Below are 115343 nucleotides of genomic sequence, written 5' to 3' on the forward strand. Positions count from 1 at the left end.
TGAGATTTTGATGTTTATTTTTTCATATTCTTTTGCTTTCCAGAGTTATCTTGCTTTACCATGTTACCCCTATTCACTGTTAACACTCTCATGACTAATATTTACACCTATTTTTAAGAGATCTATCTAGACATGAAATCTATCTTTACAAGTGCTAACTTAATAATAAAACTTTATACGAAAATAAATTCTGTTAATTTTATAAAATCATAGAAAAAAACAGCCTAAGAGCTGTTTTTTTCCTGTCTTAAATTTCATCACCAAGTTCGAACTTAGTGCCTTTGAGGGCACGTTTGAGAGACCACTTCCATGGTTTCCCTTCGATAGTGACTTGTTTGTTTTCGAGGTCAACTTGAACCTTGTCTACGCCTTTGACAGCAGAAAGTTTTTCAGTAACAGTGTTGACACAGCCTTGGCATTTCATTCCTGTGATGTTATATGTTTTTGTCATTTTTCTTTCTTCCTTTTCTTTAATTATTTTTTTAGTACACTCCTTTAATGGCGAGAGTTGTAAGCAATCGACACTTAGACTTTGCGACGTTTGAGGCGCAGAGCATTGAGGACGACTGAGACAGAGCTAAAGCTCATGGCAAGTCCTGCTATCATTGGGTCAAGAAGGGGACCTCCAAAGAGGTGGAGGACACCCATAGCTACTGGGATAGACAAGATATTGTAGATAAAGGCCCAAAAGAGGTTCTCTTTAATCGTTGTGATAGTCGCCTGACTAATTTTCAGAGCCTTAACGACATCCATGAGGTTGGGTTTCATAAGGACCATATCGGCACTTTCCATAGCAATATCTGTCCCTGATCCCATGGCAATACCGATATCGGCAGTCGCAAGGGCTGGGGCATCATTGATACCATCACCAACCATGATGACTGATTTTCCTTCTGCCTGAAGGTCGCTAATCACCCTAGATTTCTCTTGCGGAAGCACTTGACTGATAACGCGTTTGATGCCAACCTTTTGAGCGATAGCTTGAGCTGTTTGGTCATTATCCCCAGTCAACATGATGACTTCCTTGCCCATTTGATGAAGGGCTGCCACCATATCTTCACTATCTGCTTTAACCTGATCGGCTACACCAAAGAGTCCAATTAACTTACCATCTTCAGCTAGGAAAATAGGAGTTTGACCATCGGCCGTCAAGCTTTGGAAATCAGCTTGTGCTGAAGTCAAGTCGACTTTTTCCTCAGCCATAAGGGTTTGATTTCCAGCTAGATAAGTTTTACCTGCATAGCTGGCAGTAAGACCTCGTCCAGTCAAACTTGAAAAGTTATCCATCTCTAACAAGTCCAAGTTAGCATTTTCTGCTGCTACAAGGATGGCTTGACCTAAAGGGTGTTCGGACTTGGCTTCCAAGGATGCCAAAAGCTGTAAGGTTGCTCCACTATTGTCATAGGTATAGCTAGAAACCAACTGAGGTTTACCCTGAGTAATAGTTCCTGTCTTGTCAAAAACGAGGACATCAGCCTTGTGAGCTAGCTCGAGCACATCCCCACGCTTGTAGAGAATACCGTGTTCGGCACCAAGGCCTGTACCAACCATGATAGCTGTCGGTGTCGCAAGACCCAAAGCACATGGACAAGCAATAACCAAGACACTAACTGCTACTGTCATAGCGAAGGTAAAGGTTTGTCCCATGACAAAGTACCAAAAGAGACCTGAAACAAGTGCGATAGCCATGACAACAGGAACAAAGATCGCTGACACTTGATCGGCAATCTTGGCAATCGGTGCCTTGGTTTGTTGGGCATCCTCAACCAATTTAATGATTTGGGAAAGTAAGGTGTCCTTACCAATCTTTTCAGCCTCATAAATTAAGCTACCTTGACCATTAATAGAACCTGCAAACACTGGCTTACCAGAGGATTTTTCAATAGGGAGTGACTCCCCTGTAAGCATACTCTCATCAATCGCAGAGCTACCAGAAATTACCTGACCATCCACGGCTATCTTTTCCCCAGGTTTGACCACAATATGGTCACCAAGAACAACCTCATCCACAGGAAGCTTGACTTCCTTACCATCCCGAAGGACGGTTGCCTCCTTGGCTGACAAGTGCATGAGTTTCTTGATAGCTTCTGAAGTTCGACCTTTAGACAGGGTTTCAAAGTATTTTCCTAGAGTAATCAAGGTCAAAATAACAGCCACTGACTCAAAATAAAGTTGGTGGGCGTGATGGGCATGCCCCAATGAAATATGGTAAGTACCATAGAGACTATAAAGAAAGGCTGCCGATGTTGCCAAGGCTACCAAGGCATCCATGTTAGGATGACCCTTGGCCAAGGTACGAAAACCATTACTATAGAAGGAACGGCCCAACCACATGACTGGTACTGTCAAAACTAGTAGCACCAAGGCATAAGTCAAGGCTGCATGGTGAGGAGACAAGAAGTTTGGCACAGGTAGACCAACCATTGGGCCCATAGCAAGATAAAAGAGAGGAATGGTGAAGACAGATGACCAAATGAGGCGCTCACGTACCTTGTGAATTTTGTCTTCTTCACGCTCTTCCTGGCTTTTGGCTGTGTCTGGATTGTAAACTTCAGCTTCATAACCAGCGTCAGCCACAGCTTTTTCAATAGCTTCTGGACTAACCTTATCCCCAGCGTAATCCACAGACATTTTTTCGGTGGTTAGGTTAACCACAGCCTTGTCCACACCATCCAACTTATTAACAGCATTTTCAACATTGGCTACACAGGATGCACAGGTCATCCCATTAACCACAAAGGTTTCTTTTGCCATTTCCTATATCACCTCCATATGATGCCCACAAGCACATTGACCAGGCACACAGTCACAAACCACCTGATCCACAGGTTCTTTTGCTGCAAGCACGGCCTGTAACTTATCCACATCGGCCTGGGTCATCGGCGTCTTTGCCATGAGTTGACCCAACAAATCGCTATGTTTGGTCAAACAAATCTTGTCAAAAACAGCTTCTAAAGCCTGAAAATTCGCCTCATCTTCCCCCAAGCTAGCTTGATAGATAAACCCTCGTCCTTGACGCTGACTAGTTAGGTACCCCTTGTCCGCCAAACGTCCAAGCAAGGTCTTAACTGTCGAAGGCGACCAGTCTAGCTTCTTAGATAGAATTGCTATAATCTCTGAAGAAGTCGCCTGCCCCTTAGCCCAGAGCACTCGCATGACTTCCCATTCCGCAGATGAAATTGTCAGCATGATAGTTCCTTTCTGAATGTTATCATTCGTTTACTTTTGTAGATTTATTTTAACACTGCTGTGGAGATATGTCAAGGGTTTTGTTTACGTTTGTAGATTTATCTTTAAAAAACAAACACCACCTAAGAGGTGCTACACTTTACTAAGATAAGATTGAGTTGACGAGGCTACGTCCAAAATCCCTGCCTTCAACATACAAAAATTTAAACATGCCTAGGTAAATAACAGCCAAATAAATAATCATAAAGAGTATTGCTAGAGCTTTCTTGTGTGATAGAAAGAATGAAAAAATATGATTAATCATGTTCTGTGATGCCTTCTCTTCCTTTCTTTTTAGTTATAAAATCATTCTATAGCTTCCAAAAAGAAAAAAATAGTGACATAAATGTCACTAAACAGGCTTATTCATTCAATACGAGATTTAACCCTCAGCTTAACCCCTTATAAAGATACAAGGCACCAACCACAAGGAAAATCAGTGCATAGTGATTCTCTCCACGATAGAAAAATAGTAATGCTCCTATTAAGAAACAGACTCCTAGCATTACCCTTAATGATACTTTCATTTGTCTACCTTCTTTCTATAAGTAAGATGAAAATAAGAACAAGAGATAAATGGAATTGCCACTCCACACTCATAGTATAATACTGGAAACTAAGAAAATCAAAATATCCCAAAGAATGATTTTGATGAAAAAACACTCCCCATTTCTGGAGAGCATCGTCTTCTATTTTTCAAAATGTGAACCGAATGTAACAAATTCAGCGACTTCTTTTTCCTTACCGTCGTGGAAGTCACGGACGATTTTTGATCCTACGATAACACCGTCTGATACAGCGTTAAAGCGTTTGATATCGTCTTCAGTTGACACACCAAAACCTGTGAGAACTGGAATGTCTGCATGGGCAGTCAAGTTAGCCAAGTGTTTGTCAAGGTCATCACGGTAATTACCAGTCTTACCAGTGACACCATTGATGGCAACGGCGTAGATAAAGCCTTCAGCACCATCAATCAACTGTTTTTGACGGTCAATACCTGTAGTCAAGCTCACCAGAGGCACGAGAGCAATATCACTGTCTTTCAAATAAGGGGTGATAAAGTCAGCGTGTTCATCTGGCAAATCAGGAATAATGAGCCCCTTGACAGATGTATCTGCCAGGTCCTTAACAAAGGCTTCAATACCATATTGATAAACTGGGTTGATGTAGGTCATGATAACCAAAGGCACCTGTGTTTTTTGTTCTTGAAGCTTCTTGATGATAGCTGTCAAAGTCACATCTTTAGCCAAACTACGTTGTCCTGCTAGTTCAATAACAGGGCCGTCAGCCACTGGGTCAGACCATGGAATACCGACTTCGATAGCTGAGACACCACTATTTTCCAAGAGAGCAATGGTCTCAAAGAGTCCGTCTAGGCCTTTAGCGTGGTCACCCGCCATGATATAAGGCACGAAAATACCGCGTTTACTGTCTTTGATAGCTTGTAGGTGTTTTGTTAGTGTTTTTGTCATGGTTTATTTCCCTTCTGCTTCAGCTTCGAAACGTTCTTTAACCTGCATAACGTCCTTGTCCCCACGACCTGAGAGGCAGACGATAAGGCTTTGGTCTGGCGACATCTTAGCTGCCACTTTTTGCGCAAGCGCAATGGCATGGCTAGACTCAAGGGCTGGGATAATTCCTTCCAAACGTGACAGAAGTTTGAAACCTTCGAGAGCTTCTTCATCTGTAATAGAGTCGTAAGTCGCACGTCCAATTTCGTTGAAATAACAGTGCTCAGGACCAACCCCTGGGTAGTCCAGACCAGCCGAGATAGAGAAGGCTTCCATGATTTGACCATGAGCATCTTGGAGGACATCCATAAGCGCTCCATGAAGAATACCTGGACGACCTTTGGCAAAGGTTGCGGCATGTTTTTCAGTATCAAGACCCAAACCAGAAGCCTCAGCACCATACATGGCTACTGATTTATCATTAACAAATGGGTAGAACATACCGATAGCATTTGAGCCACCACCGATACATGCCATCACAGCATCAGGCAGTTTACCGCCAGAAATCTCTGCGTATTGACGTTTGGCTTCACGACCGATGACAGATTGGAAGTCACGGACAATTTCTGGGAATGGTGCAGGACCAAGGGCAGACCCCATGATGTAGTGAGTGTCATCAATACCTGCTACCCAAGCACGAAGGGCAGCATTTACAGCGTCCTTAAGCACGCGCGAACCATCTGTAACACTGAAAACTTTGGCACCAAGCAACTCCATACGGAAAACGTTAAGCGCCTGACGTTTAACATCTTCCTCACCCATATAGATTGTACAGTCCATGTCGAAAAGGGCTGCGGCTGTCGCTGTTGCAACACCGTGTTGACCTGCACCAGTTTCGGCGATGATTTTCTTCTTGCCCATACGTTTGGCAAGCAAAACTTGACCAAGGGCATTGTTAATCTTGTGGGCACCTGTGTGGTTAAGGTCCTCACGTTTAAGATAAATTTGTGCCCCACCAATATGATCAGTCAAACGTTTAGCGTGGTAAAGAGGCGTCTCACGGCCCACATAGTTTTTGAGGAGATCATCCAATTCCGCTTGGAAACTTGGATCTTCCTTGGCCTCACGATAGGCCTTGTCCAATTCAATAACGGCTGTCATCAGCGTTTCTGGAACGAACTGACCACCGAATTTTCCGTAAAATCCTTTTGCATCAGGTTGTTGATATGTCATGCTTTCACTCTTTCTATAAATGCTTTAATCTTATCTAAATCTTTGTGACCATCTGTCTCGACACCTGAGGACACATCCAAGGCATAGGGCTGGAAAGTTTCCTTGGCCTCTGCCACATTGTCCACAGTCAAGCCACCAGCGATGAAATAGTCCTGCTCAATCTGCTTGTCAGCCAAGAGCTGCCAGTCAAAGGTCTGACCACTACCAGCAATAGGAGCATCAAAAAGAAGATAATCCGCCTGGCTCTTGACTTGAGACTCACTATCCGAAATCTGAATAGCTCTAATAACTGGTACTGATATCTTTGGAATCAGAGCTTCATCAAAAGTTCCATGAATCTGAACGATATCTAAGGGAACCTGATTAATCGCTTCTTCCAGCTCCTCAAGACTAGGTGAAACAAAGACACCGACGATTTTTGTCTGCCCTGTCACCCCTTTAGCCAGCCCGTGAGCTTGTTCAAGACTCACTTGACGCTTGCTCTTGGCGAACACAAAGCCAATGTAGTCAGCACCTGCTTCAACTGCAGTTGCTACTGCTTCTGGTGTCGACAGTCCACAAATTTTAACCTTTGTCAATTTGCAACTCCTTGACCTTTTCAGCCACATTGTCAGCCGTCATAAGGGCAGTTCCTACCAGAATCCCATTAAAATATGGGGCAACAAGGGTAGCATCCTGACCTGTGAAAATAGCTGACTCAGAAATATAAACAGGCTTGTCCTTGAAATGCGTTGATAACTCAAGACTGGTATTGATATCTGTCTCAAAAGTGACCAAATTACGGTTGTTAACGCCGATGATTTCGGCACCAATACGATGAGCCACTTCCAATTCTGGCAGATTATGCGTTTCAACCAAGACTTCCAAGCCAAGGCTAGTCGCAAAATCATAGAGCTCCTTGAGACGAGCTTCTGGCAAGGCCGCTACAATCAAGAGAATGACTGTCGCTCCCGCATTACGGCTACGCACAATCTGTTTCTCATCAATAATGAAGTCCTTAGCCAAGGTTGGAATAGCCACCTGTGACGAAATTTCTTTCAAATAGGAAATATCACCCTTGAAGAAAACCTCGTCCGTCAAAACAGAAATCATGGCTGCCCCATTTTCCTCATAGGTCTTGGCCTGATCCACAATATCCACATCCAGGTTAATATCACCCATACTTGGACTAGCTTTTTTCACTTCAGAAATAATTTGCAGCTTGTTTTGATTTGACTTGAGAAACTCATAAAGACGATAGGTCTGGCGCAAGGGCTGCAAATCTTCCATGACCAACTGGGCCACTTCTTTTTCTTTTTGTTCTAAGATTGTTGGGAGAAAGGCTTTACTCATACTTGTACCTCTTGGAGTTGACGAAGTTTAGCTAGGGCTGAGCCATCCGCAATCAATTGGCGAGCAAGCTCAACACCTTCTTTAATGGTCGCAACCTTACCATTGGCAAAGAAGCCAAGACCTGCATTAAGCACTGTTGTTTCAAGATAAGGACTGGCTTCATTTTTCAAGACACTAAGAAGAATCTCTGCATTTTCCTTGGCATCTCCACCTGTGATATCAGACAACTCAACCTTTTCCATACCCAAATCTTCATAAGTGAAGGTGTGCTGACTGATGTGACCATCTTCCAAAAGGGTGTAGGTGTTAGTGCCATAGAGAGCAGCTTCGTCCATATTGTCAGGACCTGTGATAATAACTGCACGTTTACGTCCCAACTGTTGGATAGCATTAGCAACAATCTCTTGCAATTCCACACGGTAGAGGCCCATAAGTTGTGTCTCAAGGTCAAGCGGATTAGCCAGTGGTCCGACTAAGTTCATAATCGTTGGAATCCCAAGAGCTTGGCGAGCTGGACCGATAAAACGCATGGCTGGGTGCATGGTTTGGGCAAAGATAAAGGCCAAACCAACCTCATCAAGTGCTTTAGATAGGGTTTCTGGTGACGCCGAAACATTGATTCCAAGGGCTTCAAGGACATCTGCCGAACCAGATTTAGAGGAAATCGAACGGTTACCAGCCTTGGCCATACGAATACCACCTGCTGCTAAGACAAAGCAAACCGTTGTTGAAATGTTAAAGCTATAAGACTGGTCCCCACCAGTTCCACAGTTACACATAGCATCTGTGAAGGTCTCAGGCAAGACCGTCGCATGTGATTTGAGGGCACGCACAATACCTGTGATTTCATCTGCTGTCTCTCCCTTAGTTTTGAGCCCCATAAGGAAGGCAGCGATTTGGCTTTCTGAGACTTCATTTTTGAGAATGCGGTCAAAGACTGCTTGGACTTGGTCTTGAGACAAGTCTTGTCGGTTTGAGATTTGTAGGAATATTTCTTTCATATCTGTTTTCCTTTTAAAAATGGTTCAAAGTTTTCTGATGCACGAGGAGATGTTCTGAGCGTAGACCAATTTAGTCAAAAGACTGACCAACTAGCCTGCAACGATTTTCACAAAATTTTCAACCATCTTGAGCCCATCTGGACTTCCGATGCTCTCTGGGTGATATTGCAAACCGTAAATTGGTAGCTCCTTATGTTGAATGGCCATGATTTCTTGATCATCAGTTGTGATAGCTGTCACATCAAAGCCCTCTGGCATTTGGTTAACAACGATGGAATGGTAACGCATGATTGGGACATCATTGTCAATATCCTTGAAAATTGGCGATGGCGTTTCAAAAGTAATATTGCTTTGTTTGCCATGCATGACATTCTTAGCCAAGCCAAGTTTACCACCAAAAGTTTCCGCAATAGCCTGGTGCCCCAAGCAAATTCCCATCATCGGTTTTTTACCAGCGAAATCCTTTATCAAGGCTTCCATTTTACCCGCATCAGCTGGCCAACCTGGACCCGGTGAAAAAACTAGCCCATCAGCTTTTTCTGCCTCTTCATAGAGAGTCTCATCATCGTTACGTAAGACTTTCACCTCTGTAAATGTCCCTAGGTATTGTGCCAAATTATAGGTAAAAGAATCATAGTTATCAACTAATAAAATCATTGGGCATCTCCTATTCTTGTCATAGCTTTCGCCTTGTTAATCGTTTCGTAAAATTCATTTTCAGGAACACTGTCATAGACAACACCTGCACCTGCCTGAACATAGGCTTTTTGATTTTTGAGAATCATAGTACGGATAGCAATGGCAAAGTCCATATCTCCTGTCGCAGACAGATAACCAATAGCTCCCGCATAAATACCACGTTTTTCTTGTTCAAGCTCATAGATACGACGCATAGCACGAATCTTAGGCGCTCCCGACACGGTTCCAGCTGGTAGGGTTGATTTAAGAGCATCTAGTGCTGTCAATTCAGGCAAGAGTTGCCCTTTAACCACACTGGTAAGGTGCATCACATAGCGGAAATACTCAACCTCCATATACTTGGTCACCTTGACCGTACCATTTTTAGCAATCTTACCAATATCATTACGCCCCAAGTCAACCAACATACGGTGTTCCGCAGTTTCTTTAACATCATGTGAAAGTTCATCCGCCAAGGCAGCATCTTCAGCATCATTGGCACCACGAGGGCGAGTCCCAGCAATCGGATTGGTGACCACCTCTCCATTTTTTACTGAAACCAAGCTCTCTGGACTAGCACCAATCACCTGATAATCTCCAAAATCATAGAAATAAAGGTAGTTTGATGGGTTGGTCACGCGCAAGTTACGGTAGTAATCCAAAGGGTCTCCCTCAAAGTCCGCTGAAAAGCGTTGACTAAGCACACATTGGAACATATCTCCCTCACGAATGAGTTTCTTAGCCTTAGCCACCATATCCATGAAGACCTCTTTTTCGATATGATTTGAAAATTGCAAAGCTTGCAAGGCCTGAGGTGTAAACTCGTTTGGCGCCTGAGTCTGTAGGCTCGTTACCACCTGCCCCAGAACTTGACGCACCGCATCGTTATCACGACCAGAGTAGATATTGTCCTCAACCACATAAACCTTTTCTTTTTTATGGTCAAAAATCAAATAAGACTCATAGATGAAGAAATGCATATCAGGTGTTCCAATCGTATCTTCAGGAATCTCACCGATATTTTCATAGAGACCAATCATATCATAGCCTGCAAACCCGATAGCACCACCTGCGAAAGGTAGGTCAGACTTGATGCCCTTAACTGTTACTTGGTCCAAGTATTCGAAAGGATCCTGATCAATCGCCTTACCATTTTCATAAAGAACACCATCCTTGAAGGTTACTTCAAAGACCGGATTGTAGGCAACAATAGAAAAACGTGCATTTTCCTTCTCACGAGGAATAGATTCAAGGATAACCTTATGTTCCCCCTGAACACGCATATAAGCCAAGATTGGTGTTAAGGTATCGGCTGGTAAAATTTTTCTCATAGTATTTCCTTTCAAACTGGTTTATCGAGAGTAATAAGACTGATACAAGACTCCTTTATAGGATGTATCGGCACCATTATTGTTCTTTATTCACTTTCTCTTCCAAAGCAATAAAGGCTTGAATCATGCTTCGCCAAACACTTTCAGCCACATCTGGCGATAAGCCAAGCTCTAGTGCCTCCTTGCGACGGTTAGCTATGACTTGAGCAACACGATCATTCGCCCGGACTGCGGACTTATCTCCTTTTGGCTTCAGCCGCCCTGCCTTTTCCACAAGTATTTGACGTTGGGCCAGGAGTCGAATTAACTGACTATCAATATTATCAATGTCACTTCGAATATCGTTTAATGCATCCATAATACCCAACCTTTCATTGAATAATGAAATAATACTTCTTTAAGGTAAATAGACCTTTAAAGATAAAAGTAAACAAAAAACCTCACAGAGAAAAACTCTGTGAGGGCATTAAATCTAGTTTAACACGGTACCACCTCAGTTAATGGTCTCAAAAAAACGACCATCATCTCTATCTCCTCTAACAAGGAGTTGCACGGTAAGGGGTGCCAACCGAGAAGAATATGTGTTGCCTTCTCATTATCATCCAATCAGCCCAATGTTCGCTCATCTCGATTACCTACTCACAATCACCGCAGGCTCCCTGAAAATCTAAGACCAGTTACTTTCTGATTTACTAACTATTGTACTCCTTTTTAAAAAGATGTCAAGAATTTTCTGTTAATTTTGACAATTTCAACGACCCAACTGACTTTATTTCTTACATTATATGGTATTTGCATCTCCTCAGGATATCTTATGAGAATATGTCAAGATACCTCTTAAACTAGGTTATCGATATTAAAACTAACTAATATCGTCGTTAGAGTTGTTATATCGAATCTTATTTAATCGAATTACTTGATCTGCTTGTTCCCAAATACCTGGATTATGGGTAGCAATAATAATGATACGATTTGGATTTTTTAGTGATCGAATTAAGTCCATAATTTCTTGAGCATTATCAGGATCCAAAGAAGCTGTTGGCTCATCAGCTAGTATGATAGGAGGATTTTTCAAAAAAAGTTTAGCCAGAGCAACACGCTGTGCTTCTCCGCCAGATAGTTCGTAAATTTTTTGATTAAGATTTAAATGTTCCAGATGAACATCTTTCATCACTTTTTCTTTGCATTCTTGAATATCATTCTTTCTGAGTTTCTTTCCTACCAACCCCAAATCCAGGTTGTAACTTATACTATCATTTTCAATAAGCCCAAAGTTTTGAAACAAATAACCCAAATAATCACGATAATAGACTTGAGATTTAATCTCTTTCAAGTCTGTATCATCATAAGTGACAGAACCACTATCATAAGTCTCTAGTTTTGCCAGAATATTTAAAAGAGTCGTTTTCCCAGAGCCACTTTCTCCGATAAGCGCATATATCTTTCCTTTATCAAAAGATAAATTTAAATCATCAAAAATAACTCGCTTACCAAAATATTTGCTTAGTTTCTTAATTGCAATCATATTACTTTCCTTTCAAAACACTGGCTGAAGTTCTACTCTCAGTAAGCGTCTGTTTGTATAAAATGGTAAACATGTTGATAATAAACAAGGAAACTATAAGTAAACTCATAATCAAATGATGAGTCAAGAAAATCAAAAACACAAGTGCAACACCTAAAACACAGATTTGTGAAAAAAGATAGTTAAAATGCACTTCTTCAAACCTCATACCAGATAATCGCTTGATAAAGATTTCTTTTCTAAATTGCTCAAAGTAAAGAAGGTTCATACTGTCAAATAAAAGTATAGAGGTCAATAAACCTAATAAAACACCAATTAATAGAAAAGCAAGGCGACTACGACTCTCTGAAAGAATCTTATAGTAGCTATTACGATTATTAGTCAAATAAGAAACCCACTGATAAACACCACCTTGTTTAAGTAAATCAATGCTATCCTTATAGCCCGTCATGTGTAGTCCTGAACCTACTTCTGTTCCCCAAAATAACTGACTACTTGGTGTATCTCCCATTGCTTCAGGAGTAGTCACAACAATAATAGGATCATTAAGGAATTGCATAGGTATGTCACTATCTGTATTGTACAAAAAACGCTTTTTCTTATCTTTTACGAATTCGGTAGAGACCGATACCTTAAATAAGTGATGACTATGAGGATTTAGACTACGACTTGAGAAACCTGACATATATTCTGAATATATACTCTCTAACTCTTTCCTACTACTCTTCAACTTCTCTGGAATTATTAATCCAAATTCGCCACGCTTAAGTTTTTTCATTTGTGCTAAAAATTCATCGGAGACACCAACATTTTGCTTTTCCAAGTAATTAGGTGAAACATAAATGGTATTCCCATTAGGTACATAGTCTGTTATTTTAACCCCATTAGCTATATTTGATACTAAGAACTGACGTAAATTTGTTTTTACAAATAGCCCTTTATCATCCTTTAGAGTACGATTTGCGAAGTCATACCAAGACTTATTCTGTTTTTCTTCTTCCTTACCTTGTGTAAAGGCAGAGCTATAACTATAAGATAGCTGGTAGTAATTTCTATTTATAGACCACTCTTCTTTAGCACTATTTAATTGCACAAAATCTTGATAACTATTCAACAACGTACCTACAGTAATACCAACAACTACAATTGCAACGAATTGTCCAAAGAACATCACTCCTAGAAGTCTTCTTAAGGGGAGGCGCCCTCTCATAACTTCAACTAAAGAAGTTGCTTTTAACCCTAGTAGATATATTAAACTTAACCCAAGAGAAATAAAACATAGCGCAAAAAAATATAAAGTTACTCCTGTAAAATAAAGTAATATAGGCAAAGATTGCAAAATCCGAAAATGCCACAAACCTACTCCCCCAATAAGAATAGATAAACAATATGCAATCAATAACTGCCTAGCATCAACGATAAATGATGATAACATTACTTTCATCATGCTTTGCCCTGAAACAAGCTTGATTCCAGCATCCCTTAAATCCTTTATTCGGTAAATCAATACTAGTGAAGCAAAGGTCAACAGAAATAATGCGAAACTAATAAGTGAAACCTCATTCAATAATATTGTTAAAAGCAAAGACAATATTGAATAAGAAGAAAAATCAACCGCATTATAGCCAAGCTGACTGAATGTCGAGATAAGTTCTGCTCCCTTTAAATCACCTGAGACAATTAGATAGTTACTAACTATATCACTGCCTTCAGCACTCTCCTGAGAAGCCCTTTTTAAATTAGAAGGTGGAGAAACGTGTCCGTAAAACTGATAACGAAAATCTATTTCACCCTTTTCATTTGGTTGAACAATCCGTCTAGCAATTAAGCTATTATGCTCATTAGCTAAATTAGTTAAAGCATCTGTTACTTCCTTACGATTAGATACCTTATGATCAGTCAAAGCCTGACCAGTCACATCTACAGCATTATAACTCGAAAAAGATATTTGCTGATTTTGTTGAACAATCATTGTGACTAAGTAGCAAGAAAACAGGATAGTCGAGATGAATATAAAAACACGTTTCATACAAACCTCCTAAACGGAACAATTATATATCTTTGTATTGAAATAAAGTTTACGGTCGAAAATGGAACCATTACAAGGAAACAAAAACTAGGTTGACATATTACATTCAACCTAGTCACCGTTACTTAATTAATTATAGTTATAGTAAAAGGCAGCCTGCTCGCCAAAAGACGTTTTAATAAAAGCATACGAAGTCTGACCGGCATAAGCATAGGCCTTACTAGATTTAGAGGTCCAACGACTAACTACAGTTGAACTATGATATTTCGAACCATGATAGTAATTCGAAAAAGCACCACCGTTAGAAGCCCCGTAAGTCCAAACACCACCACCTGGATACTGCGTAGCTGCAACAACTCCAGACAAAGTCCCAAAAGAAGTCACAGCAAGAGCCAAAACCATTAACGATTTCATATTTTTTCTCATAAGTATTCTCCTTAAAGTAATTGCGATGAAGGAAATAAAATGACATAAACTATGCATAACATTTCTAAACCTTCAGAAGTCAACTGTTACATTAAGTAAACGCTTACTTTTAAGGCTATTATATACAGTTTTTTTGTTTTTATCAATACACTTTTGGTATTTTTGTAAGAATTAATATCTTTACTATACAAAAAAGCCCCCAAAGGGACTTCTTGGTTTGATAAACAACGGCAGGGTGACAGTCCTGCATCTCTTTCAGACCCGAAGGTGCGGCGGCTGCCTCTTCCGCCCTCGTTGTTACTTCTTAATTATATTATATCACATTTTCTTAGCTCTACCAGCATTTAGATAGTTTTTCAGCTTAGAATCTTTAATCACAAACATGGTACGGACATTAAGTTTATCACATAATCTGACAGCTACCAAAACATTACCATCAATACGTTTGATGTATTCCAAGGACTGGCCATTAGGATGGCGACCGATATAGTCCGGATGAGCAATAATCTCTGGAATACGTTCATAGGTGGCATCAAAATCACTGAATTCCTGGCGATGTTTTTCCATATGCTTCTTACGTTGTGTAGACAGCGTGATTTCTTCACCAGGCTTGTAATCCAAATCAAAAGCTTTAATAACTTTTGGTGTCAAGTACCCTACTATTTTCATGCTTCTATTGTACCACACCTCATACACATCAAGGCTTTTCCTACTGTTCAGCTATCAAAAAACTCAAGCCTGTTACCAAGCTCGAGTTTTGCTTTATGCTTTTTGGAAAGCACCTTGTTTATAGCTAATCCAGAAGAAAAGCGGTGTACAGATAGCCATTGCGACCAGATAGATTGGCAAGGTATAGCTATTAAGTGTCGAAATCTCAATCACATCTCGAAGATAGTAAGAGCTAATCAAGAAGCCAAAGACTGAGTAGATAATCAAGGCCACACGCCCCTTATTCAACGGAATACAAGCACGAATAACGGCAAGGACACCCGTTGATCCCATCATATAATAAGACAGCGTCAGCATATCCGTATTGCTCATGCCAAGATAAACCTGAGAGAGATGGAAAATAAGAACACTGATAACCAGCATCAAGGCATTAGGAATAGACAACTGGAGCGAACGTCTGAGGAAATGTTTCTCAACAGGACGAATATTACGCTCAAAGGTTAAAATAAACGGTGGAAAACCTTCGATAAATTGACCCGCCAAAGTCATCTGAACTTGAATAAAAGGGAAGACCAAGAGGTACTCTGCCTTACCAAAAACAACACTGGCAATACAGATAAGCCCCAAAAGGAAGGAATAAACAGTTTTAATGAGGAAAATCGGTGCAATGTGGGCAATATTATTAACCACACGGCGTCCCTCAAATAGAATTTCAGGAATGTCCTTAAACTCAGAATCCATAAGCACCAAGTTGGCAATCTGACGTGTTGCAGGATCTCCCTCTGCCATAACAATCGAACAATCCGCTTCACGCAGTGCCAAGATATCATTGACACCATCACCAGTCATAGCTGTCGTATGCCCATTGGCATTAAGGGTTTGGATTAACAACTTTTTCTGGTGCGGAGATACACGACCAAAAATCGCAGTATCCTCAGCCAAAGCCTCCAACTCCTCATCGCTGACCTTAGAACAGTCAATATAACTTTGATAGTCGGCAAAACCAGCTTGATGAGCAATATGAGAAACCGTCACTGGATTGTCACCAGAAATAATCTTAAGCGTCACATCTTCTGAACGCAGGTATTCCAGAGTTTCTGCAGCATCCTCACGAATAGGATCGGCAATTTCAAGTAAAGTCAAAGCCTCGACGTCATTCGGCAAAATCATGGTCTCTGTATCAACACCTGACTGACTCCAAGCCAAAATCAAAACACGAGACCCTCGTGCCTGAGCCTGATCGACTGCTTTGGGATTTTCCTTAAGAAGCATCTCAGGTGCTCCCAAAAAGAGAGTTCCAAGCCCATTAACGCTCACAGCACCCCATTTACGATCGCTTGAAAATGGAATAACATCACCTACCTGATAATGATGTTCCAGACCCTCATAAGCATTTCGAATAGCCTGAGCTGTTGCATTTTTATCCTTGCTATGTTGCATATAAGCCGCAAGCAAACGCTCCAACTCCTCTTTCGTAAAACGCTCTGACAGTAGTTCCAGACCTTTAACTGTCATCTTTCCTTGTGTAATCGTCCCCGTCTTATCTAAACAAAGCACGTCTACACGGGCCAAGGTTTCAACAGAGTACATCTCCTGCACCAGGATATGTTTCATCCCAAGTTTAATGACAGCCGTCAAAAGAGATGTAATAGTCAAAAGGGCAATTCCCTTAGGCAACATTCCCAGAAGGGCTGTCGAACTGGTAACTACCGACTCTTGAAGGGAGAGCTGTTTAATCAAGTAAGCCTCAAAAAAGAGCGCAAGCCCAAACGGTATGACAATCTTTCCCGTAAACTTAGCAATCTTGTCCATATTATAAAGAATACGGGACACGATTGGCTTATGATTCTTGGCCTCTAGCATGAGCTTGTTAGCGTAATTGTCCTCGGCTACATGAATGACTCTGGCATAGACCTGACCACTCACAAGATAAGAACCGGAGAGCAACTCCTTCCCATCTTTCTTTAGAATGTGATCACTCTCACCAGTCAGCATGGCCTCGTTAAGCTCGGCTATCCCATCAACAACCACGGCATCACTAGGAACCTGCTCACCCGCAGACAAGAGCATGACATCATCCAAGACAATATCCTTAGGATCAATAGAAACAAGCTGTCCATCACGCACCACACGAATCTGATCCTTATTCATGAGATTGAGCTTATCAATCATGCGACGGGCACGCAACTCCGTCATCATCCCCGTAAAGGCATTAAGCACAATAATCCCAAAGAAAAAAAGATTAGACCAAGCCTGAACAGCAATCAAGGCCACAAAGATTGCAAAATTGAGCACATTAAAAGAGTTAAAGACATTACGCCTAAAAATCTCCCAATTGCTGGAGCCAGTTTTTGCTTTAAAATGATTTGTTTTACCGGCATCTATCCGCCGCTTGACCTCCACCTGCGTCAAGCCTTGTAACTGTTTTTTCATAACTTTCATAGTAGCATAAAAATGAGGTGTTTTCAAAGGTTAGCCGTCATGAATAGCCAGGAAATAGACCTTTTATATCGAACCGCTCTCCCGACTATTTAACTCAACCTAAACTACTTTCAAATAGCAAAGGTAGGAGTCCCTACAAAACACTTCTATGCTATTTTATTCTCTAATTAAACCTACTTTGATATATTAAATTAAACAACCACTGAAGATTGAATAATGGTTTTGGCTGAGCATCAATCACAGGTTGAACAGTTTCTCTAATTTCTTTTTGGACTTTTCGTTGATTATATTTAATATTGTGATAACGTTTGTCAAAAGCATCTTGGATAGAAAAATTACGATTAAGAAGATACATATCATCTGACTCCGAATGAAAAAATAGAGTATCACCTGTAAGATCTAATACAGACGTTTTAGTTCCTTTTTCTCTAGTTATAGCATACGACCCATCATCATCATAACTAATACCATCTATTTCCGGTGTATAGGCCCAACCCATATTCTCCATCAGCATAATGATGTCGGGCTCTGTTCCCTCCTTATGAGGAATATGCTGAGCATAATAAACAGAGTTAGATTTTAAATTAATAAAGGTAAATAGGCTCATTCCCATGACTGTAACCAGCCCTAAAAATAGTCCTACAAAAATCCCTAAAATATTGCTTATTTTCATTGTCATCTTCTCCTTCCTCTTCTACGACCAAACAATTTCTTGACTGGATTAACAACAAACCATTGTACACTATTTTTAACAAGTCTCATAATTTAAGGATTGGTGGCTTTGTAACTGATCTAACATTTTTATAAACAAGAAAAAATTAAGTCTTAACAAATTCCTCCAATACTTCTCCTCAGTACAAAAATGTTGTTGTTGATCAAAAAGCTAAATTCATGAGTGAACAACTGGATGTTGAGATTAATTTAGACAGGAAGAAGCATGCAAAAAAGTTCTTAAAGCCCGCCAAAAAAAGGCGAGGCTAAATCTAAGAAACAATCAACGACTAATCCAGATAGTGGTTGATTTCACAAGGGAGAACACAAGGAAGTCTTCGCTTATAATGCTCAGGTAGCTTGTGATAAACATGGTTGGGCCTTGGCTTATACAGTTGAAGCAGGTAACATCCATGATAGTCAGGCCTTTCCTGCTCTTTTCGCCAAGTTAGAACCCTTCTCCCCTGAATTCATTATTGCGGATTCAGGCTACAAAACACCTAGTATTGCCAAGTTTCTTTTAGAAAAAGGTATTACGCCAGTATTTCCTTACACTAGGCCAAGAGGTAAGAGAGGCTTTCTACGTCCTAGAGACTTTGTCTATGACGAGCATTTTGATTGCTATCTTTGTCCAGAGAACCAGGTATTAACTTACCGTACAACGACACGTGAAGGTTATAGAGAATATAAAAGTAATCCCAAAATTTGTAAGAACCTGTCCCTTGTTAGCGATTTGTACTGAAAGTCGCCAGCACCAAAAAGTTGTTGTGCGTCATATTTGGAAAGATGCCCTAGAAGTCTGTGAAGATATCCGTCATCAAAGTGGGATGAAGGAACGGTACCAACACCGGAAAGAAATGATAGAACGTTTATTCGGAACAGCTAAAGAATATCATAACTTGCGTTATACTAGAAAAAAGGAAAGTCCAAAATGGAAGATAAGGTTGGGCTTACTTTGGCATGTCTAAATATCAAAAAATTGGTAAAAATAATGGTAGGGAAGACCTGTTATTTTATCCAAATACCTCAATATTATTGGATTATGGGAGAATTAAGTGTGAATATAAAAAAAGACAAACATCAAAAACGATGTTTGTCTTCATTCTGAATCAGAATTTTAATAAGAATTCTGATTTTTTATGCAAATCCATTTAAAAGCCAAAGGGTGTTTAATTATTATTTATTAAAATATAGATAAATATCACTTGATTAGTATTTGTTAAGTAGGAGTGTTTAATTCAAACGACCTCATTATAATGGTTGTCACATACATTAAAACAATAAAAAATTTAAAAAAGATTGAAAAATAAAAATAACATGTTATAATTATAGCGTCTATATGAATAGAGAATATTGGTAGTAGTAACTTGAAGCCAACTTGATTGTAATCTTTCAACTCTTTTAGGGAGAGTTTTATACGATTACGTGTTGGTGCTTGGTACTATATGATATGGTATTGGGATAGGGTTATCATACCGATATTTTGATTTGTAAGATAGGGGTAGAGCGTAAGTAAAGGGGACGCTCTTTAAAATGGGGAGAAGTTTTTATGAAATATATGTAAATTAGCAATACTGCTGGATTCAAAAACACTTTTATTAGCAAAGCGTTTTTTCTCCTGCAGTTTTTTTATTTATTAAATAGTGTATTTTTAAATTCGGTGGAGAAGACTAGAAAATCTCAAAACAATTGATATCCTTGGATGATATGACTTAGTTTTCTTGTCTTACTTCTTGAATTTTATACGTAATGATAGTCTTTTTATTGAGACCTTTTTCTTTATCTACTTTACATCATTTGCAAAACAAGACCAATAGCGAGGGCATTCCCTTTAATGCTTTTGGAGAAAGGATAACTCATTTTCCTTTTTATTGGGGATAATAAAGTGATAATGTAGAGTCTTATTTGTCAATATTATATTGATTTCGTATAGGTCATAGGGGGGATCTTACGGGAAAATTAAATATTATGGTTGTCTTTGGGACAAGACCAGAGGCAATTAAGATGGCGCCGTTAATTCTTGAGTTGAAAAACATCAAGAAACCATTAATACTATTACAGTAGTCACAGCTCAACACCGTCAAATGCTTGACCAGGTTTTGGAGACTTTTGAAATAGTTCCTGATTATGATTTGGATATCATGGGAAAAAAATCAATCACTTCAGGAAATTACTTCTAAAATTTTGGCTAATTTTGATCCAGTTGTTAAGAAAGAACAACCTGATTTGGTTTTAGTTCATGGTGATACTACAACAACTTTTGCTGCTGGATTGGTTGCATTTTACAATAAAGTAAGTATTGGTCACGTTGAGGCTGGGCTTAGAACTTATGACAAATATTCACCATATCCAGAGGAAATGAATCGTCAGGTGACGGTTGTGACTAATTCTATCCATCATGCTGTTAAGCTGATAGATCTCGGTATTAGTACTAGGATTATTGGTGGTAAGGTTAAACATTCAACAGATGCCTCTATTGGAAGTACAGCTCTGGAACAAATCAGACAACTGAATTTTGATTGTGCTTTCATTGGTGCTAATGGAGTTGATGCCAATTATTTCACAACGCCAGATATGGAAGAGGCGGTCATTAAACGAACAGTGATAGCTAATGCGCAAAAAGCCTATGTTCTAGCTGATGCCTCTAAACTTGGTCAGGTTACCTATGCTAAGGTAGCCGAGGTTGAGAAAGTAACCATAATCACAAATGCTTCGGAAGAAGGGCTCCTTAAATAATTAAAAGAGAAAACGAGGGTTATTGAAGTATGATTTATACTGTGACGCTAAACCCATCAATCGACTTCATTGTTCGTATCGACAAGGTAGAGATTGGTGAAGTTAACCGTATAGAGAGTGATGATAAATTCGCTGGCGGTAAGGGTATTAATGTCAGCCGTATTCTACAACGTTTAGGAATTGACAATACTGCTACGGGCTTCATCGGTGGTTTTACAGGACGTTTTGTTACAGACAGTTTGGATGCTGAAGGTATTAAAACTACTTAGAATGGTGAGGCTGTAATGGTATTAGGAAAAGTAAGTGATTTTTTAATCAAGCATCAAAGATTGTTAACGTACTTAAGTACTTTTGCTGCGTTAATGTTATTAATGCGCTTAGTGTATGATGATGTTTTGGTTGACCATGATAATCCTATCGTTTTAGCAATCTTTATAGGAATACTAGTTCTTTGGACCCTAGCATCTTACCTTAATCGAAGACAGCATATGCTATCCCACTTTATCTTACAGAGTTCGAAACTTATTAACGTCTATGCTGTAGACTTAGATTATCGTTTTATTGCGGTTAATAAGAATAATATTCGGCTCATGGAAGAAATCTTTTATTTCACTCCCAAAATTGGTGACTTTCCAATGAATTATCTTAATAGTGAAGATGCTGCGCGTTTAAAAGCAAATGTTGATCGTGCGAAAAAGGGTGAAACATTTATATTTATGGATACTATTAAGACAGGCGACAAAACGCTTTACTGGCAAAATATGTATTCTCCCATTTATAACAATCGCCAAAAAGTGATTGGTGTTTTTTGTTTTGTTCTTGATGTTACAGAGCAGAGACTTCATGAACTTGAAATACAGAGGATGGCATACGAAGATGTTTTAACACGGGTTCATAATCGACGATATATTGAGCTTGCTTTTGAGGAATGTCTGACACGTAAAGAAGAACAAATTACGGTTATTATATCTGATTTGGATAAATTCAAGGAAGCAAATGATACCTTTGGACATGCTACGGGAGATAAGATTCTAATTGAATTTGGTGATATTTTAACGAAGATAATGCCTGAAAGTGCTGTAATAGCAAGGTTAGGTGGAGATGAATTTGCGGTTTTACTCCCTGGAGTTTCTGAAAATCAAGCTGAATTTTTAATAAAACTTGTTCAAGCAGAAATGACTCTCAAAGATATGGGGATTACAGCATCTTTAGGTGCTTATACGGACTCTTATCAATCACATAAAAACTTCGTTGATTTTTTTGCAATAGCTGATAAGAAAATGTACGAAATTAAAAGTCAGAAAGGAGAACGTCGATGATGTTTCAAGATGTTGTTATTGTCATTCCTGCCTATGAACCTGATGACCGTTTGTTAGAACTTTTGAAAAATATTCGGGATAAGGAAAATCAAATGTTTGACATTATTCTAGTCGATGACGGTAGTGGAGCTGATTTTGCACCGTTATTTGCAATAGCGCAGAGTAACTATGCATGTCATTTACAAAGACATGCTGATAATAAAGGAAAAGGTCGTGCTTTAAAAACGGCTATTTCATATACTTTGGACAATTTCCCTAATGCCAAAGGAATTGTGACGATTGATTCTGATGGTCAACACACCTACGAAGACATGATGAAATGTTTGGCTGAATTTTTGCAACATCCTGATAGTTTGGTGCTGGGTGTTAGAACATTTGAAAAATCTGTTCCTTTACGTAGTAAATTTGGAAATTTATTGACAAGAGACGTCTTGGGGGCTATGACAGGTGTGCACGTTTCTGATACGCAAACGGGACTTCGTGTGATTCCTATGTCATGGTTGCCAAAACTCTTAACCGTGGAGGGTGAACGGTATGAATTTGAGATGAATATGTTACTTGAGGCAAAAGAGGACAATATTCTGATTTGTGAAGTTGGCATTGCAACGATTTATTTGGATGAAAATCAGTCGTCGCATTTTGATGCGATTCGTGACTCGATTAGAATTTACAAGGTTTTCTTCAAGTACATTTTTTCATCATTGTTTTCCTTCTTGGTTGATATTGTTGCTTTTACGATTTTAATTTCTTTGTTTAATGGATTGAGTTTTAGTGCGGTGACGTTAGCTTCGATTTTAGCGCGTGTGATATCATCTGTTGTTAATTTCACCCTGAATCATAAGGTGGTCTTTAAACAAGGTCAATCAAATAGTGCGATAAAATACTTCACTTTGGTGGTAGTACAGATTGTTTTGTCAAGTTTATTGGTAACAGTTCTAGGAAATGCCTTGACGACGCTGCCAATTTCATTGGTGAAGATTTTAGTTGACGGTACACTTTTCATTGTCAGTTATTTTGTGCAAAAACATTTGATTTTTAGTGGAGGTGAGAATGAAGACTAGTAAGAGGATACTCTATTTCGTTGCATTTGTAACGACTGCCTTTTATTTAACTTGGCGTTTGGTGGCGACTATTCCGTGGCATGATTCATGGTTTGCGCTGATCTTTGGGATTTTATTGTGGGGAAGTGAGGTAGTTTCAGCCATTACAGGCTACATTCTCATTTGGAATAAGCAAAAGGACTTTGAGCTTGAAAAGCCTGAGATTGCTAAGGATCGTTACCCAGATGTGGATGTTTTGATTGCAACGCATAATGAGGATCCAGAGTTGCTTTATAAGACGATTAATGCCTGCACTTTTATGGAATATCCTGATAAGTCTAAGGTGCATATCTACGTCTGTGATGATACCAATCGTCTAGAAGTTGCCAAATTGGCTGATGAGCTTGGTGTTGGTTATTTTGGTTTGGCGGATAATAAAGATGCCAAATCAGGAAACTACAATAATGCTTTACGTCAGACGTCATCACCTTTGGTGGCGACATTTGATGCGGATATGATTCCTTATCGTGAATTCCTGTTGGAAACTGTGCCTTATTTTGTTGAACAAGTTGAGGCTTATGAAAATGGTGACGATTATGATAAGTCAAAAGTTGGTTTGATTCAAACGCCACAAAGTTTTTACAATGCTGATATTTTCCAATTTAACTTGTTTTCAGAATCAACCTTACCAAACGAACAAGATTTCTTTTCCAAAGAAATTAATGTTTGCAATAATTCGCACGGTGCAGCGGTTTATACGGGGTCTAATACGCTTATTTTCCGCAAGGCGATTGAAGATGTTGGTGGTTTTCCGACAGATACCATTACGGAGGATTTCGAGCTAGGTGTTCGGATGAATGCGGCTGGTTATGTAAATTATTCGACGAAAAGTCCAATGGCTAGCGGGTTAACGCCAACAGATTTGAAGAGTGTCCTCAAACAGCGCGCGCGCTGGGGACGTGGCGTTATTCGCAGTAGCTACAATATGAATATCTTCTTTAATCCCAAATTGACAAAGGGGCAAAGAATTATTTATATTAATGGCTATCTTTATTGGTGGTCTTTCTTTAGACGGTTATTGTATATCTTGGCACCGATTTTATATACAGTTTTCCATGTGCGTGTGGTGGTGTCAAATATCTGGCTACTGTTCCTATTCTGGTTGCCAAGTTACGCATTGACACACTTGTCAATGCGAGAAGTCTCAAAACAATACCGAACACAGGTTTGGGGAGAAATTGTGGAAACGATTTTTGCTCCGTATTTGTTTATTCCCATGATGTTGGAGTCCTTTGGCATTAGCGATAAAAAATTTAAGGTGACACGTAAGGGAAATGATACGTCGTGGACGTTGTACCTTTATGCGCTTCCTTATCTTGTTTTATGGGGATTAGCCGTTTATGGTTTGGTGACTTTTAACTATGGAAAATTTGGTTCAGAGCTTTTTTATGGAAGTATTATCAGTTTTTGGTTGATTTATCATATCATCAATTTGACCTTTGCGATTTTCTGTGCGCTTGGTCGTCCGATTTATCGCTCAAGTGAGCGTTTTACTGTTGATGAAGCTATGGTTATTGAGGTTGATGATGATTCTTACCAAGTGAGAGTCTGTGATATTTCAGAAACGGGGATTTCATTCTATACGGATTTACCATTGTATTTGCCAAAAGAAAAAGAACTGACGCTTAATTTGCAATCACGTGATTACCATGCGAGGGTAAAAGGTCATGTTGTTCGTGTTTTTGCGATTGATAATGGTTGGCGCTACGGCGTTCAATTTTCAGAAATTCCTGAAGCTGATAAGCGCGAATTTTATCAGTACATTTATGACCGCATTAATCACAATCTTCCGAAGGAAAAAGACCCTTGGATGACAACATGGGATGATTTATTTGAGAACTTTAGTCAACGTTTCCAAAATAATGAACGTCCTGTTTCAGCCTATGACCAAGTAGCTTTTCCGAAAGTTCGTGTTAATGAAGAGGTTCAGGTTGCTGGAAAAAAATGCCAGCTTAGAAAGACAGATTATTATTACATGACATTTTCTGGAAAATTGACAAATCCTAAAAAAGAACCGAATGTCGCATTTACCTACAAAGATTTGCCAATTCAGTTGACTTTTGTGTCCTATGATATTGATAGAGACGAATCGCTTTATCGAGTTACCAATTTAGCGGATTTGGATAGCTTACCTGCTTTTAAAGCCTTAGCAAATGAATGGAGAGGGAGAGTATGATTAGTATTGCTAGATTACTGTTGTTCTTTGTGATTACCATGGGGTATAATGCCTTTTTCCGTAATACTGTGAAGATGAATCGCAGTCTAACATGGGTGTTTACATTTTCAGTCATTACATTGGTATTGTACCTTGGTAGTTTGTTAGGCTTTATGTTGCAAACCGTGTATGCCATTTCTGTTTTGGGCTGTCTTTTGAGTCTTTATTATCTTTGGGCGGTATGGAAAAAGAAATATCGCTTTAGGAGACTTGATTATATTGCGCTTGGAATGATGGCTTATTTGCTTTTGTTTGGAATAACGCTCTGGCATTCACCGCTTTTACATTATGATAATTTTACGCATTGGGCAACGATTGTAAAATTTTTCCATATCAATAATGCTTTGCCAACACAGCAGGATACGATTATTAGTTATTATACCTATCCTGTTGGAAGTTCACTTTTCATTTATTTTTTCACGACTATCGTAGGCTTTTCAGAAGGTAGTATGTTGGTCGGGCAATTCTTCTTGATTGCTTCCAGTCTTTATGCCATGTTTGCGGCACTTCGTGATGATCGACGTGTCTTAATGGTTAGCATGATTTTTGCTTCGTTTGCTGTTTTTAATACGTTCAACGTTGCTATTCGATTAAATAATTTGCTGGTTGATTTTCTGCTTCCGGCCTTGGCCTTGGCAGCCATAGCAGGTTGTTTTGTCTATCGTAATCGTTTCTGGCTTTTGTCGCTAAATACGGCGGTAATTCTTGGATTATTAAGTATCGTCAAAGTAAGTGGACTTTTCTTTGTCGCTCTCGTTTTAGTAGTTTATGTGGTTTGTATTGTGCGTTTACTTGTTCGTAAAAGAGCACGTTTAAAAGCACTAGTGCTGCTCATAATGACCTTGCTAGTCAGCTGTCTTCCTTTTGTTATTTGGCAAAAGCATGTGACGGATAATTTCCCAAATGCCTCAAGTGCCAAGCATGCGGTGTCCATGTCAGAACTTGATCAGGTATTGACTGGAAATCTGTCAGGCGACCCACAAAAAATTATCACTCTTTTTGTCAAATCGGTGTTTACGTTTGACAGTTTGGCAAGCAATGGAATTTTGATAATCAATCTGATTATGCTGATTGCCTTTATTGTGATTGGCATTCGTTTGAAATATAAGAAATTTGTCTTGTTGACTTGGGGATTTGTTGATATTTCGATTGTGACTTACTATATTGGCATTTTACTCATGTATCTGACAGCAATGCCGACTGATGAAGCGTTAGAATTAGCAGGATTTGAGCGCTATGCTTCGAGCATCGTTATCTTTGCTTTTGGTTGTTTGACCATGGCTTTAGCATGGGTAATGGACAAGTGTCTGTATGAAAAAATCATTAGTAAACGTAATGCTAGGTCTTACAAGAGCTTATTTAATAAACACTTGTACCAATACGCGAGCCTTGTTTTGACAGTTTATGCCATTGGAATGTTCTTGTCAGAAAATAATAGCATTGTTTACAATAACAATCAGGAAACAAACAAGGTCGTAAAAGAAATTCATCAGTTTACTGGAAGTCAGAGTAATTCGTCAACGGATAGAATTTTGGTTGTAACAGCAGATAAGGAGAATGTAGATAATTATTTTGTCCAATATGCTAGTCGTTATTATCTGTGGGATGTCAATGTTGATGCCAGAGAAAATTTTGTGTCGGTTGACCAAGAATTTTTAGATTTAATGGCATCATACAGCGACAGCGCAACAAGTTATTACCTCAGCAATGAAAATATCGATACTAGAGATGGTTCCAATTTAACAGACGATGACTTTATTGCACTCTTAAAAACGTATGACGAAGTCTTGATTTTAGATGACCATTATACGTTTAATGCCTTGACGAAAAAACTATTTGGTCGGACATATTCCCCAGGATTGTATAAAGTATCAGATATTCTTGCTGGAAAAGGGTAAGTTTTCTAGCTTTATCAAGCATAAGTCTTGATATTTCAAATAAAATATTCTATTACAACAAAAAATATGTAGAAGGAGGCGGAGTTTGTGACTTCGCCTCTTGTGGTGCTCAAAAGACTTTCTTGAACATTGGAGAGGAAGCTAAGATAAATCCGTTTGAATTATCTGCTCTAATCATCACACAAAGCGAGGTCCTTAAAGGATGCAATCCACGTTCCACACACTCAACACTAGTATAGAAAGATCTCATATCCACAAAAGCAATATTTTGCACTTGATGAAAAGTAATCTTTGTCAATAGATTCATCCAAAACAATAAACCGTTGTTGTTCTAATATCGATTTTGAATCTTCTTGAATCTTACCTCTTTGTAAAGCTATAAAAATAGCAGCAATATTGTTCCCTTGATTACCATCACGATGGCAAATACCTTTTAAGTGACAACCCAAGTATAGATACTTTTTTATACCAAATTTCATTCAGGTGTATTTTCTGTTTTTAGTTCATTTTATCTTCTTCAAAGTGACCAACACCGTCTTCAACAACAAATATACAAGTCACATCAATACTTTCCCCTTCTTCACTATAATAATTACCGCGTATTTCATAGATTCCATCAGAAAATGAGCCTTTGGGCAAAGATAAGAGTTTCGTTTTAAAATAATCAATATGCTCTCTCGAAAATGACTTGCTAGCGTTAGGATCAAGAGAAGCAAAAATACAATCCAAATGAAGACTCACTGCTTTACTCTTCATTAAATTTTTAGGTCTAATATTATAAAAGCCAGCCGCTTCAAAGTCTCCATTATCACGATTCCTGACTGCCTGTGAAAGAATAGTAGCGTAGATTTTTTCTCTAGATACTGGCTCAAACTTATAACTATAATCAAACGTCACTTGTCTGTCAAATAGTTTATTAATTTTATTGGCAACATCTTTTTTGATTTCATCTTCTTCTCGTTGAAAACCTGGTCTCATTTTATAAACATCTAACAAGAAGCTAAACTCGTTAAATTTGACAGTATCAAACAAGTCTTTTTCTTTGTCATTGAGCAATGCTTCGATCTTTGTAGATAACGGAGGATAAAAATCTGAAATATGCTCCCCATTATATTCTCGTATATCTGCTCTCAGATTCTCATCTAAAAAATATCCATCAGAAAATCTCTCAGTATAATTCACTTCAACAACAGTACCGTGAAATGCTTCAATTTCTTTATATGTTCTAATTACTTTTACATTACCTTTAAGACCAAGCGATTTAAATCCTTGTACGACATTATTACTCCACTGATGCCCTTTTCCACAAAAAGTCACTACTACAAAGAAAATTAAACTCACAATGGCAACTATTCCAATAATTGTATATCTTTTCGACTTCATGTCACTGTTGCCTCCCACTATATTAATTTATTTTTCAAGGTCCCCCATTCCATAACTCTTCTAAAATCATTATACTATATACAAACATTTTTCACTCATCCTCTTCAAATGAAAAATTAGATTACTTGAAACTGACTATCAAAAGTGAGATTTAAGTAAAACATCCTAGTCCCACATCCTTATAATTTTCAATTCTACTACTTTTTATTTCGGAAGAATTAGCACCTATCCTCTAACCGTAAAAAAACACTTTGCAAACTGCAAAGCGTTTTCGTTTATACTTTTAACTAGCGTAACTATATAGACTTCACAAGCATAATCAATCTTACAAAATGCTTCTATGCTTCTTATTCTCTAATTAAACCTACTTTGATAAATTAGATTAAACAACCATTGAAGATTGATGAAGGGTTTTGGTTGAACATCAATCACAGGTTGAACAGTTTCTCTAATTTCTTTTTGGACTTTTCGTTGACTATACTTAATCTTATGATAATGTTCATCAAAAGCATCTTGGAGAGAAAAATTACGATTAAACATATAACTTTCACCTGAGTCCGGGTAAAAGACTAGAGTACCATCTGAAAAACCTAATACAGACGATTCTGTTCCTTTTTCTCTAGTTATAGCATACATCCCGTCCTCATCATAGCTAATACCATCTAATTCCGGTGTATAAGCCCAACCCATATTCTCCATCAGCATAATGACGTCTGGTTCTGTCCCCTCCTTATGAGGGATGTGCTGAGCATAATAAACAGAGTTAAATTTTAAATTAATAAAGATAAATAGGCTCATTCCCAAGATTGTATACAGCCCTATAATTAGTCCTACAAAGAGCCCTAAAATATTTCTTTTTTGCATTGTCATCTTCTCTTTCCTTTTCTACAACCAAACAATCTCTTGATCGGATTAACAACAAACCATTGTACACTATTTTTAACAAGTCTCATAATTTAAGGATTGGTAGCTTTGTAACTGATCTAACATTTTTATGAACAAGAAAAAATCAAGTCTTAACAAATTCCTCCAATACTTCTCCTCACTTTGTTAATCAAGCTAAACATGGTATAATAGTTAAGATTTTTATACTACTTATTTCTGGGCAGAAGTGGGCAGTAAAATTTAAGAAACAGGGGCTAAACCCTTGGTATGAAAGGAATCTAGAAAATATTATGATGAACATGCAAAACATGATGAAGCAAGCTCAAAAGCTTCAGAAACAAATGGAAAAAAGTCAAGCTGAATTGGCTGCTACAACCTTCACTGGAAAATCAGCACAAGACTTGGTCGTTGCTGAATTAACTGGTGACAAAAAAGTAGTTAACATCACTTTCGCTGATGCTGTCGTAGATGCTGATGATGTGGAAACACTCCAAGATATGACTGTTCAAGCACTTAACAATGCTCTTGAACAAATTGACGAAGCGACTAAAAAATCAATGGGTGCCTTTGCAGGTAAATTGCCATTCTAAAAAATGAAAAGGAATCTCACGGTTCCTTTTTCTATATACTCATCTAGCAACTCAGTCATAACATACAAAAGACTTGGACAAGAAATCCAAGTCTTTTTGTGTTAGTCATATAAAAATTTTATTCTTCAACCAAAGCAAGACCTGACTGTGCGTCTTCTTCGTTTGCCAATTTATAGCGATTCTTTTGACCTAAGTAGATACTCGCTGAATCCAATGAACTTTCTAAAGTAGGGTAATTCACATCCTCATTCGCTGTTTGAGTAGGTACAGGTCCTGAGATTAATAGCTCATCATCATTCTTGACATAAATCTGGTATTCCCCAACTTCGCTAGTTTGAGCTAAAATCTCATTCAACAAGTCTGGGTCAAGCGTTTGAGCTACTCCATCAACCACTTGATTAGAGTCCTGCTTATGCTCCGACGAATCCACTACCTCGGTGATAACGATGTAGTCAGGAGTTTCCTCATCTGTAGTCTTAGATTCTTCAGTTTCTGGCTGTTTTTGTCCAGGTGTTTCTTGCTTCTTCGTATCCTGAGCTTGCCCGCCATGATTCTTCAAGTCCTCATCACTAACGGTTTGAACCTTAGTCATATTGGCATCTAAATCAAGTTTAGGAGTTTCTTTGACGTCAGCCGAGGCCCCACTGGTACCCATGAATAGAGCCAGAGTCCCCAAAGTAGCAATCAAGCTGATTATTGCTTTGCCGATAAAACCATTATCTTTGTTCTTAATCATAAATCCCTCACTATTTATTTGGTTAGCTCTAACTGGCTAACAAGGCGTCCTATTTACTGCTGTAGGAGGTAAAAGGTTGGTTGGCTGTTTGACCAACCTTTCACCCAGATAACAATCTTAGCATGCAACCCCCTTGATTTCAAGTGTTTCTTTAATTTTTAAGCATTTTAAATAAATGACAACTTCATGTCTTAAAATTGATGCTAATCTATTATCAGATTAGCTTTTTTACGTTATGCAAATGGTAATTTCTTTAAGTAGTACTTAGGGAAATAATAGTTGTTTTTTAGAAGGATTCTTCAGAAAGCACTTTTGCTGACTTATCTCCAAAAAAATTTATCGGATAAGAAAATTTTGTCAAAACACTTTAAATGTAACTATAAAAAAGAATTCTTGAGACAGGAAGTCGAATTCTAAATATCCTAAAATAAGATTAGGAACTAGAATTCCTCTATTAGTCAAAAGAATGCCACAACAAAAGGATTTAAGGGTAACTTTATGGAATACCCCATAATAAATAACTAATCCCAAAGATACACATCTCTCATTTAGATATATATTTTTAAGGTGTTTATAACTTCTTTAAAAATAACTAACACACAAAAAAATCATTACGAAAAGCCCTCTATTTCCCCATAAATAACTTTCCCCATATAGAAAATGTATCCTCCAAATTCAAAAAAATGTCCGTATTCTGGATACTTCATTGCTAGAAACTATGAAAAAACTCTTTATCTATCATCAACTTTGACGGAAAACTAGATCCCCTTTGGCACCCCTATGATGAAGTATTTACCGACCTAAACTCTCCGATAATTATGGAAATTGAAAAAAATAGTATATCCACTCCGTAAAAGACTAAAAATAACCTAACTTTATAACTATTTCACCAAATCTTCACCTTACTCAAAGCTCATTTGAAATAGTATTTTCTCATATGTAAGCGCTTCGTCCACATTTCTGTCACATGTAAGAAGAACTTCTCCACTTTTAAACCTTTTTTTCCCTCAAAACCTAGATATTCCAAGGAAAATCCGTTACAATAGAGTACGGAAAGATAGGTAATTATCAGCATCATTATTTTCGTATGAAAGGGAAATTCATGGCTTATATTCAAATGAAGCATAGCTATAAACGCTATAAAACCGGTGATCTGGAAATTATCGCAAACAACGACGTAAGCTTTGATATCGAAAAAGGGGAGCTTGTCGTTATTCTTGGTGCCTCTGGCGCTGGGAAATCAACCGTTCTTAACATCTTGGGTGGTATGGACACCAATGACGAAGGCCGCGTCATTATTGATGGTAAGGATATCTCTGAATACACAGCCAAAGAACTTACAACCTATCGTCGTGAGGACGTTGGCTTTGTGTTCCAATTTTACAACTTAGTTTCTAACCTTACGGCTAGGGAAAACGTCGAACTAGCATCTGAAATCGTTCCAAACGCTAAAGATGCTACTCAAACACTCGTCGAAGTCGGTTTGGGAGACCGCTTAGACAACTTCCCATCACAACTATCTGGTGGGGAGCAACAACGTGTCGCTATTGCACGCGCCGTTGCCAAAAATCCAAAGATTCTTCTTTGTGATGAACCAACAGGGGCTCTGGATTATCAAACAGGAAAACAAATCCTGACCCTCCTTCAAGAAATGGCTCGCAAACAGGGAACAACTGTTATTATCGTGACCCATAATGCTTCTCTAGCTCCAATTGCCGATCGTGTCATTCGAATGCACGATGCCAAGATTAAGAGTGTGGAACTTAATCCTAATCCACAAAAAATCGAGGACTTGGAATACTAGAAAGGAGCAACGTCATGAAAAAAACAACTTATTGGAAAGATGTTTGGCGAACCTTTGTAGCTTCTAAAGGGCGTATGCTCTCTATTGCCTTACTTATGGCACTGGGATCCTTTGCCTTGATTGGTCTTAAAGTAACTTCTCCTAATATGAAGAAAACTGGGGAACACTTCTTCAAGACGCATCAAACAGCTGACTTGAGCTTAATCAGTACTTACAGTATCAACCAAACCGATCAGGACCTTCTCAATACAATAAAAAAGAAGAATGTAGACATCGAGTATGGTTATTTCAAAGATGCTGTCGTCAAGGGGACGAATACGGCATTTCGTATCTTCTCTAAACCTAAGAAAATCTCCACTTACGACCTTATTGAGGGGAAACTTCCTACCAAGGACGGGGAAATCGCTCTTTCCTCAACTTATAAAGAAGAATATAGCGTCGGAGATAAGATTAACTTTTCTGAGCCAGTAGATAGCTCAGGGCAAAAGCAGTTAAAGGAACAAACATATACCATTACTGGTTTTGTTAATTCCTCTGAACTTCTCTCTAGGAACCGTCTTGGTAATGCCAGCGCTGGTACGGGGAAACTAGATGGCTACGCCATTGTGCCAGAGACGGACTTCACCTCTAATGATTACATGATTGCCCGCATCCGCTACAAGGATTTGGAAAATGTTAGTCCTTTTAGTGAGGAATACGCAAATAAGATTTCTGAACGAAAGGCTGAACTTAAGAAACTCTTTAAAGATGAACCTGAGAAACGCCTAACTGAGATCAAGTCTCAGTCTCAAGCTCAAATTACTCAAGCTAAACAAGAACTTGAAACAGCCCTCGCACAGACCCAGCAAATGGCTACAAGCAACGCTGCTGAAGCTACTAGTGTCAAAGAAGCTACTACCAAGATTGAAGCCAAGCAAAAAGAACTCGAAGAAAGTCAAGCAATGGTCGATAATTTACCAGCGCCTAGCTATCAATTCTACTCTCGTCGAGAGATTCCGGGTTCTGAGGGATATGTTGCTTATGAAAGTAATATTAACATCATTCACGATGTGAGTAACATCTTCCCTGTCGCTCTCTACTTTATGGCAGCTTTGGTTACCTTTGTAACCATGGGACGCTTTGTTGAAGAAGAGCGTGGTAAGGCTGGTATTTTCAACGCCCTAGGCTACAGTAATTCGCGAATTATCCATAAATTCGTCATTTATGGCTTGATAACGAGTATTACTGGTACAACCGCAGGTGTTATTACCGGTCATACACTACTTCCGATTCTAATTCACAACACTTATAAGAGCGATTTGCAGCTTCCTGCTTTTGAATTGCACTTCTACTTAGGACTTACCCTTGTGGCCTTCCTTTTAGGTCTCTTATCTGCTGTGCTACCTGCCTTTGTGGTTGCCAAGAAAGAGCTCTGGGAAAAGCCTTCCCAACTCCTCCTTCCAAAACCACCTCGAGCAGGAGCTAAGATTGTCCTAGAGCGCATCACACCGCTTTGGAATCGTCTCAGCTTTACGGAAAAAGTTACCATGCGTAATATTTTCCGCTATAAGCAACGGATGTTTATGACCCTCTTTGGTGTCGCAGGTTCTATTGCACTTCTCTTTGCAGGTTTAGGAATTCGATCTTCTGTATCTAACCTTAACCAGCAACAGTTTGAAGACATCATTCACTATGATATGATTGTTGCCAAGCAACCAAATGCGTCAAGTGCTCTGGATGAGGAACTCACTAAACTCCTCGATAGCAAAGACGTCAAAGAATACTTGAATGTCCATTTTGAAACCTTGCAAAAAATTGCCGGTACCAATAAGGACACCCAAGAAATCTCAACTCTTGTCTTTAACGACCGTGACGAAAAACTCATTGACAGTTACGTTAGCTTACATGACCGAGACCGCAATAAGACTCTCAGGCTATCTAATGACGGAGCAATTATCTCTGAAAAAATGGCAAAACTTCTAAACCTCAAGGTCGGAGATACCATTACTGTGCAAAACAGTCAGGATGAATCTGTCAATATTAAGATAGCTGGTATCACTGAAATGTACATGGGGCATTTCCTCTTTATGAATGCTAGCTACTACCAAAAAGCTTTCGGGACACCTTCAGTGAACAACGCCAACCTTGTTACTCTCGCTGAACCAACTAAGCAAAATGTTGAAAATATGGCAGCCAAATTCATCAACTTGCCAGATGTTTACGGTGTTGTTCAAAACAACAACCTTAAACTGCAAATCAGCACTATGGTCAATTCATTGACACAGGTTATTGGTATTTTGATTACGGTTTCCATTCTCCTTGCTGTGGTTGTTCTCTATAACCTAACTAACATCAACGTTTCAGAACGTATCCACGAACTTTCAACCGTTAAGGTTCTTGGTTTCTACAATAATGAAGTATCCCTCTACATCTATCGTGAAACTATTTACCTGTCTATCATCGGTATCTTCGTAGGGTTTGGTCTTGGACAAGCACTCCACCAATATATGGTAAGCATCATTCCGCCAGATCGTATCATGTTTGATCCATCTATCGGTTTGGCTACCTACCTTCTACCAGCTGTTCTTATCGGCTTCATTCTTATTATCCTTGGCTTCGTTGTTAATAACCGCCTTGCCAAACTAAATATGCTCGAAGCTCTAAGTTCAGTTGAATAAGCTAAAAACGCCTGAGAAGCAATTCTCAAGCGTTTTTATATTCGATAAATTTATTTCGTTTTAGTCTTAGCCAACTCCAAACAGTAGGTCTTTACATGACAATGAGGACAAGTCAGTTTACGAGTCCTAGGAGTATGCCCTGCAAGAGCAAACTCTTTAAAACTAGGGTCAAAGGTCCTATGACAATTAGGACAGAGGTATTCGAACTGCTTTCTATAGTGAAACACCACTAAATTTGTGGCTATGATAAATGCGGGGCAGACAACAAACAAACCTCTAGGATCCTTAAAATAATAAATGACTATCAGTAGGGCTATGATATAAAGAAGACTCGCTAGAATGATGCTCCCATACATTCTCAACTGCAAATTTCGCCATGATTTTTGATTTTCCATAAGACGTGAAATGTCTGACAAATCTTCCAACGAAAGTTGACGCCACTTAGCAGTTGCTTTTTGCAAGTGATGTGCACGTTTTAGTTTGACCTCTATTTCCTTCGAAGACTTTTCCAAACTCTCGATTTGGTCTGTCAACAAAAGCTCTAAAACCTGTTCCCTATTCTCTTCTTGCAAGAGTTTCTTGATTTGTTTGATTGAGAAGTCCAAATCTCTTAAGAAACAAATGACTTGCAGGCGTTCCAAGTCTGATTCGTGATAAATTCTCCGACCACCTTCTGTGACTTCAGACGGCGTCAAGATACCTCGTTGATCATAGTACTGGACAGTCCTAACAGACACCTCTGCTGCTTTAGCCAACTCTCCTGTTGAAAACTGCGACATCTCAGTCACCTCCTTTTAAGATTTTCCATCAAAGGAGGACCTTGGCCACCCTTGATACCTAGATTCTACCTTATAACGCAAGGTGACGAGCAAGCCCTAACCCTAAAGGATTTTCACTTCTTACAGAAAAAGTTAGCCATCACTCTTTACAGCCTTTACAGCTCTTGTAAAGCTTTAGTCGAAAAGGCTACCCAAACCTAAGGCAGCAAAAGGATTGTTACTGACTTCTTCCTGTTGCTCCAAAAGTTTGGCATTCTCATCTAATTCGAGAAACTTCTCGTAAATCTGTGCAGTCATCCGAGCATCCTCCAAGCTGTTATGACCGTGTCCCTTGATTCCAAAGAAATCTGCGACACTGGTTAGCTTGAGGTTGACAATACCATTCAAATCCGAAGCACGACGGTCAAAGGCCTCATCGAAAACATCTAAAGCATATTGCTCTTCCAAGTCTAAACCATTTTCAGCTAGAATAGGCAAATCTGATTTAAGAGCATTGTAGCCAATAAGTGGAGTGTCACCAACAAATGATTTAAAATCCGCCAGAACAGACTCTAGCTTTGGTGCCTTGGCAATCTTATCCGCTGTAATTCCAGTCAAACCATTGATAAAGGATTGCAAAGGAACATCCGAATAGACGAAAGAATCAAACTGGTCCACTTCCTCATGCTGATTCAGCTTAACGGCCGATACTTGGATAATATGGCTAACCCCATCCACCGTGTTAAACTCCAAATCAAAGGCAATATAAGTTTCTAAATTTTCCATTTTAATCTCCTACAATAGTTAAAGCTGAGACTGAGTCCCAGCTTCTTTTTTATTTTCCAAATAGACGTCCAAAGAAACCTTTTTTAGAAGCTTCTTCTTGTTTGGTCTGGATTTCTTCCACTTGGGCCTTGGCTTCGTCAACCTCAACCTTAGCCTCATCAAGTTCCAGTTTAAGCTCTTCCTTGTCCTTCATAGCAGTCAAGGTCAATTGCTGCTGTTGATCAATTTGCTTGTCCTTTTCGGCGATTTGAACGTCTTTGACACGCAATTGGTCATCCATGTTAGACAACTGTTCGTCCTTAGCCTTCAACTGAGCATAGAGACGGGCAATCTCAGAGTTTTTCTCGTCTACAAGAATCTCCAACAACTCACGTTGTTTTGTTTCTTCATCGATTGGCTCATCGTCAAAGATGGTTTTCTTGTAAATTTCCTCCAACTTAATCAAGCCACTGCGTTTAACGACAGTAACCCCTTTAGCATTTTTTTCTAGATCTTCTTCTGGAAGTTGTTTGACACGATTATTGACTGCTTGACGACTAACACCAAGGATTTCAGCAATCTCGCTGACTGTCTTTTCAATACTCATAATAGCCTCATTTTCTCTTGAAATGTCTTACTATGAGAATATCACAATCACTCCTTTCTGTCAATTTGACTAGTTATTCTGGATACCTGAAGGACTTTTTTCCTTTCACTCTTCAAACAATTTACTTGATAGGAAGCTAAGCTTTTGGTAAACTATGTGTGGGTATAAATGTATATAGAAGGAAAGTCTTTGACTTAAACAATCGGTACTTCCAAATTGGGTTTGGTCGGTATCAGATCTGTTGTATCTAGGAATGGTGGGAACAATTCCACAAGGTTTGGGATTTTCATTCTTGCTCCAATTTTTGATGGTATTCGAGCAACCTTGGTTGCAAAACGACTTGATATTGAAGCATAAATCACATTATCTTCAACGGTTTGACTGTTGGAGTTTTTTTATTGTTACTTTACTCGCTTACTAAAGCCTCATATTGCCATCCGAGATTGAAAAAAGCCCTAAATTATGCCATAATAAACAAAAGCAAAATAGAAAGAATGAGTCCTATGAAAAACTTCCGTGATGATATTAAGGTCAATGATTTGGCCCAGCCCTTCTTAGAGCCAATCGTCGAACAAATGACCACTGTATTCGATCCTGAGATTGAGCTAGACATTTACAACCTTGGTTTGATTTATGAAATCACTGTCGATGAAAATGGCCACTGCTACTTCCTTATGACCTTTACTGATACTGGTTGTGGCTGTGAAGAGACTATGCCTTATGAAATCGCTGAAAAGCTAAAATCCATTGACGGTATTAACTCTGTCAAGGTGGAAACCACTTATTCACCAGTCTGGAAGATGACACGCATCAGTCGTTATGGACGTATCGCTCTTGGTATCTCACCTCGAGGCGGAAAATAAAAGGAAAACCGATTGGACATTTCCAACCGGTTTTTTACTAGAGTAACAACAGACAAACCATTACTTGTCATCATACTGCCAACAACTGTCTCAGGATTTAATATCAAAAAATCACATCGAACAAATGTCCGGTGTGATTTTGTTTTATATCATATCATTAGGCTTTACCTGATTTATCCATGTTCCAGAAGTCGGTAACGGCACCACGTGACGCTGAAGAAACGATGTGAGCATATTTACCGAGGACACCACGGCTATAAAGTGGTGGCAACTCAGTTTCCGCTTTACGTTTCGCCAACTCTTCGTCTGAAACGTGCATCGTAATTTCTTTGGTATCTTGGTCAACTGTAACCATATCACCTGTACGGAGGTAGGCAATAGGTCCACCAACCTGAGCTTCAGGAGCAATGTGACCAACAACGAGTCCGTAAGTACCACCTGAGAAACGTCCATCTGTCAAGAGGGCAACCTTGTCCCCTTGACCTTTACCAACAATCATTGAAGACAATGACAACATTTCTGGCATACCAGGACCACCCTTAGGACCTACAAAACGTACAACAACTACGTCGCCATCAACGATTTCATCAGAAAGAACTGCTTCGATGGCATCTTCTTCTGAGTCAAATACTTTAGCGGGACCAGTGATGTTACGAACTTTAACCCCTGATACTTTGGCAACCGCACCTTCTGGAGCCAAGTTACCTTTCAAGATAATCAATGGACCATCAGCACGTTTAGGATTTTCAAGCGGCATGATGACTTTTTGACCTGGTGTCAAATCATCGAAGGCCTCCAAGTTTTCTGCAACAGTCTTACCAGTACATGTGATACGATCACCGTGAAGGAAACCATTCTTAAGAAGGTACTTCATAACGGCTGGTACACCACCAACATTGTAAAGATCTTGGAAGACATATTGACCTGAAGGTTTCAAGTCAGCCAAGTGAGGCACACGCTCTTGGAAATCGTTGAAATCTTCAAGTGTCAAATCAACGTTAGCTGCATGAGCAATAGCGAGCAAGTGAAGTGTCGCATTTGTTGAACCACCAAGTGCCATTGTGACAGTGATGGCATCTTCAAAGGCTTCACGTGTCAAGATATCTGATGGCTTAAGACCTAGTTCAAGCATCTTAACAACTGCACGACCTGCTTCTTCGATATCTGCTTTCTTCTCAGCTGATTCTGCAGGGTGAGATGATGATCCTGGAAGGCTCATCCCCATTACTTCAATCGCTGTCGCCATTGTGTTGGCAGTATACATACCACCACAACCACCAGGGCCAGGGCAGGCATTACATTCAAGATTTTTAACCTCTTCTGCGGTCATATCACCGTGGTTCCATTTACCGATACCTTCGAAAACAGAAACCAAGTCGATATCCTTACCGTTAAGGTTACCTGGTGCAATGGTACCACCATAAGCAAAAATCGCTGGAATATCCATGTTAGCAATGGCAATCATAGAACCAGGCATGTTCTTATCACAACCACCAATAGCAACAAAGGCATCGACGTTGTGACCACCCATAGCTGCTTCGATTGAGTCGGCAATGATATCACGAGATGTCAATGAGAAACGCATCCCTGGTGTCCCCATGGCAATACCATCTGCAACAGTAATCGTACCAAATTGAACTGGCCAAGCACCCGCGTCTTTAACACCTTCTTTGGCAATTTGACCAAAACCGTGCAAGTGGATATTACATGGTGTGTTCTCAGCCCAAGTTGAGATAACGCCAACAATAGGCTTTTCAAAACTATCATCCGTCATCCCAGTCGCACGAAGCATGGCACGGTTAGGCGATTTAACCATGCTATCGTAGACAGATGAACGGTGTTTCATGTTATTTTCAGACACGATATTTTCCTCCATAGTTAATAACTATTCTAATTTAAACTTCTACTCCTATTCTAACATAAATTATCTAAAAAAACTGACCATTTACAAACTATTCTCCCTTTTTAAATTATGCTAAAATAAAGGCATGAAACATTTTGATACTATCGTTATTGGCGGGGGTCCTGCTGGCATGATGGCGACTATTGCCTCAGCCTTCTATGGCCAACAAACCCTTCTAATTGAAAAAAATAAACGTCTCGGAAAGAAGCTGGCTGGTACTGGTGGTGGACGTTGTAATGTTACTAACAACGGGACTTTAGACGATCTTCTAGCAGGTATTCCAGGTAATGGCCGTTTCCTCTATAGCGTCTTTTCACAGTTTGATAACCACGATATCATTGCTTTTTTCGAGGACAATGGTGTCAAACTCAAGGTTGAGGATCACGGGCGTGTCTTCCCTAGGACAGATAAATCACGGACCATCATCCAAGCTCTGGAAAATAAGATTTGGGAACTTGGAGCTAGCATCCTCACCAATACAGAAGTTGTCTCCGTCAAAAAGGTTAATGAGCAATTCCAAGTTAAGTCTTCAGACCAGACTTTTACCAGTGATAAACTCATCGTCACAACTGGAGGAAAATCTTATCCATCGACTGGTTCAACTGGTTTTGGACATGATATTGCCCGCCATTTTAAGCTCCAAGTCACTGATCTTGAAGCTGCGGAAAGTCCACTCCTAACCGACTTCCCCCACAAGGCCTTACAAGGAATTTCTCTTGATGATGTCACTCTGTCCTATGGCAAGCACAAGATTACCCATGACCTTCTTTTCACTCATTTTGGCCTATCTGGACCGGCTGCCCTACGTTTATCTAGCTTTGTCAAGGGTGGTGAGATAGCTCATCTGGACTTTCTTCCCAACCAAAGCCAAGAAAATCTCAAGGCTTACTTTGAGGAAAATCGCGAGAAATCTGTCAAAAACACCCTCAAAGCTCTTGTACCTGAGCGTGTCGCTGAATTCCTAGCAGAAGACAAGGCTGATAGCAAGGTTAAACAACTGCATCCCAAAGACTTGGAAAACATTATCAGTCAGCTTAAGGGCATGGAAATTCCAATCACAGGTAAAATGTCACTTGCCAAATCCTTTGTGACTAAAGGTGGCGTTGACCTTAAGGAAATTAATCCCAAGACTCTAGAAAGTAAAAAAGTCCCTCACCTACACTTTGCAGGAGAGGTCCTTGACATCAATGCCCATACTGGTGGCTTTAACATTACTAGCGCCCTCTGTACCGGTTGGGTAGCAGGGATTCAGAGCCCTTGGGACTAAGGATTGAGTCCTCCTATCATAAAAAGCTGTTAAAACCATCTTCTTTTTAATTACTATACCTAAAAAGTGTCCCTTCTAAAACGGAAGGGACACTTTGTCTATTTCTCAAAGGAGAGGAGGGGATTCGAACCCCCGAGCCCCGTTAAGGACTACACGCTTTCCAAGCGTGCGCACTCGGCCTCTATGCGACCTCTCCACATCAAACGATTAGCCATCAATAGGCTAATCGTTATTTTTAATCAAGTTTTCAATAATTAATCTTTAAACTGAGCCTCTACTCGGTAGATGACCTGACCTTTTTCTGAGAACTTACGCTCGTACTCAGTCATGACGTTGCCCTCATAATCACTTGCATGAAGGTCCAACCAAACTTTGTTGATAACCATTCCATACTGTGAAAAGCTCGCCAAACTGTATTCGAAAAGTCCACGGTTGTCTGTCTTAAAGTGAATCTCTCCGTTTTTAGGCAAAATTTGCTTATAAGTATCTAGGAAAGTCTTGTAAGTTAGACGACGTTTCTCATGACGGCTCTTAGGCCATGGATCTGAGAAATTCAGATACATCATATCCACTTCGCCATCTTCAAAATAATTGGTCAAAGCTGAACCATCCACGCGCAAGAGCTTGACATTTTCAGCACCAGAAGCCAAGACCTTATCCAAGGCATAGCTCAAAACAGACAACTGAATATCAATACCAATGTAGTTGATGTCAGGGTTTTGTTGGGCCATACCAGTAATGAAGGCCCCTTTACCAGATCCTACCTCGATATGGATAGGATTATCATTACCAAAAAGCTCATGCCACTTACCTTTAGCAGCTTCCGGCTCAAGAATAACGTACTGAGGATGGTTAGCTAGGTGTTCCTCTGCACCTTTACGTTTTCTAACTCGCATGTCTACTTTCTAATATCTGTGCAAGGTCTCTCTGAATTTACGAAGTTCATAAATCTCTCGGTTGGCATGTTCCATATCACGACTATCAAAGAATTTTGAAATCTGTGTCAAGTATGAAAATTGCCCATACCAGTAAATCTTGTCCATCACAAGGTCATTATTCTTATAACCATAGTATGACAACCACTGGGGCCAATGTGCCAATGGAATGTAATGGCTGAGGATCTGTGCCACATCATACATACGATCTGTTAGACGTACAGAATCCCAATCAACCAAATAAATCAATCCTGAGGTTGTGATGACAAAGTTACTATGACGAGCATCTCCGTGAACAATTGTTGCAATCTCCGCACGAAACTCTGGAAGATGACGTTTCAAATCTCTAACAACGTCTTGAAGGAAGCCATTTTCACGCAATTGATAAGCGGCATTTTCTTCCCACTCGTGTAGAAGATCAAAAGGATTTTCAATATGATAATCCAACTGCAAGAGTTGATTAACCAAGTGTTTAGAGCGGTGCAAATTACCAAGAATTTGGATAATCTGTTTACTATTCATGTCATGTTTGGTCAAAATACGACCATCAAGCCACTCCTGTGCACTCATCATGTCACCATTTCCCAGACGCTTAGCCCACAAGAGCTGTGGTGCAATCTGTTCCTTGGCAAGAGCTGCCAAGATTGGTGTTGTATTCATCTTCACAAAGACGCGATCTCCGTTTGGGTAGGTTCCCATATAGGCCTTACCACTATTTCCTTTGAGAGGAGTCAGGCTCAAATCTTTATCTGTTGATGTCACCTAGGCATCTCCTTTTTCTTTAGTCATTCGTTTCTATTTTAACTTATTTAATAGGTGTTAGTCAATCATCTTCTTAAGCTTGGATGGTAGGTAAACAAGGCTCAGAACTAGCATCATTCCAACCAAAATCAGACTAAACTTAAGGTCGAAGAGACAAACAGCCTGTACCAGAGTCATCCCAAGTACAATCTGGCTAATCAAGCGCTTAAGATTGCTTACCTGCATGTCTTTTCCAACTGGCATAAGATTAGCCATTCTCTGATAAGCAAAGTGCGATTTAAGTGCCGTGAGCTGGAAGAGCAAGAGGTAGTCAAAAACAACCACAAGCACCATAGCCAGCCATTTTTCAGGAACCAAAAAGAGAACCAGAAGTGTTAGGGCAAACAGGCGTAGGCTAAGGGCAAAGTAATCTCCAGAACGCAAGAAGGCTCTTAGATAAAGATTGTACCAGGTATGTTCCTTGTCTTTCTTTGTACGTTTGAGAATAGCATCCAAATAAGAACGGCGTTTAACACTCGACGTAATTCCCTTAACATTGGTAAAAAGTGAAAAGAACTTCAGAATCGATTGTTGACGCTTATTTTCCGCTGCAATAGCCTCAGCCCAATTCAGGCCAGACTGCTTATAAAAAGGTTGGGCCTTTTTCTGGAAAATAAAGTACTTAAGAATAGCCATAGCCACAGCTACAAGAATAACTCCCCAAACTGGAAGTCCCAAGGCTAAAAAGAGGGGAATAACCAAAATAAAAATCAGGCTTTGTACGATTACCCAAAATCTAAAAGCACGCCCTGTTGCCTTCTTAACATGGCCTAGCACCTCTTCTTCCTTCACCAAGAGGTAGTGCTTGTCCGCAGGTTCTAAATAAGTCGCAATATTCCCCCAAAAAGGCAATAACAGACAAAGCATAAGCAAGCCAAGAATGATTGCCCATGGATTCTTGGGAAAATGTTTCAGCAATTGGCTATACTGCACCAAGACGAAACCTAAAAGAAAGAGGAGAACCAAGATAAAGTGATCATTAAAGACGTAGCGACTATACTTAGCACAGCGGGCATTGAATCGCTTGCTACGCTCCTTAAAAAGCTCAGCTATCATGACAATTCTCCCTTAGTTAACTGCATGTAGATATCGTTAAGACTAGCACTGTTATCACCGAAAGTCTGACGAAGTTCTTCAAGAGTTCCCTGTGCTAGGACCTGTCCATGGTGCAAAATCACAAAACGGTCACACATCTTCTCAGCCGAATCCAAAACGTGAGTAGACATGAGAATTGCTTTGCCCTTAGCTTTTTCCTCAGCCAAAAGCTCAATCAAGTCCGAAATAGCCAAGGGATCCAAGCCCAAGAAGGGCTCATCAACGATGAATAGACTTGGATTCACAATAAAGGCACAGATAATCATGACCTTCTGCTTCATTCCCTTTGAAAACTGAGTCGGGAACCAATCTAACTTTTCATCTAAGCGAAAGAGTTTGAGGTACTTGTCCGCACGTGCCATCCCCTCAGTCACATCAAGACCATAGGCCATCAACACCGTTTCCAAATGTTCACGAAGCGTCAACTCTTCATAGAGACTTGGCGTTTCAGGAATATAGCCAATCTTCTGACGATAGCTAGCTGAATCTTGTTGAATAGCTAACCCATCAATGGCAATCTGTCCCCCATAAGGTGTTAAGAGACCAATAATCTCGTTAATTGTTGTTGATTTCCCAGCACCATTAAGACCAATGAGACCAACCAATTCACCATCAGCCACCTCAAAAGTCACATCTTTTAGGACGGGAATATTAGCGTAACCACCCGTCACCTTTTCTAATTTAAGCATTATCTTTTCTCTCTTTGGTATGATATAATCTATTATAACAAAAACTCATGGAAAGGTCGTTATTATGGATAATTGTATTTTCTGTAAAATTATATCTGGAGAAATTCCTTCATCAAAAGTCTACGAGGACGACAAGGTTCTAGCCTTCCTCGATATTTCACAAGCTACAAAAGGACATACCTTGGTTATTCCTAAAGAGCACGTTCGTAACATCTTAGAAATGTCTGCTGGGACTGCTGAGACTATCTTTAGCCGTGTTCCAAAAATTGCTCGTGCGGTGCAAAAAGCAACTGGAGCAATCGGCATGAATATCCTTAATAACAACGAAGAAGTTGCAGGACAAACCGTCTTCCACGCTCATATCCATCTCGTTCCTCGTTACGGTGCAGACGATGGTATCCACATGGGATTTGACGAACACGAACCAGACTTCGCTGCCCTGGCCGACCTTGCTGACAGCATCGCTAAAGAGGTAACAGAATGAAAATCGGACGCTTTCTAGCTCTTGGAACTCTTGCCTACGGTGCCTACTACGCCTATAAACGACGTGAAGACATCAAAGAGGAAATCCTAGACCTCAACCAATCACGAGAAAATATCTCTCACGATCTGGACAATATCAAACGCAACCTTGACATCATCAAGGAACAAAACCTAGTTCTCGCTGACATCAAACAAGACCTCAACTATAAAAAACGCGTCTTCCAAAAAGACCTCGAGCCCCGACTCAATATCATCCAAGAACGCTTGCAAAAGTATCAAGGTGAGGATAAAGAATAAAGGTAAGTAGCCTATGCTACTTACCTTTTTGTTATTCAGTTTTTTCAGCATTAAAAGAACTTATAGAGACTTGAGTTGTTGTAAACTCATTATCACCCTTAAACTGAGAGAACTCAAACAGAGTCTTACCAGATGGAGCCCAGTTATTAGCAGATACGTACTGCGTACCAACTGTAACACCGTCAGCATTTACCAAATTAATTGTTAAGTAGATATCTTTTATTAAATATTCTGTTGTATTCTCAACTGTTGCAGAATAATATTTTGTATATTCATTAGATTTAGTATTATCTACTGTAAAATTGATATTCTTAACAAGATTTTCAATAGCTTCTTTCTTTGCATTGTTATCTTTAACTTCATTTCCTTGAGCAAGTAACTCTGATAAACTATCTTTATCTTGTACTGGAATAGAATTTATTTTATCTATTGCAGAAAGTAAGGATGTTCTTTTACCAATATGCTCATCCCACTTGGTTTCAAAACTATCCGAACCATATGTTTTCGCAATTTCTAATCCATTATTTAATTCATTAATATAAGAAATTGCTAACTCTTGAAGTTTACTATCCTTAAACTTCTTATCTTTATATTCACTAATTTCATCTAATTCTTTATTAATTGCTTTTTTAAACGAACTAGCCGAGTCACTTTTTTCATTATCAATATACTTCCAACGAGCATCTAGACCCTTGGCTAAAGACTTTATAAAAGCTCCATCATACGTTTTACTTTCATTAGAGTTTGTACAAGCTGATAATGTAACAATCCCAATCAAAAGCAATAATAGAATAGTAATCTTTTTCATAAAATTTCCTCACTATTTAATTTTCGTTATATATTATATTTTTAATTTTACTAACTGTCAACTATTTATGAAAAGAAAATAAATTTTTTTATGTTTTTTCAGATTATTACAAATGAGTTAACCTAATACTTTTATTTTCTTCTCTCGCTTGACTCTATACAGACAATTTTGAATACGCTTGCTATTATCAAATTCTTACTCACCCCACTCTGTATAGATCAGATACTTTCCCCTGTGCTAAAAGTGATAGAAGCAATATTGCTTCTATCACTCGGAAGATTTGAGACTCAGGCTCAAATCTTAGGAATGGAATTCCGCTAGGAAGTCGCTTCCGTCCCTAGCACCCAAGGAAAGTCTAAAAAATTTATAAAAAAGAAAAGCAGAGATATCTAACATCTCTGCTTCATAATAGGATTAGGAGGTTTTATGCTTCTTATTCAGCATCTTTTTCTTTGATAACCAAGACACCGTCTTCCATATCAGCTTCTAGGTGTTTAGCATCAAGGTTATCCAAGTGGAAGTCTGTGACTTTGTCACGGATTTGTTGTTCAACCACACGACGGAGTGGACGAACACCCATGACTTCATCGTAGCCTTCTTCAGTCATGTATTCTTTAGCAGCTTCGCTAACTGCCAAGTCAATGTCTTTCTTAGAAAGAGTCTTGTTAACTTCAACCAACATAAGGTCTACAATCTTAGAAAGATCTTCTTTGCTCAAGTGTGAGAATTCGATAACAGCATTGAAACGGTTAAGGAATTCTGGACGGAAGTAAGGTTTCAAACGATCCATAAGTTCTGGTTTATCAGCATCTTCTGTCAAGTTAGCTTCGTAACCAAAGCCTGCGTTTGAAGTTGCAATAATCACAGTATTCTTGAAGTTTACAGTGTTACCTTGACCATCTGTCAAACGACCATCGTCCAAAACTTGGAGGAGAAGGGTGATGACTTGAGGGTCAGCCTTTTCAATTTCGTCGAGAAGAACGATTGAGTATGGGTTACGGCGAACACGTTCTGTCAAAGTATTGCTATTGTCATCATAACCAACATAACCAGCTGTTGTACCAATCAATTTAGAAACGGCTGTGCGGTCGCTGTATTCTGACATGTCCAAACGGATAATAGCATCTTTAGTTCCGAACATATCAAGAGCCAATTGTTTAGCCAACTCAGTTTTACCAACACCAGTAGGTCCTACAAAGAGGAAGCTACCAATTGGACGGTTACCTTCGTCAAATCCTGCACGGTTACGACGGATGGCACGTGCCACTGCTTCAACGGCTTTATCTTGACCGATAACTTTAGTTTGCAAACGGTGGCCCATATCTTTCAAACGTTCGATATCAGTTGCTCCCATTTGCGATACTGGAATACCAGTCATACGTTCTACAGATTCAGCCACATCGTTAACAGTTGCAGTGACTTTAAGGTCTGCTGTATGGTTAGCAATTTTCTTTTCAAGTTCTTCAATACGAACCTTAGCGTTTAGAGCTGCTTCGTAGTCTTCTTTGGCAGCTGCAGCTTCTTGTTTAGCTTTTTCTTCTTCAATTTCATGTTCAACAGCATTCACATCAGTCACTGGGTGTTGAGCAGCCAAGTGAGCAGCTGTTACATCGACAAGGTCGATAGCCTTATCTGGCAAGCTACGTTGTGGAATGTATTGTACAGAGAAATCTACCGCTGCCTTCAAAACATCATCTGGCAAGATAACATTGTGGTGTTTTTCATAAAGATCACGGATACCTTGGAGAATCTTGAAAGTATCTTCAGCAGAAGGAGCATTGACCTTAACTTCGTTGAAACGACGAGCTAGGGCAGCGTTCTTCAAGATAGTGTTACGATATTCATCTTGAGTTGTTGCACCAATCACTGTCAATTCACCACGTGAAAGAGCTGGTTTCAAGATATCAGCAAGACCTTTAGACCCTTGACCATCACCAGTGCTTCCGGCACCAAGAATTTGGTGGATTTCATCGAAGAAGAGGATAATGTTTCCAGCTTCTTTGACTTCGTTTACCAAGTTTTGAATGTTTTCTTCAAAGCTACCACGGTATTGAGTACCAGCTTCAAGTCCAGAAATATCAATTGAAATGATTTCTTTATTCTTGATAGCAGCTGGGACATCACCATTGACGATGGCTTGAGCCAAACCTTCAACTACGGCTGTTTTACCAACCCCAGCATCCCCGACAAGGACTGGGTTATTCTTGGTACGACGAGCCAAGATTTCGCAAGCTTCTTGGATTTCTTTGTTACGTCCGATAACAGGATCCAATTTACCTTCACGAGCTTCTTCAGTCAAGTTACGACCAAGTTTAGCAATAATACCATCTTGTTTAGGTCCTTTACCTTGATGTTGAGTTGGGTTCACTGCTTCACCTTCATTACCAGGCAATTGACCTGTTTGACGGTAGATAGCAAATTCTTCAGGTGTCACTTCACGACCGTTAATCATGTAGCGACGGTTTTCTGAACGGTAACCACCCATGTTACCCATCAATTGATTGAAAAGATCATCCATATTGTTAAAGTTGTTGTTCATATAATTACCTCGTTTTGTGTTTTCTTGTGAAATTTTTTAAGTGTTATTTTTATGTTAATGTGTTTTTTTGACTTTTACTGACCAAAATCCTAAAAATTTTTAGTAGCTTTAACTACTCTTCTAATAATTTCAGGTTTTGCTCTTGGTAGGAGACTGAGAACTTTCACAGTCTTAAATAAATTGTCATTTAGCATAAGAGCCACCTTCTTTCTGTGAATCTCTCAATATAGCTAACTCCCAAGCCTCTTTCAAAACTATGAAGAGTTTCGACGAAAGAAACTTGTACATTAAGGAATCCTTTTTCCTTATAGTTTTATCATATACCTTTCATTTGATCAGGTCAAGAATTTAGTTTTGACTTTTACTGACCTTTCAGATGAAAATTTTTGCAGACTAGCTGCAATCCTTTTTTATTGGTATATGGGCTATTTACACAGCCTTCATAAGGATTTCATTTCCTTATGTTTATATTCTACAATATTGGTCAGTAATAGTCAATAGTTTTTTTGACTTTTTTTGACCTTTGTTATATTTTTTTGCAGTCAAACCAAAATAACTTTATGACAAGTATTTAGGCAAGCACTGCAAGATTTATAAGGAAGCTAAATCCTTATGAGATTATCATACACCATTAGTCAGTATAGGTCAATAGTTTTGTTTGATCTTTTTTGACCTTTTGGAAAATAATTTACGGAAAGTAAAAAAGCCTACCAAAGGTAGACCTAATAATGATCTTTGAAAGATAGAAAGGCGACACTTTTACCATCAATCATATAAATCAAACGATTTTCAGCATCAATTCGCCGAGACCAAGCTCCTTGAAAGTCATACTTCAAGGGTTCTGGTTTCCCAATACCTGAAAAAGGATCCCGTTGAATGTCTTTAATCAGCTTATTGATTCGCTTAAGTGTCTTCCTATCCTGATTTTGCCAATAACAATAATCCATCCATGCATCTTCAGTGAAAGTGAGTAACATTTTCTACTCCTTTAGTGCATGTTCTTGAGTCTCTCCAGCATGTACCTGAGCCATTCCTCTTAAAACCTTGTCTGATAGTTCTTTATTTTGAACAATACGCAATGTTTCTTGAATGCTATCCCACTCACTCTTTGAGACCACTACAATATCTTCATCAGGATTTTTATTGACTACAGCTAGAGGTTCAAATTCATCATTAACCTTTTTCATATAATCCTTCAAATGATTTCGAAACGTTGAATAGATGACTGCTTCCATTAGCATACCTCATTTTCCTCTTTTCTTTTATTATATACCAAAAGTATAAACTTGTCAGGAACTTGTACAAGTTTATACTTTCTATTACATTTATTCGAAAAAGAAGCAAAAAAGCCTACCAGAGGTAGACCTTCTATAAAGCTATTTTACTCTATGTGGTATGCGTCCAAAGTTTTGTTGAGAAAGCTCGGGGTTGCCTAATTGATAAACATTATCCGCTTGCTGTGTAAGCATATCCCAAGGCTCCCTTCCAATCCGAGCCACTATATCCACAGATTTTTTCACAGATTTGAGATGAGACTGCCCATTTTGAGAAAATCCAAGCACATGAATGGATTCAGGCAGAGGGTTGTCCACAGCTCCGACAAGGATATAGGTCAAAATACGACGTACACGAGCCTTTGTATAGCGTTTAGTTGCTACCTTATCCACTAGTTCCTCCACAGAAGAAACCTCACGAATAGCAACTTTTAAACGACTGGCAATCTCTTCATTCACCTGGAAAACACTGGTCAAATCAGGGTTTGTAAGAATCTGATAAACCAGCAATTGGAAATAATTATCCCAAGAGACCTGTGGAGAAGTCTGAAAAAGTTTGCTATTAGGCATGAACTTATCCACAAAATCACTATCTTGCTTGTGGAGACGTAGGCTGGTTGCTGAAGCGAAAGATACTTCCTTATCTGAGGAATGATAGCCAGCCCCTTGTCTCTGGATAGGATTCAACTTAATGCCCTTACCAGCACAAGCTTTGGCATATGCTAATCCTAGGATATGATTGGGTGTATTGCCAGTAAAGTCTACACCAGCAAATTTCTCCCACATTTTTTGCGTCTTCTGTGGATAAGATAGGTCACTCGGCAAGTTTTCCACAAAGGCTTCCATGTCCTCTGACTTTTCAGCATAGACATTTGCTATTGCCTGGTAATCTAGGACTTCTTCCGTTCCAAAAGTAAGGCTATCAATTCCCAGTCGGGACAAGATATCGACGGCTCCAGCAGCAAAATAATCGGCAGACTGGACTGACGTCAAGAAAGGCAACTCAACCACGAGGTCTGCCCCATTTTCCAAAGCCATCTGAGCCCTAGTCCACTTATCCACAATAGCTGGCTCACCTCGCTGAACAAAGTTCCCAGACATGGCAACGATTTTTACGCCTTTAGCCTGATCCAAGAGATACTTGTGACCGTTATGAAAAGGATTGAACTCAGCAATAATACCTGTAACTGTCATAGGCTCTTATTTTTGGGCCATAAAGAACCAACGGGCACTAGTTTCAGTCGGTTCCTTGTCCTCGAAATCGGCATAAAGTTTGAAAGATTTGAAGCCGGCCTGCTCCAACAAAATATCATAAGTCAAGACCTCATAAGTGCGTTCCTCATGCACCTCATCATGACGGCTAAAGCTTCCATCTTCCTCTTGGACAAAGAAAGTTAATTCATGGACGATAGAATGCGGAGCCGCATCCTCATAGGTATCCCAGAGCATAGCAAAGTCTTCTGCATTTTCATGGTAGGAATAGCCAGGGAAAACCTCATCCGTCTGATAGGTTGAGTGCACATCAAAGATAAAGATGCCATCTTCATTCAGTGCATTATAAACCTCCTTGAAGACGTCCCCAACCTCTACTTCATCCTGCATATAGCAGATTGAATCTGAGTAGCAAGTCACAAAGTCGTACTTACCAGCTTGCGATAAATTCAACATGTTGCCTTCAATAAAGTCAATTTTCTGTTTGGCGGAAGCCGCACGCTTCTCCGCAATCTTCAACATATCAGCACTCAAATCGAGTCCAGTTACATCAAAACCAGCTTGAGAAAAACGCACAGATTGAATCCCAGTCCCACAAGCCAATTCGAGCAATTTCTTTTTGTCCTTAGTCTTTGGCAAATGACGGAGGGAGAAATCCGTCCACAAATCGTAAAGACTATCATCCATAACAGCGTCGTAGACCGCCGCAAAAGTTTCATAAGTAGCCATAATGATGATACCAAGTCCGTCCGTAATCGGAATGAAAATTAGGGGGAGTGAGACAGAACGAGTTTTTTTAAAAAAATCGTTCGTTGTCTCACCCCCGCAAGGCTGATTAGGTACTCTTCCGAGCTTAAAAAGCGAATGAAGAGTCCAATCAGCTACTGCGCCAAATAATAAATTTTAATATTGATAATTTGACATAGAACTATCTATTTTCCGACGATTACAGGACGGGTTCAAATCCTTTCTAAGATACAAAGAGCGTTAAAAGCAAAAAAATAGGAAACATTCTGTCATATCGCTAGATACAAAGGAAGTTTTTCTTTTTCTCACAGCTTTTAGCTCGTGTTCAGTTAACAAACCAACCAAACACAAGACTCTATCCTTCCTATTAAATCTTTAGTTTAAGCAACAAAACCCAGTTGTCGCCAACTGAGTCCAATTTCTTATGCCAAATAAGCTGACACATCCACCATTGGTGCTTCATGCCAGAGTTTTTCGAGGTTATAGTGTGCACGTTCATCTTCTGTAAAGATGTGAACAACAACATCGTTAAGATCCAAAAGAATCCAACCACCCTTGTTGTCACCTTCCATGTGACTAGCATCAAGGCCAGCTTCTTTCACTTTCTCACGGATGTTGTCGGCAATAGCTTCCAACTGACGGCTGTTCATTGCACTCAAAATAACAAAGTAATCTGTTAGACTTGTAAGGCCGTACAAATCAAGGGCAACAATGTCTTCAGCTCGCTTTTCATCAGCAGCTTTGACAACCAATTCAAGTAATTCTTCTTTCATTTAATCCTCTTTCATTAAAAAATCGTTTTGTAATCTAAGACATCTGCAAAACGTTCATCCCAAATGTTCTCGTAAAATTCATTAATCGTTTCTGCTGGAATGTCATCTCCATCAAAGGTTGTAACAGTACCTTCGGGAACAACTAGCTTGTAGCCATGTTCGAAAGCAACTTTAATGGATGTATCAACACAATACTCCGTCTGCATACCGCATAAGACTAGTTTCTCAATTCCTTGTTGATCCAAGTATTCCTTTAATCCAGTCTCTTTAAACATGCTATTGTATCGCTTCTGAAAAACCTTTTCATCAGACTGTCTCTTTAATAGTGGCGATAATTTCCAATCTTCCGAGGTTAGAGCCTCTTCCGTTTCAATATGCTGAATATAGATAATTTCAATCTGCTGTTTTCTAGCCTGATCTTGTAAATAAGAGATTTTCTCTAACAGCTTTTGTGTTTCAAAACCTGTTTCCACTAAGATATTTTGTACATCAATAATAATAAAAGCTGTTTTCACTTACTAATCCTCTTTTAAGTAATGCACAAAAGCATTATAGGTTTCCAAGGTTTGTGGGAAAATCGGTAGAGCTTGGTGGGCCAAGTGTTCTACCGTATGGACGGTTTCAAAAGCAACTGCCTTATCCAAGGATTGCTCTGCTACTTGTCTAGCTTCCTCTACCAAAGGGAAATTACGGTTATGCTCAATATAATCAGCCACATAGACAATCTTGTCTAGGGTCGACATGTCATGGCTTCCGACGGTATGGATTTCAATACTGCGTAGAATCTCAGAATCAGTCAAACCCAAATCTTCTTGGATTTTGTAAATCCCAACCATGCCATGCCAGACATTGTTCCCCCATTTTTTCAATTCAGGGTCGAGCTCATACTTATCGATTAGCTCTAAGAATTCCTGATCCGGAAGCTCCTTGGCATAATCATGAAGGAGGCCAGCCAAACCAGCTTTTTCAGTATCGTAACCATACTTTTCAGCAAGAGCAACAGCAGCTCGCTCAACACCCAAAACATGATTGAAGCGTTTAGGACTCATGACCACTCGAACTTTTTCAAGGAGTTCTTCACGAGAATAGTCTAGATATTTTTCATAGGTCATTTATAGAGCCCCGCTTTCTTGATGTAGGCAAGTACAGACTGCGGCACCATAAAGTTAGGTGTACGATCCTTCTTAATGTAGGCTCTGACTGCACTCGAACTAATATCCATAAGGGGTACATCCACCCAAATAACTGGGTAAGAGGTTCCAGCCTTATACTTAGGACGCTGAACACCAACAAATTGGACCATCTCGATTAGTTCATCAATACGATGCCATTTTGGTAGGTATTCGACCATATCCGCTCCAATAATAAAGTAATAATCCGTATCAGGATTAGCCTCTGTCAAGAGCTTCATGGTGTCATAGGTATAGCTGATTCCCTTACGTTCCAACTCGATGGTTTCAATATCCAAACCTTCAATGCCGTTAATAGCCAACATAAGCATATTAAGGCGATGTTGTTCATCAATAGTCTCTTTTTTATCGACATGAGGTGGCTCAAACTCAGGCATGAGAAGAACTTCGTCAAGACCTAACTGCTGACGCACCTGATCGGCAACAACCAAGTGGGCATTGTGAACAGGATTGAAATTTCCACCTAAAATTCCCACCTGCTTACGGCCAGTATCTTTGATTTCTTCTTCTAGTTGAACCTTTGTAAATGGGGTTACGAGATCCAGTGCCATGTACGCCTCCTCTTTTTCAAGCATTATACAACTGACTTAAGGCTAGCTGATGCTTCAAAAGTGTTCCTATACCTTAGTTTATCCTTCACCAAGCAAAGTCAGCAACTATTTTTGGATAGCTTTGACCTTTGGTGACAACTTACGATTTTCTTTTTTGGCTGACTCTTTATAGAGAATCAAGATACGTCCAATCTTAAGAACTGTATCACAGCCAATTTCTTCTTCCAAGATTTCAGCAACCTCATGAATATCTTCCATAGTGTTTTGGAGTAGGGTTACTTTGATCAATTCACGGGCATCAAGGGCGTTGCGAACGCTAGTTTTGATATGGTCGTTAAGACCGTTTTTCCCGATTTGTACAATAGGTTTAAGTGTGTGTGCTTCCGATTTGAGGAAGGCACGTTGTTTTGATGTTAATGACATGTTTATTCCTTTTAACTACTTAATTAAGTTTAAATAATCGCTTTTCGTACGGCAACGCCAACACCTTCTGGTGCCCAAGCAGCAACGATGGTTGGTTGGTCAGCTTTTCCTTGGACACGGATCCATCCTAATCCTGAGAAGACAATGTCTGTCTTATCTTTAACAGTAAATTCATGACGAACAAGTTTTGGAAAATCAGCCAATTCCTTTGGTCCAGGAGGCATGAGAAGACTTCCAACATGCTTATCATAGAAGGCATCTGCGCCTTCAAGTTTGGTACGATGTAGCTTCAAGTTATTATCAAAGAAGGCTGTAAAACCTTGCTTATTCCCATCAATAAAGTCAAAGCGTCCTAGTCCACCTAGGAATAGGGTTTGTCCTGCATTTAACTGGTAAGTTTTTGGCTTAATTTCCTTCTTAGGACTAACGTACTTGAGATCCTTCGCTGACAGATAGTGTGCCATCTGGTGTCGGTGAATAATTCCTGGTGTATCAAAAATATAGCTACCGTCATCCAATGGGATTTCAATCTTATCAAGGGTCGTTCCTGGAAAACGAGAGGTTGTGATAACATCTTTATCACCAGTAATTTCTTTGATAATGGCATTGATTAAGGTTGATTTACCAACATTCGTAACACCAACAACATAGACATCACGACCCTTACGGAGTTTTTCAATACGTTGAATCAACTCTTTAATGGCGTGGTGATTTTGGGCAGACGTCAACATGACATCCACCGGACGCATCCCTTCTTCGTGGGCACGTTCTGTCAACCATTGGGTTACCTTACCATCTTTAACAGATTTAGGCAGGATATCCTTTTTATTTCCAACCAAGAGCACATCATTACCCGAAACAAAGCGTGATAAGCCTGGTATGATTGATCCATTAAAATCAAAAATATCAACGACATTGACAACGAGAGCATCACTATCACCAACTTCATGAAGCAATTTTAAAAATTCATCATCTGTGATGTGGACATCCACAATCTCATTGTAATGACGAAGACGGAAACAGCGTTGGCAGTATAACTCACCTGTTTCTTCGGCCTTTTTAATAGAGCTAGCAGGTGTGAAACCTGCTTTTTCTTTATCTTCTGTTTGAATTTGAGCTCCACACCCAATACAAAATAATTCTTCCATTAAATTCCTTTGTTGAAGGTCATTGGACCATATGCTTTTTCAATCTTTTTCCACATGCGACGTTCACGCCAACGGTTAAACTTGGTTACCCAAGCATCTGATTTCACCAAAGGCTTGACCAAAATCGAGCGAATTCCAGCTCTGTGGCTAGCTCTGATGTCAGTCATTAGCTGGTCTCCCACCATAACAACCTCGTCTCGGTTAAAGTGGTAACGCTCAATCGCTTCATTAATGCCTTTAGTGAAAGGCTTCATGGCACGACTCACGAAATCCACATGGAAATTGGCAACCGCACGTTCAACACGTTCATATTTATTGTTAGAGACCACAACTACCGGAATATCAGCCTCTGTCATCTCATCCAACCAAGCACGTAGCTCAGGAGTCCCATCAGGGTTGTTCCAAGCAATCAAGGTATTGTCCAAATCGACCAAGACGGCACGAATACCGTGTTCACGTAACTGGTCAGGTTTCAAATCATAAACAGCCTCCACCATAAAATGGGGCCTATAATCGTCTATAGTCATTTTCTCTCCAAAATGTTAGTTTACCTCTTATTCTACCATATTTTTAAGGTTTATGTGTGGGACTTAAGTCCTATTTTTTAAGAACATCCTTTACATAACAATAAAGAAAAGAGCCACAATCACTCAGGCTCCAATATTATCTTTGAATTTTTTCTTGTTTTTTAAGTGCAACTAAATTCTTAAGCGATATGATGATAACAGCAAGAACAATTAAAAACATTCCAACCACATCAATGGCAAAGAAGCGGTCCCCCATAATTAATACGGTCAAAATGACTGACGCTATAGGTTCTACCGAAGCCAAGAGACTCCCTTTGACAGCTCCAACCATGGTTGTCCCCTTAAGAAAAACGGTGTAAGCAAAGACTGTCCCAATGAAGACCAAGCCAAAGAGTGCTAGAAGATTTCCACTAGTCAAGGGTAGCTCGTACTTCCAGGCTTGGATAACAATCGGAAAGATTAAACCACCGAGCAACAGGCCTAAACCAATGACAATCAAACTTCCCCATTTTTCAATAGCCTTAGCAGGCAGTAAGATATAAAGTGCATAGGTCACCGCCGAAAAGAGACCCCAGAACAAGCCCAGAGGTGTAATTGCCAGCTCCCTTATCTGACCATGCGTTGCGATGGTAAAGGTTCCCACAATAGCCATGATAATCGCCACTAGCTCTGCTGCTGTTGGGAACCTACGATATTTTGCACATACAAAAGCCAGGATGATAACTGGGGTGACATACTGCAAGACCGTCGCTGTCCCAGCATTAGTGTATTGAATAGCACTGAGATAGGCGTACTGATTTAGTACCAGACCAAAGAGAGCAAATAAGGCGATACTTACTAAGGTTTTTCTATCTTTAATAGCTTGTACTAATTTGTCTCGCTGCCTAAAAAAGACCGAAGCCGTTAGTAAAATACCAGACAAAAGCAAACGTAAACTCGTCAAAAGATTGACATTAACACCATGAGCCATTAGGTATTGACCAGAAACTCCTGAAAATCCCCAGGCAATTCCTGCAGTTATGACCATCAGACTACCTTTTAGCGTCTTTGACATAGTCACCTCCCAAATCTATTTGTTTCTGTTATTGTAACACAAAAAGGTCGAAACAAAACGGTTTCGACCTTTATCTATTCATTCGACCTTTATAAACTTATTCTGGTTGAACCAAGATTTTAATTTGAGATTTATCTTGGGTTAATTCAACAAAACCTTCTTCAACGATATTCTCCAATTTAATTTTCTTAGTAACCAATTTATCAGCAGGGAAGTAGCCTTGTTCCATCAATTCCAAAACTTTAGGGAAGATGTGACGGTAGGCAATAATTCCTTTGAGAGATTTTTCTTGGATGGCGAATTCATTTGGATTGATGCTGGCTTCACGTTCCCAGATAGATACGACCATACATTCCCCAGCTTTATGAACAGCTGCAAGGGCTTGGCCTAAAACAACCGGAACCCCAGTAACTTCGTAAGAAACATCTGCTCCACCTCCTGTCAAACGATGGATAGCCTCTACGACTGTTTCCCCTTCTTCTGGGCGAACAACAATTGCTCCCAATTCTTCTGCTTTCGCTTGACGTTCAGGAGACAATTCAACCGCATAGATTTTTGATGCTCCTGCTGCACGAAGGGCTTCAACGATCAAAAGACCAATTGGACCCAAGCCAAAGATAACAGCTGTATCCCCAGCTTTCAAAGCAGATTGACGGACTGCATACACAGCTACAGCAGCAGGTTCTGTAAGAGCGGCTTGTTCATAGCTCAAGCTATCTGGAATCACATGGACAAGATCACCATCAAGGACACAGTATTTCGCAAAACCACCATCTGCAGCGAGGCCGACGAAGTTCAAGTTTGGATCAAGGTTATAATCACCAATCAAGTTGTGCTCTGCAAGAATTGGTTCGATGGTTACACGATCGCCAACTTTGACACGAGTCACATTACTTCCGACTTCTACAATCTCACCAGAGAATTCATGTCCCAAAGTAACCGGTGCTTTTTGACCAGAATACACATGTTCTTCTGTTGGAATGAAGATTGGTCCATCCAAATATTCATGCAAATCTGTACCACAGATTCCTGTGAACTTGACTGCCACTTTTACTTGATGAGGCTGTACTTCAGGTACTTCCACTTCTTCGATACGAACGTCTTTCGCTGCATGCCAGCGAGCTGCTTTCATAGTAGCCATATGATGATCTCCTTGTTTTCACAATTTTTGGTTTTCTTTTCAGGAAACATTATACATCAAATTGTAAACGTTTTCTTTTTACTTGTCAAGGAAAAAGAGACCAAAAAAATAAGGGAAGTATCCTATGAAGTACCTCCCTAATCTAAACAATAGTTACCTTATTTCTTTTTGATTCGAGACACCTCTAGCCACCAACCGACAACCCAGCCAAGGACTAAAAGATAATTTTCAAGAGCACCTATGGCGTTGACTGAGTGATGATGTTGAAGATAGTTAAGGAAATGATTGGTCCCAATCCCGAGGCCACCTAGAATCAAAGCAAGCAGAACGGCTCTCAGATAAAACCAATCGTATTTGAGATTAACGGCAAGGAGGATGACCAGAACCGCCACATTCCAAATACCAATCTCTCTCTGCCAGCCAACGGAAATGCCATATCCTGAATGACTTCCCATATAGGTTGGGAAAAATAGCTGAAAAATAATGGCACCAGTCATGGCCAGGATGACTAGGATAAATAGGACTCTTAAGAATTTGTTCATAGGGTTGCCTCCTACTTAATAGATGTTTTATTGAATACCATTAGTATAACAAAAAAGACCTTAACAAAGTTAAGATCTTTAATCATAAATTAAGCTTCTTGTTCCTCTTTCAACAATTTCTTATCGTAAACACGAATGAATGGGAAGTAAACAAGGAAGGCAGCAACTGCACAGACAAGAGCAACTAAGACAGCACGGAGATCTGCTGTTCCTAAGAAGGCCCCGATTCCCACTGGGGTTGGCCATGGAACTTGTGCAATAACAGGATTAATCAAATGCAATGCATTAACAAAGTAGTAAATAGTAGCTGTAACCATTGGAGCTAAGATAAATGGAATCGCTAATGCTGGATTATAGATAATTGGCAAACCAAAAATCAAAGGTTCATTAATGTTGAACAATGCTGGAACAACTGAGGCACGTCCAATCGCTTTGAGTTGCTCTGACTTAGCAGCAAAAGCAATGTAGAGACACAGACCAAGAGTTGCACCTGATCCACCAGCGATAACAAACATGTTAGAGAACTCACCAGCTACAGCATAGTGTCCTCCAGCAGCATTTTCTGCCATGTTAGCAAGTGCGATAGGGTTAACGAAAGCAAAGATAATGTTAGCACCATGAATCCCTACAATCCAGAGGAGTTGAGTTAAAAGATAAATAATCATTAATCCAATCCATGAGTTAGTTAGGTTAGCAACAAACCCAAATGGAATAGCAATAACTTTAAAGATGTCAGTTCCCAACGCCACGAGTGCACCGTTAATAAAGATAACTACAAATGCAACGACGAATCCTGGAATCAAGGCTGTAAATCCGCGAGAAACCCCTTCTGGAACAGCTTCAGGCATTTTAATAACCCAATTACGTTTTACACATGTACGATAAATAAGAACTGTCACAATAGCCATGATAATAGCTGTGAAAATACCAGTAGTACCAAAACGAGTAACGCCATTGCCCATTGCCCAACCGTCAACAACGACTGCACCTTCTTTAAGGCTACCTACAGCTTTCATCATTCCACCGTCAAAAATGATTTGTGGAACTGTCATAATGAACGCCATGAGCGCAAGAAGAGCACCGTTAAGAGGATTCATATTTAGTTCTTCTTCTTCTGCATAGATTTTAGTTAACTCATAAGCAAGTGAGAGAACAAAGTAAAGAGAGAGGGAACCCATAGTAGCATAGTTAGCAACCATGTATAGAGAAGTAAACTTATCAAATGAAGCTGAGAAAATATCAGCTACAATTGGCCAGAATGAGAAAGCTTGTGGCAGAATACTAAATACCAAGAACATTGACCCAACAATAGTAAATGGTACAGCTGCCATACCTGCTGCCGTGATTGCACGTACAACTTTAAACTGGGCAAGTTTTCCCATTGGTCCCATGACATGATTTTCAAGGAAACCAAACAATCCGTTTTGTTGATCCATAATCGGACCTCCTTAATAATAATTATATATTTATTTCAATAGCAATCCTTTTAAAAGATGTTATAAGGTTATAGAACTCTTTTCTAACTGGATAAAGCGTTGATAAGCCTTATCTTTACGTTCATATATTTCTTGAATTCTTTTAAGATTTAGCAAGCATAGACCCAAGCCTAGTAAAAGAATGACAAAAACAAAGAAACGTGCAGCTTGATTATTTTCGAAAATTGGGAAAAGAGTTGTAAACAGACTTGTCCAAGTTAGAACAAGTAGTCCCACCTGAATAACAGCTTGCGAGCGAACAAACATCTGAGTCACTTTCAAACGTTCATCACGCTTGCCATACAATCGAAACTGCTCAACAGTAGCCAAAATCGCTAATACAATTAACGTAACAGGGAGAACAATAACAAAAGAAGGACGAATAAATTGATTCAAAAGCCAATAAATATTGCCAAAAAAGAAGAGTGCTATTGTATAACGTAGAAGAAGGTAACGATTAAAGAAAGTATTTTTTAATGCTGTCTCCCGACGTTGACGCTCGATTTCTAGTTGTTCTTTTTTTGTCATTGTCTTCCTCCTTGTTTAACTATATCTATTTAGCCAACCTTTCTATGAAGAACTAGCATTTCTTTTGCCACTTCCAATAGAGTCATTGTGGTCATTAAATGGTCTTGAGCATGCACCATGATAATTTCAATCTTGATTTCCACACCACTTGCATAGTCTTGCAAAAGTTTTGTTTGTGCATGGTGTGCTTCTAAAATTTCTTCATTTGAATGGTCTAACTTAGCTTCTGCTTCGTCAAAGCGACCTTCTCGCATATCAGCAAACGCTTCATGAATTTCTGTTCTAGCAGTACCTGAATGAAGAATAATTTCAAAGGCTGCAACCTGTAGTTCTTCTTGATTCATACGAACCTCCTATGTTATTTTTTCGAATATTGTAATAAACTCTTCAAATTTCTTGCAATTAATTAATTGCTTTTGTAAGTCATCATTTTCTGTTAAGGAAACTATTTTCTTCGTCACATCCTTCAATCCATCATTTCCATATAATGATGGTGATAAAAGAAAAACAAGTTGAATATGTGAGCTTTGACTATCCCAAGATACAGGTTCTTGACAGATAGCAACCGAGACTTTAACTTCTTTCCCCAAAGGTCTAATGGGATGTGGAACCGCGACTCTTTTGGAAAAAACAACTGAACTTAATGCCTCACGCTGTTTAATTTCGTAAAGTAAAGATTGTTTGAAATCATCTGATTCACCGACAGATAGACCTTCAACCATTTCTTCCAATAGTCGTGTTTTATCGCCTTTCGTCCAAACAAAGAAGTTATATTGACTAAAGTACTGTTTAAAATTGTCGTCTTCAATAGGGGCTACTTCTGAACGTTTCCTAATTTTCGAGACTTGCATCTGATTCATAGCATGACGAATCTGAGATATTTCCTCGGATTTAAGAAAGACACTCACCGTAAAAACTGGTATCTGAAAGTAAAGGTTCGATAAATCAACAGCCGATACAATAAAATCAATCCCCTCTATCTTTTCTTGGTTCAACTCATAGTAACCTATGACATCAACCACCTCTATACGATTCCCAAGCTCAGATTCAAGGCGATTTCGGAGCATTTGAGCAGCTCCAAAACCTGTCGCACAAATCGCCAATACTGAAAATTTATGGTTTTCTTTTCGACGTTCGATGGCAGCCAAGAAATGAAGACAGACATAAACTATTTCATCATCAGATATAGTAGCCTGTGAAAAAGCTTCCATATTTGCAAGAATTTCCTTGGTCATGAAGAATACGTCACTATAATTCTGTTTAACCTCATCTACCAATGGATTACTAAGATTAATATGACTGGCTAAACGTACCTGTAAGGTCATCAAATGAGTTATAAGACTCTCAATAAGTTGAAAATCCGAAGAAAAGTGATATATGTCCTCTAACCCTAAGGTTTTAAAGCTTTGGACCACCGAGTCTCTCAGTGCCTCTTTAGAAAACTCTGTTTGATTGTTTTGGGGCAACTGACTTTTAGCTAACAGATGTAGGGTAACATAATCAATCTCTTGAACTGGAAATTCCTGATTGGTTACCTCGCTAACTCTTGAAAGAATCCTCTTAGCAACCCGGCGTTCAATATCATTATCTGCCATCTGACAATCTAAGTTACTAATTTCAAAACCAGACTTGATACGGCCTATTGCTAAAGCTATATGAACAACTAAATTTTGTAAAACAAAATCCGACAACTTTAGATTGGCTTCCTGACATTCTTCTAAAACAATCTTTGCCAATTCCTCTAATGGAAGATTTTGGTCAAAAAAATTTGATTTCACATAAGAGTGCAATGCTTTAAAAAACTGGTTCTCCAAGAAATAACTCATAATAAAGCGACGTTTGTCTCGTTCTTCACCAGAAACGTAGACACCTTTATTCGCTCTACTTTCTATAGTTAGGTTATACTCAGCCAGCATCTGGCGTATCTTTTTAAAATCATTAGACAAGGTTGAGCGACTGACATATAGCTCCTCAACTAAATCATCAAAAAGAACTGGAACCTGTTCAAACAAGAGCTTATTTAAAATGAAGGCTAGCCGATCATCACTTTGGGACATGGAAGATTTTGTATTATAATCATCTCCTAATTCATAAATCAGACGAAAAGTTTGGCAAGCTTCTTGGCTTTCAAAAAACAGTCTATAACCTTGTCCTTGTTTTGATACTAAGCTAACACCTTGAAGGTTTAAGGTTTGATCAATTGATTTTAAGTAACTACGTACAGTCCTATCCGAGCAGGACAAGTATTCAGCAAGCTCTTTACTCGTAACATAACGTTCCCTATGCTTTATCAAGAATTGAAGGATGCTTTTTTCCCTAGTTTTTGACAATCACATATCCTCCTAAAAATGATATATTCACCTTCTATTATAGGATATTTTCACACCTTTACTTCTTTTTATCGAGCATAAGTTACATTATGAATCATTTATAATCTAGTCAACAGATAATATTAACTAACATCTATTTTTTTACACTATTTCTTTAACAAAAATTAGATGTTTTCTACAATTAAATTAGCCATTTTTTCAATTCCCATTGGAATTGGAATGTAAGCTTGTGGTGGAATTTGAACAACTGGTTTTCCGACTTTAGCCCCTGCCTCTTCAAACTGTTTAAAATACATTTTTGTTTGAGGACTTACAAGGTATAAATCAAATTCTGATGCTGCAATAGCTTTTCCGCCCTCAGTGGCACTAATAGCGTCAACCTCAATATCCTGACCTTTCCCCTTTAGAAACTCAGTTGTTTTCTTTGCCATAAGTGATGAGGACATTCCAGCTGCACAAATAATCAATGCTTTTGCCATAAGATTTTCTCCTTTAATCTAATCCCATCAAATTGATACCTGATTGGGTTACTTCTTATTTACACTTTAATTATAAAATAAAGCGCTTACAATTACCATTTCTGATTTTTCCTCAACGATACGGAAAATAATTATTTGTCTTTAATTTATAAATCAAAATAATACCAGATAGTAAAAAGGAAACACTATTAGCCAAAATCAAAGGTAAGTCACCAATATGAAGGCCATGAGCAAGCCACAAAGCAATACCAATAACCTGCATAACATACATCCCTAAGGCAATTGATTCAGTATCTTTTGTTTTTACCAAACGCACAACTTGCGGCAAAAAGGCAAATGTTGTTAAAATTGCTGCAATACTACCAATCATATTTATTCTCCTATGTTTACTAAAGAAGCTGGGAATACACCCAGCTTCTTAGTTTTATTCCACCGTTGCACCATTAGATGCAATAACTTCTTTATACCAATTAAATGATTTCTTTGGTGAGCGTTCATAAGTCCCTTGTCCATCATCATCTTTATCCACATAGATAAATCCGTAACGTTTTCTCATCTCACCGGTACCAGCTGAAACTAGGTCTATGCAGCCCCAAGGAGTATATCCCATCAAATCAACACCATCTTCAACTACAGCTTTTTTCATTTCACGAATATGAGCCCCTAGGTAATCAATCCGATAATCATCATGAACCATGCCATCTGCTTCAACTTGGTCTATAGCACCAAAACCATTTTCAACAATGAATAGTGGCAAATGATAGTGATCAGTAAACCAGTTTAATGCATAACGTAAGCCCTCTGGGTCAATCTGCCACTCCCACTCAGATGCCTGAACATAATTATTTTTAACTAAATCTTCTGTTTCAAGATAATCGAAATAAGGATTATTCTCACGATGAGAATCGATAGCGAAAGACATATAGTAACTAAATCCAATATAGTCTACTGTTCCTCTAAGTAAATCCTCTTTATCTTGATCTGTAAAATCAACTGAGATTCCTTTACGTTCCCAATACTTGAGAATGTGTTCAGGATATTTCCCCAAAACATGTACATCAGTAAAGTAATAACGTTTTTGCATAGCCTTCATAGCCATTAAAATATCTTTAGGATTACAAGTTGCAGGATAAATAGGACACATCGCAATCATACAACCAATTTGAAAATCTGGATTAATTTCATGACCAATTTTTACTGCTCGAGCAGAAGCTACTAACTCATAGTGTGCTGCTTGATACATAATAGCTTCTCGGTCGTCACCTTCCTCATATACAATACCAGAGTTCGTAAATGGTGCAAAATCTTCCTGGTAATTGGCCTGATTGTTGATTTCATTAAAGGTCATCCAGTATTTAACTTTATCTTTATAACGTTTGAATACGACTTCCGCAAAGTGAGCAAAGAAATCAATCAATTTTCGATTTTTCCACCCACCGTATTCTGTAACCAAATGATAAGGCATCTCAAAATGAGATAACGTAATTACAGGTTCAATTCCATACTTCAAGCACTCATCAAAAAGATCATCATAAAATTGCAAACCTTCTTCATTGGGCTCTAACTCATCACCTTTGGGGAAAATACGTGTCCAGGCAATCGATGTTCGGAAGCACTTAAATCCCATTTCAGCAAAAAGTGCAATATCTCCTTTATAACGATGGTAAAAATCTATAGCCTCATGGTTTGGATAATATTTACCTTCCAAAACTCCCGGGGTAATTTCACGGGCAACTCCATGACGACCAGCAGTCATCACATCAGCAACACTGATTCCTTTACCACCTTCTTGCCATCCACCTTCAAGTTGATGAGCAGCAACAGCACCACCCCACAAAAATCCATCTTTAAAAGTAGTCATCGTTTTTCCTCCTGACTTTGATACTTCTATTATAAACTCCATAAGCGGTAATGAAAACGCATTCTTTTTCCATAATACTACGGAAAGTAATAGGTCATCCTTTGCTTGAAAACGTTTTAGATAAAGAGTATACTATGTCTCATAAGGAGGCAATAATATGAATTTCATACAGTTTTTAATTGCTTTTGCAGGACTTGTTGTTGGAGTTAGCGCTGTTGCTATACTCTTCTGGTACTTAAGTAAGACTTTGAAGAAAAACGTCATTGTACGTAATAGTAATACCTTTACTATTATTCATCTTAAAGAGCTAGATCAATACCCTGACTTACTTAAGAATACTGATTTTAAGAAAATGGGAGACTGGACTGTCCATGATAACGGACATGAATTCCGAGGAACTGCTAATGTCTCTAAAGAAAAACTTCGTCAATGGATTATTGATGAATATCATTTAAAAGCTCATCAAGTTATTGTCACTGTTCCTGAAGAAATGAAGGTTGCTTCAGCTCTTCCTCATTTCTAAAGCCACTTAGTCTTTTTCAAAAACTCCTACGAACTCCACTCGTTAGGAGTTTTTGTATACCCTAATAATAGATAAAAAACCAACCTCTCGGCTGGTTTTTTATCTATTACTCTTCTTTCAACTTCGCCAATTCTTGGGCAAGTAGTTTAAGAGCTACTTGTGGGTTGGCTTGGCCTTTGGTTGCTTTCATAAGGAAGCCTGTGAAGGCCTTGTCAGCGTTACGTTTACCTGACTTGAAGTCGGCTACAGCTGCTTCATTGTCTGCAAAGACTTGGTGGATGATTGGGATCAAGACTTCAGGGTCTGAAATCTGTACCAATCCAGCTTTTTCGACGTATTCACGCGCACCTCCACCGTTTTTCGCCAAATGAACGAAGACTTTCTTGGCAATCTTAGAAGAGATGGTTCCATCCTCGATGATGGCAATCATTTCAACCAAGTTTTCTGGTGTCAACTTGATTTCTTCAAGCGTTTTACCTTCTGCGTTCAAAAATTGAGCGACTTCACCTTGGAGCCAGTTAGACACTTGTTTAGCGTCTCCGCCAAGGGCTACGGCTGCTTCAAAGAAGTCAGATGTGACCTTAGTAGCTGTCAATTGGTTGGCATCATAGTCAGACAAGCCAAGCTCTGCCACATAGCGAGCACGGCGGTCTTTTGGAAACTCAGGCAATGATGTACGCATTTCCTCAATCCAGTCATCTGAGATTTCAAACAAGGGAAGGTCTGGTTCTGGGAAGTAACGGTAATCCGCTGCCCCTTCTTTGACACGCATAAGAATCGTGCTCTTGTTGGCCTCATCATAACGGCGTGTTTCTTGACGAATAACACCACCTGAACGCAAGATTTTCGCTTGACGCTCCACTTCGTATTCAAGACCTTTACGGACGTTTGAGAAAGAGTTCAAGTTTTTCAACTCCGTCTTGGTACCAAATTCCTCTTGACCGTATGGGCGAAGGGAAATGTTGGCATCGACCCGCATTGATCCTTCTTCCATCTTGACGTCAGAAATACCTGTGTATTGAATGACTTCTTTCAAAGCTGTCAAATAAGCATAGGCTTCTTCTGGAGAACGCATATCTGCTTCAGAGACGATCTCGATCAATGGCACCCCCTGACGGTTGAGGTCTACATAAGAGAAACCGTCTGTTCCGTGGGTGTTCTTACCGGCATCTTCTTCCAAGTGGGCCCGTTCAATCCCAATTTTCTTAGTTGAGCCGTCTTCCAATTGCACTTCAATCCACCCATTGTAACCAATTGGCTCGTCAAATTGTGAGATTTGGTAGGCTTTTGGATTATCAGGGTAGAAATAGTTCTTACGGTCAAAGTGCATGTGCTGGTGGATATCCATATTCAGGGCCAAAGCAGCCTTAATACCAGCGTCCACAACGCCCTTGTTCAAGACAGGAAGCACCCCTGGGAAAGACCAGTCGATCACATTGGTATTGGCATTTTGCTCGTTTCCAAAGTGAGCAGAGGTTGGTGAGAAAATTTTTGAGTTTGTATTCAATTCAACGTGGACTTCAAGTCCGATGACTGTTTCAAAGTTCATTAATTGTCACCTCCGAAAATAAGGGGTTGTTGCTTATGGTAATCCGTTGTTGCTTCAAAGGCCGCTGCGGCTTGGTAGATGGTCTCTTCCGAATACTTAGGACCAATCAACTGCAAACCAACTGGAAGTCCTTGCGCAAAACCTGCAGGAATCGAAATTCCTGGAAGACCCGCCAAGTTAACTGGAATGGTCAACAAGTCCGCCAAGTACATGGCAACCGGATCATGGTTGAGCGAATCCAAATCAAAGGCCACGCTTGGAGCTGTTGGACCAAGGATGAGGTCGTAATCCGCAAAGACTTTTTCAAAATCTTGGATAATGAGGGTACGGACTTGACCAGCTTTCTTGTAGTAAGCATCGTAGTAACCAGATGACAAACTAAAGGTGCCCAGCATGATACGGCGTTTCACTTCATCACCAAAGCCTTGGCTACGAGTGTTCACATAGATGTCTTCCAAGTTCTTGGCATCTTCCGCACGGAAACCATAACGAATACCATCGAAACGTTGCAAGTTTGATGAAGCTTCAGATGAAGCAATGATGTAGTAGACGGCAACCCCGTATTTAGAATGAGGCAGGCTGACTTCTTCGACAGTTGCTCCCAATTTCTCAAAGTGCTTAGCTGCACTAAGGATAGTTTCTTTGACTTCTGGGTCAATTCCTTCCCCAAGGTATTCTTTTGGAAGGGCAATCTTCATGCCCTTGATATCTTGACCAATCTTAGAAGTAAAGTCTGCTACACGAACAGGTGCAGAAGTCGAATCTTTGGCATCTTCACTGGCAATGACATTGAGCAATTGGGCATTTTCCTTAACGGTTGGTGAGAAGGTACCAATTTGGTCAAGTGAGCTACCGAAGGCAATAAGACCGAAACGTGAAACAGTTCCATAAGTTGGTTTGAGACCAACAATCCCGTTGAAGGCAGCTGGTTGGCGGATAGAACCACCGGTATCAGAACCAAGAGACAAACGAACTTGCCCTGAAGCGACAGAAGCTGCTGAACCACTAGAAGATCCACCAGGTACCTTGCTGTGGTCCCAAGCATTTTTAGTCGCCCCATAGTAAGATGTTTCACCAGATCCACCCATAGCAAATTCATCCATGTTGGTCTTCCCGATGACAATCATATCTTTGGCTTTTGCATTGGCAACAGCTGTCGCATCAAAGATAGGCTCGTAGTTGTAGAGCATTTTTGAAGCCGCAGTCGTCAAGATACCATCTGTTGAGATATTGTCTTTGACAGCGAGTGGAATCCCTGACAGGAGGTTATCTTTATCAATTCCTTTTTCGTCAATAGCCTTAGCTTGGGAAAGTGCTGCTTCTTCAGCCACCGTCACAAAGGCATTGACCGCTTCTTCACGCACCTTGATATCGTCAAGTGTCGCTTGTGTCAATTCGGTTGCTGAAATTTCCTTAGAGACAAGGAGGTCGTGCAACTCTTCAATGGTTTTATTGTTGAATGACATTAGGCATCTCCTCCATCTTCTAGGATAGCTGGCACCTTGATGTAGTAGTTATCTTTTTCAGGTACATTTTTAAACAAGCGGTCACGGTCTGTCCCTTTTTCAGCAACATCCGGACGCAATACGGTCTTACGATCAGCCATAGTCGTTGTTGGGGCCACACCAGTTGTGTCCACTTCTTCCAACAATTCCACCATGTCGACAATCTTCGACAAGGTTGTCGCAAACTCAGCTGTCTCTTCTGGAGAGAATTTCAATTTTGAAAGATTGGCAACGTGGGTTACCTCTTCTTGCGTAATTTTCATCTTGCTTCCTTTCGTGAAATGATGATTTTTCAATACGTTCTATTTTACCATAATTAGGCCTATTTTGCTTGGAGGATAAAAAAACTGTAGTAACTTTTTTGTTACTACAGTTTACAGAGATAGAGCTTTTTCAAAACACTTATCGTATGGCTATCAAGAGCTTTCTCCAAGCCTCTAGGATTTCTGGTTTCAAATACTGTTTTGCCAGGTCATATGAGACTTGGTGCATAGACTCAAGATCACTTTCTAAGGCAAATACAATTTTGTCTGCCATCTGAGAAACAAGTAGGTTCTCATCCATAGTTTCGCTATAAGGAACCAGAAAGCCGTTTTTACCATCTTTGATGAAAGTTGGATTGCCATAACGGGCGTCAAAACCAACCAAGGCTAGACCTGCTCCCACCGCTTCCATCAGAGTCAAGCCAAAGGTCTCCCACTGAGAGGCGGTGACATAAAGTTCATACTGTGGGTAGACATCACGCAAATCCGCATGACCCCGAAGTTGGATGAAGTCACCGGCCCCAAGAGTATCAATCAGATCTTGTAGATTCTCTTGCTCGCCACCTTTGCCGTAGATGTCAAAGTGAAGATTTGGCTCTTTTTCATGAGCAAGGGCGACTGCTCTTATAGCTAAATCCAAGCGTTTACGTGGATCCAATCGCGAAGCCGTCATCAAACTAAGAGGATTCCTCTGCTCCTCTGGAAAACTAAGGTTATCCAAATGTCCCACTGCTAGGTCATGAATACTAGCATCTGTTACACCTTGCTTTTTCAGGGTATTCTCTAAAACAGCCTTTTGTGCCTCTGTAGCTGTAATGAAGAAATCAAAACGTTGGGCGTACTTAAAGATGTAATAATACTCATAGTAGAGGTCGCCATTTTCAAACTCATGCTCTGAATGAAAAACGAAGCCTAACTTTGCAGGTGTATCCAATTCATAAATCGGTCGCATAAACTCCATCAAGGAGGCCCTATCCAGCAACAAGGTATCCGCAGTTGTCAGCGGAAGTCTTGCTAGAAAACGACGCATGACCTCTGTTTTTGTTACTAAAATCTCAGTTCCCAACCTATATAACCAGCTGGTCCCTTGCTTGAGTTCTTCAAAGGCGATACGACCATCTTTATTGTGATAACTTCTCCTGATGGTAATGCCTTTTTCAAAGTATTCTGTGACTAATTTACTTGTTCCATACCACTCACGCTTTAAAAGCATACCATTGACGTGGTAATCCACATACCGCACACAACCTTTTTGGTAGGAATCCATCTTGAAGACTAAAGAAGTGCCATCAGAACAGACATAAACAGAGTCTGTTTCGCTTTGACTCTTCAAATCTAGACGTGTCAACTTAAATTTTTGCTGTAAGGCCCCCACTGTCAAGGATGGGATATGACTGTCTTGATCTGTAAAGCTAAGATAGGCATGGAGGAGTTCCTCGTAGCGATGCCCTAAAGAAAGATAATAGTCTAATTTATAGGGTTGTGGCCAGGTCGTAAAGACAAACTTAGCAGGCTCATTTAATTCACGTAGCATCAAAGCTCTCGACGCCTGGGCCACATCCACACCATTAGGCTCAAAGCCCACCAATAGGTTAAAGGTGTAAATTGTCATCTTCTTCCCCCTTCAATCTAGTAAAGAAAGCTAAGATTTCTTCTCTCTCGGCGAGTTTCAAAACCTCTTTCTGACTTTCAAGAGACTTAGGGTAAAACTCTGGTTGCTGTAAGAGTTGTCGGAAATCTTGCTCTAGTTCCTCTAAGGAAGTATAGACCGTTGGTAAGTCCTTATAGTAGTGACGATGAACCGTTGATTCCAAGCCATAAAGTAGCTGCCCATTTTCAATCGCATCCAATGTTGCATCAGACACTTCACTTCCATAATTCAAGTCTAAATAAATGAAACATTTCCTTAGTAGCTCTTGGTATTTCTCCTGACGAATCCCTGGGTAAAGATGGACATTTCCCTTATCTTCGAGACAAGTCAATTTAGGTCCCATACTAGTTTGGGCTCCGATGTGAAAGTCAATATCCGGAAAAGCATCAACCAAGTCAGCTAGTCCCTCAATATTTTCAGAAGCAGTCATCACCATAGCCTGAGGCACAAAAGTCTGAGAACCTTCTTGTTCCGCACCGGCTAAATAAATCATGCCTGACCTACGTTCCTCTTGTGGATAATAATTAGTAATCAAAACATGATTCACTTGATTTTGAATAAACTCAAGACCATCATGACTGTCGGAGCAATAGACCAGACGATTAGCATTCAAGGTCTGCAAAATCGAGATTAGTTTGGAATCCATACAGATGATAGCTTCGTCTGACTTTAGGATTCGATTCAAAACAGCCTTAGTTAATTCTTCCCTACCCAAGAAAATCCTATCTCTTCCTTCAGATCCCTGATCAATCAAGTACCCATCTTGAATATAGTGAAGCAAGACCTCTTCTTGATTACGATTAAAGTAAATATCCATAATGCCTTGTCCCTGATCATCCAGAAGACGCTGTTTGGTACGCCAGCCATAGCGATTATAATCGTCTATCGCAAGAACTTTTTCCCCTTGTCCAAACCATTGGACTTGTTTGACCGTACGTTCCTTTAGATTGTCACGAAAAATGACACTAGCACGACGGTCTTGACCATCAAAAATATAGGTCGTAATCCCCAAAGTCCACAATTCCCAATATAGAGGAACTGACAAATTGTTAAAAAAGAGTGGTTTCCCTTGATAATCTTCCTCAGAGGAATAAATAAATGACGATGCTAAACTAATAGTGTCCTTATCAATATCCGTTTCAAAATTCGTGTAAAACACACGCGACTGAATACCAAAGGAGTTTAGTGATCTTCTCAGTTTTTCCGTTGCCTGACTGGGTTCTTGTGCAATAATGAGCATAGTTATCCTTTCTGACTAATCCAAGCTATAAATAGCTTAACCCTCGACCTTTATTGCTCCAAAAATCTCAAGTTAACCTGTGCCGTCATATAGGTCTCAGTATCTTGAAGATTAGCTTCTTCCATTTTTTCAATCGCCCGTTTTAGACGCGTCTTATAAATATAACGGTGCCAGGTCAAATCATAGCCCAACATACCTAGCAAAGCTAATTTTTCATTTTTGGCTTCCATCTCATCTAAAACACGCTTTTCAGTCCAGACCTGTGACAGCGTATCTTTACGTCCCACTCGATACCAGTAGATACATTTTTCAGTATGGACAACACGATTTGCTTTTAACAATAGTTTATACATAAGGAAGTTATCTTCGACATTCTTACCAACAGGAAAACGAAGATCCTCGAATAAGGAAATCTTGTAGAGTTTCATCATGGCACAAGCCCAAGCCATATCTCGTGTCTCTTGAATGGCATCCTGATCTATGATATCTCTTCCTTCATAGAGGGTTTCAGAATAATCGTTCTCCGTTACCTTAATCAAAAACTTACTTGTACTCTCATTGAACAAGTTATAGTTAGCAATAGAAACATCTGCTTCATACTTTTTAAGCTGAGTGTATAAGGTCTCCACATAATCCTCTGTTACCCAGTCATCTGGGTCTACAAAAGTGATGTAATCACCTGTGGCCAAGTCAATTCCTGTATTTCGGGCTGCAGATAAGCCCCCATTAACTTGTCGCACATAGCGAATACGTTGGTCTCGCTTGAAAAATTCCTTGCAAATCTCCTCTGAATTGTCAGGAGAACCATCATTGACAAGAATGATTTCAAGGTTTGAATAAGTCTGATTCACTATCGTTTCCAAACACTGCTTCAGGTAAGCTTCCACATTATAAATGGGAATCACAATACTAACTACTTCTTTATTTTCCATGGTCTATCTCTCAATCGTATCTATATAGTCTCGAACTGCCTCTACCATTTGGTCTACTTGGTCATTCTTGAACACTTGATTTTTTCCAGTGTGGTCATGATTGGTCCCTTCAAAAGAGAAAATTGGAAGACCCAACTGATGAATCGTTTCTGTGATATGATCAACCTCGTCAAATGGGTTGATATCCAAATAAAAATCTATTTTTTCCAAAACCTTTCGACTGGTCAATGGATCAAAGGACGGATAGAGAATAAGGTTTGGATACTGCTCCAATTTCACCAAATTAAACCCGAAATGAGAATGAGCCAAAACATGAAAAGCTACATCTGGAAGAGCCTGCAGTAAATGTTCCAATTCAAAGATGTCTGCCGTATTAGTATAAATAGTCGTATGGTAAGGAAAATCACCGACCATATCACTAAAGCTAAGCTTTAAGGATGGCTTTCTCAATAAGATGTCTTCCCAAGATAGGGCATAATAAAACCACCAAATATCTCTGAAACGATTGAAACGCTTAGAGGTCCAAGGTTTATTGTGAGAGGTGTAATGAATAACCGCTGGCACCCCTTTAAAAACATCATACCAATCCAAGTCCCCATATCTGTACTGATCCTTGTCAGAGCCTACTTGGAGATTATAAGTCCATGGAAGTTGGTGCCAGGCGTCTTTAAAATAAAGATTCAAAATCCCTTGATCCCCATAAACATTTTGGTGATGTTCCTTAGTTAATTCAAAAAGAGACTCTGTCACCTTGTGTTGTCGCCACCAATCGGTATCAATAATCATCAAACCAGCGTTAAAACCATCTGTCGTCGTTGGACGATCCACTACCGCTCCAATACCAAATCCGCCCAGATCTACTTCAAAAAGTGGTGACAAATCCTGCGTGAAGATCATGTCACAGTCTAAATAGAGAACACGATTTTCTTGAACAAACTCAGGTATCGCATAACGGAAAAAAGTCGCATAATGAATATGCGCACTTGGAAGCGAAAATTGTTTAAAGCTTTCTGCAGACACACGACAATTAAGAATTTCAGAATCAATAGCCTCTAAACGACGATTCATTAGCGTAAACCATTCTGTTGGTAAATTCTCATTTAGCACATAAATTTTCCACTGCCCTTGATGTGCACACAAAGATTTAAGAGCTACCTCTAACTTTTCCATATAGGATAGCTCAGCTACAAATACAACTGATTTTTTACCCATGTTTTCTTCCTCTCAAACTCTAATAAGAATATCATTTTTTAGAAAACATTACAATTTCTACCCCTTACAAAAAAGCCAGCCCAAAGGCTGACTTCAATCGGAGATCAATTTGCTTTCTGTGCTTGCTAGATTCGTAAAATTATAGCCAGACCAGCACACAACTCAAATGCACTATTCTACAGAGGCACCGTTACTTGCGATAACTTCTTTGTACCAGTTAAATGATTTCTTCTTAGAGCGTTTAAGACTACCATTACCATCGTTATCTCGGTCCACATAGATGAAGCCATAACGTTTCTTCATTTCACCAGTTCCAGCAGAAACAAGGTCGATACAGCCCCAGGTTGTGTAGCCCCAAAGCTCTACACCATCTTCATTAATAGCATCACGCATAGCCTTGATGTGGGCAGCCAAGTAGTCGATACGGTAATCGTCTTCAACATAACCATTTTCATCTGGCGTATCCACAGCACCAAGACCATTTTCAACGATAAACATCGGCTTTTGGTAACGATCCCAAATAGCATTGAGGGTAATACGAAGGCCTAGTGGGTCAATTTGCCAACCCCACTCTGAAGCTTCCAAATATGGATTTTTAATAGAGGCAAAGATATTGCCAGCAGTCTTTTCATTAACCTCTGGATCACCTGAAGCCACACGACTTGCATAATAAGAGAAGGAAACGAAATCAACAGTATGCTCTTTAAGAAGGGCCAAATCTTCTTCCGTCATCTCAAGCTCAATGCCATCACGTTCCCACTGTTTCTTAGCATAATTTGGATACTCTCCACGAGCTTGAACATCAGTAAAGAAATAGCTACTACGGTCTTCTTGCATAGCTGCCCAGTAGTCACGTGGATGGGCTGTATTTGGATAATATTGACCTGCTGCCAACATACAACCGACCTTATTTTCAGGGTCAATCTCATGAGCCAATTTCGTCACCATAGCTGAGGCTACCAACTCATGGTGAGCAGCCTGATATTTAACCTGCTCCTCATTCTCACCCTCTTCAAAGCAGAGTCCTGCTCCCATAAATGGGGCATGGAGAATCATGTTGATTTCATTGAAAGTGAGCCAGTACTTAACCAAACCTTTAAAGCGTGTGAAAAGGGTACGGCAAAGATTTTCATAGAAGCCAAGCATCTTACGATTACGCCATCCTCCATACTCGGTAATCAAGTGCATTGGACAATCAAAGTGTGTAATCGTCACCAAAGGTTCAATGCCATGCTTGTGACATTCCTTGAAGAGGTCCTCGTAAAAGGCAAGCCCAGCTTCATTTGGCTCAGCCTCATCACCCTTAGGAAAAATACGTGACCAAGCAATAGAAAGTCGATAAGTCTTAAAGCCCATTTCACCAAAGAGAGCAATATCTTCCTTGTAACGGTGGTACATATCGATGCTTTCCTTAGCTGGATAAAAATAACCATCCTCAAAATCAAACATCTTGCGACGTCCAGTAATAATCGAAAGGCGATCCTCACCAATTGGCACCACATCAACATTGGCTAAACCACGCCCATCAGCATCATAGGCACCTTCACATTGGTTAGCTGCTGTCGCACCACCCCACAAAAATCCGTCAGGAAAAGTTAATTTTTTAGTCATTATTCTACCTCCTATATCTTTCGACTTAATATGGTAATAGTATACAATAGCCTGTAATCGTTTTCTTATAGTAAACTACGGAAAACTGATACTATCCTATGATTTTAGACAAAAAAATTGAGAGTAGGGCAGATTCCCACATTCGATAAGAGCTGACTCCCAAACCACTCCTCATTATTACAATTATCAAAAAAAGAGTAAGAACTATCTCTTACTCCACAATTGTTGCTCCAAGCACATTTTTAAAATGCCCGATAGCAAAGTCATGAGCTTCAGGCGTCAAGGAGGCTGTTGCACTCTCTACCACCTCGATATCATAGCCCAAATTATAAGCATCAATGGCCGTATGTAACACACAAATATCTGTTAAAACTCCTGTCAAAACAACTGTCGTCACACGACGCTCACGTAAACGAATATCTAAATCCGTTCCGGAAAAGGCTGAATAGTGTCGCTTGTCCATCCAAAAGACACGATGGTCGTCCTTGATGGCATCATATACACCAGCTAACTTACCATAAAGTTCTCGCCCAGATGTCCCTGCAATATTGTGAGGTGGAAAGAGTTTAGTCTCAGGATGGAAGGTATCTCCTTCATCATGTCGATCCATGGCAACAAAGATATAATCCCCATTGTCATAGGCTTCTTGAGTTACCTGAGCAATACGATCTTCAATGGCTTGGGCAGGCTTACCAGCCGTCAACTTCCCATCATCTGCCACAAAATCATAAGAGTAATCAATTGATATCAATGCCTTTGTCATGCTACTTTCTCCTTTTAAAAAAAGTGGGGCAGGTCCTCCTACCTCACTCTCTTTCAGTATTCTTCTTATTCGTATTCTTTCAATTTGTCGTAGATACCTTCGTTAAGGACTTTAAGATAAGTCCCTTTCATACCGAGTGAACGACTCTCAATAATACCAGCTGATTCCAACTTACGAAGGGCATTAACGATAACTGAACGCGTAATTCCGATACGGTCAGCGATAACAGATGCTGTCAAGCGACCTTCCAAACCGTCCAATTCATTCAAGATAGCTGAAACTGCCTTGATTTCTGAGTAAGACAAGGTATTAATAGCCATGTTAATAGCTGTTTGTTTACGAATCGTTTCTTCCAAGTTCTCTGTTTGAAGGTTCAACAACTGCAACCCAACTACCGTAGAGGCTATCTCAACCAAGATAAGATCTTCATCCACAAAATCATGATCGTTACGCCAAATGATGAAAGAACCAAGACGCATACCACCACCATAGATAGGGGCAATTGTAGTCAAACCATCTGGGAAGTCATCTTTTGACTCCACTGGGAAAATGGTCAAGTCACTGTCAATACCAATGTTTTCTTGAGTATCATAAACACGGCTGATACCACGTGTGTATTCTTCTGGAAGTTGTTTAGCTTCAAAAAACTCTTCCACACGATCATTGTTGGTTTTGTACTTCATGGCAAAACCAAGGAGAGCACCACCACCATTAACGATAGCAGCGTTACAATCAATGATATCCGCCAATTGAGCAGCCATGTTGTTGTATGGAAGATCTCCTTCCAAGCTGTCTACTGAGCGTTGCAAGATAGATGTAATTTTACGTGTTTTAGCCAGCAAATTTGCCATATTTATTGTCTTCACTTTCTATTGTAGTCATAATAATATCAAGCCTTGTACTAATCTTCTGCGTCAAGACTCACTAGCCCTATCATTATAGCACACTTAACCCAGAAATTGCAAACAATTGTCTGAAAATTATTTATTATTCTACTATTCATTATATTAAGTATATTATGGCATTTTTAGGGAGAATGTTCAGATTTTGCTCAAATATATCCCCCTTTTAAAAACAATAAAAACCGGACGAGCCTTATTGTCCAGTTTTTTAAGGAATTAGCGCTTGTAATATGACAAGACTCGTTCGATTTTATTACCGAGATCAGCCAACTCTTCCACTCGAGGAAGATAGACAATACGGAAGTGATCTGGTTCATTCCAGTTAAAGCCTTTACCTGGAACTAGGAGAACCTTCTCCTTCTTCAAGAGACGAAGACAGAATTCTTCATCATCTTCAATATCATACATGTTACGGTCAATCCTAGGGAAGATGTAAAGCCCTGCATCTGGCTTAACAGCTGATAGCCCTGGAATAGCGTTTACGGTATTCGTGATAAACTCACGTTGTTCATAGATACGCCCACCAGGAATCAAGAGCTCATCAACGGATTGGTAGCCACCAAGTGAAGTCTGAATAACGTGTTGAGAGAGCACGTTGGCACAGAGACGCATGTTAGCCAACATATTAAGCCCTTCAATATAGCCTTTGACATTCTTTTTAGGTCCAGAGAGAACCATCCAACCCACACGGAAACCACAGATGCGGTGAGACTTAGAAAGACCATTCATAGACACGCAGAAGACATCTGGTGCAAGACTAGCAATTGCAGTATGTTTCTTACCATCCATAACCAAGCGGTCATAAATCTCATCCGCAAAGATAATCAAATCATTTTGTCGAGCAATATCAACAATCTGTTCAAGAACATCCTTAGGATAGAGCGAACCTGTAGGATTATTGGGATTGATGACTACAATTGCCTTAGTATTTGATGTAATCTTTGATTTGATATCATCAATATCTGGATACCAGTTAGATTTTTCATCACATACATAGTGTACGGCATTACCGCCTGCTAGACTGACACAGGCTGTCCAAAGAGGATAATCTGGCATTGGGACCAAGACCTCATCTCCATCATCAAGCAAGGCCTGCATAGATATGGAAATCATCTCTGAAACACCATTACCAATATAAATATCATCAATATCTACATTTGGGAATCCCTTTAACTGGCAATACTGCATAATCGCCTTACGAGCTGAGAAAATCCCTTTACTATCCGAATACCCTTCACTGTTACGAACATTCATAATTAAATCACGAATGACTTCATCCGGTGCTGTAAAGCCAAATTCCGCAGGATTTCCCGTATTAAGACGAAGAATCTTTTCACCGTTAGCAATCATACGGTTGGCTTCATCCAAAACTGGTCCACGAATATCATAGGCAACGTGTTCCAACTTTGATGATTTATCAAATGTTTTCATAAGTTAATCCTTTCAAAAGATACTAAAAGCAGATACATCTAGCAGAAAATAAGAAAATTCAACACCTGATGGGGATTTCCACTTTTATTGACACCAACTTTATTTAGGCTCAGCCATTTGGTATCATTTCTGAAGACTTGTCTTCCTATTGTTTAATTATCATGTTTCTTACGAAGCTAATAACAGATTGTATTATACCTCTTTTTCATGCAATCTTCAATTTTTAGATAATACTGAAATCTTCACATTACTACGGACATCCTAAAGTAAGCAGTCAAAAAAAGATTTCAGAAAATCCATAACAACGCTTTCATTTTTTAAATTAAAGGAGTATAATAAAGCTAAAGATAGGAGGTAGAGCTTATGTCTCAACAATATGAACGTATTATGGTAGCTGTCGACGGTTCTTACGAATCAGAACTGGCCTTTATTAAAGGTGTGCACGTTGCAAAACGTAATAATGCTCAGTTACTATTGGTACACGTTATCGATACACGCGCCCTTCAAAGCGTTGCGACTTTCGACTCTTATATCTATGAAAAACTAGAAGACGAAGCTAAAGCTGTTTTGGCTGACTTTGAACGCCAAGCCAGAGAAGCTGGTTTAACCAAGATTCGCAAAGTTATTGAGTTCGGTAATCCTAAGAGCCTCTTGGCTGTTGATATCCCTGATAAGGAAAATGTTGACCTTATTATGGTTGGTGCCACTGGTCTCAATACTTTTGAACGCTTGCTTATTGGTTCATCTTCTGAATACATTCTCCGTCACGCAAAAGTTGACTTGCTCATTGTTCGTGACTCTGAAAAAACACTTTAGTCACCTCTCACAAGCACCTCTGGTGCTTTTCTCATACAAAAAAAAGAACTGAGATTTTAACTCTCAGTTCTTTTTTGTTCTATTTTTCAGACTTTGCTGATTCAGACATCACTTCAGACTCTGAAGTTGACTGGCTTTCTTCGACCAAGTCTTCACTAGCAGATTGACTTGAGGCACCTGCTTGCTCCAAAGCAAGGCTAGTTGAAAGGCTCTCACGCTCTGCTTCCTGACTAAGGCTAGCTTCAACAATCATGAGTTCCTTTTGACGTTCTGTTTCACGAAGGTATTCACGTTCTTCTAGCTCTTCCTGACGACGTCTTTCCTGCTCAAGTCTTTGAGCTTTTTGACGCTCACGCTTAGCATGACGTTTTTGCGTCTCATCAATCAAGACCTTAGTGTTGTCTTTAATATGCATCCACTTAATAAGACGAACTAAGAGTCTCCATAGGAAAACAATAATCGATTCTGCGAAAAGAAGAATCTCAACCAGAATAACACCTAGCAAGCTCCAAGCCATGAAGAGTGTAATCAATAATTGCGTGAAAATCTTCTTCAAGTCACCCAAATGATTGTTGTGAATATTAAGAGTCTCAAGAAAAAGATCTAAAATTCCTTGCAAGAGGTGTGATTTAACAGATTTGTCTCCCTCTAAGCTCAAGTCCGTTTGAACTTCTGCCGGAGTAACAACGGTCAAGTCCCCATCTTGGTAGACATCAATACGGTCTCCTAATTTTATATCAAAATCAAAAAGCGTGCGATCTATTTTCTTAAGTCGCCCGTCAGGATGACTGAGATAAACAAAGTCATCATCAAATTTTAAAATACGAAACATAATTTACCTGCTCTTTATTGCTCCTTAAATAATAACAAAGTTAAAAAGCCCTTGTCAAGAGCTTCTTTTTCAATCCAAGGTTTTAACACCGATACGATTTTTATACTCTTGATACGTTTCAGTGTGCATGAGAGCTTTGGCATTTTTGACCCGATCTGCTGTTGGTGGTTTGACCCCTTCCAAAGGATATGGAATACCGAGCTCACGCCATTTGAACTCACCCATTGTATGGTAGGGAAGGATTTCAAATTTATCAACATTTTTCAAGGTCTTTACAAACTCGCCGAGCTTAATCAAGTGTTCATCAAAGTCTGTCAAACCAGGTACCAAGACATGGCGAATCCAGACTGGAACTTGTTTATCAGACAGATATTGAGCAAATTCCAAGATATTCTTATTAGGTTGACGGGTCACAAACTTGTGTTGTTCAGGATCAATCTCTTTGATATCCAGTAGAACCAAGTCAGTTACAGCCAAAAGTTTGTCAACAACTTCATGATACTCAGGAGTATTGCGGTAAGCAAACCCACAAGTATCAAGCGTACAGTGAATTCCTAGCTTCTTAGCCTCTGTAAAGAGGGCAGTGACAAAATCAATCTGAAGCATGGCCTCACCACCTGAAACAGTGATACCACCATGCTCACCCCAGAAATGACGGAAACGAAGAGCCTCATCTAAGACATCTTCAACCGTACGTTCAACAGCCTTATTTGACTCCATAGCCCAAGTATCTGGATTATGACAATATTGGCAACGCATCTTACAGCCTTGCATGAAAACAATAAAACGGATACCCGGACCATCTACGGATCCAAAACTTTCGGTTGAATGAACAAGTCCAGTCACCTGACTGTAATCAATTTCTGCCATGGCAGCCTCCTTGTAAACGCTTTTTACATGTTTTTATTATACCTCTTTTATCGGAAACATGCTCCATATCTGCCTGAATTCAAGCAAAGGTTATACTATAATACATCTAAAATTAAATGATATCTATACTATACCAGAAGAAAAACAAAAAAACTGGAAATATCCAGTCTTTTATCATCTATATTATTAGGCACGTTTCTTAAGCCCCAAAAAGGCCGCAGCAGCAAGGAAAAATGTTCCTGCCAATGTCAAGATTACTGTTGATGCTTCACCAGTCTTAGGAAGTGTAACTTCCTTACCTTTAGCATCTTTACCAGTCAATGTACCGTCAGCATTCACTTTGAATCCTACTGCTTCAGGAGCAACAACACTTGTTGTACCATCAGTGTTAGCGATGACAATTTGGCTGTTTTGTGTAGACACAATTGTTTGACCAGCTGCAGTGACAACTGGAGCTGTTGGTGTTACGGTAACAACAGGTTGTCCATTAATGTTCACTGCTGGAGTTTCAGGGGTTTGAGCTGCTTCACTTGTCCCTTTATCAGTTGGTGAGGCCGGTTCTTCTGGCTTATCGGCTGGTTTCTCAGTTGGTTTATCAGCTGGTGTTGTTGATGAATCAACTGTTGGAGCCGGTGTCGCAGGTGTTTCTGGAGTTGCTGGTGTTGTTGGTTCAGCTGGTACTTCAGGAGCTGTAGGTGTTGTTGGCGTTGCCGCACCTGTGTTTGAATCATTGCTACGAGCCAAGTCACCATCACTTGGGGCTGTTGAAGGACCTGTTGCTACACGATCTGTCGTTGGTTGTGTAAGAACAGCATCATTTGTCGCAATACCGTCGTCCGCAAAAGAAGTTACTGGTACAAAAGCTCCTAGGGTAAGGGTGAGTAAAAGCAAGCTACTATATATAGATTTTTTAGAAGCCATTAAGATTCTCCTTTTTTTCATTTATCAGTTAATTCATATTCTACCATAAAAAAGTAATAAAAGACTGTTTTAATTAAAATCTTATTTATTTTTATTCTAAATCTATCAATACGCTAAAATATGTTAGAGTATCTCCAAAATTATAGTTCTTTTTATGACAAAATCTAGCAGTTTGGATAGGTAAAAAAGGCTTTATAACGTACGTTATAGACATTTTCTAATCTTATTATTTTGATAAGCGGATATTCCAAGATAGATAAGAAAAAGCACTTTCACTCATAATGAGAGAAAGTGCCTAATTAGTAGATAGTCGCTTTTGAGTTCCAACATTTTCTAATAAAAACGTGGAAAAAACTATTCTTCTGCCTCTTCTGGAGCTGCCGTGATGATTACCTTAAGTTTGGTTACGCGACCATCCTTAACCTTATCATTGATAAATTCGAGGTGTTTGTCCTTGTTGATAACTGAATAGTGTTCCTTGACTTCTTGAGTTGGGATGGCCCCCACACCAGTCAAATAATAACCTGCGATAGTATCAACATCATCACTCTCAAGTTCTGTATCAAAATGTTCATTGAAGTCGTTAAGAGTCATAGCTCCTTCGACAATATAAGTATTCTCACCAATTTCACGAACTTCCACACTAGTTTTATCTGTTTCGTCGTCAATCTCACCAACGATTTCTTCCAAAAGGTCCTCGAAGGTAACAAGACCAGCAACGCCACCGTATTCATCAAGCAAGATAGCCATCTGATTATTGGTGTTACGAAAGGCTGCCAAGAGATCATTAACGAAGATAGTCTCTGGAACAAAGAGAGGTTCGTTCATGATTCGACGAAGTTTGATATTTTCAAAACCAAGTTCAAAACCTGCTTTTAGAAGGTTTTTAGTATGAATGACACCGATAATCTTGTCCTTGTCATCTTCATAAACAGGGATACGAGAGAAACTTTCCTTGAGAATAGCTTGGATATTTTCTTGAGTATTGTCTTCGATATCAATCATGAAGGCATCTGTACGAGGGACCATAACCTCACGTGCCATCAATTCATCAAGAGAGAAAATCCCCTGAAGCATTTCAATTTCTTCAGCCTCAAGTGTATCTTCACTCTTGGTCAACATGTACTCAATCTCATCCCGAGTCATCTGCTCATCCGCATCATCAAAGGTCATAGGCGTCAAATGAGACACAAGATTTGTCGATGCTGAAAGAATCCAAACAAAGGGACTAACAATCTTACCAGTAACAATAATAACTGGTGCTGAGTAGATGGCTAGATTTTCCTTGAGGTTCATAGCAATACGTTTAGGATAAAGTTCCCCAAAAACAATCGAGATATAGGTCAAGACAACCAAAGAAATCATACTACCTGCTGTCTTAGCCCAGGCTGCATGACCAAACCAAGTCGCTATTACTGCACCTAGTGAAGCGGAGAGACTAGCCCCTTGTAAGAGACTGATAAAGGTAATACCAACTTGAATGGTTGATAAGAAGTTATTTGGATTTTCAAGAACCTTGAGCAGGCGAATAAATTTCTTGTCGCCTTCTTCAGCCTTTTGTTCCACACGTGAACGGTTTAGTGATACTAAAGCCATCTCTGATGCTGAGAAAAAGGCCGTAAGCAAGGTTAATATTAGTAATAAAATAGATTGAAATAATAAGGACTGACCACTGGAGTCTTCCATTTTTTCTTCTCCTCTAAAAAAATTCTGACTTCCATTATATCACAATTTCCCAATATAGGTTCCTATTTTATGCTATAATTAGAGTAATTTATCATCGAAGGAGAGACTTATGTCACTTATACGCTTAGAAAATGTCAGCTTGGCCCGCCAAGGAAAAACACTTTTGTCTGACCTTAACTGGACAGTTGAAAAAGGACAAACCTGGGCTATCCTGGGACTTAACGGTGCTGGAAAATCAACCCTCCTACGTTTGTTGACAGCTGAATTCTTCCCTTCTGAGGGAAAGGCTGAGATACTAGGCTACACCTTTGGGAATGGAGACATCACAGGTCTTCGTCAACATATCGGTATCGTCAGCTCCTTCATCACTGAGCGTCTTCCTCAACATATGACAGCTGAAAAAATCGTCCTTACTGGTAAATACAAGAGCTCAATCCTCTACAAGGCATATGGGGATAAGGAGTTGCAAGAAGCCAAGGATATGCTGACTTCACTTGGTGCTGGAGATTTGATTGGTCGTAAATACCGTGGCCTTTCTCAGGGAGAAAAGCAAATCTGTTTGATTGCTCGCAGTCTCATGGAAGATCCTGACATCATTATCCTTGACGAAGCGACTGTTGGCTTGGACCTATTTGCCCGCGAAAAACTCTTACGTCAGATTGACCGTATCACCTCGCTTCCACATGCTCCATTGGTTCTTTACGTCACCCACCATGCTGAAGAGATTACTGAAAAAATGGACCACATTCTCCTACTCCGTCAGGGAAGAATCGTGGCACAAGGACCAAAAAACGATATTATCACACCGGAAGTTCTAGCTGACTTCTACCAAAATCCTGTTCAAATTATCCCAATTGACGACCATCGTTTTTACATTAACCCTCTTTTATAGAGACAAGTCATAAATTAACTTGATTTAGGGCCAATTCTAAAACAACAAGTCCCCCAGACTAGGTCTAGGGGACTTGTTGTTTTATGGCTACTCCTCTGTTATTTTCGATACGCCATACAAAATTAAGGCTGGAACGATAAGCTGTTCTATAGAACCATATGAAACAATGAATAGCCCAGCAACTACATATAGACGGTTTTTGTTAGCGGTGCTTATAGCTCTTGGAAGCATCATAGTAGGAATAATAATTAATGGAGTCATCATAATGAAGTACATAAACCAACCAATACCTGCTAAGGGATTAGATTCGTCTATAGGATAGTAAATGACAGAAATTAAATTAATAACTAAATCCCTAAGTGATAAGATAAAAGCAGTCCAAAGCCAAGGGGAATGAAGACCTTGAGGATTGAGTTGTCTTTGGCTCTCCGCATAATCATAACTCTTACGCTCTTCAATGACAGGTTTGGTTCTTTTCTCCACCAGCAGATCATCTTCACTCAACTCAAACCCATACTTCTTCTGCCATTTTTCAACTAGTGTGGAAGTGTTGCCGTTTGTACGATAGACAAGATAGGATGATACTACTAGTAGAAAAAGAGAGACATCAGTAATGATATGGTCAACCAAGAAACCATAAACCAACTCAAGTAAACTAGTAACTATGATAAAGATTGAAGAGATTCTTAATTTCTTTTGAGTTGTTTCAGCTATTAATGTAAGGAACAAAAATATACTTGCACACTCTAGAACAGGATACAGTATGTAAAAAATACCACTAATATCTTTTGTAGAAATCTTTACGTAATGTGTAGCCCATACTACAGCTACCATCCCTAATCCAAGAAGGGGAACAGAGAACTGCCAAGCTGACGGACTCTTAAGGGAGGCTAAGAGTATTGAAAGCTCTGCCTTCATAATCATAATAACAAGCCAAGCTAAACAAATTACAGTTAAAACTGGTGAAACTAACCAGGGTTTAAAAATGGAAGCCGGTACTATAAAATAGGTAACTAGCTGACAAATATGGAAGGCAAACACAGCTAAGACGCCCTCAGCTTTCCGCTTGTCCTTCAAAAGCCTAAAAACAAACCATACTAAAACGACTTGCTGTGGAAGTTGAGAACTTAGTACAGATACAGAATTGAGCGTTTCATACTCAAAATGCAAACCATAAGACCTAAGCATAGAAAGAGCTAACAATACTTCAAAAAAGATAAGTATATAATACCAAGTTTTTCTGGACATACAACCGCCCCACCTTTCATTTAATCTTAGAGAAAACATCTTTCAATACCATTACACTCCTTTTTATGTAAGCGCTTTACCTTTACAGTAAAATATTCCCTCTTTTCTTTACTTGATAACAAAACAGTCCTTTTTGACCGAATAGATTCTAGAATGAACCACATAGACAAATGATATTGTCCGTAAGTTAACCTTTTGATAACTTAGTAGGTGTTAAAGCAAAATATCTTTCAGATATAGAAAACGAGGTAAAAACATGACTAAAGTAATAGGTATTGGATTAATCGGTACAGCAGTAACAGTTATCACTTACAGTATTCTCGGCTTCCCAAAATTGGAGGTGTCCCTTTGGCCACTCTTTCCAGTCGCCCTTTTTGCTTTCTTTGCAATAGAAAATCTTATCAAAAAAGATTATAAATCTAGTTTCATGAGTACTTTGATTGGTTTAATGATTGCTAATGCAATCTATGACTTGCTCCCTATTTCAAACAGTATCCTGATTGTTGCAGGAATCCTAACATGCCTAGGACTGGGCTTTCTTTTTCCAAACCACGATAATGAAAAAGAGAGACATTAAAAAGAAGCCAAGAAAAATCTTGGCTTCTTCACTTAAGCTCGACCTCGAGCCAGATTAATCATATCATAGGTTAAAGTGTTGCTAGTTTCTTTGAGAGAGTAATCCTCCAAAGTATTGACTTCCTTACGAAGCTGCTTGGCATAACGGCTAGAGATAAGCTCAGCCTGCTCGTACTCGTTAATAACCTTACGTTCCAAATAGTAGCCTCGTAACATTTCATCGATATTGTCTGGATGAAGGTGGGTGATAACCCGCTCAACAAAAGCACCTGATTGAATTATTTCAGCCTCTTGAAGTCGATTACGCTTCAAATAAGACAAGAGTTCTGAATGATAAACACCTTCCAGATTACTCAAGGCTTCTAAAATCTGCTCCGTATTTGTTAAATAAAGTTCAGCCATATGGTCACGGTTTTCTTCCGTCAACCTAGGACCCCTCCTAGTTTCATCCTGATTAATACGAAACTTGAAAGTAAGAGCCAAGTGCAACAATCTACGAAGGCCACGCACAAAGACAGCTAGAGCGTAAGAAAGACTAGAGACAAAACCACGGTTAATACGACGCTCTAAGCTCTTGATATAACGTTGGTAGAGATTGTATTCGAGTTCTGAAATCTTGCCCTTCTTGTAGGCATATTCCAGACCCTCACTCTCAATTTCCATAATCATGACTCGGATATTGGCCAACTCTTCTTTGACATCATTTGATTCCTGCTCCAAGATTAAATCTTCCAAGCGTTGATTGTAGTTGTCAATAGTAGCATAGACAGCTCCTTGATTAGTTGACTGTTTTAGATCTTTTTCCAACTCGCCGACCACATCATTAAGAATGGCAATCTGCATATAATGGTTGGTTGTGTGCGCTGGTCCAGTGGCTAGCTTAGGTAGGACTAAGATACCTGTTAAGAAACTTAATAAAGTGACACCCGCTACCGTAAAGAGCAAGAGACTATGTTCCAAAGCCGTCATATTGGCAACCGGAAGCAAAAGGATGGTTGCAATTGAGACCGTTCCTTTGACACCAGAAAAGGTTAAAAGAGTAGCACCCTTCCAGATTTTTTTCAGTGATCGTTTGGCCCCCCAAGCTCTTTGGGCAAATACCGCACTAATCATAACAAAACGAATGCCAAACATGGTCGCTGTTAAAAGGACGATAGCAAGAAGCATCCAGAGATTATCGTAGGTAGTGCTACGCAGTACTGGGGCTGCTAGGGTTGGAAGTTCTGTTCCCAAGAGGAAAAAGACCATGCCATTAAGCATGAAGGTAATGGTTCCCCAAATCGTATGAGAAACACTATCCAACTTGGCATCAAAAACGGTGATTTTTTTAAAGCGACTGGCAAGTGAAATCCCTGCTACGACAACAGCAATAATTCCGGAAGCATGAATTTCCTCGGCTACAAAGTAAGAGGAAATCGGTAGTACCAACTCTAGTAAGAGAGCACCTGTGACATCTGCAGCATCCATATTATCCAAAATGGTCAAAAAGAGACGATTAAATAAGGCTGTAATCAAGCCAACCAAAAAACCACCAAGCACAGAAATAACCAAATTCCAGCTCGCATCAAGGAGGGAGAAAGCACCCGTTGTCAAAGCGGTCACCGCCACCTGAAAGGCAACCAAGCCAGAGGCATCGTTTAGAAGCCCTTCACCCTGCAAAATATAGCTAATCCACTTTGGAAAACTAAAGCGTTTAGAAATAGCAGAATAGGCCACCAAATCCGTTGGCCCAAGAGCCGCCCCAATGGTTAGGCAGGCAGACAAAGGCACTGAGGCAGGCAAGACAGCCTTAGCAAGATAACCGATTCCCATCGTAGACACGAAGATGACTGGAAAAATCAAAAATAGAATGAGTTTCCAGTTACGTAAAATACTGGTAATATCACTTTCTTCACCCTCACGAAACAGCAAGGGAGCAATAATGAAAGCTAGAAAAAGTTCCGTTTCAAGCTCGAAAGCACGTTCCTTAAAAAGAAAACCGATACCCACTCCAAAAATAATTTGGATCAAGGGTAGGGGAAGACGTGGAAAGACACGATTGATAACGTTCGATAAAATCAAGCTAAAAAGAAGAACAAGCAAAGCTAACGATAGATGCATAGCTCCTCCTACCCTTCCTTATGACAACAGTTTGAGAATAGTTCTTTTTGCTTACTAATTTTTTTATCAATGGCAGTGACATCTTCCTTAGCCAAAAGTTTATGGCAACGTTCGACCTCAAGACTAGCTAACTTTTTCTTGATCTTAGCCGTTTTACGATTATCAACCTTTTTCAAAGTACCCTCGGCACTCTGCTTATCAATATATTTGGCCTGCATATCTGCAAGTTTTTCTTTAATATCTGTAATCATTGTAATTTCTCCAACATCACCAAAAATGGTGGGGTATTAATTTGATTAAGGGGTTGGTAAAGCATGACTGTGAAAACACGCTGGTCCAAACCGATAACGTACTCAAGCACAGCATCCTTCTCCATATCACCACCATCATGACCGTAGTAAATCATAATAGCCAAGCGCCCACCAACCTCTAAGCGGTCAAGGATTTTCTCAATGGCCTCAAGAGTCGTATGGGGCTTAGTGATGACACTTTTGTCTGCAGATGGCAGGTAGCCCAGATTGAAAATAGCTGCTCGAATAGGTTCCGTGACATAATGGTCCAGATTTTCGTGACCATCTAAAATGAGTTCCGCATTTTCAATTCCCAGGTCTGACAAGCGTTGACTGGTCTTTTCAAGCGCCTGTTTCTGCACGTCAAAGGCATAAACCTTCTTGGCAAGGCCAGCCAGAAAGGCTGTATCATTGCCGTTTCCCATGGTCGCATCGATAGCTAGACTCTCATCATCCAGCACTTCTGCTAGAAAGTCATGAGATAGATGAATGGGTCGTTTAATCATGCTTTTTCCTCCTGCTCGCTAGCTACTTTGCACCCTTGCCATGAGTCACGACGTTCCATCTCTTTGTCAATGGCATTAAGGACTTCCCACTTGTTGAGACTCCACATAGGACCAATCAACATATCTCGCGGCGCATCACCAGTAATCCGATGAATGACGATATCCTTAGGGATGATTTCCAACTGGTCACAGATGATTGACACATACTCTTCCTGACTCAGCAATTTAAGACGCCCCTCGTGGTAATCTCTTTGCATACGGGTATTGGTCATCAGGTGGAGGAGGTGGAGTTTGATTCCCTGAATGTCATTGTCCGTCACACAACGGCGAACATTTTCCACCATCATCTCGTGAGTTTCCCCTGGCAATCCATTAATCAGGTGCGAAACAATTTCAGCCTTGGGCGCACGCTCACGCACACGCTTAACCGTCTCCACATAGAGTTCATAGCTGTGTGCTCGGTTAATGAGTTCTGACGTTTCTTCATAAGTCGTCTGCAAACCAAGTTCAACAGTCACATGCATACGTTCTGTGAGTTCTGCCAGATAATCAATCACATCATCTGGCAAACAGTCTGGGCGAGTACCGATATTGATGCCAACAACACCAGGCTCATTGATAGCCTGTTCGTAACGTTCCTTGATAATCTCAAGCGGAGCGTGGGTATTGGTAAAATTTTGAAAATAAACCAGATATTTCTGAACTTCTGGCCACTTGCGGTGCATAAAGTCAATCTCATGGTAAAACTGCTCACGAATCGGTGCCTCAGGAGCTACAATGGCGTCCCCAGACCCCGATACCGTACAAAAGGTACAGCCACCATGAGCCACTGTTCCATCACGGTTGGGACAATCAAAGCCCGCATCTATAGGAAGTTTGAAAATCTTTTCGCCAAAAATCTCACGATAGTAATCATTGACTGTTCTATAACGTTTTTTCATAAAGACTATTATAACACTTTGACCTTAAAAAGAGAGTAAGACTAGGACAAAAATCATGGATTTCTGCCTGTCCTACTCTCTCTTCTTACTTAGTCTTTTTCAAATAATCAATGGCTTCTTGAGCTGTTTTAACAGGGACGATTTTCATCTTGGTCCCCAGTTTCTTGGCAGCTTCCTTGGCCTCTTGATAGTTAGTCTTAGCATCCGGATCAGCCTTTTTCATTTCCTTAGTTACTGGATTATTTGGCACGAAGAAAATATCTGCGCCACTATCAGCCGCTGATTTCACCTTGAGGTAGGCCCCACCGATATCACCGACAGCCCCATCCTTTTCAATAGTGCCTGTTCCAGCAATTTTACGGCCAGCCTTGAGGTCTTGACCAGACACCTGATCGTAAATAGCCAAAGTAAACATAAGCCCCGCACTTGGTCCACCAACACCATCAAGTTTAAACTTCACGTTTTCAGGACTCTTGACCTCAGTATGATCCGTCAAACCAATACCGATACCATTTTTACCATTAGCAATCTTAATGATCTTACCAGTGGCAGTCTTTTCTTTGTCCTCTGTCGTATAAGTGACCTTGACTTTTGAACCCAACTTAAGTCCCTGGACGTATTTAATCAAGTCAGTAGAATTATCAAAGGTCTTGCCATTGACAGCTGTCACCGTATCCGCAATATTAAGGACACCCTTGAAACTAGAATCATCAGCCACCTGAAGCACATAAACACCCATATACTCCAAGCTAGCCTCCTTACCAGCCAGAGTCAAGCCCTGATAAATCGCCTGGTTTTGGGAAGTCTCCATGTAAAACTGGTTAATACGCATGAAATCTTCGTCAGAGTAATTTCCAGTCGCCTCTTCAGCCGTTTGAAGCTTTGCAAAATCATTAAGCTGAGCATAGAGCATGAGGGCCAAAGTCGCCTTGGTTTGAGCCACTGCCACAAAATTGTAGGATCCTTTTGAATCATCAGCTTTCTTATCTACAGTCAAGACTTCCTTGGTATCAAAAGCACCACCCGGAAGCTCAACATAATAATTATTTAGCGGGAAAAAGAGAGCAAACAGGAGGAACAGTACCGTAAAAATACTTAATAACCACCACTTAATCCGCCACATTTTCCCTAATAGTGATTTAGATTCGTTCTTGTTTGCCACGCTTGGCCTCCACTTTCTTAACAACTGCTTGAGGAACATAAGAACTAATGTCCCCCTCAAAATAAATCAACTCACGCACACGACTAGATGACACTGGTGTCACCTCATGACTAGCAATCAAATAAACCGTTTCAAGCTCAGGCGCCAGCCCCTTATTGAAATAATCCATATTAGCCTCATAGTCAAAATCTGTCGCATTACGAAGGCCTCTAACCAGATAAGTCACCCCAAGATCTCTGGCGACATCTACAGCCAGACTATCGTGAGCCGTTATAACCTTGACATTGGGAAAATCTGCTACAACCTCTTCCAAGATACGCTTGCGAGTCTCAATGTCCCAGAAGCCCTGCTTATCTTTATTATAAAATAGTCCAATATAGAGCTCATCAAAGAGCTTGCTGGCTCTGGCAATAATATCCATATGCCCATTGGTAATCGGATCAAAAGACCCCGTAAACATAGCAATCTTTGTCATAGCATTCCTTTCTACAACTTCCCTATCAAAGGCTAACGCACGTAAACGGTCACCTTACTGATACCATAGGTTTTCTGCTTCCAAATCCCAAAGTTTGAAATTTCTTCAGGCAAGTCCACAGCCTTATCCGTCTCGCAAACCAACATAACTTCTTCAGCCAAGAGCCCTTGCTCCTCTAACTGAGTAATATTAGCCACAATCTGCTCTTTGGCATAAGGCGGATCTAAAAGCACCAAGTCAAATTGACCTGTCAATTGTGTCAATGCACGCGTTGCATCCATCTTCAAAAGTTGGAACTGCTTCTCACTCTTGGTCATCTTGATATTTTCCTGAATAACAGCCTGTGCCCGACGATCCTTTTCCACGAGGACAGCAGACGACATACCACGACTGATAGCCTCAATAGCCAGGCTACCGCTCCCAGAAAAGAGATCCAAAACACGCCCTCCATCAAAGAAAGGACCAATCATATTGAAAATAGCACCTTTGACCTTGTCCGTTGTTGGACGAGTCGTTTTGCCTTCTAACGTTTTAAGCGGACGCCCGCCAAAATCACCTGCTACAACACGCAAGTTGGTCACCTCGTTTTTACTGATTTTTAGTAAGACTTTTCTATTATAACAAAAAATTACACATAGATGTTGCCACAAAGAAATCTAGTCATGCTAAATACCTACAAGACCACACAAAAAACTCGAGAACCTCCCGAGTTTCCATTTATTTTACTTATCACCAAGTGCAGTCACGTAGTTGTAGGCTTCGATACCAGCTGTGGCACCATCCCCTACGGCTGTTGTAATTTGGCGAAGGTCTTTCTGGCGGACATCCCCAATGGCAAAGATACCAGGAATACGTGTCGCCATCTTATCATCTGTAATTACCCAACCATCTTGGTCAGTGATGTCAAGACCTGTCAAGTAATCTGAAACTGGATCAAGTCCCACATAAACAAAGACACCGCCAAATTCGTGGTTAGTCACCTCACCAGTTTTGACATTCTTGATATCAACACTGCGAACCTTGATATCATCACCTTTGATTTCTTCAACGACTGAATCCCAGATAAACTTGACCTTTTCATTGGCGAAGGCACGGTCTTGAAGAACCTTTTGGGCACGCAATTCATCACGACGGTGAACAATGGTCACGCTATTGGCAAAGCGTGTCAAATAAATTCCTTCTTCAACGGCAGAGTCACCACCACCAACGACCAAGAGGTCTTGATTACGGAAGAAGGCACCATCGCACACCGCACAGTAAGAAACACCACGGCTGTTGTACTCTTCTTCACCAGCAACACCAATATGACGGTGTTTGGCACCAGTCGCAATGATAACTGTCTTGGTTTGGTACTCCTCATCACCAGTTTTGACAACTTTATAGTCACCCTTGTCTTCGATACCAGACACAATACCATAAAGATTTTCAACGCCCAATTTTTCCAAGGGTTCAAACATCTTCATTGACAATTCTGGACCAGAGATACTTTCAAAACCAGGGTAATTTTCAATATCAGACGTGTTATTCATCTGTCCACCAGGAGCACCTTGCTCCAAAGTTGCCACTTTAAGGTTGGCACGAGCTGCATAAAGTGCTGCAGTCATCCCCGCAGGACCAGCTCCAATAACAATTGTATCGTACATGAGTAACTCCTTATATGATTTTCTTGTAGAGATATCTTACACCTAATGTGCCAACAAAGCTAGAATTATGCATTCAGTACGATAAGAATCGCCATAAAAGCAAATGCCAAAACTGGAATCGAAACCATCGACATCATAATAGCATCATAGAGGGCACCTTGACGCTCCTTAACAGTTTTGTCTGCACGACGTAACGCACGCCATCCAAGCCAAATGGCACCAATCACCAAGCACACAAAGAAAGCAATCACAAGGCCTAAGAGATAAAATTTAAAAATATTTAATAACATAAATCATCCTAAAGTGAGAAATAGAAAAGGCTGAGATAACATTCTCCAACCTCTAAATTCGACTAGTAATAACTGCACGATGCAGCCTCTGATTGGACTATAGTCGCCTTTGAAACATTCAAAAGTTCCTAATCATCCTTGTGGGATTTTGACTATGGACTAAACTGTAGTCCTATCCCACTACCTTTTCTATTGTAACAAAAATCCCATCTTAAAGATATTGTTTTGAATAAGAAGCGAAAAATTCTTTTGTTCGTTCTTCTTTTGGATGGTTAAAGATTTCATCGGGTGTTCCTTGTTCAAGGATATGACCTTTTTCAAGGAAAAGCACCTTGTCAGCCACTTGATAAACAAAGTTCATGTCGTGACTAACCAAAACCATGGTCTGACCTGACTTAGCCGCATCAGCGATTGATTTTTCAACCTCACCAACCAACTCAGGGTCAAGGGCAGATGTTGGTTCGTCAAGCAAGAGCACATCAGGCTTCATTGCAAGGGCACGAGCCAAGGCCACACGTTGCTTTTGACCACCTGACAAGTGACGTGGGTAGTGATTTTCACGATTAGAAAGCCCAACCTTAGCGAGCTCTTCTTTCGCAATCTTGGTAGCTTCGTCGTCAGAAAGTTTCTTAACAATCTTGAGACCTTCCTTAACATTATCCAAGGCTGTACGACGTTCAAAGAGGTTAAACTGTTGGAACACCATGGACAACTTACGACGAAGAGTAAGGATTTGCTCTTTGGTAATTGTTTCGAAATCTACCTTGAAATCGTCAATGGTAATAGTACCAGAATCAGGCTGTTCCAAATAGTTTAAGCTACGAAGAATAGTCGACTTCCCTGCACCAGAGGCACCAACAAGAGCCACAACTTCACCCTTTTCAATGTCAATATCAATGCCATCGAGAACCTTTTGTCCTGAAAATTCCTTGGTCAAATTTTTGATACTAATCATTAGCGGTCACCTCCAATTCCAGAAATGTCAGTCGCTTCAGGAGCCTTAATGGCCATATGATTTTCAACCGAACGACCAATGTACTCAATCAAGATTGAGATTGCCCAGTATACAAGGGCAACTGAGATATAACGTTCAAAGTAACGGTAGTCGGCACCACCCAAGATTTGAGCCTGTGCATACATTTCGACGATACCTGCACTAAAGGCAAGTGATGTTCCCTTAGTCAAACCAATCAAACTGTTAATCAAACTTGGTGTCGCAATAACTGCCGCATTTGGAATGATGACACGACGGTAAACTTGTGCTGATGTCATCCCAAGAGAACGGGCAGCTTCGATTTCCCCAGCGTCAACGGCCTGAATCGCTGCACGGATGGTCTCACTCATGTAAGCTGCTTCATTAAAGGCAAAGGCTGTAATAGCGAAGATAGCTGGTGGAATCTCATTAATGTTCCAATCTAAGCCGAACTCACCATTCAAGTAACGAAGGAAGAGTGGAATACCATAGTAAGTCAACATGAGTTGTACAAGGATTGGTGTCCCACGCAAGAAGCTCACAAAAACGGCTTGAATTGGATAAAGGATACGTACTCGATTGATTTTAACAACCGCAAAGACAAGGGCCAAAATCAAACCGAAGAAGGCACCTGCAATAGTCAATCCCAAAGTTAAAGGCAGGCGTTCCACAATCTTAGGAACAGCATCGAAGACAGCCTTCCATGAGAAGAGCTTACCAGCTGGCATCCAAGATGAAATCCATTTGAAGACAACCGTAACCAGTTGCAAAACATAGCCCCAAAGGATTTCCACTAGCCATGATAAGGGAATGGCTAAAGCAACAGCTACTGCCAAACCAACCAAGCCAAGGATAACTTGGAGATACCAAGGTGACCGATTAAATGCTTCTATACTCTTTTTCACAATGTCGCCCTTTCTTTCTAAAAAAGTCGGTTAGCCTAGTGCTAACCGTTCAAATATCTTATCATAAATTTTATAATATTCATTTTAGCACGACTCAGAAAGTCTGTGAAATAGTCTTTTCTTATCAAAGTGATAAGGAAATCATATCACTGATAATTCAGCTTTATTAACGTCAAAAAGCTGAGACAGCAGTCTCAACTTTTAACAGTCTTATTTCAAATCACTGACGTAATCGCCACCGAAGTATTCCTTGCTGAGTTTGGCAAGGGTTCCATCCTTCTTAAGCTCTTTGATACGTTTATTGACAAAAGTCTTGAGTTCCTTACCTTGCTTATCATTTGAGAAAAGAAGATATTCAAGACCATCAGTCTTCATACCGATATCGTCTTTAATCTTGTTTACAGCCAACTTATAGCCTTGATCTTTGACAATGTACTCAGACGAAATGGCATCGTAAAGGATAAAGTCAATTTTTCCTTCTTGAATATGTTGAACACGTGTTGAAAGACCAGTTGAGCTAGAAGCGTAGTTGATTGTAATTGGTGTCTTGTCCGCATTGGCATGGTTCCAATTTTCAAGCAACTGAGCATAGTTAGAGCCAGGAAGTACTTCTGTCGTCTTACCAGACAAATCGTCTAGGCTGGTATACTTGGTCCCCTCAGCACTAGTGATGGCATAGTTAGAACGTGAAATCGGATCTGAGAAACCATATTTCTGTGCACGTTCTTCATTGTAGTTGAAATCATTAGCCGCAATCTGATAACGTCCAGAATCCACCCCTGTCAAGATGGAATCAAAAGGTGTCGTCACAAACTTAACCTCATACTTGTCTGAATCTTTGAAAATAGCCTTGACCAAATCAATATCATAACCCTTGAAGTCATCACCTTTTTTGAAAGTGAAAGGCGCCGTATCAGAGTCTGTCGCAACTGTAATCGTCTGTTTCTCACCAGATGCCTTACCGTCACTCTTGTTTCCACAAGCAGCCAAAGTCAAAACCGACAAGCCAAGAATTCCTAAACCTGCAAGCCATTTTTTCATATCTATATTCCTCGATACTTTCATTAATAGTTAGTGATAACAGTTTACCATCTTCATCCCAACTCGTCTAATAATAAAATCCTAAGTGGTGATAGAAAATGGTTATAGGGGTGAGGGTAGAAGTAACAAGATAGAAAAGAGCTGCCACTCATGTGACAACTCTAAAAACCTAACTTTTCGGGTTGGTTCACTCTATTGAATTCTTACTTAGTTCTTTTTGAAAGGATTTTGGTCATCCATTTCTTTGAACTCCTGCACTGTAAATTTTGGATATTCAATCTTATCAACAAGCTCATCATAATTTGCGATGAGTTCTTGGAAATGCACATCCACATAGCCTAGATAAATAATCTGGTCGATGTCTTCTTTGTTAAAGAACATTAAATCCCTAGTAACAGCACCAAGAGGTAGAAGGACTGCTCCAAAATCAAAGTAGCCCTGTTCACCACCTTTTTCTGTTACTGGAAACAGACTGGTAATCATCATATTGTTGTCATTGCCATGGACTCGAACAACACTACCAATAGGCAAGTGTTGACGTTCTTGTGTCTCTGTTGCTTTAATCATACTAATTCCTCCAAATACTTCTTAGCCTCTTTCACGTAAAACAAATCCGGATTTTCGTTGACGATTTCTTGAAAGCAGGATTTAGCTTCTTCGGGTTGGTTTTGGTTGAGATAGTTTAGCGCCTTGTAGTAACAAAGTTCCACCTGTTCAAGATGATTGTTTCCAGATTCAACAGAAATAGTAATCGGAATTTTCTCGGTTACTATACTATCAATCATCTTAATCACATTTACTTGTTGGGAAATCAGTTCTTTTTGGTTCTGAAATTTTGTAGGAATGGTCGATAGGACACTGACATAGTGTTGCAAGTCATAGCTATCTCTGTTAAAGACTTTATTTAAAAATTCTAGATAATAGTACCTTGCAATGGATTGTGTTTGTATGCTATTAAAATCTGTCGGTTTAAACTCACCTAACATTTTTAAGGACTCTTCAAAGTCGCCCCGCAAATAGTAAATCTGTGCCATATTAATAAAATAAAACGCTTGTGATGATTTACTCCTACGTGCCCTGTTTTGACCATAAGCCGAGTAATGTTCAAATATATTTTGATACCTGTCCAAATCAATATGTTCACAAAGAATATTCCTTACTCCCTTTTCAATAAAAGCAAGTCGAAGCACATGCAACAATACCAACACAACCATTACTATAAAAGCGGACCAATATATCAAAGGGTTATTGCTAACCCCACCGTAAACATACACAGCCATTATCAAGATAATAGAAATAAGAAAGTGATTCTTTTCTCTCTTTTTAAAACGTAAAATCTCAGCACCTGTCATGTTTGAAATCTTATTAGTCAAAGTTTTTAGCATTTTATCTCCTAGCATTAATCATGGACATCTGTCACTATCAATCCAATTCCTCCAAATACTTCTTAGCTTCTTTCACGTAAAATAAATAATGTGGCTAACTCTATACCCTATATATGAGAGTTCACCGTCACAACCTATTCTTTCCAAAATACTCGACAAATCATTTATCGAAATATTCTGAATACAGACTACAATATCCATTATACCATGGAAAATAAGCTTTCATGACATTATGAGAGGGACAAAATTATTAGGATTTGGGTATTAGAAAACCCCAGCCAGGGGCTGGGGGCGGTGATAGATAAAATCAATCTTTGCTAAAACACTACTTATCCTTATATGATGACTTACTGCTTGAGTCGCTACTATCTTCAGGTTGATAGTCTGACAAATTCTTATGGATGCGTTCGGCGTAAACGGCTCTGCTTCCTGATTCATCATGGTCGACCAAGGCTTCGGCAAGCTCTTTATAATCTTCTACAGAAATAGTCCAGTTTCCACCATCATCTTTGGTAAGCTTGAAGGTCTTTTCCAGATTATCAGCACCTGTCAAAGGTGTATAGGATATTTCTTTATCAATGTCCTTAAATTGCGTCAAATCACCGTTAAAGTTTTCACCATAAAGGAATTTCGTTGTGAGATCTTTGGCCTTACCTTTTTCCACATCGTTGTTATCAGCTTGATTCCATTGTTTCAACTTGTCTATGTCGTTGTCATAGAGACTCATAAGGAGAGTACGAACAGCAGCTGCAGCTCCATAGGCACTAACAGAACGTGAAGTAAAGGTAACTGTCGCATCATTTCCCTTAACTTTGACATCCTTCAGCTTATAGTCCTGAATCTTACCAATCATATTACGACGGACCTTAAGGAACTTAGAAAGTACTTGAGTTGGAGTCTTGGCATCATAGCCTTCAATGTATTTAAACGTATACTTTTCTTCCGGTGTATACCCCTTCTCTTCAATAGTGTCTGCAACCTGTTTTTCAAAGACATTCGTTTCAGTCCAGGTTTCGTAATTTTCACCGTAGAGTTTTGAAAAACCGTTACTAGATTTTCCAAGCATGGTATCAATTAAAACTGTCGCATCAGCCTTGGCACGTTCTGTCGGAGTTGGTGTCGCCTTTTTCTTCTCAGCTGGTTTATTGGAAGCACAGGCTACAAGAACCAAGCAGGTTGCTAAAATCAAGCCCAGATAAGTAAAAACTTTTTTCATTAAGATTATTCCCTCATTTCTATTGGTTACTATTTAAGATAGCATAGGTCTGATGATTCTTCAAGGTCACTTTTCAGGGTATGAAGCAAAACTCTACCTATTATATTGTTTTTATATCATGACTCCAAATCATCCAAATCTAACTGCCTGCCCTCTTGGTCTTCCAAACCTGTCAGAGTAACACCTAAGAGACGAACACCACTGCTATTTTCCTCCAGTTGATCAAAAATGGTATGAGCAATCCTTTCGATGGTGTCGAAATCCTGGGTCGATTTGTCCAAGGTCATACGCTTGGTTAAGGTTGAGAAATCCGAATAACGGACTTTGATGACAATAATTCGACCGACTTTTTTAGTTTTCTGAGCACTTTCAGCTACCCGCCTAGCATTCTTAGTCAACTCAGCCTTGATGTCATCTTCATTATAAAGAAGCTTGCCGTAGGTTCGCTCACTTCCGATAGATTTACGGACACGATTGGGCCTAACAGGACTATTGGAAATCCCTCTAGCCTTTCGGAAGAGATCAAATCCAAAACGTCCAAAACGATCAATCAGCGTCATCTCAGGAATCTTCAGAAGATCGGCACCGGTGTATATTTCCATGTCATGAAGACGTTCAACTGACTTTTTACCCACCCCATGAAACTTTTCAATAGGTAGCTTTTCCAAAAATTCCTGAGCCTCCTCTGGGAGCACCACCGTCAAACCAGCAGGCTTTTGAAAATCAGAAGCTAGTTTGGCGATAAATTTATTGTAGGAAACGCCTGCTGAACAAGTCAGGTGAAGTTCCTGCCAGATATCATACTGGATAAGTTTGGCTACCTTAACCGCCGATTTGATACCAAGTTTATTTAGCGTCACATCAAGATAGGCTTCGTCGATAGACATAGGTTCTACCAAGTCGGTATAGCGTTTAAAAATCTCACGAATCTGCATTCCTACCTCTCGGTAATGACTATAATTTCCTGAGATAAAGACAGCATTTGGACAACGTTCATAGGCTTCCTTAGAAGACATGGCTGAATGGACACCATATTTTCTAGCCTCGTAATTACAGGTTGATACCACACCACGTCCCCCTGTTTTTCTAGGATCGTGACCGATAATAACCGGTTTGTCCTTAAGACTGGGGTCATCCCTCATCTCGACCTGAGCAAAAAAGGCGTCCATGTCAATATGGATGATTTTCCGACTGATATCATTTATTAGAGGAAACTCTAACATGGCTCCCTGCCTCCTTTCTCAGATTTATCTCATTGTAAAGCTTTTCACATAAAACTTTGGGACTACAAAGCATTCTCCCCTTATGATACCAAAATCTACCAAAAAACAGAAATTTATAATACAGATTTGTCGTTTTCAAAACTGTATTATAAAAGAATGTCTCTAAAAACACAGTTTTAAAGTTGTGTAAGCGGTTACTGTGTGATAGAATACTTCTAGAGAATGTAACAGATGATTTTGTTACTAGAATTATAGGAGATCCAAACTATGGCAACGGTTAAAACTAACACAGATGTTTTTGAAAAAGCGTGGGAAGGCTTTAAAGGAACTGACTGGAAAGAAAAAGCTAGCGTTTCACGTTTCGTTCAAGCAAACTACACACCTTATGATGGTGATGAAAGCTTCCTTGCAGGACCAACTGAACGCTCTCTAAAAATTAAAAAAATCGTAGATGAAACTAAAGCAGGCTATGAAGCTGAAGGACGCTTCCCAATGGATACTCGTCCAACTTCAATCGCTGACATTGACGCAGGATACATTTCAAAAGAAGATGAACTTATCTATGGTATCCAAAATGATGAGCTCTTCAAATTGAACTTCATGCCTAAAGGTGGTATCCGTATGGCGGAAACTGCTTTGAAAGAACACGGTTATGAACCAGATCCAGCTGTACACGAAATTTTCACAAAATACGTAACTACAGTTAACGATGGTATCTTCCGTGCTTACACTTCAAACATCCGTCGTGCACGTCACGCTCACACAGTTACTGGTCTTCCAGATGCTTACTCACGTGGACGTATCATCGGGGTTTATGCTCGTCTTGCCCTTTACGGTGCTGACTACTTGATGCAAGAAAAAGTTAACGACTGGAATGCTATCAAAGAAATCGACGAAGAAACTATCCGTCTTCGTGAAGAAGTTAACCTTCAATACCAAGCACTTCAAGACGTTGTTCGCCTTGGTGACCTTTACGGTGTAGATGTTCGTCGCCCAGCCTTCGATACTAAAGAAGCTATCCAATGGACAAACATCGCCTTCATGGCAGTATGTCGTGTGATCAACGGTGCCGCTACATCTCTTGGACGTGTGCCAATCGTTCTTGATATCTATGCAGAACGTGACCTTGCTCGTGGTACTTACACTGAATCAGAAATCCAAGAATTCGTTGATGATTTCGTTATGAAACTTCGTACAGTTAAGTTTGCTCGTACAAAAGCTTACGACCAATTGTACTCAGGTGACCCAACATTCATCACAACTTCTATGGCTGGTATGGGTGCTGACGGACGTCACCGTGTTACTAAGATGGACTACCGTTTCTTGAACACTCTTGACAATATCGGTAACTCTCCAGAACCAAACTTGACAGTTCTTTGGACTGACAAATTGCCTTACTCATTCCGTCGCTACTGTATGCACATGAGCCACAAACACTCTTCTATCCAATACGAAGGTGTGACTACTATGGCTAAAGACGGATACGGTGAAATGAGCTGTATCTCATGTTGTGTATCACCACTTGACCCAGAAAACGAAGAACAACGTCACAACATCCAATACTTCGGTGCTCGTGTTAACGTGCTTAAAGCCCTTCTTACTGGTTTGAACGGTGGTTACGACGATGTTCATAAAGACTATAAAGTATTTGACATCGAACCAGTTCGTGACGAAGTTCTTGACTTTGACACTGTTAAAGCTAACTTCGAAAAATCTCTTGACTGGTTGACTGACACTTACGTAGATGCTCTTAACATCATCCACTACATGACTGATAAGTACAACTACGAAGCTGTTCAAATGGCCTTCTTGCCAACTAAACAACGTGCTAACATGGGATTCGGTATCTGTGGTTTCGCAAATACTGTCGATACATTGTCAGCAATCAAATACGCTACAGTTAAACCAATCCGTGACGAAGATGGCTACATCTACGACTACGAAACAATCGGTGAATACCCACGTTGGGGTGAAGATGACCCACGTTCAAACGAATTGGCAGAATGGTTGATCGAAGCTTACACTACTCGTCTTCGTAGCCACAAACTCTACAAAGATGCAGAAGCTACAGTTTCACTTCTTACAATCACTTCTAACGTTGCTTACTCTAAACAAACTGGTAACTCTCCAGTTCACAAAGGGGTATACCTCAACGAAGATGGTTCAGTGAACTTGTCTAAATTGGAATTCTTCTCACCAGGTGCTAACCCATCTAACAAAGCTAAAGGTGGATGGTTGCAAAACTTGAACTCACTTGCAAGCCTTGACTTCGGTTACGCAGCTGATGGTATCTCATTGACAACTCAAGTATCACCTCGTGCTCTTGGTAAGACTCACGACGAACAAGTTGACAACCTCGTAACTATCCTTGACGGATACTTCGAAAACGGTGGACAACACGTTAACTTGAACGTTATGGACTTGTCAGACGTTTACGAAAAGATTATGAGCGGTGAAGATGTTATCGTACGTATCTCTGGATACTGTGTAAACACTAAATACCTCACTCCAGAACAAAAAACTGAATTGACACAACGTGTCTTCCACGAAGTTCTTTCAATGGACGACGCTTTGGGATAAAACAAATAAAGAGCTCGCAATAGCGGGTTCTTTTATTTTTGCAAAAAACTAGTTTTCATTACATTTTTCTAAAACTACTATCATTTACATTTGACTTTTTATAAGATAAGCTATAAAATAAAAGCGTTTCCGTTTGGTTTCTCCAAACACTTCACTCTCAGAAGCACCTCAGAGAAATGACACTCTATCACTGTCTAACTGCTAGTTTACAAATAACAGGTCAACTAGTATGACAATAAAATAAAAGAGTACAAGGAAGAAAGATGAATAAGAAAAGTTTTAAGCTAATTGGATTAGTAGCTCTCGTAGCAAGTACAGTCCTACTCGTAGCCTGCCAATCCGAGACAAAAACCAAAAACTCAAAGTCCAAGGACGTTCAATGGGGTTATACTGGCTCTACTGGTCCAGACCATTGGGGTGACCTTTCTAAAGATTATGAACTCAGCAAAAATGGTAAAGAACAATCTCCGATCAATATCACCGGTGCTGAGGACGTTGATCTTCCAGAACTAAACCTTAATAATCAAGAATCAGAAGCTCAAGTTGAAAATAACGGGCATACGATTGAAGTCAGCTTTAAAAATCCAAAGAATACCCTAACGATTGGTGATGATGTCTATAAATTACAGCAGTTCCATTTTCACGCACCTAGTGAGAATGAAATTGATGGTCATACTTATCCTCTAGAGGGGCACTTCGTCTATAAGACAGATAATGGGAAAATCACAGTTGTCTCGGTTCTCTATAATTATGGCGATGAAAATCAAGCCTTAAAACAAATATGGGATAAAATGCCTCAGGCGGCCAATACAGAAACTGAGCTTCCTCAGGCTATCTCACTATATGATTTCTATCCTGAAGACAAGGACTACTACAACTTCGAAGGTTCCTTGACAACACCGCCATGTACTGAGGGTGTTAACTGGATTGTCTTCAAGAATCAAGAAACCGTTAGCAAGGAACAAGTGGAAAAATTCACCCAAACCCTTGGATTTGAAAATAACCGCCCTATCCAAGATACAAACGGTCGACAAATTAAAGAATAAAGCAAGATAAAAAGCTTGATGATAACTCCTCGCATCGGGCTTTTTTTCGTTGACAATTAGTTATAGACTTTGTTACACTTGCCCTATGATTATCAAACATACAAGAGATACACTCTCAGAAACTTACCTCGATGCCGTAGCCATCCGAAACACTGTTTTTGTTAAGGGGCAAGGTGTTCCTCGCTCCATCGAGATTGATGCGAATGAAGCCTACTGCATCCACTTTGTTCTATATGATGACAAAGGCAAGGCAGCAGCAACCGTACGCCTACTACCGAATAAAGACTTGACTCAGCTTACGCTCCAACGTATGGCGGTACTCGATGCCTACCAAGGTCAAGGTCTGGGGAGCATTCTCCTAAAAGAAGCTGAAGATTTTGCACAAGAACAAGGCTTCCAGACTATTTCTCTCCATGCTCAACTCGGTGCACTTAAGTTCTACCGCAACAATGGCTATCAAGAAGTCGGTAAGATCTTTGAAGAAGCTGGTATCCAACACATTACTGTTGAAAAATCCTTACTAAGTAAAAAAGCTTAAGCAGTTGACCTACTGCTTAAGCTTCTTCTTTTGTCGCAAATATAGGATAACCATGCTCGACAGCAAGAACTGATACATATTCTCTTTTCTTTAATGTCTCTACGATCTTTTTCCAGTATTTCTGCCCTTTAAAAAGAAGGACAAACACTCCCATGCAGACCAAAAAACCAAGAAATTGTTTATATTCAGAAGATGACAGTTTTGATTCTAGTTCTAGGAGCTCAAACAGTCCTCTCAATAGAACTGTAAAGGTAATCATTATAAGGCTAAGTCCACTAAAGTATCCTAAACATATAAGCAAATACCCTATTTGAAGCTTCTTGGAACGCTTCTTGTAGAGTAACTTATAGTCCTGACTGTACTTTTCAAATACAGGAAAGTGAATATCAAATCCTCTCCTCATACGAATGACTTTCAAATCAGGTTGGGCACGATAACCAAGGCAATGAATCAATTTGTATAGTATCTCTCTTATCAAGATATAAGAAGAAGCGATTATAGGGACTACTATACAAGAAAATACAAGAACACCTAAATAGAAGGAATCTTTATCAAATGCCAACAAGTCGACCATCACCCCAAAACACATACCACAGACAAAGATACTACTCCCGTTAAGCACACAAAAGAGGAGACTCAAAAAACAAGGGACAAGTTTGCTTTCCTTAGAATGTCTACTCGACCGTTTCACGAATCAGCTCCTTTTTCATTATCTCAATTAAAACATCTCTGTCTTTAATCCATTGAGCTCTCTCATCCTTGTAGTAAGTACGATTACTGAGGAAAATAGCTGCACGTTGAGCTGGGATATTGATAAGCACAAAGGTACCTGTATAACCAGTATGAAGAATCCAATCGCCTTGGAGGTCCCAAGCGACACTACGTTCCTTATTGGATTGGCTGATATTCTGCGTCAGATTTTTAGCAAAATCATCCGTCAAATAATGGTCAACAAAGATTTCCAAGTCCTTTAGGGTTGAAAAGAGGCCTGCTGAACCTGTATGCTCTTTGAGCACTCGAGCCTTGGGATCGTGAACAGTTCCTCCCGGAATTCCCTCAACAGTTGGAACAGCAACCTCAACTGGCCCAAACCGTGTTTCAGATATACCAAACGGCTGAAAAATCTCGCTGTCAAAGAGCTTATCCAGTGTTTGTCCAGAGACTTTCTCAAGCATCAAGCCTAGGAGAATAAAATTAATATCGGTATACAAGAAAGGTTTATCATCCTTAACTTTGATGGCATTAATAGCAGAAATCAAGCCAGCTTGGTCTAACTCATCACGGTTTGGAATAAAAGGATCAATGCCGCTACTATGAGAAAGAAGCTGACGAAGGGTTAGCGTCTTATCCACTACTGCAGGATAATAGGTCGATAGTTTCTCGTCCAAGTCCAATTTTCCCATCTGCAAGTAGAAAAGACAGAGGGTCCCTACTCCTACCACCTTGGAAACACTGGCTAGATCATAGGTCAGTCCTGGAACTACCGGAATATTTCCATCCTGAGTTCCTAGATAATGCTCCTGCCAATCTTGTCCGTCATAAAGTGCAAGGCTGGCACCCGGGAAGATGTCAGCCTTGATGTAGTCTGTAATTGTTGACAATGTTTGTTTAAAATTAGTCATTATTTTGTTAGCCAAACCTCAATATTACTCATATCAGTCAGTGCGAGTAGGCTTTCTTTAGTATCTAGATAACTTGAGAACTGTTCCTTTTCAAGTTTCTCATGCAAGGCAACCAAGTCATAGTCTTCAGCTACCTTAAATTCTAGAATTTCCAAATCCCAAGTCTGGTCTGGACTCACTTGGAGGTCAGGACCTTCTGCTTTCTCAAAGTGGATAGACAAAGGCAATTCTTCGCCAAAAAGATTGTCGTAAAAGAAAGCTGCTTGAGCTGTATCAACAACGTTCAAGGTCAAAGACTCGACCGTAAAGTCTGACACTCCTTTGAAATCTTCTTTTTCTTCAACATCTGCGTATTCAACTGTCTTGAGAGTAGACAAGTCATCTTCGGCATGCATCAAAATAAGACCATTCTCAGGTGAGATTGTTTCAAAAGCATACCCTTTTTCCCCTTGGAAAATAGCCTTGGCTTGGTGATCATCACGCGCCAAAAGGTACTCAATCTCAAGTGGATCTGAAACCTTGATAACCACTTTATTAATTTTCTTAGGGCCTTCAACCGCACGGCAACGGTAAGCTGGTGACTCCTCAATCACAAAAAGTGAGTTACGGTCTGTCCAATCTGTGAAGACAGCAAGGGCATTTTCCTCAGTCAAAAGCTTAAATCCTAATGTATTTTGGTAAAAATCAATATTTTCTTGTCTGTTATTCACACGAAAGATTGGTGTGTGAAACTTAAAATTCCCTGATTGCGTCATGACAACCTCCATTCTTTTATATTTTATCCGAAAAGAGCCTGTGTGACAAGGATTTTCCTAAGAAAAAACAGGATTGTAATTTTTTCACATTCTTTCACATAAATTATGAAAATCATTATATTATATTTACCTTAGGACTAGCTATTTCCTCATTTTAGAGTATAATAGAGACTATGAAAACTCTCGTCAATCATTTGGCGTTTAGACATACCTATCAGGGACTCTTTTTACTGCTGATGATAGCTATCCCAAACCTGGCTTTAGGTATGACAACGTCGTATAACAATCAGACTGGGTTGACCTTCACTAGCCTTGAAAGCTGGGGAATTATCGCTGTCAATCTCATTATTTTTTACATTACCTATCTTTGGGCTAAAAATGAAGGTTTGCTTACTCGCTTTAAACTAGACCGAAAGGATACTAAAGCTATTATCTGGGGCTTTGTGCTTATTTTTCTGATGGGAGTTATTGGGAGCAATCTTATGCTACTGACTCACACCAACTACCATGCAGAACTTCAAAGAACTCTTACGACAACGCCTATCCTACCAGTAGCCATTGGCATGATGACCACAGCCTTCTTACAAGAGCTACTCTTTCGCAAGTGGATTTTCTCTTGGCTGGCTCCTTATTCGACAGTTGCTGTTTTAGTGAGTACTGGTCTCTTTTGCCTATTCCATATGCCTACCAACCTTGCCCACCTCCTCCTTTATATTGGAATGGGCTTGTCTCTCTCTATGATTTACCAAAAAAGAGAAAATCTATCAGCTGCTATCTCACTTCATGTCCTATGGAATCTTTTCACCTTAGGTGCTACAATCCTAGTTATAACTACTCCTATGTAACTGAGAAAACTTTCTCAGTTTTTTTGCTACTTTCAAAATTTTTAGCGTAAAAAAATCTGAAGCACTAACTTCAGATTTTTTGTTATTGATTAAAGGTAGAGGGCTTTGAACAAGTATACAGCCAAAATTCCTGCAAGGATTGGAGCTACAACTGGAACCCAAGCATACCACCATTTAGAATCACCTTTGTGCTCACCAAGAACTGATGTTGGCAAGATGTGGTGAAGAAGACGTGGCATCAAGTCACGGGCTGGGTTAAGGGCTGGTCCTGTAGGTCCACCAAATGATAGAACCAAGGCACAAACCAAGAAACCAACACCGATGTGAGCTACAGCAAGAGATCCATTCGCCATTTGGCCTGTTACAGCTTCTTTATCATACCCATATTGGACTGCTTGTGAGACCAATTTGTGACCAAAGTAGTTGTTAGTCAAGGCAAGGGCACCAAAGAAGAGAAGGAATGAACCTGCAAACTCATTGGCAAAACCGTTAGCCCATGCACGATTACGATTTTCTGGAGTATCATCATGATCGTCAACTGCTGAGATCGTTGAGAAGGTACCAAGAATATTGTTAGGGTTCTCAGTTTGTACATAGTAAGGTTGGTGAACCCAAACCACGATAGCTTGACCTACAAAGGCACCAAGAAGTTGTGCAATAAGGTATCCAGGAACACCTACCCATGAGAACAAGCCAGATGCAGCAAGTCCAAGTGTGAAGGCAGGGTTGATGTGGTTACCAGAAACATCACCAAACATAAGGGCTGGCATCATAACACCAAAACCATAACCAAAGGCAATTACAATCCAACCAGATTTGTTACCTTTTGTTCCCTTAAGCTCAACGTTGGCAACAGCACCATTACCAAGTGCTACAAGAAAAGCAGTCGCGATAAACTCAGTGAGGTATTTCAAAACCCATTCACTGGTGAACGCTTCTTTTAGAAAATCATTCATTTGTCTCTTTATTTCCTTTCGATTTTACAATAATTTAGACATCTATCATTTTATCAAGTATAATGTCTGATGTAAAGATATTTCTGAAATGTTTACGTATTATTTTTGAGGTTTTTAAATATGAAATTTAACCAGTTTAGTTACATCCCTGTTAGTCCTGAAATAGCTTGTCAGGAACTCCGTTCTTTGGGCTTTGAAGTCTCTCTAGATGCTAGTGCCAAAGCCAATTTTGAAGCCTTTGTTCGCAAGCACTTCCTTTTCTTTGAAGATACTGATTTGGCTTTGAAAAATTGGATTGCTGATTCAGAGACTGACCTCCTAACCTTCTTCCAATCAGACCGTTCTTTGACTGCTGATGTCTTTGGTTTGGTGGCTCTTCAACTGCTAGGATTTGTCCCTAATGTGGACTTTACAGACAGTGCGGCTTTCCTAGAGAAAATGGCCTTTCCAATCACTTTTGATGGTAGTCTTAACAACCTGCATCAATTGTTGGCGACACGCACACAGTCTGGCAATACCTTAATTGATCAGTTAGTAGCTCAGGATTTAATCCCTGTAAGTAATGACTACGTCTTCTTTAATGGTAAGAGCTTAGCAACATTTGACACTAATCAGCTTCACCGTGAAGTGGTTTATGTCGAAACACCTGTAGATACTGATAAAGACGGGCAGTTAGACTTGGTCAAGGTGACTATCTTACGTCCTAATGTAGACTTCCCAGTTCCAGCCATGATGACCGCAAGTCCTTATCAACAAGGGACTAATGAGCCTGCTTCAGATAAGCTCACCCACAAGATGGAGGGAGACTTGCTCGTCAAACCAGCAGGTGAAATCTCTCTTAGACAACCTGAAATCAAGGTACCAGAGGCAGACCTTATGCCTATCAATCCTGTCACAAAAGCTCAGGAGCGTTTTGCTCACACAGATACCTACACACTCAACGATTACATGTTAGCTCGTGGTGTGGCCTCTATCTATGTATCCGGTGTTGGTACCTTCAACTCAGAAGGTTTCATGACCTCTGGAGACTATCAACAGGTTCTGGCCTATAAAGCTGTCATCGACTGGCTCAATGGTCGTGCACGCGCCTTTACTAGCCGTAGTAGACAGCATACCATCACTGCAGATTGGGCATCTGGTAAGGTGACTACTACCGGACTTTCATACTTAGGTACCATGTCCAACGCCCTTGCTACAACTGGTGTCGACGGTTTGGAGATGGTCATCGCTGAAGCAGGTATTTCTTCTTGGTACGACTACTATCGTGAAAATGGACTCCTCGTCAGTCCTGGAGGATACCCTGGTGAAGATCTCGACACCTTGACTGAATTTACCTATTCTCGTGCCCTATTAGCTGGAGAATACCTACGCCACCAAAAAGACTACCAAGCCTACCTCAAAGAACTAAGCACAGCCATTGATCGTAAGCATGGTGATTATAGCCAGTTCTGGCATGACCGTAACTATGTGCAGTTCGCAGACCGTGTTAAAGCTACTGTTGTCTTTACACATGGTAGCCAAGACTGGAACGTCAAACCGATTAACGTCTATCAAATGTTCAATGCTCTTCCTGACACTCTTGAAAAACACCTCTTCTTCCACAATGGTGCCCACGTTTACATGAATGCTTGGCAGTCTATTGACTTCCGAGAAAGCATGAACGCCTTGATTTGTCAGAAACTCCTTGGTTTGGAGAATGGCTACACACTGCCTACTGTTATCTGGCAAAATAACCAGTCTGAACAGACCTGGGAAGTCCTCGATAACTTTGGACACGACAATGGTAAAAACATTCAGTTTGGTGAGACTGAAGCTAGCATCGCTAACCATTATGAAGAGGAAACCTTCACCAAATACGGTAAAGCTTACCAAAGCTTCAAGGATGACCTCTTTGCAGACAAAGCCAACGCCATCACCTTGGACTTTGAACTGGACCAAGATATCCAAATCAATGGTCGTGTCCACCTAGAGCTCAAGGTTAAGTCTAACACAAACCGTGGTCTCATTTCGGCCCAAGTTCTAGAAATCGGTGACAAGAAGTATCTCGCACCTATTCCCGCACTCAAACGCATGAATCTAGATAACGGCCGTCTATTCAAGGAAGAAGCCTTACGTGAATTGCCATTCAAGCAGGCAAAATACCGTGTCATTACCAAGGGACACCTTAACCTGCAAAATCGTAAAGACCTCCTCACCATTGAGGATGTCACTCCAAATGAATGGATGACTATCGGTTTGGATTTGCAACCAACCATCTACAAACTCAACAAGGGCGACAAACTCCGACTTGTTCTCTATACCACAGACTTTGAGCACACCATTCGTGACAATAGTGACTACGAATTAACTGTGGACCTAAGCCAAAGTCAGATGACATTGCCTTATTAGCTTTTTATAACAAAAAAATCCCATAGGATGAGAACTCTCATGGGATTTTTTGATTGTGTGGAAATAAACAAGATTTAGGCTTCAATTTTTACGATTCATTTTAATGTTATTTAAACAAATGATATATCCAAGACAATGGAATAATACAAAGATATGCCAGTAAAAATAGAGCATAAAGCTATCAGATTTGATTATCGAATAAAAAAGAAAAATTGCAACTAATAAAATAGAGAACCACAGCGTCTTCTTAACGAATAAAAAGTATTGATGCCATATCTCTTTATCACCCAAAGTAACTTTAGATTTTTTACTTAGGAAAAGATGCATCAAGATCTCTACTAGACTGCTAAGTACTGTTAAAACCAGAATCTTACTTAGAGGAATACCTAAAAAGAATCCCATCCACTCAATAAGTAATTGGGACAAAACAATGGCCGTAAGGGCACGTAGATTTTTTGACATAAAACTTAAACCTCACACTTCTCTCAAACAGAAAGTTTTTACAATACCTAGAAAGTTACCAAAGCATAGATAAGCACTTACAGCCTCGCTATCTTTATAAGCACGTCTATCATAAACTGCGATTCTAACCTCGTTCACTTTGTTTAATGATTTTAAGCACTCTAGGTGTCAGAAAAGCTAGTAAACAAATATCCAAAACAATCACAACAATAATGATTAAGCTCCATTCGGCATCTCTCACCGTCAGCAAACGATAAATACCAGCTAAAATAATAGCCAAATGTGCCAAGCCCATGCCAGCGTAAATTTGTTTAAGAGTAAACTGTCGTTCTTCAAGTGGACGACGGTCAAGCTCTCGCTTAATCAACAATGGCAACACAAGCAAAAGATTGATAGCAATGCCAGAGGCAGCCAAAATAAGAAAGAAGAACCATTATATAATAATTCTAAACCAATATTTCCACATATCAAACCAAAGGCAACAACCATGAGTCGTAAATAAAGTAACGTTCCTGAACGAAGTCGGTTAAGATAAGGCATCGCACTCTCCTTTCATCACAATCACTTGTCCGCTTGGCATAATCATAACTAGAACTTAAGGGTCTTTCTCTGCTCCTCAACAGGTTGGAAAAGAACCTTTTTGCCCCATCTTCCTTTTCTCAATGGACAACTCAACCTTAAAACCAAGAAATCCTCCCTAATGACATCAATAGCCATAACGAATCGCTAGCAATTTTCGCAACTCTGCCATTCGCTCCTCGATAAAGGGAGACAAGGTTAGCTGGTTCTTTCTGACCACTTCGGATATTTCCAGTGACATCCTGCTTAAGATATAGGGAGTGGCTGAACGAGAATCTGCAAGTTCCGTTCGGTAGGAGTTCAGGACCTGCTTCAAATCAGCATAATCTGGCTTATCTCCAATCGTTTCAATTACTTCATCGATGATAGCTACTGCTTGTTCTCGTCTCTCTTTGCCTCCTGCAAACCATTTAAGTCCTGTCATTAAGAAAACCTCCTTATTTCTTTCAACTAATTTTTCAATCACATCTTTAGTATAGCACCCTGATAGTCATTTAAAAGCCAGCGTCCCAAAAAGTGGCTATATGTCCCGAATGGTAGCCAAATCCAGATTGGATGCTGACTAGATAGAGCATTTAAAGCTATATTCCAAATGACTACTCCTAGGATTGCTGATAGGAAACGTAACGAACGTAACACAGCAGAACTAAATTTTTGTAATATCACCATAGTAATTCCTTTTCTACTAGAGTCATTTACATAAACTACTAGGGCGTTATCTAAAGAATGATTGGCTATTATTCTGAATCTAGCATGGCTAAAGACACGAATCTGTCACTTTCCATGCTGCTTAAAACAAATACATCACTTATCGTTTCTAAAAATCAACTGACTAAGATCATCAGAGAGCGATAAAGAAACATAGAGTGACAAGGTGTAAAATAAAAATGTCCTTTCTTGATGCCAGAAAAATAATATCACACATTGAATACAGACAGCCAAAATAACTTGCACGATAAATTTAATATATTTTCTAGAAATAAGTGATTGTTTCAAATAGTAATCCTCCTTTCATGACATTTTTTGAAGACCCAGCCCCTGCAAGTTTTGTCTATACGATAGAAGACTATCCTTCAAACATTGGAAATTCACTCTAATTTTCACATGTTTCATTAATCACTTTCTTATTATAACACTTTTATGCAACGTAAATTGAATAATGTCACAAACAGTTACTATATTTTCTATCTTTTAAAATATCTTTTGACTTGCAAGTAAGCTAGAAAATCACAGAGGATTAACAAAAGCATTAATACGGCTAGTACTATACGGTCTGTGGTATCACTGAATGTTAGTAATGTGTAAAACTCTACACAAAGCACTAGCAATGAGATGACAAGAAAGACAAGGAAGGACTGCCGTATTGTTAACGGATTTACTGAATCTGGACGCTTCTTAAGAATACAGTAGAGCAGTCCATTAACAAAAATGACTACTAAAGCTAGTGCTCCGACTGCTAACCAAATCTCTGGCGAAGTCTTGCTCTTATAGAGAGAAATACTGATACTTATAAGGAAAACTGCCAAGGTAGCAGTGATTGTCCTAAAAAATCGCA

At 39.8% G+C, this 115343-nt stretch carries 112 protein-coding genes, 1 tRNA gene and 3 pseudogenes (1 of these 116 running past the window's edge); 23 read left to right on the plus strand and 93 right to left on the minus strand.

Annotation, left to right across the window (positions count from 1 at the left end; translation table 11 throughout):
* Window positions 1-247 precede the first annotated feature (247 nt).
* The 17 genes from copZ to H7U04_RS04190 form a co-directional block, all read right to left on the minus strand.
* Window positions 248-451 carry a copper chaperone CopZ gene (copZ, locus tag H7U04_RS04110; RefSeq protein WP_002891592.1) on the minus strand — a complete coding sequence of 68 codons (204 nt, stop codon included), beginning with the start codon at window positions 449-451 and terminating at the stop codon, window positions 248-250.
* A 74-nt stretch (window positions 452-525) separates the two neighbouring features.
* Window positions 526-2754, minus strand: coding sequence for a heavy metal translocating P-type ATPase (locus H7U04_RS04115; protein ID WP_201059337.1), 2229 nt, complete (start codon window positions 2752-2754; stop codon window positions 526-528).
* Between the two features lie 3 nt (window positions 2755-2757).
* Window positions 2758-3189: a CopY/TcrY family copper transport repressor gene (locus H7U04_RS04120; protein ID WP_037599213.1), complete on the minus strand. Its 432-nt coding sequence runs from the start codon at window positions 3187-3189 to the stop codon at window positions 2758-2760.
* 728 nt (window positions 3190-3917) lie between these two features.
* Window positions 3918-4700 (minus strand): tryptophan synthase subunit alpha, encoded by a 783-nt coding sequence (gene trpA / locus H7U04_RS04125; protein WP_139723782.1) that lies wholly within the window; start codon window positions 4698-4700, stop codon window positions 3918-3920.
* Between the two features lie 3 nt (window positions 4701-4703).
* Window positions 4704-5912, minus strand: a complete 1209-nt coding sequence (gene trpB, locus H7U04_RS04130; RefSeq protein ID WP_084915374.1) for a tryptophan synthase subunit beta — start codon at window positions 5910-5912, stop codon at window positions 4704-4706.
* Window positions 5909-6490, minus strand: a complete 582-nt coding sequence (locus H7U04_RS04135; RefSeq protein WP_201059339.1) for a phosphoribosylanthranilate isomerase — start codon at window positions 6488-6490, stop codon at window positions 5909-5911. The genes trpB and H7U04_RS04135 overlap by 4 nt, the downstream gene beginning before the upstream one ends.
* Window positions 6477-7244, minus strand: a complete 768-nt coding sequence (trpC, locus tag H7U04_RS04140) for an indole-3-glycerol phosphate synthase TrpC (RefSeq protein WP_201059341.1) — start codon at window positions 7242-7244, stop codon at window positions 6477-6479. The genes H7U04_RS04135 and trpC overlap by 14 nt, the downstream gene beginning before the upstream one ends.
* A complete protein-coding gene (trpD, locus tag H7U04_RS04145; RefSeq protein ID WP_201059343.1) occupies window positions 7241-8245 on the minus strand; it encodes an anthranilate phosphoribosyltransferase in 1005 nt (334 codons plus the stop codon). Before trpD ends, trpC begins: the two co-directional genes overlap by 4 nt.
* Window positions 8246-8335: 90 nt before the next feature.
* Window positions 8336-8902: an aminodeoxychorismate/anthranilate synthase component II gene (locus tag H7U04_RS04150; protein WP_201059345.1), complete on the minus strand. Its 567-nt coding sequence runs from the start codon at window positions 8900-8902 to the stop codon at window positions 8336-8338.
* The gene (gene trpE, locus H7U04_RS04155; protein ID WP_201059347.1) at window positions 8899-10254 is read right to left on the minus strand and encodes an anthranilate synthase component I; all 1356 of its coding nucleotides are present in this window, start codon (window positions 10252-10254) and stop codon (window positions 8899-8901) included. Before trpE ends, H7U04_RS04150 begins: the two co-directional genes overlap by 4 nt.
* A gap of 76 nt (window positions 10255-10330) precedes the next feature.
* Entirely contained in the window at window positions 10331-10612 is a 282-nt protein-coding gene (locus tag H7U04_RS04160) for a chorismate mutase (RefSeq protein ID WP_201059349.1), read from the minus strand.
* A gap of 504 nt (window positions 10613-11116) precedes the next feature.
* Window positions 11117-11779, minus strand: a complete 663-nt coding sequence (locus H7U04_RS04165; RefSeq protein ID WP_014632717.1) for an ABC transporter ATP-binding protein — start codon at window positions 11777-11779, stop codon at window positions 11117-11119.
* Between the two features lies 1 nt (window position 11780).
* Window positions 11781-13808, minus strand: coding sequence for a DUF1430 domain-containing protein (locus tag H7U04_RS04170; protein WP_201059351.1), 2028 nt, complete (start codon window positions 13806-13808; stop codon window positions 11781-11783).
* 129 nt (window positions 13809-13937) lie between these two features.
* Window positions 13938-14234 carry a lactococcin 972 family bacteriocin gene (locus H7U04_RS04175; protein ID WP_201059353.1) on the minus strand — a complete coding sequence of 99 codons (297 nt, stop codon included), beginning with the start codon at window positions 14232-14234 and terminating at the stop codon, window positions 13938-13940.
* Between the two features lie 318 nt (window positions 14235-14552).
* Window positions 14553-14903, minus strand: a complete 351-nt coding sequence (locus tag H7U04_RS04180; RefSeq protein ID WP_110981280.1) for a PBECR2 nuclease fold domain-containing protein — start codon at window positions 14901-14903, stop codon at window positions 14553-14555.
* 93 nt (window positions 14904-14996) lie between these two features.
* Window positions 14997-17345 (minus strand): cation-translocating P-type ATPase, encoded by a 2349-nt coding sequence (locus H7U04_RS04185; RefSeq protein ID WP_173017849.1) that lies wholly within the window; start codon window positions 17343-17345, stop codon window positions 14997-14999.
* Between the two features lie 163 nt (window positions 17346-17508).
* A complete protein-coding gene (locus H7U04_RS04190) occupies window positions 17509-18018 on the minus strand; it encodes a hypothetical protein (protein ID WP_110981278.1) in 510 nt (169 codons plus the stop codon).
* Window positions 18019-18197: 179 nt separating this feature from the next.
* On the opposite strand from H7U04_RS04190, the pseudogene H7U04_RS04195 reads away from it, so the two are divergent.
* The 7 genes and pseudogenes from H7U04_RS04195 to H7U04_RS04225 all read left to right on the plus strand — a co-directional run.
* Window positions 18198-19177: pseudogene (locus H7U04_RS04195) on the plus strand (transposase); the annotation flags it as partial.
* 1006 nt (window positions 19178-20183) lie between these two features.
* On the plus strand, window positions 20184-20792 hold the full coding sequence (locus H7U04_RS04200; protein ID WP_173017848.1) for a DeoR/GlpR family DNA-binding transcription regulator: 609 nt from the start codon (window positions 20184-20186) through the stop codon (window positions 20790-20792).
* 29 nt (window positions 20793-20821) lie between these two features.
* A pseudogene (locus H7U04_RS04205) lies at window positions 20822-21055 on the plus strand (PfkB family carbohydrate kinase); the annotation flags it as partial.
* A 21-nt stretch (window positions 21056-21076) separates the two neighbouring features.
* Window positions 21077-22111: a GGDEF domain-containing protein gene (locus H7U04_RS04210; protein ID WP_110981276.1), complete on the plus strand. Its 1035-nt coding sequence runs from the start codon at window positions 21077-21079 to the stop codon at window positions 22109-22111.
* Window positions 22108-23172, plus strand: coding sequence for a bifunctional glycosyltransferase family 2/GtrA family protein (locus H7U04_RS04215; RefSeq protein WP_110981275.1), 1065 nt, complete (start codon window positions 22108-22110; stop codon window positions 23170-23172). The genes H7U04_RS04210 and H7U04_RS04215 overlap by 4 nt, the downstream gene beginning before the upstream one ends.
* Window positions 23162-25387 carry a glycosyltransferase family 2 protein gene (locus tag H7U04_RS04220; protein WP_110981274.1) on the plus strand — a complete coding sequence of 742 codons (2226 nt, stop codon included), beginning with the start codon at window positions 23162-23164 and terminating at the stop codon, window positions 25385-25387. Before H7U04_RS04215 ends, H7U04_RS04220 begins: the two co-directional genes overlap by 11 nt.
* Complete coding sequence (locus H7U04_RS04225; RefSeq protein ID WP_110981273.1) at window positions 25384-27324, plus strand: hypothetical protein; 1941 nt, start codon at window positions 25384-25386, stop codon at window positions 27322-27324. Before H7U04_RS04220 ends, H7U04_RS04225 begins: the two co-directional genes overlap by 4 nt.
* A 112-nt stretch (window positions 27325-27436) precedes the next feature.
* On the opposite strand, the pseudogene H7U04_RS04230 reads toward H7U04_RS04225, so the two are convergent.
* The 4 genes and pseudogenes from H7U04_RS04230 to H7U04_RS04245 form a co-directional block, all read right to left on the minus strand.
* Window positions 27437-27631 (minus strand): annotated as a pseudogene (locus tag H7U04_RS04230) (hypothetical protein); the annotation flags it as partial.
* The gene (locus tag H7U04_RS04235; RefSeq protein ID WP_181419176.1) at window positions 27555-27803 is read right to left on the minus strand and encodes a hypothetical protein; all 249 of its coding nucleotides are present in this window, start codon (window positions 27801-27803) and stop codon (window positions 27555-27557) included. The pseudogene H7U04_RS04230 and the gene H7U04_RS04235, both read right to left, overlap by 77 nt.
* 19 nt (window positions 27804-27822) lie before the next feature.
* Window positions 27823-28707 (minus strand): hypothetical protein, encoded by an 885-nt coding sequence (locus H7U04_RS04240; protein WP_110981272.1) that lies wholly within the window; start codon window positions 28705-28707, stop codon window positions 27823-27825.
* A 354-nt stretch (window positions 28708-29061) separates the two neighbouring features.
* On the minus strand, window positions 29062-29571 hold the full coding sequence (locus tag H7U04_RS04245) for a hypothetical protein (protein WP_201059361.1): 510 nt from the start codon (window positions 29569-29571) through the stop codon (window positions 29062-29064).
* Between the two features lie 311 nt (window positions 29572-29882).
* On the opposite strand from H7U04_RS04245, the gene H7U04_RS04250 reads away from it, so the two are divergent.
* Entirely contained in the window at window positions 29883-30182 is a 300-nt protein-coding gene (locus H7U04_RS04250; protein ID WP_110981270.1) for a YbaB/EbfC family nucleoid-associated protein, read from the plus strand.
* A 118-nt stretch (window positions 30183-30300) separates the two neighbouring features.
* On the opposite strand, the gene H7U04_RS04255 is transcribed toward H7U04_RS04250, so the two are convergent.
* Window positions 30301-30918, minus strand: a complete 618-nt coding sequence (locus tag H7U04_RS04255; RefSeq protein ID WP_110981269.1) for a hypothetical protein — start codon at window positions 30916-30918, stop codon at window positions 30301-30303.
* Between the two features lie 1102 nt (window positions 30919-32020).
* On the opposite strand from H7U04_RS04255, the gene H7U04_RS04260 reads away from it, so the two are divergent.
* Together H7U04_RS04260 and H7U04_RS04265 are read left to right on the plus strand one after the other, a co-directional pair.
* The gene (locus H7U04_RS04260; protein WP_002884692.1) at window positions 32021-32722 is read left to right on the plus strand and encodes an ABC transporter ATP-binding protein; all 702 of its coding nucleotides are present in this window, start codon (window positions 32021-32023) and stop codon (window positions 32720-32722) included.
* A 14-nt stretch (window positions 32723-32736) separates the two neighbouring features.
* Window positions 32737-35379, plus strand: a complete 2643-nt coding sequence (locus H7U04_RS04265) for an FtsX-like permease family protein (protein ID WP_201059356.1) — start codon at window positions 32737-32739, stop codon at window positions 35377-35379.
* 50 nt (window positions 35380-35429) lie between these two features.
* Here the strand turns inward: H7U04_RS04265 and H7U04_RS04270 are convergent, their stop codons facing one another.
* The 3 genes from H7U04_RS04270 to H7U04_RS04280 all read right to left on the minus strand — a co-directional run bounded on the left by H7U04_RS04270 (window position 35430) and on the right by H7U04_RS04280 (window position 37509).
* On the minus strand, window positions 35430-36158 hold the full coding sequence (locus tag H7U04_RS04270; protein ID WP_110981267.1) for a MerR family transcriptional regulator: 729 nt from the start codon (window positions 36156-36158) through the stop codon (window positions 35430-35432).
* Between the two features lie 174 nt (window positions 36159-36332).
* Window positions 36333-36923, minus strand: coding sequence for a 3'-5' exonuclease (locus tag H7U04_RS04275; protein ID WP_110981266.1), 591 nt, complete (start codon window positions 36921-36923; stop codon window positions 36333-36335).
* Window positions 36924-36972: 49 nt separating this feature from the next.
* Window positions 36973-37509: a DUF536 domain-containing protein gene (locus H7U04_RS04280; protein WP_002884601.1), complete on the minus strand. Its 537-nt coding sequence runs from the start codon at window positions 37507-37509 to the stop codon at window positions 36973-36975.
* A gap of 503 nt (window positions 37510-38012) precedes the next feature.
* Here H7U04_RS04280 and H7U04_RS04285 point away from each other — a divergent pair.
* Window positions 38013-38372, plus strand: a complete 360-nt coding sequence (locus H7U04_RS04285) for a metal-sulfur cluster assembly factor (protein ID WP_037598415.1) — start codon at window positions 38013-38015, stop codon at window positions 38370-38372.
* A gap of 157 nt (window positions 38373-38529) precedes the next feature.
* On the opposite strand, the gene ilvD is transcribed toward H7U04_RS04285, so the two are convergent.
* The gene (ilvD, locus tag H7U04_RS04290; RefSeq protein WP_155198240.1) at window positions 38530-40248 is read right to left on the minus strand and encodes a dihydroxy-acid dehydratase; all 1719 of its coding nucleotides are present in this window, start codon (window positions 40246-40248) and stop codon (window positions 38530-38532) included.
* A 112-nt stretch (window positions 40249-40360) separates the two neighbouring features.
* On the opposite strand from ilvD, the gene H7U04_RS04295 reads away from it, so the two are divergent.
* A complete protein-coding gene (locus H7U04_RS04295; protein WP_110981265.1) occupies window positions 40361-41542 on the plus strand; it encodes an NAD(P)/FAD-dependent oxidoreductase in 1182 nt (393 codons plus the stop codon).
* Window positions 41543-41651: 109 nt separating this feature from the next.
* Here H7U04_RS04295 and H7U04_RS04300 read toward each other — a convergent pair.
* The 5 genes from H7U04_RS04300 to H7U04_RS04320 all read right to left on the minus strand — a co-directional run bounded on the left by H7U04_RS04300 (window position 41652) and on the right by H7U04_RS04320 (window position 45062).
* Window positions 41652-41738, minus strand: a tRNA-Ser gene (locus H7U04_RS04300).
* Between the two features lie 58 nt (window positions 41739-41796).
* Window positions 41797-42438, minus strand: a complete 642-nt coding sequence (gene trmB, locus H7U04_RS04305) for a tRNA (guanosine(46)-N7)-methyltransferase TrmB (RefSeq protein WP_060972583.1) — start codon at window positions 42436-42438, stop codon at window positions 41797-41799.
* 9 nt (window positions 42439-42447) lie between these two features.
* A complete protein-coding gene (gene ccrZ / locus H7U04_RS04310) occupies window positions 42448-43239 on the minus strand; it encodes a cell cycle regulator CcrZ (protein WP_002884270.1) in 792 nt (263 codons plus the stop codon).
* 57 nt (window positions 43240-43296) lie between these two features.
* Window positions 43297-44334, minus strand: coding sequence for an ABC transporter permease (locus H7U04_RS04315; RefSeq protein ID WP_038676646.1), 1038 nt, complete (start codon window positions 44332-44334; stop codon window positions 43297-43299).
* A complete protein-coding gene (locus H7U04_RS04320; RefSeq protein ID WP_038676648.1) occupies window positions 44331-45062 on the minus strand; it encodes an ABC transporter ATP-binding protein in 732 nt (243 codons plus the stop codon). The genes H7U04_RS04315 and H7U04_RS04320 overlap by 4 nt, the downstream gene beginning before the upstream one ends.
* Window positions 45063-45126: 64 nt before the next feature.
* On the opposite strand from H7U04_RS04320, the gene H7U04_RS04325 reads away from it, so the two are divergent.
* Window positions 45127-45546: an HIT family protein gene (locus H7U04_RS04325; RefSeq protein WP_110981264.1), complete on the plus strand. Its 420-nt coding sequence runs from the start codon at window positions 45127-45129 to the stop codon at window positions 45544-45546.
* On the plus strand, window positions 45543-45842 hold the full coding sequence (locus tag H7U04_RS04330) for a hypothetical protein (protein WP_049546039.1): 300 nt from the start codon (window positions 45543-45545) through the stop codon (window positions 45840-45842). The genes H7U04_RS04325 and H7U04_RS04330 overlap by 4 nt, the downstream gene beginning before the upstream one ends.
* A gap of 31 nt (window positions 45843-45873) precedes the next feature.
* On the opposite strand, the gene H7U04_RS04335 is transcribed toward H7U04_RS04330, so the two are convergent.
* The 23 genes from H7U04_RS04335 to H7U04_RS04445 form a co-directional block, all read right to left on the minus strand.
* A complete protein-coding gene (locus H7U04_RS04335) occupies window positions 45874-46650 on the minus strand; it encodes an FxLYD domain-containing protein (protein ID WP_049546038.1) in 777 nt (258 codons plus the stop codon).
* Between the two features lie 433 nt (window positions 46651-47083).
* Window positions 47084-49189, minus strand: a complete 2106-nt coding sequence (locus tag H7U04_RS04340) for an AAA family ATPase (protein WP_110981263.1) — start codon at window positions 49187-49189, stop codon at window positions 47084-47086.
* A 722-nt stretch (window positions 49190-49911) separates the two neighbouring features.
* A complete protein-coding gene (locus H7U04_RS04345; RefSeq protein ID WP_021143706.1) occupies window positions 49912-50166 on the minus strand; it encodes a Txe/YoeB family addiction module toxin in 255 nt (84 codons plus the stop codon).
* A 3-nt stretch (window positions 50167-50169) separates the two neighbouring features.
* Window positions 50170-50424: a type II toxin-antitoxin system Phd/YefM family antitoxin gene (locus H7U04_RS04350; RefSeq protein ID WP_110981292.1), complete on the minus strand. Its 255-nt coding sequence runs from the start codon at window positions 50422-50424 to the stop codon at window positions 50170-50172.
* A gap of 141 nt (window positions 50425-50565) precedes the next feature.
* Window positions 50566-51657 (minus strand): nucleotidyltransferase, encoded by a 1092-nt coding sequence (locus tag H7U04_RS04355; protein WP_110981262.1) that lies wholly within the window; start codon window positions 51655-51657, stop codon window positions 50566-50568.
* A gap of 6 nt (window positions 51658-51663) precedes the next feature.
* Window positions 51664-52404, minus strand: a complete 741-nt coding sequence (locus tag H7U04_RS04360; protein WP_207185731.1) for a class I SAM-dependent DNA methyltransferase — start codon at window positions 52402-52404, stop codon at window positions 51664-51666.
* A gap of 440 nt (window positions 52405-52844) precedes the next feature.
* The gene (rsfS, locus tag H7U04_RS04365) at window positions 52845-53195 is read right to left on the minus strand and encodes a ribosome silencing factor (RefSeq protein ID WP_002891669.1); all 351 of its coding nucleotides are present in this window, start codon (window positions 53193-53195) and stop codon (window positions 52845-52847) included.
* Window positions 53196-53209: 14 nt separating this feature from the next.
* A complete protein-coding gene (locus H7U04_RS04370) occupies window positions 53210-53710 on the minus strand; it encodes a cysteine hydrolase family protein (RefSeq protein WP_049546034.1) in 501 nt (166 codons plus the stop codon).
* Between the two features lie 3 nt (window positions 53711-53713).
* Complete coding sequence (gene yqeK / locus H7U04_RS04375; protein WP_110981260.1) at window positions 53714-54307, minus strand: bis(5'-nucleosyl)-tetraphosphatase (symmetrical) YqeK; 594 nt, start codon at window positions 54305-54307, stop codon at window positions 53714-53716.
* Window positions 54304-54936: a nicotinate-nucleotide adenylyltransferase gene (locus tag H7U04_RS04380; protein ID WP_021143701.1), complete on the minus strand. Its 633-nt coding sequence runs from the start codon at window positions 54934-54936 to the stop codon at window positions 54304-54306. The genes yqeK and H7U04_RS04380 overlap by 4 nt, the downstream gene beginning before the upstream one ends.
* 105 nt (window positions 54937-55041) lie before the next feature.
* Window positions 55042-55359, minus strand: coding sequence for a ribosome assembly RNA-binding protein YhbY (gene yhbY, locus H7U04_RS04385; protein ID WP_002884193.1), 318 nt, complete (start codon window positions 55357-55359; stop codon window positions 55042-55044).
* A gap of 29 nt (window positions 55360-55388) precedes the next feature.
* Entirely contained in the window at window positions 55389-56507 is a 1119-nt protein-coding gene (gene yqeH / locus H7U04_RS04390) for a ribosome biogenesis GTPase YqeH (protein ID WP_110981259.1), read from the minus strand.
* Window positions 56507-57034: a YqeG family HAD IIIA-type phosphatase gene (locus H7U04_RS04395; RefSeq protein ID WP_002891674.1), complete on the minus strand. Its 528-nt coding sequence runs from the start codon at window positions 57032-57034 to the stop codon at window positions 56507-56509. The genes yqeH and H7U04_RS04395 overlap by 1 nt, the downstream gene beginning before the upstream one ends.
* A gap of 136 nt (window positions 57035-57170) precedes the next feature.
* Window positions 57171-58088 carry a DMT family transporter gene (locus H7U04_RS04400; RefSeq protein ID WP_110981258.1) on the minus strand — a complete coding sequence of 306 codons (918 nt, stop codon included), beginning with the start codon at window positions 58086-58088 and terminating at the stop codon, window positions 57171-57173.
* Between the two features lie 97 nt (window positions 58089-58185).
* Entirely contained in the window at window positions 58186-59229 is a 1044-nt protein-coding gene (locus tag H7U04_RS04405; RefSeq protein WP_037602457.1) for a 2,3-butanediol dehydrogenase, read from the minus strand.
* A 158-nt stretch (window positions 59230-59387) separates the two neighbouring features.
* Window positions 59388-59771 (minus strand): hypothetical protein, encoded by a 384-nt coding sequence (locus H7U04_RS04410; protein ID WP_110981257.1) that lies wholly within the window; start codon window positions 59769-59771, stop codon window positions 59388-59390.
* Between the two features lie 89 nt (window positions 59772-59860).
* The gene (gene celB / locus H7U04_RS04415; protein ID WP_048674742.1) at window positions 59861-61207 is read right to left on the minus strand and encodes a PTS cellobiose transporter subunit IIC; all 1347 of its coding nucleotides are present in this window, start codon (window positions 61205-61207) and stop codon (window positions 59861-59863) included.
* A gap of 60 nt (window positions 61208-61267) precedes the next feature.
* Window positions 61268-61774 (minus strand): hypothetical protein, encoded by a 507-nt coding sequence (locus H7U04_RS04420; RefSeq protein ID WP_048790341.1) that lies wholly within the window; start codon window positions 61772-61774, stop codon window positions 61268-61270.
* 29 nt (window positions 61775-61803) lie between these two features.
* Window positions 61804-62118: a PTS cellobiose transporter subunit IIA gene (locus H7U04_RS04425; protein ID WP_003096270.1), complete on the minus strand. Its 315-nt coding sequence runs from the start codon at window positions 62116-62118 to the stop codon at window positions 61804-61806.
* A gap of 9 nt (window positions 62119-62127) precedes the next feature.
* Window positions 62128-64104, minus strand: coding sequence for a BglG family transcription antiterminator (locus H7U04_RS04430; RefSeq protein WP_110981256.1), 1977 nt, complete (start codon window positions 64102-64104; stop codon window positions 62128-62130).
* Window positions 64105-64268: 164 nt separating this feature from the next.
* Window positions 64269-64583 (minus strand): PTS cellobiose transporter subunit IIB, encoded by a 315-nt coding sequence (locus H7U04_RS04435; RefSeq protein ID WP_003096262.1) that lies wholly within the window; start codon window positions 64581-64583, stop codon window positions 64269-64271.
* Window positions 64584-64695: 112 nt separating this feature from the next.
* Window positions 64696-64953 carry a SemiSWEET transporter gene (locus H7U04_RS04440; protein ID WP_073690245.1) on the minus strand — a complete coding sequence of 86 codons (258 nt, stop codon included), beginning with the start codon at window positions 64951-64953 and terminating at the stop codon, window positions 64696-64698.
* A 54-nt stretch (window positions 64954-65007) separates the two neighbouring features.
* On the minus strand, window positions 65008-66444 hold the full coding sequence (locus H7U04_RS04445) for a 6-phospho-beta-glucosidase (RefSeq protein WP_073690246.1): 1437 nt from the start codon (window positions 66442-66444) through the stop codon (window positions 65008-65010).
* 157 nt (window positions 66445-66601) lie between these two features.
* Here H7U04_RS04445 and H7U04_RS04450 point away from each other — a divergent pair, with 157 nt between their 5' ends.
* Entirely contained in the window at window positions 66602-66967 is a 366-nt protein-coding gene (locus tag H7U04_RS04450; RefSeq protein ID WP_073690247.1) for a hypothetical protein, read from the plus strand.
* Window positions 66968-67073: 106 nt separating this feature from the next.
* Here the strand turns inward: H7U04_RS04450 and gatB are convergent, their stop codons facing one another.
* The 11 genes from gatB to H7U04_RS04505 form a co-directional block, all read right to left on the minus strand.
* Window positions 67074-68516 (minus strand): Asp-tRNA(Asn)/Glu-tRNA(Gln) amidotransferase subunit GatB, encoded by a 1443-nt coding sequence (gatB, locus tag H7U04_RS04455; protein WP_084915358.1) that lies wholly within the window; start codon window positions 68514-68516, stop codon window positions 67074-67076.
* Entirely contained in the window at window positions 68516-69982 is a 1467-nt protein-coding gene (gene gatA, locus H7U04_RS04460; RefSeq protein WP_110981255.1) for an Asp-tRNA(Asn)/Glu-tRNA(Gln) amidotransferase subunit GatA, read from the minus strand. The genes gatB and gatA overlap by 1 nt, the downstream gene beginning before the upstream one ends.
* Window positions 69982-70284, minus strand: coding sequence for an Asp-tRNA(Asn)/Glu-tRNA(Gln) amidotransferase subunit GatC (gene gatC, locus H7U04_RS04465; RefSeq protein ID WP_002884769.1), 303 nt, complete (start codon window positions 70282-70284; stop codon window positions 69982-69984). The genes gatA and gatC overlap by 1 nt, the downstream gene beginning before the upstream one ends.
* Window positions 70285-70423: 139 nt before the next feature.
* Window positions 70424-71896: a glycosyltransferase gene (locus H7U04_RS04470; protein WP_073689524.1), complete on the minus strand. Its 1473-nt coding sequence runs from the start codon at window positions 71894-71896 to the stop codon at window positions 70424-70426.
* On the minus strand, window positions 71877-73175 hold the full coding sequence (locus tag H7U04_RS04475; protein ID WP_073689523.1) for an accessory Sec system glycosyltransferase GtfB: 1299 nt from the start codon (window positions 73173-73175) through the stop codon (window positions 71877-71879). Before H7U04_RS04475 ends, H7U04_RS04470 begins: the two co-directional genes overlap by 20 nt.
* 50 nt (window positions 73176-73225) lie before the next feature.
* Window positions 73226-74107, minus strand: coding sequence for a glycosyltransferase family 2 protein (locus tag H7U04_RS04480; protein ID WP_073689522.1), 882 nt, complete (start codon window positions 74105-74107; stop codon window positions 73226-73228).
* 3 nt (window positions 74108-74110) lie between these two features.
* Complete coding sequence (locus tag H7U04_RS04485) at window positions 74111-75319, minus strand: glycosyltransferase (RefSeq protein ID WP_073689521.1); 1209 nt, start codon at window positions 75317-75319, stop codon at window positions 74111-74113.
* Window positions 75320-75490: 171 nt separating this feature from the next.
* Entirely contained in the window at window positions 75491-76930 is a 1440-nt protein-coding gene (locus H7U04_RS04490; protein ID WP_110981254.1) for a 6-phospho-beta-glucosidase, read from the minus strand.
* A 211-nt stretch (window positions 76931-77141) separates the two neighbouring features.
* On the minus strand, window positions 77142-77693 hold the full coding sequence (locus H7U04_RS04495) for a cysteine hydrolase family protein (RefSeq protein ID WP_073688410.1): 552 nt from the start codon (window positions 77691-77693) through the stop codon (window positions 77142-77144).
* A 65-nt stretch (window positions 77694-77758) separates the two neighbouring features.
* A complete protein-coding gene (gene codY, locus H7U04_RS04500) occupies window positions 77759-78544 on the minus strand; it encodes a GTP-sensing pleiotropic transcriptional regulator CodY (RefSeq protein ID WP_002884784.1) in 786 nt (261 codons plus the stop codon).
* 267 nt (window positions 78545-78811) lie between these two features.
* Window positions 78812-80026, minus strand: a complete 1215-nt coding sequence (locus H7U04_RS04505) for a pyridoxal phosphate-dependent aminotransferase (RefSeq protein ID WP_004183315.1) — start codon at window positions 80024-80026, stop codon at window positions 78812-78814.
* Between the two features lie 363 nt (window positions 80027-80389).
* On the opposite strand from H7U04_RS04505, the gene H7U04_RS04510 reads away from it, so the two are divergent.
* Window positions 80390-80842 carry a universal stress protein gene (locus H7U04_RS04510; protein ID WP_002884397.1) on the plus strand — a complete coding sequence of 151 codons (453 nt, stop codon included), beginning with the start codon at window positions 80390-80392 and terminating at the stop codon, window positions 80840-80842.
* Between the two features lie 79 nt (window positions 80843-80921).
* Here H7U04_RS04510 and H7U04_RS04515 read toward each other — a convergent pair whose 3' ends face one another.
* The 4 genes from H7U04_RS04515 to H7U04_RS04530 all read right to left on the minus strand — a co-directional run bounded on the left by H7U04_RS04515 (window position 80922) and on the right by H7U04_RS04530 (window position 85151).
* Window positions 80922-81674: a hypothetical protein gene (locus H7U04_RS04515; protein ID WP_004183318.1), complete on the minus strand. Its 753-nt coding sequence runs from the start codon at window positions 81672-81674 to the stop codon at window positions 80922-80924.
* Between the two features lie 69 nt (window positions 81675-81743).
* The gene (gene pflA, locus H7U04_RS04520; protein WP_002891689.1) at window positions 81744-82544 is read right to left on the minus strand and encodes a pyruvate formate-lyase-activating protein; all 801 of its coding nucleotides are present in this window, start codon (window positions 82542-82544) and stop codon (window positions 81744-81746) included.
* Between the two features lie 186 nt (window positions 82545-82730).
* On the minus strand, window positions 82731-83465 hold the full coding sequence (locus H7U04_RS04525; RefSeq protein ID WP_110981253.1) for an LPXTG cell wall anchor domain-containing protein: 735 nt from the start codon (window positions 83463-83465) through the stop codon (window positions 82731-82733).
* Window positions 83466-83819: 354 nt separating this feature from the next.
* Window positions 83820-85151 carry a hemolysin family protein gene (locus H7U04_RS04530; protein WP_110981252.1) on the minus strand — a complete coding sequence of 444 codons (1332 nt, stop codon included), beginning with the start codon at window positions 85149-85151 and terminating at the stop codon, window positions 83820-83822.
* A gap of 109 nt (window positions 85152-85260) precedes the next feature.
* Between H7U04_RS04530 and H7U04_RS04535 the strand changes: the two genes are divergently transcribed.
* Window positions 85261-86043, plus strand: coding sequence for an ABC transporter ATP-binding protein (locus tag H7U04_RS04535; RefSeq protein WP_073689403.1), 783 nt, complete (start codon window positions 85261-85263; stop codon window positions 86041-86043).
* 87 nt (window positions 86044-86130) lie between these two features.
* On the opposite strand, the gene H7U04_RS04540 is transcribed toward H7U04_RS04535, so the two are convergent.
* On the minus strand, window positions 86131-87291 hold the full coding sequence (locus H7U04_RS04540) for a hypothetical protein (protein ID WP_110981291.1): 1161 nt from the start codon (window positions 87289-87291) through the stop codon (window positions 86131-86133).
* A gap of 256 nt (window positions 87292-87547) precedes the next feature.
* Between H7U04_RS04540 and H7U04_RS04545 the strand changes: the two genes are divergently transcribed.
* A complete protein-coding gene (locus tag H7U04_RS04545) occupies window positions 87548-87868 on the plus strand; it encodes a hypothetical protein (RefSeq protein ID WP_002891695.1) in 321 nt (106 codons plus the stop codon).
* Between the two features lie 32 nt (window positions 87869-87900).
* Here the strand turns inward: H7U04_RS04545 and H7U04_RS04550 are convergent, their stop codons facing one another.
* The 16 genes from H7U04_RS04550 to dinB all read right to left on the minus strand — a co-directional run bounded on the left by H7U04_RS04550 (window position 87901) and on the right by dinB (window position 102017).
* Window positions 87901-89967 (minus strand): cation:proton antiporter, encoded by a 2067-nt coding sequence (locus tag H7U04_RS04550; RefSeq protein WP_073689503.1) that lies wholly within the window; start codon window positions 89965-89967, stop codon window positions 87901-87903.
* Between the two features lie 8 nt (window positions 89968-89975).
* Window positions 89976-90218, minus strand: coding sequence for a hypothetical protein (locus H7U04_RS04555; RefSeq protein ID WP_002891697.1), 243 nt, complete (start codon window positions 90216-90218; stop codon window positions 89976-89978).
* Window positions 90215-90763, minus strand: a complete 549-nt coding sequence (locus H7U04_RS04560) for a tRNA (mnm(5)s(2)U34)-methyltransferase (RefSeq protein ID WP_060972565.1) — start codon at window positions 90761-90763, stop codon at window positions 90215-90217. The genes H7U04_RS04555 and H7U04_RS04560 overlap by 4 nt, the downstream gene beginning before the upstream one ends.
* Window positions 90760-91704: a TIGR01212 family radical SAM protein gene (locus H7U04_RS04565; RefSeq protein ID WP_060972564.1), complete on the minus strand. Its 945-nt coding sequence runs from the start codon at window positions 91702-91704 to the stop codon at window positions 90760-90762. Before H7U04_RS04565 ends, H7U04_RS04560 begins: the two co-directional genes overlap by 4 nt.
* Before the next feature lie 85 nt (window positions 91705-91789).
* The gene (locus H7U04_RS04570; RefSeq protein ID WP_013991104.1) at window positions 91790-92827 is read right to left on the minus strand and encodes a SepM family pheromone-processing serine protease; all 1038 of its coding nucleotides are present in this window, start codon (window positions 92825-92827) and stop codon (window positions 91790-91792) included.
* A 16-nt stretch (window positions 92828-92843) separates the two neighbouring features.
* Window positions 92844-93341 (minus strand): pantetheine-phosphate adenylyltransferase, encoded by a 498-nt coding sequence (gene coaD, locus H7U04_RS04575; protein ID WP_073689504.1) that lies wholly within the window; start codon window positions 93339-93341, stop codon window positions 92844-92846.
* Between the two features lie 32 nt (window positions 93342-93373).
* Window positions 93374-93970 (minus strand): 16S rRNA (guanine(966)-N(2))-methyltransferase RsmD, encoded by a 597-nt coding sequence (gene rsmD / locus H7U04_RS04580; protein ID WP_257056681.1) that lies wholly within the window; start codon window positions 93968-93970, stop codon window positions 93374-93376.
* A gap of 93 nt (window positions 93971-94063) precedes the next feature.
* Window positions 94064-95017 carry a thioredoxin-disulfide reductase gene (gene trxB, locus H7U04_RS04585; protein ID WP_255296714.1) on the minus strand — a complete coding sequence of 318 codons (954 nt, stop codon included), beginning with the start codon at window positions 95015-95017 and terminating at the stop codon, window positions 94064-94066.
* A gap of 32 nt (window positions 95018-95049) precedes the next feature.
* Window positions 95050-95274: a DUF4059 family protein gene (locus tag H7U04_RS04590; RefSeq protein ID WP_002884393.1), complete on the minus strand. Its 225-nt coding sequence runs from the start codon at window positions 95272-95274 to the stop codon at window positions 95050-95052.
* 211 nt (window positions 95275-95485) lie between these two features.
* Window positions 95486-96229: an amino acid ABC transporter ATP-binding protein gene (locus H7U04_RS04595; RefSeq protein ID WP_073689505.1), complete on the minus strand. Its 744-nt coding sequence runs from the start codon at window positions 96227-96229 to the stop codon at window positions 95486-95488.
* On the minus strand, window positions 96229-96975 hold the full coding sequence (locus tag H7U04_RS04600; protein ID WP_095559509.1) for an amino acid ABC transporter permease: 747 nt from the start codon (window positions 96973-96975) through the stop codon (window positions 96229-96231). The genes H7U04_RS04595 and H7U04_RS04600 overlap by 1 nt, the downstream gene beginning before the upstream one ends.
* Before the next feature lie 387 nt (window positions 96976-97362).
* Window positions 97363-98193 (minus strand): transporter substrate-binding domain-containing protein, encoded by an 831-nt coding sequence (locus tag H7U04_RS04605; protein WP_021143679.1) that lies wholly within the window; start codon window positions 98191-98193, stop codon window positions 97363-97365.
* 207 nt (window positions 98194-98400) lie between these two features.
* A complete protein-coding gene (locus H7U04_RS04610) occupies window positions 98401-98760 on the minus strand; it encodes a DUF4176 domain-containing protein (RefSeq protein ID WP_002891708.1) in 360 nt (119 codons plus the stop codon).
* Complete coding sequence (locus tag H7U04_RS04615) at window positions 98757-99578, minus strand: tetratricopeptide repeat protein (protein ID WP_173014517.1); 822 nt, start codon at window positions 99576-99578, stop codon at window positions 98757-98759. The genes H7U04_RS04610 and H7U04_RS04615 overlap by 4 nt, the downstream gene beginning before the upstream one ends.
* Window positions 99579-99903: 325 nt before the next feature.
* On the minus strand, window positions 99904-100794 hold the full coding sequence (locus tag H7U04_RS04620) for a peptidase (RefSeq protein WP_073689435.1): 891 nt from the start codon (window positions 100792-100794) through the stop codon (window positions 99904-99906).
* Between the two features lie 116 nt (window positions 100795-100910).
* Entirely contained in the window at window positions 100911-102017 is a 1107-nt protein-coding gene (gene dinB, locus H7U04_RS04625; protein WP_110981249.1) for a DNA polymerase IV, read from the minus strand.
* Window positions 102018-102284: 267 nt separating this feature from the next.
* Here dinB and pflB point away from each other — a divergent pair, with 267 nt between their 5' ends.
* From pflB to H7U04_RS04640, 3 genes are all read left to right on the plus strand, one after another.
* The gene (gene pflB / locus H7U04_RS04630; protein ID WP_049553862.1) at window positions 102285-104597 is read left to right on the plus strand and encodes a formate C-acetyltransferase; all 2313 of its coding nucleotides are present in this window, start codon (window positions 102285-102287) and stop codon (window positions 104595-104597) included.
* A 263-nt stretch (window positions 104598-104860) separates the two neighbouring features.
* Window positions 104861-105643 carry a carbonic anhydrase gene (locus H7U04_RS04635; protein ID WP_110981248.1) on the plus strand — a complete coding sequence of 261 codons (783 nt, stop codon included), beginning with the start codon at window positions 104861-104863 and terminating at the stop codon, window positions 105641-105643.
* Window positions 105644-105728: 85 nt separating this feature from the next.
* Complete coding sequence (locus H7U04_RS04640) at window positions 105729-106181, plus strand: GNAT family N-acetyltransferase (protein WP_037611921.1); 453 nt, start codon at window positions 105729-105731, stop codon at window positions 106179-106181.
* A gap of 16 nt (window positions 106182-106197) precedes the next feature.
* Here the strand turns inward: H7U04_RS04640 and H7U04_RS04645 are convergent, their stop codons facing one another.
* Genes H7U04_RS04645 through H7U04_RS04655 form a run of 3 tightly spaced genes read right to left on the minus strand, consistent with a single transcriptional unit; the run spans window position 106198 to window position 108558 of the window.
* Window positions 106198-106872 (minus strand): hypothetical protein, encoded by a 675-nt coding sequence (locus H7U04_RS04645; protein WP_110981247.1) that lies wholly within the window; start codon window positions 106870-106872, stop codon window positions 106198-106200.
* Window positions 106856-107803, minus strand: coding sequence for a serine hydrolase domain-containing protein (locus H7U04_RS04650; protein WP_110981246.1), 948 nt, complete (start codon window positions 107801-107803; stop codon window positions 106856-106858). The genes H7U04_RS04645 and H7U04_RS04650 overlap by 17 nt, the downstream gene beginning before the upstream one ends.
* Window positions 107803-108558 carry a CppA family protein gene (locus H7U04_RS04655; protein WP_022495893.1) on the minus strand — a complete coding sequence of 252 codons (756 nt, stop codon included), beginning with the start codon at window positions 108556-108558 and terminating at the stop codon, window positions 107803-107805. Before H7U04_RS04655 ends, H7U04_RS04650 begins: the two co-directional genes overlap by 1 nt.
* Window positions 108559-108731: 173 nt before the next feature.
* Here H7U04_RS04655 and H7U04_RS04660 point away from each other — a divergent pair, with 173 nt between their 5' ends.
* Window positions 108732-109403 carry a CPBP family intramembrane glutamic endopeptidase gene (locus H7U04_RS04660; protein WP_081371120.1) on the plus strand — a complete coding sequence of 224 codons (672 nt, stop codon included), beginning with the start codon at window positions 108732-108734 and terminating at the stop codon, window positions 109401-109403.
* Window positions 109404-109492: 89 nt separating this feature from the next.
* Here H7U04_RS04660 and gla read toward each other — a convergent pair whose 3' ends face one another.
* Entirely contained in the window at window positions 109493-110359 is an 867-nt protein-coding gene (gla, locus tag H7U04_RS04665; RefSeq protein WP_037602504.1) for an aquaglyceroporin Gla, read from the minus strand.
* A gap of 120 nt (window positions 110360-110479) precedes the next feature.
* On the opposite strand from gla, the gene H7U04_RS04670 reads away from it, so the two are divergent.
* Complete coding sequence (locus tag H7U04_RS04670) at window positions 110480-112747, plus strand: Xaa-Pro dipeptidyl-peptidase (RefSeq protein ID WP_110981245.1); 2268 nt, start codon at window positions 110480-110482, stop codon at window positions 112745-112747.
* Window positions 112748-113333: 586 nt separating this feature from the next.
* Here H7U04_RS04670 and H7U04_RS04675 read toward each other — a convergent pair.
* The 3 genes from H7U04_RS04675 to H7U04_RS11535 form a co-directional block, all read right to left on the minus strand.
* Window positions 113334-113624 carry a hypothetical protein gene (locus tag H7U04_RS04675; RefSeq protein ID WP_073686167.1) on the minus strand — a complete coding sequence of 97 codons (291 nt, stop codon included), beginning with the start codon at window positions 113622-113624 and terminating at the stop codon, window positions 113334-113336.
* 291 nt (window positions 113625-113915) lie between these two features.
* Window positions 113916-114212: a bacteriocin immunity protein gene (locus H7U04_RS04680; protein ID WP_073686168.1), complete on the minus strand. Its 297-nt coding sequence runs from the start codon at window positions 114210-114212 to the stop codon at window positions 113916-113918.
* Window positions 114213-114972: 760 nt separating this feature from the next.
* Window positions 114973-115343, minus strand: the 3' portion of a protein-coding gene (locus tag H7U04_RS11535) for a hypothetical protein (RefSeq protein WP_156685228.1). It continues 31 nt past the right edge of the window; 371 of the gene's 402 nt are visible here — the last part of the coding sequence; the start codon falls outside the window, past its right edge; its stop codon occupies window positions 114973-114975.

The organism is Streptococcus sp. 22.1, from assembly GCF_016648645.1.
In the GTDB taxonomy this organism is placed as follows: domain Bacteria; phylum Bacillota; class Bacilli; order Lactobacillales; family Streptococcaceae; genus Streptococcus.

Excerpts from the sequence above, each read along its gene's own strand:
- copZ (WP_002891592.1), bottom strand. The coding sequence starts at position 451 with ATGACAAAAACATATAACATCACAGGAATGAAATGCCAAGGCTGTGTC.
- H7U04_RS04115 (WP_201059337.1), bottom strand. The coding sequence starts at position 2,754 with ATGGCAAAAGAAACCTTTGTGGTTAATGGGATGACCTGTGCATCCTGT.
- H7U04_RS04120 (WP_037599213.1), bottom strand. The coding sequence starts at position 3,189 with ATGCTGACAATTTCATCTGCGGAATGGGAAGTCATGCGAGTGCTCTGG.
- trpA (WP_139723782.1), bottom strand. The coding sequence starts at position 4,700 with ATGACAAAAACACTAACAAAACACCTACAAGCTATCAAAGACAGTAAA.
- trpB (WP_084915374.1), bottom strand. The coding sequence starts at position 5,912 with ATGACATATCAACAACCTGATGCAAAAGGATTTTACGGAAAATTCGGT.
- trpC (WP_201059341.1), bottom strand. The coding sequence starts at position 7,244 with ATGAGTAAAGCCTTTCTCCCAACAATCTTAGAACAAAAAGAAAAAGAA.
- trpD (WP_201059343.1), bottom strand. The coding sequence starts at position 8,245 with ATGAAAGAAATATTCCTACAAATCTCAAACCGACAAGACTTGTCTCAA.
- H7U04_RS04150 (WP_201059345.1), bottom strand. The coding sequence starts at position 8,902 with ATGATTTTATTAGTTGATAACTATGATTCTTTTACCTATAATTTGGCA.
- trpE (WP_201059347.1), bottom strand. The coding sequence starts at position 10,254 with ATGAGAAAAATTTTACCAGCCGATACCTTAACACCAATCTTGGCTTAT.
- H7U04_RS04160 (WP_201059349.1), bottom strand. The coding sequence starts at position 10,612 with ATGGATGCATTAAACGATATTCGAAGTGACATTGATAATATTGATAGT.
- H7U04_RS04165 (WP_014632717.1), bottom strand. The coding sequence starts at position 11,779 with ATGATTGCAATTAAGAAACTAAGCAAATATTTTGGTAAGCGAGTTATT.
- H7U04_RS04170 (WP_201059351.1), bottom strand. The coding sequence starts at position 13,808 with ATGAAACGTGTTTTTATATTCATCTCGACTATCCTGTTTTCTTGCTAC.
- H7U04_RS04175 (WP_201059353.1), bottom strand. The coding sequence starts at position 14,234 with ATGAGAAAAAATATGAAATCGTTAATGGTTTTGGCTCTTGCTGTGACT.
- H7U04_RS04180 (WP_110981280.1), bottom strand. The coding sequence starts at position 14,903 with ATGAAAATAGTAGGGTACTTGACACCAAAAGTTATTAAAGCTTTTGAT.
- H7U04_RS04185 (WP_173017849.1), bottom strand. The coding sequence starts at position 17,345 with ATGAAAGTTATGAAAAAACAGTTACAAGGCTTGACGCAGGTGGAGGTC.
- H7U04_RS04190 (WP_110981278.1), bottom strand. The coding sequence starts at position 18,018 with ATGAAAATAAGCAATATTTTAGGGATTTTTGTAGGACTATTTTTAGGG.
- H7U04_RS04200 (WP_173017848.1), top strand. The coding sequence starts at position 20,184 with ATGATTTGGATATCATGGGAAAAAAATCAATCACTTCAGGAAATTACT.
- H7U04_RS04210 (WP_110981276.1), top strand. The coding sequence starts at position 21,077 with ATGGTATTAGGAAAAGTAAGTGATTTTTTAATCAAGCATCAAAGATTG.
- H7U04_RS04215 (WP_110981275.1), top strand. The coding sequence starts at position 22,108 with ATGATGTTTCAAGATGTTGTTATTGTCATTCCTGCCTATGAACCTGAT.
- H7U04_RS04220 (WP_110981274.1), top strand. The coding sequence starts at position 23,162 with ATGAAGACTAGTAAGAGGATACTCTATTTCGTTGCATTTGTAACGACT.
- H7U04_RS04225 (WP_110981273.1), top strand. The coding sequence starts at position 25,384 with ATGATTAGTATTGCTAGATTACTGTTGTTCTTTGTGATTACCATGGGG.
- H7U04_RS04235 (WP_181419176.1), bottom strand. The coding sequence starts at position 27,803 with ATGAAATTTGGTATAAAAAAGTATCTATACTTGGGTTGTCACTTAAAA.
- H7U04_RS04240 (WP_110981272.1), bottom strand. The coding sequence starts at position 28,707 with ATGAAGTCGAAAAGATATACAATTATTGGAATAGTTGCCATTGTGAGT.
- H7U04_RS04245 (WP_201059361.1), bottom strand. The coding sequence starts at position 29,571 with ATGCAAAAAAGAAATATTTTAGGGCTCTTTGTAGGACTAATTATAGGG.
- H7U04_RS04250 (WP_110981270.1), top strand. The coding sequence starts at position 29,883 with ATGATGAACATGCAAAACATGATGAAGCAAGCTCAAAAGCTTCAGAAA.
- H7U04_RS04255 (WP_110981269.1), bottom strand. The coding sequence starts at position 30,918 with ATGATTAAGAACAAAGATAATGGTTTTATCGGCAAAGCAATAATCAGC.
- H7U04_RS04260 (WP_002884692.1), top strand. The coding sequence starts at position 32,021 with ATGGCTTATATTCAAATGAAGCATAGCTATAAACGCTATAAAACCGGT.
- H7U04_RS04265 (WP_201059356.1), top strand. The coding sequence starts at position 32,737 with ATGAAAAAAACAACTTATTGGAAAGATGTTTGGCGAACCTTTGTAGCT.
- H7U04_RS04270 (WP_110981267.1), bottom strand. The coding sequence starts at position 36,158 with ATGTCGCAGTTTTCAACAGGAGAGTTGGCTAAAGCAGCAGAGGTGTCT.
- H7U04_RS04275 (WP_110981266.1), bottom strand. The coding sequence starts at position 36,923 with ATGGAAAATTTAGAAACTTATATTGCCTTTGATTTGGAGTTTAACACG.
- H7U04_RS04280 (WP_002884601.1), bottom strand. The coding sequence starts at position 37,509 with ATGAGTATTGAAAAGACAGTCAGCGAGATTGCTGAAATCCTTGGTGTT.
- H7U04_RS04285 (WP_037598415.1), top strand. The coding sequence starts at position 38,013 with ATGAAAAACTTCCGTGATGATATTAAGGTCAATGATTTGGCCCAGCCC.
- ilvD (WP_155198240.1), bottom strand. The coding sequence starts at position 40,248 with ATGGAGGAAAATATCGTGTCTGAAAATAACATGAAACACCGTTCATCT.
- H7U04_RS04295 (WP_110981265.1), top strand. The coding sequence starts at position 40,361 with ATGAAACATTTTGATACTATCGTTATTGGCGGGGGTCCTGCTGGCATG.
- trmB (WP_060972583.1), bottom strand. The coding sequence starts at position 42,438 with ATGCGAGTTAGAAAACGTAAAGGTGCAGAGGAACACCTAGCTAACCAT.
- H7U04_RS04315 (WP_038676646.1), bottom strand. The coding sequence starts at position 44,334 with ATGATAGCTGAGCTTTTTAAGGAGCGTAGCAAGCGATTCAATGCCCGC.
- H7U04_RS04320 (WP_038676648.1), bottom strand. The coding sequence starts at position 45,062 with ATGCTTAAATTAGAAAAGGTGACGGGTGGTTACGCTAATATTCCCGTC.
- H7U04_RS04325 (WP_110981264.1), top strand. The coding sequence starts at position 45,127 with ATGGATAATTGTATTTTCTGTAAAATTATATCTGGAGAAATTCCTTCA.
- H7U04_RS04330 (WP_049546039.1), top strand. The coding sequence starts at position 45,543 with ATGAAAATCGGACGCTTTCTAGCTCTTGGAACTCTTGCCTACGGTGCC.
- H7U04_RS04335 (WP_049546038.1), bottom strand. The coding sequence starts at position 46,650 with ATGAAAAAGATTACTATTCTATTATTGCTTTTGATTGGGATTGTTACA.
- H7U04_RS04340 (WP_110981263.1), bottom strand. The coding sequence starts at position 49,189 with ATGAACAACAACTTTAACAATATGGATGATCTTTTCAATCAATTGATG.
- H7U04_RS04345 (WP_021143706.1), bottom strand. The coding sequence starts at position 50,166 with ATGTTACTCACTTTCACTGAAGATGCATGGATGGATTATTGTTATTGG.
- H7U04_RS04350 (WP_110981292.1), bottom strand. The coding sequence starts at position 50,424 with ATGGAAGCAGTCATCTATTCAACGTTTCGAAATCATTTGAAGGATTAT.
- H7U04_RS04355 (WP_110981262.1), bottom strand. The coding sequence starts at position 51,657 with ATGACAGTTACAGGTATTATTGCTGAGTTCAATCCTTTTCATAACGGT.
- H7U04_RS04360 (WP_207185731.1), bottom strand. The coding sequence starts at position 52,404 with ATGGCTACTTATGAAACTTTTGCGGCGGTCTACGACGCTGTTATGGAT.
- rsfS (WP_002891669.1), bottom strand. The coding sequence starts at position 53,195 with ATGAAAGAAGAATTACTTGAATTGGTTGTCAAAGCTGCTGATGAAAAG.
- yqeK (WP_110981260.1), bottom strand. The coding sequence starts at position 54,307 with ATGACCTATGAAAAATATCTAGACTATTCTCGTGAAGAACTCCTTGAA.
- H7U04_RS04380 (WP_021143701.1), bottom strand. The coding sequence starts at position 54,936 with ATGGCACTGGATCTCGTAACCCCATTTACAAAGGTTCAACTAGAAGAA.
- yhbY (WP_002884193.1), bottom strand. The coding sequence starts at position 55,359 with ATGTCATTAACATCAAAACAACGTGCCTTCCTCAAATCGGAAGCACAC.
- yqeH (WP_110981259.1), bottom strand. The coding sequence starts at position 56,507 with ATGGAAGAATTATTTTGTATTGGGTGTGGAGCTCAAATTCAAACAGAA.
- H7U04_RS04395 (WP_002891674.1), bottom strand. The coding sequence starts at position 57,034 with ATGACTATAGACGATTATAGGCCCCATTTTATGGTGGAGGCTGTTTAT.
- H7U04_RS04400 (WP_110981258.1), bottom strand. The coding sequence starts at position 58,088 with ATGTCAAAGACGCTAAAAGGTAGTCTGATGGTCATAACTGCAGGAATT.
- H7U04_RS04405 (WP_037602457.1), bottom strand. The coding sequence starts at position 59,229 with ATGGCTACTATGAAAGCAGCTCGCTGGCATGCAGCGAAAGACGTTCGT.
- H7U04_RS04410 (WP_110981257.1), bottom strand. The coding sequence starts at position 59,771 with ATGAACAAATTCTTAAGAGTCCTATTTATCCTAGTCATCCTGGCCATG.
- celB (WP_048674742.1), bottom strand. The coding sequence starts at position 61,207 with ATGGATCAACAAAACGGATTGTTTGGTTTCCTTGAAAATCATGTCATG.
- H7U04_RS04420 (WP_048790341.1), bottom strand. The coding sequence starts at position 61,774 with ATGACAAAAAAAGAACAACTAGAAATCGAGCGTCAACGTCGGGAGACA.
- H7U04_RS04425 (WP_003096270.1), bottom strand. The coding sequence starts at position 62,118 with ATGAATCAAGAAGAACTACAGGTTGCAGCCTTTGAAATTATTCTTCAT.
- H7U04_RS04435 (WP_003096262.1), bottom strand. The coding sequence starts at position 64,583 with ATGGCAAAAGCATTGATTATTTGTGCAGCTGGAATGTCCTCATCACTT.
- H7U04_RS04440 (WP_073690245.1), bottom strand. The coding sequence starts at position 64,953 with ATGATTGGTAGTATTGCAGCAATTTTAACAACATTTGCCTTTTTGCCG.
- H7U04_RS04445 (WP_073690246.1), bottom strand. The coding sequence starts at position 66,444 with ATGACTACTTTTAAAGATGGATTTTTGTGGGGTGGTGCTGTTGCTGCT.
- H7U04_RS04450 (WP_073690247.1), top strand. The coding sequence starts at position 66,602 with ATGAATTTCATACAGTTTTTAATTGCTTTTGCAGGACTTGTTGTTGGA.
- gatB (WP_084915358.1), bottom strand. The coding sequence starts at position 68,516 with ATGAACTTTGAAACAGTCATCGGACTTGAAGTCCACGTTGAATTGAAT.
- gatA (WP_110981255.1), bottom strand. The coding sequence starts at position 69,982 with ATGTCATTCAACAATAAAACCATTGAAGAGTTGCACGACCTCCTTGTC.
- gatC (WP_002884769.1), bottom strand. The coding sequence starts at position 70,284 with ATGAAAATTACGCAAGAAGAGGTAACCCACGTTGCCAATCTTTCAAAA.
- H7U04_RS04470 (WP_073689524.1), bottom strand. The coding sequence starts at position 71,896 with ATGACAATTTACACCTTTAACCTATTGGTGGGCTTTGAGCCTAATGGT.
- H7U04_RS04475 (WP_073689523.1), bottom strand. The coding sequence starts at position 73,175 with ATGCTCATTATTGCACAAGAACCCAGTCAGGCAACGGAAAAACTGAGA.
- H7U04_RS04480 (WP_073689522.1), bottom strand. The coding sequence starts at position 74,107 with ATGGAAAATAAAGAAGTAGTTAGTATTGTGATTCCCATTTATAATGTG.
- H7U04_RS04485 (WP_073689521.1), bottom strand. The coding sequence starts at position 75,319 with ATGGGTAAAAAATCAGTTGTATTTGTAGCTGAGCTATCCTATATGGAA.
- H7U04_RS04490 (WP_110981254.1), bottom strand. The coding sequence starts at position 76,930 with ATGACTAAAAAATTAACTTTTCCTGACGGATTTTTGTGGGGTGGTGCG.
- H7U04_RS04495 (WP_073688410.1), bottom strand. The coding sequence starts at position 77,693 with ATGACAAAGGCATTGATATCAATTGATTACTCTTATGATTTTGTGGCA.
- codY (WP_002884784.1), bottom strand. The coding sequence starts at position 78,544 with ATGGCAAATTTGCTGGCTAAAACACGTAAAATTACATCTATCTTGCAA.
- H7U04_RS04505 (WP_004183315.1), bottom strand. The coding sequence starts at position 80,026 with ATGAAAACATTTGATAAATCATCAAAGTTGGAACACGTTGCCTATGAT.
- H7U04_RS04510 (WP_002884397.1), top strand. The coding sequence starts at position 80,390 with ATGTCTCAACAATATGAACGTATTATGGTAGCTGTCGACGGTTCTTAC.
- H7U04_RS04515 (WP_004183318.1), bottom strand. The coding sequence starts at position 81,674 with ATGTTTCGTATTTTAAAATTTGATGATGACTTTGTTTATCTCAGTCAT.
- pflA (WP_002891689.1), bottom strand. The coding sequence starts at position 82,544 with ATGGCAGAAATTGATTACAGTCAGGTGACTGGACTTGTTCATTCAACC.
- H7U04_RS04525 (WP_110981253.1), bottom strand. The coding sequence starts at position 83,465 with ATGGCTTCTAAAAAATCTATATATAGTAGCTTGCTTTTACTCACCCTT.
- H7U04_RS04530 (WP_110981252.1), bottom strand. The coding sequence starts at position 85,151 with ATGGAAGACTCCAGTGGTCAGTCCTTATTATTTCAATCTATTTTATTA.
- H7U04_RS04535 (WP_073689403.1), top strand. The coding sequence starts at position 85,261 with ATGTCACTTATACGCTTAGAAAATGTCAGCTTGGCCCGCCAAGGAAAA.
- H7U04_RS04540 (WP_110981291.1), bottom strand. The coding sequence starts at position 87,291 with ATGTCCAGAAAAACTTGGTATTATATACTTATCTTTTTTGAAGTATTG.
- H7U04_RS04545 (WP_002891695.1), top strand. The coding sequence starts at position 87,548 with ATGACTAAAGTAATAGGTATTGGATTAATCGGTACAGCAGTAACAGTT.
- H7U04_RS04550 (WP_073689503.1), bottom strand. The coding sequence starts at position 89,967 with ATGCATCTATCGTTAGCTTTGCTTGTTCTTCTTTTTAGCTTGATTTTA.
- H7U04_RS04555 (WP_002891697.1), bottom strand. The coding sequence starts at position 90,218 with ATGATTACAGATATTAAAGAAAAACTTGCAGATATGCAGGCCAAATAT.
- H7U04_RS04560 (WP_060972565.1), bottom strand. The coding sequence starts at position 90,763 with ATGATTAAACGACCCATTCATCTATCTCATGACTTTCTAGCAGAAGTG.
- H7U04_RS04565 (WP_060972564.1), bottom strand. The coding sequence starts at position 91,704 with ATGAAAAAACGTTATAGAACAGTCAATGATTACTATCGTGAGATTTTT.
- H7U04_RS04570 (WP_013991104.1), bottom strand. The coding sequence starts at position 92,827 with ATGTGGCGGATTAAGTGGTGGTTATTAAGTATTTTTACGGTACTGTTC.
- coaD (WP_073689504.1), bottom strand. The coding sequence starts at position 93,341 with ATGACAAAGATTGCTATGTTTACGGGGTCTTTTGATCCGATTACCAAT.
- H7U04_RS04590 (WP_002884393.1), bottom strand. The coding sequence starts at position 95,274 with ATGTTATTAAATATTTTTAAATTTTATCTCTTAGGCCTTGTGATTGCT.
- H7U04_RS04595 (WP_073689505.1), bottom strand. The coding sequence starts at position 96,229 with ATGATTAGTATCAAAAATTTGACCAAGGAATTTTCAGGACAAAAGGTT.
- H7U04_RS04600 (WP_095559509.1), bottom strand. The coding sequence starts at position 96,975 with ATGCCAGCTGGTAAGCTCTTCTCATGGAAGGCTGTCTTCGATGCTGTT.
- H7U04_RS04605 (WP_021143679.1), bottom strand. The coding sequence starts at position 98,193 with ATGAAAAAATGGCTTGCAGGTTTAGGAATTCTTGGCTTGTCGGTTTTG.
- H7U04_RS04610 (WP_002891708.1), bottom strand. The coding sequence starts at position 98,760 with ATGATTAAAGCAACAGAGACACAAGAACGTCAACACTTGCCTATTGGT.
- H7U04_RS04615 (WP_173014517.1), bottom strand. The coding sequence starts at position 99,578 with ATGCTAAAAACTTTGACTAATAAGATTTCAAACATGACAGGTGCTGAG.
- H7U04_RS04620 (WP_073689435.1), bottom strand. The coding sequence starts at position 100,794 with ATGAAAAAAGTTTTTACTTATCTGGGCTTGATTTTAGCAACCTGCTTG.
- dinB (WP_110981249.1), bottom strand. The coding sequence starts at position 102,017 with ATGTTAGAGTTTCCTCTAATAAATGATATCAGTCGGAAAATCATCCAT.
- pflB (WP_049553862.1), top strand. The coding sequence starts at position 102,285 with ATGGCAACGGTTAAAACTAACACAGATGTTTTTGAAAAAGCGTGGGAA.
- H7U04_RS04635 (WP_110981248.1), top strand. The coding sequence starts at position 104,861 with ATGAATAAGAAAAGTTTTAAGCTAATTGGATTAGTAGCTCTCGTAGCA.
- H7U04_RS04640 (WP_037611921.1), top strand. The coding sequence starts at position 105,729 with ATGATTATCAAACATACAAGAGATACACTCTCAGAAACTTACCTCGAT.
- H7U04_RS04650 (WP_110981246.1), bottom strand. The coding sequence starts at position 107,803 with ATGACTAATTTTAAACAAACATTGTCAACAATTACAGACTACATCAAG.
- H7U04_RS04655 (WP_022495893.1), bottom strand. The coding sequence starts at position 108,558 with ATGACGCAATCAGGGAATTTTAAGTTTCACACACCAATCTTTCGTGTG.
- H7U04_RS04660 (WP_081371120.1), top strand. The coding sequence starts at position 108,732 with ATGAAAACTCTCGTCAATCATTTGGCGTTTAGACATACCTATCAGGGA.
- gla (WP_037602504.1), bottom strand. The coding sequence starts at position 110,359 with ATGAATGATTTTCTAAAAGAAGCGTTCACCAGTGAATGGGTTTTGAAA.
- H7U04_RS04670 (WP_110981245.1), top strand. The coding sequence starts at position 110,480 with ATGAAATTTAACCAGTTTAGTTACATCCCTGTTAGTCCTGAAATAGCT.
- H7U04_RS04680 (WP_073686168.1), bottom strand. The coding sequence starts at position 114,212 with ATGACAGGACTTAAATGGTTTGCAGGAGGCAAAGAGAGACGAGAACAA.